The organism is Balneicella halophila (assembly GCF_003096835.1).
GTDB lineage: Bacteria > Bacteroidota > Bacteroidia > Bacteroidales > Balneicellaceae > Balneicella > Balneicella halophila.
In genome coordinates, this window is the sequence record NZ_QENZ01000005.1 from 252,669 (window position 1) to 368,011 (window position 115,343).

The 115,343-nt window shown below is 35.6% G+C and carries 102 protein-coding genes, 2 tRNA genes, 3 pseudogenes and 1 riboswitch (1 of these 108 only partly in view); of the genes and pseudogenes, 45 read left to right on the top strand and 62 right to left on the bottom strand.

The window, feature by feature from the left end; genetic code table 11:
• Positions 1 to 207 precede the first annotated feature (207 nt).
• From C7377_RS08155 to C7377_RS08175, 5 genes are all read left to right on the top strand, one after another.
• Positions 208 to 1,371: an ABC transporter substrate-binding protein gene (locus C7377_RS08155; protein WP_116496862.1), complete on the top strand. Its 1,164-nt coding sequence runs from the start codon at positions 208 to 210 to the stop codon at positions 1,369 to 1,371.
• A 5-nt stretch (positions 1,372 to 1,376) separates the two neighbouring features.
• Complete coding sequence (locus C7377_RS08160; protein ID WP_116496974.1) at positions 1,377 to 2,405, top strand: iron ABC transporter permease; 1,029 nt, start codon at positions 1,377 to 1,379, stop codon at positions 2,403 to 2,405.
• A gap of 2 nt (positions 2,406 to 2,407) precedes the next feature.
• Complete coding sequence (locus C7377_RS08165) at positions 2,408 to 3,424, top strand: ABC transporter ATP-binding protein (RefSeq protein ID WP_116496863.1); 1,017 nt, start codon at positions 2,408 to 2,410, stop codon at positions 3,422 to 3,424.
• Between the two features lie 6 nt (positions 3,425 to 3,430).
• Positions 3,431 to 5,572 (top strand): TonB-dependent receptor plug domain-containing protein, encoded by a 2,142-nt coding sequence (locus C7377_RS08170; RefSeq protein ID WP_116496864.1) that lies wholly within the window; start codon positions 3,431 to 3,433, stop codon positions 5,570 to 5,572.
• Between the two features lie 138 nt (positions 5,573 to 5,710).
• Complete coding sequence (locus C7377_RS08175) at positions 5,711 to 7,594, top strand: POTRA domain-containing protein (RefSeq protein WP_165806880.1); 1,884 nt, start codon at positions 5,711 to 5,713, stop codon at positions 7,592 to 7,594.
• Here C7377_RS08175 and C7377_RS08180 read toward each other — a convergent pair.
• From C7377_RS08180 to C7377_RS08205, 6 genes are read right to left on the bottom strand one after another with little or no spacing between them, the layout of a single operon-like run.
• The gene (locus tag C7377_RS08180; protein ID WP_116496866.1) at positions 7,584 to 8,504 is read right to left on the bottom strand and encodes a DMT family transporter; all 921 of its coding nucleotides are present in this window, start codon (positions 8,502 to 8,504) and stop codon (positions 7,584 to 7,586) included. The two genes, C7377_RS08175 and C7377_RS08180, sit on opposite strands and share 11 nt — an antisense overlap.
• Positions 8,504 to 10,183 carry a sialidase family protein gene (locus C7377_RS08185; RefSeq protein ID WP_116496867.1) on the bottom strand — a complete coding sequence of 560 codons (1,680 nt, stop codon included), beginning with the start codon at positions 10,181 to 10,183 and terminating at the stop codon, positions 8,504 to 8,506. The genes C7377_RS08180 and C7377_RS08185 overlap by 1 nt, the downstream gene beginning before the upstream one ends.
• A 40-nt stretch (positions 10,184 to 10,223) precedes the next feature.
• Positions 10,224 to 11,069, bottom strand: coding sequence for a fructosamine kinase family protein (locus tag C7377_RS08190; protein ID WP_116496868.1), 846 nt, complete (start codon positions 11,067 to 11,069; stop codon positions 10,224 to 10,226).
• 6 nt (positions 11,070 to 11,075) lie between these two features.
• On the bottom strand, positions 11,076 to 12,266 hold the full coding sequence (locus C7377_RS08195; protein ID WP_116496869.1) for an aspartate aminotransferase family protein: 1,191 nt from the start codon (positions 12,264 to 12,266) through the stop codon (positions 11,076 to 11,078).
• Position 12,267: 1 nt separating this feature from the next.
• Positions 12,268 to 13,572, bottom strand: coding sequence for a DEAD/DEAH box helicase (locus tag C7377_RS08200; RefSeq protein WP_116496870.1), 1,305 nt, complete (start codon positions 13,570 to 13,572; stop codon positions 12,268 to 12,270).
• A gap of 1 nt (position 13,573) precedes the next feature.
• The gene (locus C7377_RS08205; protein ID WP_116496871.1) at positions 13,574 to 14,083 is read right to left on the bottom strand and encodes a DUF7935 family protein; all 510 of its coding nucleotides are present in this window, start codon (positions 14,081 to 14,083) and stop codon (positions 13,574 to 13,576) included.
• A gap of 61 nt (positions 14,084 to 14,144) precedes the next feature.
• Here C7377_RS08205 and C7377_RS08210 point away from each other — a divergent pair, with 61 nt between their 5' ends.
• The 3 genes from C7377_RS08210 (at position 14,145) to C7377_RS08215 (ending at position 16,425) form a co-directional block, all read left to right on the top strand.
• On the top strand, positions 14,145 to 15,344 hold the full coding sequence (locus tag C7377_RS08210; protein ID WP_116496872.1) for a pyridoxal phosphate-dependent aminotransferase: 1,200 nt from the start codon (positions 14,145 to 14,147) through the stop codon (positions 15,342 to 15,344).
• Between the two features lie 60 nt (positions 15,345 to 15,404).
• Positions 15,405 to 15,489 (top strand) — tRNA-Ser (locus tag C7377_RS09395).
• Positions 15,490 to 15,729: 240 nt separating this feature from the next.
• Positions 15,730 to 16,425, top strand: a complete 696-nt coding sequence (locus C7377_RS08215; protein ID WP_116496873.1) for a DUF502 domain-containing protein — start codon at positions 15,730 to 15,732, stop codon at positions 16,423 to 16,425.
• 1 nt (position 16,426) lies between these two features.
• Here C7377_RS08215 and C7377_RS08220 read toward each other — a convergent pair whose 3' ends face one another.
• The 5 genes and pseudogenes from C7377_RS08220 to C7377_RS08245 form a co-directional block, all read right to left on the bottom strand.
• Positions 16,427 to 16,870: a GNAT family N-acetyltransferase gene (locus tag C7377_RS08220; protein WP_116496874.1), complete on the bottom strand. Its 444-nt coding sequence runs from the start codon at positions 16,868 to 16,870 to the stop codon at positions 16,427 to 16,429.
• A gap of 18 nt (positions 16,871 to 16,888) precedes the next feature.
• Entirely contained in the window at positions 16,889 to 18,334 is a 1,446-nt protein-coding gene (gene cls, locus C7377_RS08225) for a cardiolipin synthase (RefSeq protein ID WP_116496875.1), read from the bottom strand.
• A 132-nt stretch (positions 18,335 to 18,466) separates the two neighbouring features.
• A pseudogene (locus C7377_RS09855) lies at positions 18,467 to 19,441 on the bottom strand (AEC family transporter).
• Positions 19,442 to 19,480: 39 nt separating this feature from the next.
• On the bottom strand, positions 19,481 to 20,179 hold the full coding sequence (locus C7377_RS08240) for an Mpv17/PMP22 family protein (protein WP_116496878.1): 699 nt from the start codon (positions 20,177 to 20,179) through the stop codon (positions 19,481 to 19,483).
• Positions 20,180 to 20,347: 168 nt separating this feature from the next.
• Positions 20,348 to 21,022, bottom strand: coding sequence for a Crp/Fnr family transcriptional regulator (locus tag C7377_RS08245; RefSeq protein ID WP_116496879.1), 675 nt, complete (start codon positions 21,020 to 21,022; stop codon positions 20,348 to 20,350).
• Between the two features lie 123 nt (positions 21,023 to 21,145).
• On the opposite strand from C7377_RS08245, the gene hcp reads away from it, so the two are divergent.
• The 17 genes from hcp to C7377_RS08320 all read left to right on the top strand — a co-directional run bounded on the left by hcp (position 21,146) and on the right by C7377_RS08320 (position 39,497).
• Positions 21,146 to 22,798 (top strand): hydroxylamine reductase, encoded by a 1,653-nt coding sequence (hcp, locus tag C7377_RS08250; RefSeq protein ID WP_207778471.1) that lies wholly within the window; start codon positions 21,146 to 21,148, stop codon positions 22,796 to 22,798.
• Positions 22,799 to 22,993: 195 nt separating this feature from the next.
• Entirely contained in the window at positions 22,994 to 24,385 is a 1,392-nt protein-coding gene (locus tag C7377_RS08255) for a C1 family peptidase (RefSeq protein WP_116496881.1), read from the top strand.
• 97 nt (positions 24,386 to 24,482) lie between these two features.
• Positions 24,483 to 25,064, top strand: a complete 582-nt coding sequence (locus tag C7377_RS08260) for a DUF1287 domain-containing protein (protein WP_116496882.1) — start codon at positions 24,483 to 24,485, stop codon at positions 25,062 to 25,064.
• 78 nt (positions 25,065 to 25,142) lie between these two features.
• Entirely contained in the window at positions 25,143 to 25,319 is a 177-nt protein-coding gene (locus C7377_RS09400; protein ID WP_165806882.1) for a hypothetical protein, read from the top strand.
• Between the two features lie 110 nt (positions 25,320 to 25,429).
• Positions 25,430 to 25,603: a hypothetical protein gene (locus C7377_RS09405; RefSeq protein WP_165806883.1), complete on the top strand. Its 174-nt coding sequence runs from the start codon at positions 25,430 to 25,432 to the stop codon at positions 25,601 to 25,603.
• A 4-nt stretch (positions 25,604 to 25,607) separates the two neighbouring features.
• The gene (locus C7377_RS08265) at positions 25,608 to 27,302 is read left to right on the top strand and encodes a dipeptidase (protein WP_116496883.1); all 1,695 of its coding nucleotides are present in this window, start codon (positions 25,608 to 25,610) and stop codon (positions 27,300 to 27,302) included.
• 137 nt (positions 27,303 to 27,439) lie between these two features.
• The gene (gene rplS / locus C7377_RS08270) at positions 27,440 to 27,790 is read left to right on the top strand and encodes a 50S ribosomal protein L19 (RefSeq protein ID WP_116496884.1); all 351 of its coding nucleotides are present in this window, start codon (positions 27,440 to 27,442) and stop codon (positions 27,788 to 27,790) included.
• Between the two features lie 75 nt (positions 27,791 to 27,865).
• Positions 27,866 to 28,681 carry a 4-(cytidine 5'-diphospho)-2-C-methyl-D-erythritol kinase gene (ispE, locus tag C7377_RS08275; RefSeq protein ID WP_116496885.1) on the top strand — a complete coding sequence of 272 codons (816 nt, stop codon included), beginning with the start codon at positions 27,866 to 27,868 and terminating at the stop codon, positions 28,679 to 28,681.
• Positions 28,682 to 28,757: 76 nt separating this feature from the next.
• Entirely contained in the window at positions 28,758 to 30,155 is a 1,398-nt protein-coding gene (fumC, locus tag C7377_RS08280) for a class II fumarate hydratase (RefSeq protein ID WP_116496886.1), read from the top strand.
• Positions 30,156 to 30,273: 118 nt separating this feature from the next.
• Positions 30,274 to 30,924, top strand: a complete 651-nt coding sequence (locus tag C7377_RS08285) for a GNAT family N-acetyltransferase (protein WP_116496887.1) — start codon at positions 30,274 to 30,276, stop codon at positions 30,922 to 30,924.
• A gap of 2 nt (positions 30,925 to 30,926) precedes the next feature.
• Positions 30,927 to 33,695, top strand: coding sequence for an excinuclease ABC subunit UvrA (gene uvrA / locus C7377_RS08290; RefSeq protein WP_116496888.1), 2,769 nt, complete (start codon positions 30,927 to 30,929; stop codon positions 33,693 to 33,695).
• A gap of 39 nt (positions 33,696 to 33,734) precedes the next feature.
• A complete protein-coding gene (gene kdsA, locus C7377_RS08295; RefSeq protein WP_394336366.1) occupies positions 33,735 to 34,553 on the top strand; it encodes a 3-deoxy-8-phosphooctulonate synthase in 819 nt (272 codons plus the stop codon).
• A gap of 2 nt (positions 34,554 to 34,555) precedes the next feature.
• The gene (locus tag C7377_RS08300) at positions 34,556 to 35,038 is read left to right on the top strand and encodes an SPOR domain-containing protein (protein WP_116496889.1); all 483 of its coding nucleotides are present in this window, start codon (positions 34,556 to 34,558) and stop codon (positions 35,036 to 35,038) included.
• Between the two features lie 102 nt (positions 35,039 to 35,140).
• Positions 35,141 to 36,490 carry an NAD-dependent succinate-semialdehyde dehydrogenase gene (locus tag C7377_RS08305; RefSeq protein WP_116496890.1) on the top strand — a complete coding sequence of 450 codons (1,350 nt, stop codon included), beginning with the start codon at positions 35,141 to 35,143 and terminating at the stop codon, positions 36,488 to 36,490.
• 11 nt (positions 36,491 to 36,501) lie between these two features.
• A complete protein-coding gene (locus C7377_RS08310) occupies positions 36,502 to 37,551 on the top strand; it encodes an AI-2E family transporter (protein ID WP_116496891.1) in 1,050 nt (349 codons plus the stop codon).
• A 12-nt stretch (positions 37,552 to 37,563) separates the two neighbouring features.
• Positions 37,564 to 38,436 (top strand): GRP family sugar transporter, encoded by an 873-nt coding sequence (locus C7377_RS08315; RefSeq protein WP_116496892.1) that lies wholly within the window; start codon positions 37,564 to 37,566, stop codon positions 38,434 to 38,436.
• A gap of 47 nt (positions 38,437 to 38,483) precedes the next feature.
• Complete coding sequence (locus C7377_RS08320; RefSeq protein ID WP_116496893.1) at positions 38,484 to 39,497, top strand: adenosine deaminase; 1,014 nt, start codon at positions 38,484 to 38,486, stop codon at positions 39,495 to 39,497.
• Here C7377_RS08320 and C7377_RS08325 read toward each other — a convergent pair.
• Genes C7377_RS08325 through C7377_RS08345 form a run of 5 tightly spaced genes read right to left on the bottom strand, consistent with a single transcriptional unit; the run spans position 39,494 to position 44,669 of the window.
• The gene (locus C7377_RS08325; RefSeq protein ID WP_116496894.1) at positions 39,494 to 40,243 is read right to left on the bottom strand and encodes a shikimate dehydrogenase family protein; all 750 of its coding nucleotides are present in this window, start codon (positions 40,241 to 40,243) and stop codon (positions 39,494 to 39,496) included. The two genes, C7377_RS08320 and C7377_RS08325, sit on opposite strands and share 4 nt — an antisense overlap.
• Positions 40,244 to 40,246: 3 nt before the next feature.
• Complete coding sequence (locus tag C7377_RS08330) at positions 40,247 to 41,185, bottom strand: DUF368 domain-containing protein (protein ID WP_116496895.1); 939 nt, start codon at positions 41,183 to 41,185, stop codon at positions 40,247 to 40,249.
• A gap of 6 nt (positions 41,186 to 41,191) precedes the next feature.
• On the bottom strand, positions 41,192 to 41,953 hold the full coding sequence (locus tag C7377_RS08335) for a phosphosulfolactate synthase (protein ID WP_116496896.1): 762 nt from the start codon (positions 41,951 to 41,953) through the stop codon (positions 41,192 to 41,194).
• A complete protein-coding gene (locus C7377_RS08340) occupies positions 41,954 to 43,357 on the bottom strand; it encodes a tetratricopeptide repeat protein (protein ID WP_116496897.1) in 1,404 nt (467 codons plus the stop codon). It abuts the gene before it with no gap.
• A 46-nt stretch (positions 43,358 to 43,403) separates the two neighbouring features.
• A complete protein-coding gene (locus tag C7377_RS08345; RefSeq protein WP_116496898.1) occupies positions 43,404 to 44,669 on the bottom strand; it encodes a THUMP domain-containing class I SAM-dependent RNA methyltransferase in 1,266 nt (421 codons plus the stop codon).
• Positions 44,670 to 44,785: 116 nt separating this feature from the next.
• Here C7377_RS08345 and C7377_RS08350 point away from each other — a divergent pair, with 116 nt between their 5' ends.
• The 4 genes from C7377_RS08350 to C7377_RS08365 all read left to right on the top strand — a co-directional run bounded on the left by C7377_RS08350 (position 44,786) and on the right by C7377_RS08365 (position 47,473).
• Positions 44,786 to 45,475, top strand: coding sequence for an SIMPL domain-containing protein (locus C7377_RS08350; RefSeq protein ID WP_116496899.1), 690 nt, complete (start codon positions 44,786 to 44,788; stop codon positions 45,473 to 45,475).
• A gap of 17 nt (positions 45,476 to 45,492) precedes the next feature.
• Complete coding sequence (locus tag C7377_RS08355; protein WP_116496900.1) at positions 45,493 to 45,810, top strand: DUF4298 domain-containing protein; 318 nt, start codon at positions 45,493 to 45,495, stop codon at positions 45,808 to 45,810.
• Between the two features lie 305 nt (positions 45,811 to 46,115).
• Positions 46,116 to 46,760: a hypothetical protein gene (locus C7377_RS08360; protein WP_116496901.1), complete on the top strand. Its 645-nt coding sequence runs from the start codon at positions 46,116 to 46,118 to the stop codon at positions 46,758 to 46,760.
• Positions 46,757 to 47,473 (top strand): DUF3307 domain-containing protein, encoded by a 717-nt coding sequence (locus tag C7377_RS08365; protein WP_116496902.1) that lies wholly within the window; start codon positions 46,757 to 46,759, stop codon positions 47,471 to 47,473. Before C7377_RS08360 ends, C7377_RS08365 begins: the two co-directional genes overlap by 4 nt.
• Before the next feature lie 107 nt (positions 47,474 to 47,580).
• Here C7377_RS08365 and C7377_RS08370 read toward each other — a convergent pair whose 3' ends face one another.
• Positions 47,581 to 47,820, bottom strand: a complete 240-nt coding sequence (locus C7377_RS08370; protein WP_116496903.1) for a hypothetical protein — start codon at positions 47,818 to 47,820, stop codon at positions 47,581 to 47,583.
• Here C7377_RS08370 and C7377_RS08375 point away from each other — a divergent pair.
• A complete protein-coding gene (locus C7377_RS08375; RefSeq protein WP_116496904.1) occupies positions 47,802 to 48,287 on the top strand; it encodes a DeoR/GlpR family DNA-binding transcription regulator in 486 nt (161 codons plus the stop codon). The two genes, C7377_RS08370 and C7377_RS08375, sit on opposite strands and share 19 nt — an antisense overlap.
• Positions 48,288 to 48,360: 73 nt before the next feature.
• Here C7377_RS08375 and C7377_RS08380 read toward each other — a convergent pair whose 3' ends face one another.
• The 5 genes from C7377_RS08380 to ribD all read right to left on the bottom strand — a co-directional run bounded on the left by C7377_RS08380 (position 48,361) and on the right by ribD (position 55,262).
• Positions 48,361 to 51,591, bottom strand: coding sequence for a S41 family peptidase (locus C7377_RS08380; RefSeq protein WP_116496905.1), 3,231 nt, complete (start codon positions 51,589 to 51,591; stop codon positions 48,361 to 48,363).
• A gap of 184 nt (positions 51,592 to 51,775) precedes the next feature.
• The gene (gene ribH / locus C7377_RS08385) at positions 51,776 to 52,237 is read right to left on the bottom strand and encodes a 6,7-dimethyl-8-ribityllumazine synthase (RefSeq protein WP_116496906.1); all 462 of its coding nucleotides are present in this window, start codon (positions 52,235 to 52,237) and stop codon (positions 51,776 to 51,778) included.
• Positions 52,238 to 52,245: 8 nt separating this feature from the next.
• Positions 52,246 to 53,478, bottom strand: coding sequence for a bifunctional 3,4-dihydroxy-2-butanone-4-phosphate synthase/GTP cyclohydrolase II (locus tag C7377_RS08390; RefSeq protein WP_207778472.1), 1,233 nt, complete (start codon positions 53,476 to 53,478; stop codon positions 52,246 to 52,248).
• Positions 53,479 to 53,511: 33 nt separating this feature from the next.
• Positions 53,512 to 54,162: a riboflavin synthase gene (locus C7377_RS08395; RefSeq protein ID WP_116496908.1), complete on the bottom strand. Its 651-nt coding sequence runs from the start codon at positions 54,160 to 54,162 to the stop codon at positions 53,512 to 53,514.
• 11 nt (positions 54,163 to 54,173) lie between these two features.
• A complete protein-coding gene (gene ribD / locus C7377_RS08400; protein ID WP_207778458.1) occupies positions 54,174 to 55,262 on the bottom strand; it encodes a bifunctional diaminohydroxyphosphoribosylaminopyrimidine deaminase/5-amino-6-(5-phosphoribosylamino)uracil reductase RibD in 1,089 nt (362 codons plus the stop codon).
• Positions 55,263 to 55,339: 77 nt separating this feature from the next.
• Positions 55,340 to 55,464: riboswitch (FMN riboswitch) on the bottom strand.
• A gap of 476 nt (positions 55,465 to 55,940) precedes the next feature.
• On the opposite strand from ribD, the gene C7377_RS08405 reads away from it, so the two are divergent.
• The gene (locus tag C7377_RS08405; protein ID WP_116496909.1) at positions 55,941 to 56,867 is read left to right on the top strand and encodes a DnaJ C-terminal domain-containing protein; all 927 of its coding nucleotides are present in this window, start codon (positions 55,941 to 55,943) and stop codon (positions 56,865 to 56,867) included.
• On the top strand, positions 56,864 to 57,157 hold the full coding sequence (locus C7377_RS08410) for a chaperone modulator CbpM (RefSeq protein ID WP_116496910.1): 294 nt from the start codon (positions 56,864 to 56,866) through the stop codon (positions 57,155 to 57,157). Before C7377_RS08405 ends, C7377_RS08410 begins: the two co-directional genes overlap by 4 nt.
• On the opposite strand, the gene C7377_RS08415 is transcribed toward C7377_RS08410, so the two are convergent.
• Both C7377_RS08415 and C7377_RS08420 read right to left on the bottom strand, forming a co-directional pair.
• A complete protein-coding gene (locus C7377_RS08415; protein ID WP_116496911.1) occupies positions 57,154 to 59,967 on the bottom strand; it encodes a PD-(D/E)XK nuclease family protein in 2,814 nt (937 codons plus the stop codon). The two genes, C7377_RS08410 and C7377_RS08415, sit on opposite strands and share 4 nt — an antisense overlap.
• 2 nt (positions 59,968 to 59,969) lie before the next feature.
• Positions 59,970 to 60,572 (bottom strand): NUDIX hydrolase, encoded by a 603-nt coding sequence (locus C7377_RS08420; protein WP_116496912.1) that lies wholly within the window; start codon positions 60,570 to 60,572, stop codon positions 59,970 to 59,972.
• Between C7377_RS08420 and pyrE the strand changes: the two genes are divergently transcribed.
• Both pyrE and C7377_RS08430 read left to right on the top strand, forming a co-directional pair.
• Entirely contained in the window at positions 60,571 to 61,212 is a 642-nt protein-coding gene (pyrE, locus tag C7377_RS08425) for an orotate phosphoribosyltransferase (RefSeq protein ID WP_116496913.1), read from the top strand. The two genes, C7377_RS08420 and pyrE, sit on opposite strands and share 2 nt — an antisense overlap.
• A 13-nt stretch (positions 61,213 to 61,225) precedes the next feature.
• Positions 61,226 to 61,678 carry an SRPBCC family protein gene (locus C7377_RS08430; RefSeq protein ID WP_165806884.1) on the top strand — a complete coding sequence of 151 codons (453 nt, stop codon included), beginning with the start codon at positions 61,226 to 61,228 and terminating at the stop codon, positions 61,676 to 61,678.
• Between the two features lie 7 nt (positions 61,679 to 61,685).
• Here C7377_RS08430 and C7377_RS08435 read toward each other — a convergent pair whose 3' ends face one another.
• The 17 genes and pseudogenes from C7377_RS08435 to C7377_RS08515 form a co-directional block, all read right to left on the bottom strand.
• Complete coding sequence (locus C7377_RS08435) at positions 61,686 to 62,816, bottom strand: glycosyltransferase family 4 protein (RefSeq protein ID WP_116496915.1); 1,131 nt, start codon at positions 62,814 to 62,816, stop codon at positions 61,686 to 61,688.
• On the bottom strand, positions 62,816 to 63,595 hold the full coding sequence (locus C7377_RS08440; RefSeq protein WP_116496916.1) for a hypothetical protein: 780 nt from the start codon (positions 63,593 to 63,595) through the stop codon (positions 62,816 to 62,818). The genes C7377_RS08435 and C7377_RS08440 overlap by 1 nt, the downstream gene beginning before the upstream one ends.
• Positions 63,576 to 64,994, bottom strand: coding sequence for a capsule assembly Wzi family protein (locus C7377_RS08445; protein ID WP_116496917.1), 1,419 nt, complete (start codon positions 64,992 to 64,994; stop codon positions 63,576 to 63,578). The genes C7377_RS08440 and C7377_RS08445 overlap by 20 nt, the downstream gene beginning before the upstream one ends.
• Before the next feature lie 43 nt (positions 64,995 to 65,037).
• Complete coding sequence (locus tag C7377_RS08450) at positions 65,038 to 65,460, bottom strand: NUDIX hydrolase (RefSeq protein WP_165806885.1); 423 nt, start codon at positions 65,458 to 65,460, stop codon at positions 65,038 to 65,040.
• A 114-nt stretch (positions 65,461 to 65,574) separates the two neighbouring features.
• Positions 65,575 to 65,796, bottom strand: a complete 222-nt coding sequence (locus C7377_RS08455; protein ID WP_116496919.1) for a hypothetical protein — start codon at positions 65,794 to 65,796, stop codon at positions 65,575 to 65,577.
• Positions 65,796 to 66,248, bottom strand: a complete 453-nt coding sequence (locus tag C7377_RS08460; RefSeq protein WP_116496920.1) for a GAF domain-containing protein — start codon at positions 66,246 to 66,248, stop codon at positions 65,796 to 65,798. The genes C7377_RS08455 and C7377_RS08460 overlap by 1 nt, the downstream gene beginning before the upstream one ends.
• A 5-nt stretch (positions 66,249 to 66,253) precedes the next feature.
• A complete protein-coding gene (locus C7377_RS08465) occupies positions 66,254 to 67,822 on the bottom strand; it encodes a lytic transglycosylase domain-containing protein (RefSeq protein ID WP_116496921.1) in 1,569 nt (522 codons plus the stop codon).
• A 4-nt stretch (positions 67,823 to 67,826) separates the two neighbouring features.
• Positions 67,827 to 68,504: a DUF5683 domain-containing protein gene (locus tag C7377_RS08470; RefSeq protein WP_116496922.1), complete on the bottom strand. Its 678-nt coding sequence runs from the start codon at positions 68,502 to 68,504 to the stop codon at positions 67,827 to 67,829.
• Positions 68,505 to 68,517: 13 nt separating this feature from the next.
• Positions 68,518 to 69,378 (bottom strand): ParB/RepB/Spo0J family partition protein, encoded by an 861-nt coding sequence (locus C7377_RS08475; RefSeq protein ID WP_116496923.1) that lies wholly within the window; start codon positions 69,376 to 69,378, stop codon positions 68,518 to 68,520.
• A 5-nt stretch (positions 69,379 to 69,383) separates the two neighbouring features.
• Complete coding sequence (locus C7377_RS08480) at positions 69,384 to 70,145, bottom strand: ParA family protein (protein ID WP_116496977.1); 762 nt, start codon at positions 70,143 to 70,145, stop codon at positions 69,384 to 69,386.
• 74 nt (positions 70,146 to 70,219) lie between these two features.
• On the bottom strand, positions 70,220 to 71,212 hold the full coding sequence (locus tag C7377_RS08485) for a bifunctional heptose 7-phosphate kinase/heptose 1-phosphate adenyltransferase (RefSeq protein ID WP_116496924.1): 993 nt from the start codon (positions 71,210 to 71,212) through the stop codon (positions 70,220 to 70,222).
• A 116-nt stretch (positions 71,213 to 71,328) separates the two neighbouring features.
• The gene (locus C7377_RS08490; protein WP_116496925.1) at positions 71,329 to 72,222 is read right to left on the bottom strand and encodes a DUF3078 domain-containing protein; all 894 of its coding nucleotides are present in this window, start codon (positions 72,220 to 72,222) and stop codon (positions 71,329 to 71,331) included.
• A gap of 84 nt (positions 72,223 to 72,306) precedes the next feature.
• Positions 72,307 to 72,660, bottom strand: a complete 354-nt coding sequence (rplT, locus tag C7377_RS08495; RefSeq protein WP_116496926.1) for a 50S ribosomal protein L20 — start codon at positions 72,658 to 72,660, stop codon at positions 72,307 to 72,309.
• 95 nt (positions 72,661 to 72,755) lie between these two features.
• Positions 72,756 to 72,953 carry a 50S ribosomal protein L35 gene (rpmI, locus tag C7377_RS08500; protein WP_116496927.1) on the bottom strand — a complete coding sequence of 66 codons (198 nt, stop codon included), beginning with the start codon at positions 72,951 to 72,953 and terminating at the stop codon, positions 72,756 to 72,758.
• A gap of 42 nt (positions 72,954 to 72,995) precedes the next feature.
• Positions 72,996 to 73,565 (bottom strand): annotated as a pseudogene (infC, locus tag C7377_RS08505) (translation initiation factor IF-3); the annotation flags it as partial.
• A gap of 41 nt (positions 73,566 to 73,606) precedes the next feature.
• The gene (gene thrS / locus C7377_RS08510; protein WP_116496978.1) at positions 73,607 to 75,559 is read right to left on the bottom strand and encodes a threonine--tRNA ligase; all 1,953 of its coding nucleotides are present in this window, start codon (positions 75,557 to 75,559) and stop codon (positions 73,607 to 73,609) included.
• Between the two features lie 45 nt (positions 75,560 to 75,604).
• Positions 75,605 to 78,670 (bottom strand): protein O-mannosyl-transferase family, encoded by a 3,066-nt coding sequence (locus C7377_RS08515; protein WP_165806886.1) that lies wholly within the window; start codon positions 78,668 to 78,670, stop codon positions 75,605 to 75,607.
• Positions 78,671 to 78,830: 160 nt separating this feature from the next.
• Between C7377_RS08515 and C7377_RS08520 the strand changes: the two genes are divergently transcribed.
• The 3 genes from C7377_RS08520 (at position 78,831) to C7377_RS08530 (ending at position 83,444) form a co-directional block, all read left to right on the top strand.
• Positions 78,831 to 81,893: a glycoside hydrolase family 3 N-terminal domain-containing protein gene (locus C7377_RS08520; RefSeq protein WP_116496930.1), complete on the top strand. Its 3,063-nt coding sequence runs from the start codon at positions 78,831 to 78,833 to the stop codon at positions 81,891 to 81,893.
• Positions 81,894 to 81,904: 11 nt separating this feature from the next.
• Complete coding sequence (locus C7377_RS08525; RefSeq protein WP_116496931.1) at positions 81,905 to 82,744, top strand: N-acetylmuramoyl-L-alanine amidase; 840 nt, start codon at positions 81,905 to 81,907, stop codon at positions 82,742 to 82,744.
• Between the two features lie 100 nt (positions 82,745 to 82,844).
• Positions 82,845 to 83,444 (top strand): superoxide dismutase, encoded by a 600-nt coding sequence (locus tag C7377_RS08530; RefSeq protein WP_116496979.1) that lies wholly within the window; start codon positions 82,845 to 82,847, stop codon positions 83,442 to 83,444.
• A 170-nt stretch (positions 83,445 to 83,614) separates the two neighbouring features.
• On the opposite strand, the gene C7377_RS08535 is transcribed toward C7377_RS08530, so the two are convergent.
• Positions 83,615 to 84,475 (bottom strand): sigma-70 family RNA polymerase sigma factor, encoded by an 861-nt coding sequence (locus C7377_RS08535; protein WP_116496932.1) that lies wholly within the window; start codon positions 84,473 to 84,475, stop codon positions 83,615 to 83,617.
• 24 nt (positions 84,476 to 84,499) lie between these two features.
• The gene (locus tag C7377_RS08540; RefSeq protein ID WP_116496933.1) at positions 84,500 to 85,942 is read right to left on the bottom strand and encodes a trypsin-like peptidase domain-containing protein; all 1,443 of its coding nucleotides are present in this window, start codon (positions 85,940 to 85,942) and stop codon (positions 84,500 to 84,502) included.
• A gap of 83 nt (positions 85,943 to 86,025) precedes the next feature.
• On the opposite strand from C7377_RS08540, the gene dapF reads away from it, so the two are divergent.
• Positions 86,026 to 86,823, top strand: a complete 798-nt coding sequence (dapF, locus tag C7377_RS08545) for a diaminopimelate epimerase (protein ID WP_116496934.1) — start codon at positions 86,026 to 86,028, stop codon at positions 86,821 to 86,823.
• A gap of 35 nt (positions 86,824 to 86,858) precedes the next feature.
• Here dapF and C7377_RS08550 read toward each other — a convergent pair whose 3' ends face one another.
• The 3 genes from C7377_RS08550 to C7377_RS08560 form a co-directional block, all read right to left on the bottom strand.
• Positions 86,859 to 87,749 (bottom strand): OmpA family protein, encoded by an 891-nt coding sequence (locus C7377_RS08550; protein ID WP_116496935.1) that lies wholly within the window; start codon positions 87,747 to 87,749, stop codon positions 86,859 to 86,861.
• 12 nt (positions 87,750 to 87,761) lie between these two features.
• Positions 87,762 to 88,037 carry a hypothetical protein gene (locus C7377_RS08555; RefSeq protein WP_133241479.1) on the bottom strand — a complete coding sequence of 92 codons (276 nt, stop codon included), beginning with the start codon at positions 88,035 to 88,037 and terminating at the stop codon, positions 87,762 to 87,764.
• Between the two features lie 308 nt (positions 88,038 to 88,345).
• Positions 88,346 to 88,418: transfer RNA gene (locus C7377_RS08560), tRNA-Met, on the bottom strand.
• A gap of 100 nt (positions 88,419 to 88,518) precedes the next feature.
• Between C7377_RS08560 and C7377_RS08565 the strand changes: the two genes are divergently transcribed.
• From C7377_RS08565 to rseP, 3 genes are read left to right on the top strand one after another with little or no spacing between them, the layout of a single operon-like run.
• Entirely contained in the window at positions 88,519 to 89,394 is an 876-nt protein-coding gene (locus C7377_RS08565; protein WP_116496937.1) for a M23 family metallopeptidase, read from the top strand.
• A complete protein-coding gene (locus C7377_RS08570; RefSeq protein ID WP_116496938.1) occupies positions 89,395 to 90,555 on the top strand; it encodes a 1-deoxy-D-xylulose-5-phosphate reductoisomerase in 1,161 nt (386 codons plus the stop codon).
• A 39-nt stretch (positions 90,556 to 90,594) separates the two neighbouring features.
• Positions 90,595 to 91,938, top strand: coding sequence for an RIP metalloprotease RseP (rseP, locus tag C7377_RS08575; RefSeq protein ID WP_116496939.1), 1,344 nt, complete (start codon positions 90,595 to 90,597; stop codon positions 91,936 to 91,938).
• A gap of 126 nt (positions 91,939 to 92,064) precedes the next feature.
• Here the strand turns inward: rseP and C7377_RS08580 are convergent, their stop codons facing one another.
• The 4 genes from C7377_RS08580 to C7377_RS08595 form a co-directional block, all read right to left on the bottom strand.
• A complete protein-coding gene (locus tag C7377_RS08580) occupies positions 92,065 to 93,483 on the bottom strand; it encodes a nicotinate phosphoribosyltransferase (protein ID WP_116496940.1) in 1,419 nt (472 codons plus the stop codon).
• A gap of 9 nt (positions 93,484 to 93,492) precedes the next feature.
• A complete protein-coding gene (locus C7377_RS08585; RefSeq protein ID WP_116496941.1) occupies positions 93,493 to 94,755 on the bottom strand; it encodes an adenylosuccinate synthase in 1,263 nt (420 codons plus the stop codon).
• A 15-nt stretch (positions 94,756 to 94,770) separates the two neighbouring features.
• Positions 94,771 to 95,265 (bottom strand): Fur family transcriptional regulator, encoded by a 495-nt coding sequence (locus C7377_RS08590; protein WP_207778459.1) that lies wholly within the window; start codon positions 95,263 to 95,265, stop codon positions 94,771 to 94,773.
• A gap of 64 nt (positions 95,266 to 95,329) precedes the next feature.
• On the bottom strand, positions 95,330 to 97,570 hold the full coding sequence (locus C7377_RS08595) for a RelA/SpoT family protein (RefSeq protein ID WP_116496942.1): 2,241 nt from the start codon (positions 97,568 to 97,570) through the stop codon (positions 95,330 to 95,332).
• A 141-nt stretch (positions 97,571 to 97,711) separates the two neighbouring features.
• Between C7377_RS08595 and C7377_RS08600 the strand changes: the two genes are divergently transcribed.
• Both C7377_RS08600 and C7377_RS08605 read left to right on the top strand, forming a co-directional pair.
• A complete protein-coding gene (locus tag C7377_RS08600) occupies positions 97,712 to 98,524 on the top strand; it encodes an SDR family oxidoreductase (protein WP_116496943.1) in 813 nt (270 codons plus the stop codon).
• Between the two features lie 8 nt (positions 98,525 to 98,532).
• Positions 98,533 to 98,943, top strand: a complete 411-nt coding sequence (locus tag C7377_RS08605) for an acyl-CoA thioesterase (protein ID WP_116496944.1) — start codon at positions 98,533 to 98,535, stop codon at positions 98,941 to 98,943.
• A 498-nt stretch (positions 98,944 to 99,441) separates the two neighbouring features.
• Here C7377_RS08605 and C7377_RS09610 read toward each other — a convergent pair whose 3' ends face one another.
• The 10 genes and pseudogenes from C7377_RS09610 to guaB all read right to left on the bottom strand — a co-directional run bounded on the left by C7377_RS09610 (position 99,442) and on the right by guaB (position 109,798).
• Complete coding sequence (locus C7377_RS09610) at positions 99,442 to 99,714, bottom strand: hypothetical protein (protein WP_207778460.1); 273 nt, start codon at positions 99,712 to 99,714, stop codon at positions 99,442 to 99,444.
• A 110-nt stretch (positions 99,715 to 99,824) separates the two neighbouring features.
• The gene (locus C7377_RS09615) at positions 99,825 to 100,343 is read right to left on the bottom strand and encodes a multicopper oxidase domain-containing protein (protein ID WP_207778474.1); all 519 of its coding nucleotides are present in this window, start codon (positions 100,341 to 100,343) and stop codon (positions 99,825 to 99,827) included.
• Positions 100,306 to 101,286 carry a cupredoxin domain-containing protein gene (locus C7377_RS09620; protein WP_262494803.1) on the bottom strand — a complete coding sequence of 327 codons (981 nt, stop codon included), beginning with the start codon at positions 101,284 to 101,286 and terminating at the stop codon, positions 100,306 to 100,308. Before C7377_RS09620 ends, C7377_RS09615 begins: the two co-directional genes overlap by 38 nt.
• A pseudogene (locus C7377_RS09625) lies at positions 101,284 to 102,105 on the bottom strand (SDR family NAD(P)-dependent oxidoreductase); the annotation flags it as partial. The pseudogene C7377_RS09625 and the gene C7377_RS09620, both read right to left, overlap by 3 nt.
• Before the next feature lie 345 nt (positions 102,106 to 102,450).
• Complete coding sequence (locus C7377_RS08620; RefSeq protein ID WP_116496945.1) at positions 102,451 to 103,080, bottom strand: NAD(P)H-dependent oxidoreductase; 630 nt, start codon at positions 103,078 to 103,080, stop codon at positions 102,451 to 102,453.
• Between the two features lie 14 nt (positions 103,081 to 103,094).
• Positions 103,095 to 104,756: an OstA-like protein gene (locus C7377_RS08625; RefSeq protein ID WP_116496946.1), complete on the bottom strand. Its 1,662-nt coding sequence runs from the start codon at positions 104,754 to 104,756 to the stop codon at positions 103,095 to 103,097.
• Positions 104,737 to 106,113, bottom strand: coding sequence for a peptidylprolyl isomerase (locus C7377_RS08630; RefSeq protein ID WP_116496947.1), 1,377 nt, complete (start codon positions 106,111 to 106,113; stop codon positions 104,737 to 104,739). Before C7377_RS08630 ends, C7377_RS08625 begins: the two co-directional genes overlap by 20 nt.
• A complete protein-coding gene (locus C7377_RS08635; RefSeq protein WP_133241480.1) occupies positions 106,064 to 106,951 on the bottom strand; it encodes a hypothetical protein in 888 nt (295 codons plus the stop codon). Before C7377_RS08635 ends, C7377_RS08630 begins: the two co-directional genes overlap by 50 nt.
• Positions 106,920 to 108,323 (bottom strand): peptidylprolyl isomerase, encoded by a 1,404-nt coding sequence (locus tag C7377_RS08640; protein ID WP_133241481.1) that lies wholly within the window; start codon positions 108,321 to 108,323, stop codon positions 106,920 to 106,922. Before C7377_RS08640 ends, C7377_RS08635 begins: the two co-directional genes overlap by 32 nt.
• A 5-nt stretch (positions 108,324 to 108,328) precedes the next feature.
• On the bottom strand, positions 108,329 to 109,798 hold the full coding sequence (gene guaB, locus C7377_RS08645) for an IMP dehydrogenase (protein WP_116496950.1): 1,470 nt from the start codon (positions 109,796 to 109,798) through the stop codon (positions 108,329 to 108,331).
• A 97-nt stretch (positions 109,799 to 109,895) separates the two neighbouring features.
• Here guaB and C7377_RS08650 point away from each other — a divergent pair, with 97 nt between their 5' ends.
• Positions 109,896 to 111,791, top strand: a complete 1,896-nt coding sequence (locus C7377_RS08650; protein WP_207778463.1) for a RecQ family ATP-dependent DNA helicase — start codon at positions 109,896 to 109,898, stop codon at positions 111,789 to 111,791.
• The gene (locus tag C7377_RS08655; RefSeq protein WP_116496952.1) at positions 111,785 to 113,281 is read left to right on the top strand and encodes an OmpA family protein; all 1,497 of its coding nucleotides are present in this window, start codon (positions 111,785 to 111,787) and stop codon (positions 113,279 to 113,281) included. The genes C7377_RS08650 and C7377_RS08655 overlap by 7 nt, the downstream gene beginning before the upstream one ends.
• A 5-nt stretch (positions 113,282 to 113,286) precedes the next feature.
• Here the strand turns inward: C7377_RS08655 and lpxK are convergent, their stop codons facing one another.
• Both lpxK and sppA read right to left on the bottom strand, forming a co-directional pair.
• On the bottom strand, positions 113,287 to 114,324 hold the full coding sequence (gene lpxK / locus C7377_RS08660) for a tetraacyldisaccharide 4'-kinase (protein ID WP_116496953.1): 1,038 nt from the start codon (positions 114,322 to 114,324) through the stop codon (positions 113,287 to 113,289).
• A 14-nt stretch (positions 114,325 to 114,338) separates the two neighbouring features.
• Positions 114,339 to 115,343 carry the 3' portion of a signal peptide peptidase SppA gene (sppA, locus tag C7377_RS08665; RefSeq protein ID WP_116496954.1) on the bottom strand. Its footprint extends 804 nt past the window's final position, so 1,005 of the gene's 1,809 nt are visible here — the last part of the coding sequence; its start codon lies off the right edge, out of view — the gene reads right to left on this strand; it ends in the stop codon at positions 114,339 to 114,341.

Sequence of the window (115,343 nt, forward strand, 5' to 3'; positions counted from 1 at the left end):
TACTGTAAGTCCTACAAAAACGTTTTTATATCTAAATGCCACTGTTATTGTAATGGGAAGGCTATAAAAACAGGACGAGCCAGGAAACCTGCCTAAACAAACTGTTTGTATAAAAGCTTTCGGGAGTTAAAGCTAGAAACAGCATAAACAGCTATATTTTTGTTTTGCTTTCTAATCTCATCTCCTGAATACAATTGAATAATTAAAATGAAATTGAGTAAAATTTTCCTTGTCTTGTTCTTAACACAAGTCATACATATAGGTTGTGTAAAAAAACAAGTAGAACCAAAGACCATAGCGAGAAAAAAATCCGACAGCATTGACTTCGCATTCCAAACAGAAATTAAATTTGCGAAAGGTTTTAAAGTCATTAATCATGCCAGACACAAGGAAATCATTGTCTTTCATCCAGAAACTAGAGATACTCTAAGCGTATATATCACAGCACTGCACGACACAAGCTTGCCTGACAACATAAAAACAAAAGGTATCCATATCTCCGTTCCGGCACAGACCATAGCATGCCTATCCACTACACATGTCGGAGCTGTTGAAATTCTCAACTTACACGAAAAGCTAATTGGAGCAGGTACACCAGAATATATTTGGGATAAAAAAATACAAAACCGAATTGCCCAAGGCAAGATTAAGGAAATTGGTAGAGGGATGGGATTCAATCTAGAAAAGATTGTTGCATTAGAACCAGATATTTTAATGCAAAACTATATGGACAAGACTGATGTAGATGGTAATTTGACCAATTTGGGAATTGCTGTTGTCTATAATAATGCTTGGAGAGAAGAGACACTGCTTGCAAGAGCTGAATGGCTTAAACTAATGGGACTTTTATTTGGCAAAGAGCAAATGGCTGATAGTATTTTTAATAAGGTCGTATGTAACTACAATGAAATTAAAAACACAGCATCAAAAGCAGAGAGAAAACCAACAGTAATGTATGGTCATGATTTTAAAGGAGTATGGTACCTCCCACAGGACAAAACATATTCTGTTGAAGCAATACGTGATGCCAATGCTAATTTAAAAACAGCGGGTGCAGGTAGCAAAAGCTTACCTAAAAGTTTCGAGGAAGTTTTTGAAATGTATCACGATGCAGAATATTGGCTCAGTACACACAGTAAAATTCAAGATATGGACGAATTTCTATCTACTAATCCACGATATGGTGAGTTTCAAGCCACTAAAAACAACAAGGTTTATCTCAATAATAAAAGAGAGAAGCCTGATGGGGGAAATGATTATTGGGAAAGTGGCATCAACAGACCTGACCTCTTGTTAAAGGATATTGTAAAGATATTGCACCCAGAGTTGTATCCAGAGTATGAATGCATTTACTGGAAACATTTAGAATAGCAACTATGAAACGTAACTCTCTCCTATTTATTATAATAAGTATGGGAATTGTTTTGATTTTCTTACTTGATCTAAGATTAGGTAGCGTAGCAATTCCTATGGATGCTATTGTAGATTTACTTCAGGGAGAGCCTATCAAACAATCTTGGGAATATATTCTTATTAACTTCCGTTTACCCAAAGCAATAACAGCTTGCATCGTCGGTGCAGGAGTTTCAATCACAGGCTTACAAATGCAAACGCTCTTCAGAAACCCTTTAGCTGACACATCTATTTTAGGTGTGGGGCACGGAGCCAGTTTAGGAGTAGCCACTTTTGTTCTTGCACCCAATATACTTCCAGGACTCTTGTCAACTTCCATTTCAAATAATTACTGGGGATTGATAATAGCCTCCATTATGGGTGCTTTTGTAGTTCTCGCTATCGTTTCCAGCATAGCTACATGGATGCGTGATATCGTATCATTATTAATTATTGGGGTCATGTTAGGATTCATTACAGGATCCTTAGTCTCAATTTTACAGTTTTTTAGTGATCCTGAGACTGTTCAAAGTTTCCTTATCTGGACATTTGGAAGTCTCTCTGGGACTACATGGACACAACTGCAATTTCTAATTCCAATTGTGAGCATAGGACTTTTTGCGTCTTTACTTCTACCGAAAAGTATGAATGCCATTTTACTTGGAGAAAATTATGCGAAAAGCGTCGGAGTGAGTGTTAAAACCATACGTATAACATTAGTAGTGCTCACCGGACTTATCACTGGAACGCTTACTGCCTTTGTGGGGCCCATTGCTTTTTTAGGAATTGCTGTGCCACACGTTGCTCGTTTATTATTTAAAACAGCAAATCATCGTACACTTATTCCTGCTACTATGCTATTAGGAGTCTTGTTGATGCTTTGTTGTGACATCATCTCGCAACTTCCGGGCAGTAATACTACCATACCTATCAATTCTGTTACATCTATTTTAGGGGCACCTATTGTCATCTTTGTTATCATGCAAAATCGTCGTAAAAAGTCAATATTTTAAGCATGAAAAAAACAATTTTAAATCTTCAAAAAACCGCTACAGGTTATAAATACAGCAATAAAACCAAAGTTATTTCTAGAGAAATTAATGCCAGCATAGATGAAGGGAAACTAGTTGCATTATTAGGTCCGAATGGCTGTGGAAAATCGACTCTGCTAAGAACTATTGCAGGATTACAGCCCAGCCTAGAAGGGACTATATTTATCAACAATACTAAGATTGAAAACCTTAAAGGAAAAGCTAAAGCCAAATTATTGAGCTTAGTGCTTACAGACAGAATTGAAGTTGCCAACCTAATTGTTAGAGACATTGTGGAAGTTGGCAGATATCCCTATACAGGCTCTATGGGAGTACTACAGCCCAAAGATGAAATCCTCATAAACGAAGCTATCCAGCAGTGCAACCTTGAAGATTATTCGGATAGAATGTATAGCGAATTAAGTGATGGTGAGAAACAACGCGTTATGCTGGCTCGTGCATTAGCACAAGACACCCCGCTAATGATGCTAGATGAACCAACGGCACATCTGGACTTGCCTAATAGAGTTGAGTTAATGAAAATGCTTCGCGATTTAGCACAAGAAATGAATAAAGCCATACTACTTTCTACCCACGAATTAGATTTAGCTCTGCAGTGGTGCGACACCATTTGGCTAATGAATACCGACGGATATATAGAGTCAGGTTTTCCAGAGGATCTTGTTTTAAATGATGCCTTTGCCAAAGTTTTTAGTAATGATTCATTCTATTTTGATAAAACTACAGGGGTCTTCAAACTAAATAGAAGAACATATGGCACTGTCTTCCTTACAGGAAACAATGTTATAAAAGAATGGACACGGCGAGCTCTGGAAAGAGAAGGCTATGAGTTGATTGATAACGAAAAAGATGCAACCCATTGCGTTCATATTCAAGACTCTAAGAAATGGCTACTGAAAAACCAAAACAAAAAAATTAGTTGCAGTTCCATAGAAGAATTGCTCAATAGAATAAACAATTTAAATAATAATGTTAAATAAAATATTATGAAAAAGTTATCCATTTTAATTATCAGTTTTTTTATGCTTAGCATTGGCTACGCAAAGGAAAATGTCGCTGACACTATCAAAACTCAAGAAATTGAGGAGGTAGTTATCTATTCTTCAAGAACAGAATCAAAATTAAAGGAGTTGCCATTAAAAGTCGAAATTATCAATCAAAAGGCAATTAGTAATTCGGGCTTAAGCAGTGTAGAGGATTTATTAAAGAGAAGTATATCTATTGATTTAGTGCAATATCCCAACTACTCTACAACCTTTGGTTTTCGAGGTTTTGCTCCTGCTGGTCATGATGCTAGTTATGTAAAAGTACTTGTTGATGGAATTCCTTCCGGAACAGTTAACTTATCCATATTACCACTTACCGATATTGAGAGAATAGAAGTATTAAAAGGTCCCTTCTCATCATTGTATGGAACTAGTGCCATGGGAGGTTTAGTAAATATCATCACGAAAAAAAATACTGAAAAATTAACAGGAAACATCAGTGCAGGATATGGTAGTTTCAACCTGCTTGATTTAAATGCAAGTATAGGAGGAAAAATAAAAGGTGGATTTTCATTTGATGCAGCTACATTTTATAGAAAAAGTGATGATTATACCTCTGGTGAAGAAAATTTTTATACTTATAATCCTACTGAAGAACTTATCCTAGGGAAAGAGTCTTATGGTAAAGAAATGAAAAATACTGCGACTGACAGTAAAGGGGGCAATTTACGATTAGGTTATAAATTTAACGACAACTGGTCGCTAGATGTTTACCAATCCTACTTCTTGGTAGATGATGTTGCTACTAATGGAGGTTTTTATAGTGAAAATCCAAGTTATATTAAAGACATAGACCGATACAGTATTTATGGAACTCTAGATGGGCAAATAAACAGACACAACATCAAATTTAATCCATATTATAATAATGAAAATTCTGAGTTTAACAGTCCGACTACTGGCAACAAAGATTTTGGCAATGAAAATAAAAATTTTGGATTCCAACTTCAAGATTTATTTAAAATAAAAAAACATGTCATTATCTTTGGTCTAGATAATGACAATATTAACTACACATCAAATAAATTCGATCCAAGCAACGGACAGCCAATAGCACCATGGAACCCAGATTATACTAACAATTCATTAGGTGCTTTTGTGCAAGCGAACTTCAAATTAGGAAACCGTATTAATCTTACAGCTGGTGGACGTTATGATTTTATGAAATTAAAACTTGAAGCTAATGACTTCTTAGGCAATCCTGAAAGCTCAGAAGATCATAGCGTATTTAATCCTAATGTCGGTTTAAAAATAAAAATTGACAAAAATACTTCTATACATGCTAATGTTGGAACTGCTTATTTAGCACCGAAAGCAATGCAAAAAGCAGGTTCTTATAGTATTTCATACACTTGGGGTGGCAATACATACAATACGAACTATAAAGGCAATCCTGATTTAGACCCAGAGAAATCCATCACTTACGATATTGGAATAGGTTATCACAATATAGCACAAGGTATAGATCTGGATGCGACTTATTTCAATACCGACCATAAAGATAAAATTGTAAATAATGTATTTGTAGATCCTGATCCTAGTAACTGGGGTGATGAGTACTACACTTATACAAATGCTAGCAAGGGTCGCATGGATGGTGTAGAATTGGTTGCAAGTTATGACTTTGGTAGCTTAGCTGATTATGCATTCTCATTAAAAGCCTACTTAAACACCACGCTTCTGTTCAATGCTGACGTAAAATCAGACGAGGAAGATGCCCAATGGGAAGAGCTTAAATACGTACGCAAACATACAGGAAATTTCGGATTGCATTTCAAAACAGATAAAAAATGGGATATCAAACTTAACGGTCGGTATATTGGTAGTCGAATTACTTCAAAATATTCAATGTCTCCTCAATTAGAGGCTTTAATAAACAAAAATCAACCACAATACGCTAAAAAGGGTGTATTAAAATATCCACAAGCTATAGTTTTTGATGCTCATCTATATTACAATCTAACAGATAATTTTACCATTGGTTTCAATGCAAATAATATCTTAGATGAAAACTATGCAGAAAACGATACCTACAATATGCCAGGTAGAAATTTCTTAGGACGAGTAAGCTATAGGTTTTAATAAATTTAATAATTAATGAAAATGCTATCTCTTCCCGGAGGTAGCATTTTTTTATTGTCATTTAGTAAAAATCTGGATATCAAAACAGATATAATAATATTATTTTTTAGTACCTTTCGCCCTAAATTTCTGTACAACTTGAAAAATATTTTATATTACATATTTCTAGGGATTTTTTTATTTGCATCTGCTGTAGGCTCTTATGCCCAAGATGAACAGCAGGCTACAGATTCTATTTTTCATTATGAGGATACTAATCTCTATAAACAAAAACAATTTTACAACAATTGGAAAGAGAAGGCCTCCAAACATAAATGGTCTAACGAACTTTTCAACATATTGTTTGATCCACCCACAGCAACCACACCCAAAAGTATATCTAAAAATAGTATTGCACGCTCCTTCGCTTCGCACGAAGGCAAGTGGATAAGAAAAATTACATTTACCGTAACCAATCCCTTTGGGAAAACTGTGAACGGACTCCCCACCGATAGTACAGACAATAAATTAGCTGAATTTGGAAATCGTGTACACATGAGAACCAAAGTTAGCCATCTGAAGCGTGTCATGTCCTTAAATGAAGGTGAACCTCTTGATATCAAGCTACTTGAGGAAAACGAAGAGAAGCTACGTTCCTTAGGATACATAGATGAAGTCTTTCTAACAGTTACAGATATTGGTAACAATGAGGTAGAAATAGATTTTATATTGAAGGATCGGTTTGCATGGTCTTTTAGTTATCAAGCAAATAATCTAGTCGCACATAAAGCTAAAGTTTACAATAAAAACCTATGGGGATTAGGACATAATGCTAGAGTTGCCTATTATTATAATCCAGACAAACATGTACAACACAGCTTGGGTTTCGAATACTCTATTCCTTCCATTGGTAATTCAAAAATTCAAGCAACAGCTATTGCTGAAAATACACATCATAATAAAAAACTATCTCTTGAATTGGATAGAACTTTTATTGATTATAGAACAAAATATGCAGGCGGATTAAAAGTCAGTTCCTATAAAGACGCTGATCATGTACCTACTAACGACATTGCTAGATTCGATAATGAAATAAATTTTCACGAGGTTGATCTATGGGGCGGTACCACACTACCTTTTAATCTAGAAGCAAAGAATGAATATGCACGATACAGGAAAGCATTGACAGCAAGACTATACAGAGTCAATTTCACAAAACATCCTGAAATCAAAGCCGACACAAATGTATTTCTATTAAAAACTACTGGAGCTTTGCTCGGTTATAATGTTTCCAAACAACAGCTGTTCCTTAGTAATTTAATGTACAGCTATGGTCGTGTAGAAAATATACCGTATGGTTATTTAGCTCAAATATTTGTAGGGACAGTTTACAACGACTGGAATCGCAAAGGCTATATCGGACTGAACTTCTCACGTGGATATTATAATGCTAGAAAGAGTCATTATTTTTCAACACGTTTGAGTGGTGGTACGTTCTTAAATAGGCAAGGTTTTTTAGATGGACTGATAAGCGCCGAGTTTAGTTATATCTCTAGATTGTATCGATTTAGAGACACCAAACACCGTCATTTCTTTAAAGTTAAATATATCGTCGGGCTGAATCCAACTGATGATTTCTTGAATCTGAACGAAGACAATGGATTGAGGAATTTCAAAAGCGAAGAAACTACAGGCGACAGAAAGCTCGTAGTCAATGTTGAAGACGTTTTTTTCTCTCCTATGACCATTGCGGGTTTTCGTACAGCATTCTTTTCATTTTTGGACCTAGGATACATTGCGAGTGATAATAGCAAGATTATCAGCTCCGACAATATTTATGGCGGTGTAGGCTTAGGAGTTAGATTAAACAATGACAATTTTGTTTTTAAGACCTTCCAAATCAGTTTTTCATTATTTTTCAAAAGACCTGACGACGTAAGCTTCTTTAGACCTGACGCATCCAGCGTAAAAAGACAAGAATTCACCAACTTCTATATTGAAAAACCTTATTTCTTTTTTCAAGAAGAAACGTTTAAGAGATAGACTTCTTCTTTTTCACGATTTGGGTATTGAGCAGTATCAGTGCAATTGCAATAATACACATGCCCACTATAGCTAAAAATGTAGGATATTCATCAGGGAGTATAATCCAACTAAGAATTGCACCCAGTACCGGTGTTATAAACTTCCAAGTATTTAAATCGGAAACCTTGACTCCTGGACGTTTGAGCAATGAAAACCAGATCGTAATAGCAGCTGCAGACAGAAAGCTGAGCCAAGCTAACGACAGATAATATTCCTTAGGATAAATTTTCCATTCAAATTTTTCAAAAAATAAAGATATGATAAAAAGTGCGGCACCGCCCACTACAAGCGAAAACGAGCTTAAAACCATAGGTGGCAAGCCCTTACCATATTTAGAAATGACAACATTCCCAATACCTCCAATAATATTATTAAAAAGAAGCAGTACAATTCCTAACCATAGTAAAGGATAATGCATCGAAGCATTTTCTTTATTGAGAGAAATAATAGCCACGCCTAACATTCCTAAAAAAATAATGGAAGTCTTCCTTTTAGATAATTTATCATCGGAAGTCATAAAATGAGCTACTAACGAGGCAAAAAGAGGTCCTGCACCAATTAGCATAGCTCCTAATGAGGCTGGCACTTTTTCTAAGCCTGTATAGAATAGCGCATACACTAAAGTGGTTTGAAGTAAAGCTACTAAAATAATGATTTTCCAATGGGCTTTCGCAATTTTCCATTTTGCAGGAAAATTTTGAACAAAAGGCAGAATCATTAAACCTGAAAGAAAAAATCGAATTCCTGCAAATTGTAGCGGAGTCGTATATCTGAGTCCTATTTTAATGCCAACAAAGGCTGTTGACCATAGAAAACAAGCTACAATAGCTAAGAAAATTGTATTGTTAAAAAAATGATTCTGTTTCACTAATTTCGTATCAACTCCTTAATGTGGTATATTTGAAACACTAAGTCAGCACCACTTCCTTCATACAATATACCTACATGTTCATCATCAACTTTAGTCAGGGACGAATAGCCCCTTCCCTCTCCAGAATCTATGAGTGTGGTATGTTTTGGCAACCAACTTTCAGCATCATCTAAACTCACTTTTATACTCATATTTTCTCTTTTTGCTTTTGATGCGGGATTGCTGAACAAAACAATAGACCTCAGGTTACCATCAACAAGAAATTCATCTTTTATCAAACTGGCTTGACAACTAGGTTCTACCAGCGCGCTATTTGATGTTGAATGGTTTGTCCAAGTGGCTCCGAAATCATCAGTAAATGCAATAGCTCTACCATTAGTCTTAGAATCATTACCTTTATTGTGAATATCACGCATATTTAACATTAAATTGCCATCATTCAAAACAATAGCCTGAGACTCCATAGTATTGGCTTTAGCACCAGATCCTATTTGCCATGTCCTCCCTCTATCTTTGCTATAAATAATCGATGCAAAAGGAGTATAAGTTTCACCATCTATAGAGGGTTTATCTAGTTTTTCTTTAAACTGAACGGGAAAGACTAGCACACTATCTCCTACTGTGACACCTCTACCTGGTGCTTGCATCAATAGTTGCCAATCAGGATTTTTAACCTGTGAAGTGATATTATAAGGTTCAGACCAAGTTTTACCATCGTTAGTGCTTTTGACTAAGACTAACTGTCCTGTTCTACGCGGTGACATACCCGGGCGACTACCTGTCCAAACCATTTTTTTCTCATTCATACCGTGTGCCCATAAGGCTGCAACCCATAATGTATGATTTTTCTCATCATACAGAATAGAGGGATCACCTACCCCATTTAGTTTTTCTGGCTTTCTTCCATACTCACCCATATCAATAACAACATCGGTGGGTTGCCAAGTTTGTCCGCCATCAGTACTGCGACTCATTCCTACATCTATATCACCTTGCAAATCTTTACTGCTATTATGACGTATATCATAAACAGCAATCAACGTACCTTTACGAGTAGTTATCAAACCCGGTATACGATAGGTATCAATACCGCCTTGACCGTGTTGTAAGAGCGCTATCCCAAATTTTCGTTGCAATGAACCCAAATCAAGCTTATACTTTTTCCCACTTATGGTCATTGAAAGCGGTGTTATCTCTAAATGATTGTTAATATTCGCATTGTCTTTTAATGAACATTTTAATCTAAAAGAATTTCTCCCTTTCGAAAGTTTCACTTTGTCACTAAAAGTCAAAATGCTATCGGCTGTAACTTTAGTTAGCTCACCAAAGGTTGATATACTATCTTTATCATCAATATATTCTAAAGAAAATCCTTTGAAATCTTCAAGGTTTTCTGTCCCTTTTAGAGTAAAACTCAATCCTTTTAGATAGATTGACATACGATGATCTTTCACTTGGAAATTCCAAGAAAGAACGATATTATCTTCTTTAGCTTTTAAAATAGGTGTAACATCACTATGTACTTTTACAAATTCTAATGAATTTTTCAAGCCATGAGACAATGGGACTTCTACATCATATGTCTTAGTTTCTATGACTACTGGCTCCTCTTTATCCTTTTTACAAGAAAAAGTAAAAAGAATTAAGATAATGCTAATGAATTTATAATAATGCATATTGTTTCTTCTTTTATTTATCTATACAAAGATACAATAATTATGCTTTTAGATAGTCTTTAATTATGGACGTTGCTGATTGCAAATAACTATTTCCAAATAAATTAACATGATTGAGAATATGATAGAGTTTATATAAAGGTTCTCTGTATTGCCATCCTTCTTTAAGAGGATAAACCTCGTTATAACTTTGATAAAATGATTCTGAAAATCCTCCAAAGAGTTTGGTCATTGCTAAATCTGCCTCCCTGTGTCCATAATATACAGCCGGGTCATAAATGCATGCTTCACCTTTTGAATCTACCATAAAGTTTCCACTCCATAAGTCCCCGTGCAGTAAAACAGCTTCTTCTTCGCTCCCATTTAGCACCTCATGAACGGTAGGCTCAAGCTTCTCATAGAATAGCTGTAAGGTTTGGGTCCAAAAACCTTGATTTTTCAGCAAATCCAACTGATAACGCAAGCGATATTCTCTGTAGAATGTCTCCCAGCTATCACATTTCGTATTGATCTGTGGAGTGTTGCCAATAAAATTATCTTCAAAGAAACCAAAATAAGAAGAAGTTGTTTGATGTAACTTGGCAAATTTTCTTCCAAATTGTGTAAAAAAATCCCTTTGAGGCTTCCCCTCTTCTATGAATTCAATAACTAAATATTCCTCATTTGAAAAAATAACATTAGGAACACGTATTGACTGTGATTCTCTTAGCGCCTCTAATCCATGAGCTTCACACAGCAATGCCTTAGAATTTTGCATCCCTGTTTTTACTACATACTTATTTCCTTTTTCAGAAGTAACAAGAAAAGTATCAGCTATAGAGCCGCCTCCTAATGTCTCCTTAGAAATACAGCTTTCATAAAGATATTCTGAAATTTTTTGCAACATGAAAATCTATTTCAATGCACTTATAATTAGGTTAATCGCTTCCTCAATTTCCCAATCAGTTATGTTTAGCGGAGGGGAAATACGAAATGTATTCGAATAAAATAAGAATGGGTCATTTATAAGTCCTAACTCAAAACCTCTTTGCATATAGCTTTCAAAAGAAGCTGCATCGTACATTTCTACAGCCAAAAAGAGACCAATACGTCGTATTTCTTTTACTTGTGGCAAATCCTTTAATGCTGTTTCGAATCGTCTTCCCTTTTCTTCAACCTTGTCTAAGATATTACCCTCAGTTAACAATTCAAAAGAAGCCAAACCTGCAGCTGCCGATACGGGATGCCCCCCAAATGTAGTTATATGACCCAACATGGGATTGCTGGTAAATGAATCTAAGATTTTTTTATCAGAAATCAAACCACCAAGAGGCATACCACCGCCCATTGCTTTAGCTAAACACAAAATATCGGGCACAATGCCATAATTTTCAAAAGCAAAGAGTTTACCTGTTCGTCCAAATCCCATTTGTATTTCATCGAAAACAAGTAGAGCTCCTACCTCATCACATCGTTTTCTTAACTTTTTTAGGAAATCGTCTTCAGGCAAAATGCAACCACCTTCTGCTTGTATTGGCTCAATGACTACGCAGGCAGTTTGCTCAGTAATTTGCCTTAATTGTTCTTCATTATTAAATTCTAAGATACGTATCTCTGGCAACAATGGGCGGTAAGCATTCTTTAAACTCTCGTTACCAATACTGAGAGCACCGTGAGTACTTCCGTGATACGCATTTTTAAAAGCTACGATTTCTCTACGCCCTGTATATCGCTTTGACAACTTTATAGCAGCCTCTATCGCTTCACTTCCTGAATTTACATAATACAAATTATTCAACCGCTCTGGCAACGCATCAGTCAATTTCTTGGCATATAGTACTTGCGGTGCTTCTACATATTCGCCATAGACCATCAAATGCATATATTTCTCGGCTTGCTCCTTTACGGCATTCACTATTTTAGGATGGTTATGCCCCAGATTTGACACGGAAACACCAGAGACCAAATCTATATAACGCTTCCCATCTGTGCTGTACAAATAAATTCCTTCTGCCTTCTCTATTTCAAGCCCTATAGGTTGTGGGGAGGTTTGTCCAATATGTTGAAAAAATAATTGTCGTTTAGATACCATCTTATTCTTCATTTTACTTATTCTTCTTTTTTCTGCCACTGCGTTTAGCCGGCTTTTTATTCCCACGTTTCTTTTGATGAAATGCACCGCCACCGCCTTTTACCGTATCTTTCACTCGAATATTCTTAGTAATAATTCTTTCTTCTTCAAGTAAATCCTCTGATATTTTTAAATTAGAAGGCAATTCAAGTACTTCTATTTCTCGGCTAATTAATTTCTCAATTTCCAGCATTTGTTCTTCCTCTTCTTCAGTAAAGAAAGTTATGGCAACGCCCGAACGTTCTGCTCGTCCTGTTCGCCCCACTCTATGTACAAATTCTTCATTAAGAATAGGTAAATCAAAATTAATAACATGAGTAATATCATCGATATCAATACCTCTCGCACCTATGTCTGAAGATATTAAAATACGGGCATCTCCTTCTTTAAATGCTCTTAGGGTTTCAAAACGCGTATTTTGTGCTTTATTAGAATGGAGTACCCCCATTTCCTTCCCGAAATCTTCCAGCAATTTGGTTTGTACCAAATCAGCACGCTTCTTTGTTCTTACAAAAATCATCACTTTATTAAAGTCCGGTACTGACAACAGTAATTTTAACAAGTTGATTTTCGTATAGAAATTTGGCAACATATAAGCTCCTAGTGCAATATTTTCTACAGTTGATGCTTGGCGAGTGACCTCAACACGACGAGGATCCAAAAGAAACTCATCAGCCAATTTACTCACTTCCTCAGAATAAGTTGCCGTGAATAGCAGGTTTTGATGGCTTGTAGGCAATGCAGCATGTATCGTATTCAACTGATGAATAAATCCCATATCCATTAAACGGTCTGCTTCATCTATTACTAAGGTTTTCACTTTCGATAATGTTAATACTCGAGTCATATAAATATCAATGCAACGACCCGGCGTAGTAACCAACAGATCAACTCCTTCGGCAACACTTGCTGACTGCGTACGAATATTAGAGCCTCCGTAAATGCCTAAAATTCTCAAATCATTAAATGATGCTAAGAGTTCGGCAGCTTCTACCACTTGCTGTACCAATTCACGTGTCGGTACGATAATCAATGCACGCGGAGCCATTTCCTGAGCATAATGCAGACGCTCCAATATGGGGAGCAAATAAGCAAAGGTCTTCCCTGTTCCTGTTTGTGCAATACCAATGACGTCTTTCCCTGACCGTATCGGTTTCAATGCAGCCGACTGGATTGGTGTAGGATGTTCAAAACCATTCTCATTCAGACTCTTCATTAACGATTTGTTGAGCTTCATCTGCTCAAAAGTGGTAAACTTCTGTTTTTTTATCTCTGCCATCCTATTGTCCTTGTATTATCCTTGCTTCTTTCCTCAATTGTTGTAATGTAGTACCAATATAATCTTCCTTCTCATTACTATACTGCATCAGGAGTTCTTCTCCCAAACGCTCCTTAGTCTCAACATCAGTTGTAGAAGCTGCTTTGTTTATTAATTGTATCAAACGGTCTTTTGCCATTGAGATAGACTGCCATAGAGATTCAGACACATAAATCTGTTGAGAAAAATTGTGTTCAAATTCTTCTCTTATGGTATTCAACAACAATAATTGCAATTGCTTTGCATCACTTGTTTTATGCATTAATCGCATTAATAATGATTGTGGCTTGCTACGTTCTAAGAACAATGAAAGTCTTTCATAGGCTTGCATTTTAAGTGCGAAGATTGCTTTTTCATCTCTTGAAACAGGTATGTTTGGCACTTTTACATTTTTGTTTTTTCTCTCAGTCCACAGATATACTAAAAGTACTAGTGAGCCTACAATGAGTGCCATTAATATGTAGTTCTCCATTTATTAATAAATAAGAATTATATTTGTATTTCGACAAAATTAGTAAATTAAATCATTAGTTATGAGTAAGACTATATTATCTGATAAAATAAATGCACTTGAGAACTCACCAACCATAGGGATGGCTCAAAAAAGCAGAGAGTTGCAAGCACAAGGAATTGACATTATCAGTTTAAGTGTGGGGGAGCCTGATTTTGACACGCCAGAGCATATCAAAGAGGCAGGAATAAAAGCGATAAAAGAAAATTATTCACATTACACACCCGTAGCTGGCTACAAAGTCTTATTAGAGGCGATTTCTTTAAAACTCAAAAGAGATAATGATTTAGATTACAACACCAATCAAATCGTGGTTTCGTGCGGGGCAAAACATTCATTGTATAATATTTTCCAATGTATTATTAATCCTAATGATGAAGTCATTATTCCTTGTCCGTATTGGGTTAGCTATAGTGAAATTGTGAAGCTTGCCGGAGGTGTTCCTGTATTTGTAGAAACTGGAATGGAAGATGGTTTTAAAATCACGCCTTCACAGCTAAAAGAGAAAATAAACGATAAAACAAAAGCCCTTTTCCTAAACTCTCCTTCTAACCCAACTGGCAGTATTTATTCTAAACAAGAATTAGAAGAGATCGCTAAAGTAGTGGCAGACTATCCTAATTGTATGATTGTTTCCGATGAAATTTATGAATACATCACTTACGAAGGAACACATGAAAGCATCGCACAGTTCGACTTTATTAAAGACCAAGTGGTTGTGGTTAATGGAATGTCTAAGGGCTATGCCATGACAGGATGGCGCATCGGCTATATGGCGGGACCTGAATGGCTTGCAAAGGCAGTGAGCAAGCTACAGAGCCAATTGACTTCTGGGGTCACTTCTATAGCACAAATGGCTTCTATAGCTGGGCTTACAGGCACTGATGAACCGATTGTAAAAATGCGTAACAAGTTCAAAGAGCGTAGAGACTTAGCCGTGAAACTAATGAAAGAGATACCCGGTTTTGAAATTGAAACACCGAAAGCAGCTTTCTATTTATTTCCAAAAGTCAACCAACTATTTGGTAAAACATACGAAGATAAAACAATAAATAATGCTACTGATTTTTCCTTATTTTTGCTAGAACATGCAAGGGTTGCCACTGTAACAGGGGAAGCATTTGGTGCACCAGACTATATTCGATTATCGTATGCAACCTCAAACGAAATGATAGAAGAAGCTCTAAAACGTATCAAAGAAGCGGTGGCTCTGCTAAAATAAAAGAGCAGTTTCGGTTTTGATACCATCATAAAATAATGTTTCTTTGCATTATTTTTTACAGGAAAGATGACAGAGTGGCCGATTGTGCACGCCTGGAAAGCGTGTGATGTGCAAGCATCCGGGGGTTCGAATCCCCCTCTTTCCGCTTTAAGTAAATGCCATAATTTGACGCAGTCCTTCGATAATACTAAAAGACGTAAATCTTCTCCAGTACGATGTTCAAAAGCCAAAAGATTTTGAACATCACACAAATTATTCGCAATTCTTTTAAAATCTATAAAAAATTTATTTTTGACCAACACTATTTTATTTTGGTGCTATTTTTGCTATGCTACTAAACGTGTAATTTTGAATATTTTTATAAATACTATTACTTAACTTGTTTATGAAAAAGCCAACAAACAATAAGGTAAATTATAAATCTTATATTCTGAGTAAAATATTGAGTGGGTTCATATTTGCTCTTCCCCTCATAATTATTTTACTGCTTTTTATTTTTCTGTTCCGTTTAGTTGTTGGTGTTATCACTCCATTCAGCCAAACACTTACTGATACAGTGAACATAAACGTGTGGATACTCAATTTGTTTGCACTTTTAATTCTTGTGGGACTTTTTTTACTTATTGGGGTTTTCGTTTCCACGGCAAGAGGACAAAAATTCTTTCTCAGCATAGAAAACAATATTTTTTCATCAATTCCTCTTTACAATACCATTAAGAACATTATTAATCAATTTACCAGTGTAGAAGATAAGCCTTTCGAAGAAGTCGTATTGATTGATGTTTATCATACGAATTCGCATATGGTGGGTTTTATTGTAGAGCGTATGGGCAATGGATTCTGCATCGTCTATGTGCCGACGGCACCTAACCCGACTAACGGATTCGTTTATCACGCTAGAGAAGATGATTTAATCAAGATAAATACATCTACAGATAAAGCCATGGCGACAGTCATAGGAATCGGAGCAGGAAGTAAAGCGATTTTTAAAGGGAAAGCCTACGAGGAGTTTGTTAAAGATGCTTTTGAGAAGAAACCTGTTGTAACTCCAAATACTATCAATGAAATTACTGAGGAGTAGCTTATTTTTTGTACAGCATTGTCATATGAGGAATACCATCTTCTAAATACTTATTTCCAGTGGCTTGGAAGCCTAAATCCGCATAAAATTTCTCAAGATAGCATTGTGCTGAGATGCAAATGTCTGAAGTATGAAAATGATTTTGAATGGCATTAATTGATGCTTTTACTATTTCGTATCCATACTTTTGATTACGTTGCGCTATTGAAACCACTACCCTGCCGATACTTGCTATTTCAAAATACTCTCCTGGAGCAAAAACACGCGAATAGGCAATGATTTTCCCTGCATCCTTCCCTATCACATGCAACGCCATTTGATCTTTTCCATCTATATCTTGATATACACATTGTTGTTCTACGACAAAAACCTCGCTCCGAAGTTTAAGTATCGCATAGAGTTCATCTCTTGACAATTCATCAAATGATTTAATCGCTATTTTCATTCATCATAATATTAATGGTTAAAGCAACGGCGAAAATACCCGAATAGCCTTTTCTAAAATTTGGATTGATTTTCTTCGCTTACTCCACTCGGCGAGCTCTAATTCTTTTGCATCTGATAAATCCTTAAAGAATAAAGTTTTCAATTCAGTTGCAAAATCTTCATCGTAAACTAGTGCATTGACTTCAAAATTCAGGTCAAAACTTCGGTTATCAATATTTGCTGTGCCTACTACGGCTAGCTGCTCATCGCACACCATCGTTTTTGCATGAACAAAGCCTTTTTGGTATAGGTAAATTTTAATCCCCTTACTCAATAGATCTCTAAAATATGACTTGCTTACAGAGTTAACAAAAATGGAATCTGATTTTTCAGGTACTAAAATACGTACATCAACTCCACGCAAAGCAGCCATATGCAGTGCCTGAATAAAATCTTCACTAGGAATCAGATATGGCGTTGTGATATAGACTTCCTTTTTAGCCACTGCTATAGCTTGTAAAAAGCTATACAATATACTTGGATTCTTAGAATCAGGACCACTTGAGACCACCTGAACCCATTGCCCCGCTTCTAGCCTCGTATGTTCTTTGAAAAATTCAGCTCTAGGTTTCACTTCTTGATTCGCACAGAAGTTCCAATCTGCTAAAAAGATGCGTTGCAGTTCCCAAACCGCTTCTCCTTCAATCATGAGGTGGGTATCCCTCCAATAATTCTTTGTGATTTGTTTGTTAATATATTTATCGCTGACGTTAATGCCTCCTACAAACGCCTTTTCACCATCAATAATGACAATTTTTCTGTGATTTCGATAATTCAATCTATTGGCAAGATAAATAAAGATAACTTTATAAAAGGCAAAGGCTTCCACTCCGTTCTTGCGCATCTTTTTTACAAGGTTTTTACGAATCCTATTACTCCCAAAGTCATCATAGATAAACCTTACTTCTACTCCTTCTTTGGCTTTCTGCATTAATATCTTTGCAATTTCATTACCTATCTCATCATTTTCATAGATATAATATTCCATGTGAATATGATGCTTAGCATTCTTTAGCGCATCTAATAAGTACACAAACTTTTGTTCTCCATTTTCCAATAATTTCACTTTATTGTTTCTGGTAGGAAGACATTTATTATCGGAAAAAAGCATTTGACTCAGACCATAAAAATTGTTGTATCTGCTTTTAAATGCTCCTTTGGATTTTTTAAGATAAAACTGGATAATCTCACTAATTCTATCAGCTTGTTTATCATCTAAAAGTAGCTTTTTGTCATAGATCCCAGACTTTCGATAGTTTAAACCAAAGGATAGATAAATTAGCACGCCAAGTATAGGAAGTATAAATATAAGTAAGATATAAGCGGAAGCCTTAACTGACGATTTGGTATCGTAAATAACTCTAATGGATATACCAATTAGAAATAGATAATATGCTAGTTTTAACAACAGATCCCAATTCATACCTGTAAATATAAGAAAACTGAATTATTTTATTTAAAAAAGTATCAATATAACTTTATAGGAATGCATTTTACGTTAGTGTAAAACTAAAAAGGGAGTTGTAAGATTTTCCCTATCTCAGATTATTGGCTTCTAAGTCAATTTTCTGATGAAAATTTCCAATAAAAACGCCTTTCTATTGAATCTTTTTTTTAGAAAATCTGAATTAGCCAATACCACAGTCCAATAGTTAAAAATGACAGAGGTATTCCAACACTCAACATAAGACTGCAAAAAACGTGGTTTTAAACCATATTCAATCGCAACAATCGCTGCCGTAATCATAGACGCCATCGCAGATTCTATAACCGTAATTTCAATAATCTGACCTGTTTCCTTAAAGACAATGAAACATAAAGTAAAGATAATCGCGGGAAAAAGTAAAAGTTTAAAACCTAATCCTAACCAAACGTAGTTCCAGTGCAGACTTTTAAAGTCTAATTTTAATTGCATGCCAACAGAAAGAAGGGCTAAAGGCACAACCAAACTCCCCATCATATCTAAAGTAGCATCAATATCTTCAGGAATGTTAAGTTGACATAAATTAAGCGCCCAACCTATGACGAAAGCAAGAAAGGGTGGGAATTTAAGAATGTTTCCAACGACCAGCCTTGCTGATATTTGATGCTTATTAGCATAAATATTGGCAATTAATATCCCTACGGTTGTAAGCGCAACGAAACTACCAGGTTGGTCAACCATAATCACAGTTTCTATGCCCTCTTTACCATAAAGTGCCAGTATCACATGAATACCCACAAATGACGTGTTGCCAAAACCAGCCATGATGATTAACGCACCTGTTAACGATTTACTCCAGCCGAATTTATACCCCAAAAAACCAAACAACAACCATCATAGTCCTATATTTACCCAAGGCATCAAAATCGGAAATAATAATTCTGAAGTTAATTCGATTTTAGGGATAAAATAAAGCGTAAGTGCTGGTAAGGCAAAGTATATGACTAAGGAATTTAATGTCTTGAAAGCATCAACATTTACAACTTTAAATTTCTTGAGCAAATAACCTGCAAGAAGACAAATAAATATTAAATAGATTGAGGACATACTTTTTTAAATCTAATGCGTCTTTAATACTAGAGGGGTTTACTCAACTGCACTGCTTTTTTGTGAAGCAATAGCAAGTAAAACACCTAGCATAATTCCTAATAATGCGGCAAAGAGAACTTGAAATTCCGGAGGTAATAAAAAAGTTATCGTATGTGCTGGTATCCAGAAAAATGGAATCGTCTTTTTGAAGACAAATCCCCACTGTACGCCCCAATCTAATTCTTGAAATATTTTTTTGAAGCGAATGGGCGTAAATAGGCCAGCAACAGTCCCGCCATTAGCAAGAATATGAGTATCAGTAATTTTATGAAATGTCATCATAACTGGAGCATAAATAGTATTCATTGCTGCACTGATGCAAAACGCTACAACTAATTTATCGGTACTAAATGCTTGCTTCATCACCGATATTGCTTCATCAAAACCCAAATAGGCAAGGAACTGAGGAACTCCTGTAGCAAAAATTATCAAGGACATTTTGACCGTCAATCCTAAGAAACCCCAAACTATAGCACGAGGAATGATTCCAAAACCTTCTTTATTGTATTGTCCTGTTTTTATACGCAAACCAATAACTTCTCCTAAGGTAGCTAGAATAGCAAATTTAATGAAGGACATTAGCATTCCATGTTCAGTATTAAATTTAGTATAGGCATCATAAACGCTATCAAAAATAAAAAATGGAGCAAATACTATGATACATACACTAATAAATAGTAAGTCTTTCTTTTTCATCGTCTTGTAAAATCTTAAATAAATGGTTTGTTTAGAAAAAGTTTTAAAATGATGCCAAAGATATTCTAAATAACTAACTATTAAAAAAAGCCAAGCTATGTTTGTTATAACATAAGCTTTAAATAACGAAAAAGACTAATTCTTTACAGACCACTTCATCTAGAATCATCATTTTCCTAAGTAACTCATCAATAATCTTTCATCCAATATTTTCACCCGTTTATTTTTGACAACAATAATATTTTCTTCCTGAAGTGCTAAAAGATTTTTGGTGAGTGCTGGTCTAGTTATTCCAAATAAGGCAGCTAGAGCTTCATGCGTTTTTCCTAAAGGGAAAAAATCTTTATCAGGATGTTGTTGCTTAATTCCAAGTAAATAATGAGCTAATTTCTGTTTTACATTTTTCAAGCTTAAAAATCTCAGTTTCTGTGATACGGTCACAAATCGATTAGCCGTAGCATTGAGGTAGTTTCTAAGGATTGCATCTTCCATCTGTAGCAATCGCAGGAACTCTTCTTTTGGGATTCTCAACACTTTAGCCTGAGTGGTTGCTACGATATTTACTAAAAGTTTATCCTGAGTTGCAAATAAAAAAGCCTCAGCAAAAGTACTGGGTGCAAAAATATCATCAACTACTACATTCTTACCATTAAAATTTGCTACTTCTCCCCTTACACGACCTTCAAGCAGTACATGCAGACTATCACAAGTATCGCCACTATACGCGATAATATTCTCAGCTTGATAATCACGGACTTGATAATGGATCTTTTCAAAAGCATGAGATAGATTAGCTATAGATATTCCTTTGAATAAAGGTATTTGTGAAAGTATTTTAATCATTTTTTAGGATAAAGATAAAGAAAAACGCCATTATGTAATCCAAATTACATTTTTCATTACAACGAATCAGCATCTTTGTATCAATTCAATGAAAAAACACATTAAAATATAGAAATTATGAGTATGTTTTGTTATCAATGTCAAGAGGCTACTAAAGGAGTTGCCTGCACAGTAGTAGGAACTTGTGGCAAAAAAGAGGATTTATGTCACTTGCAAGATTTAACGATGTATGTGCTGAAAGGAATATCCATCTACACAACATTAGCAAGAAAACAGGGTATTGAAATAAATGATAGCGTAAATAAAGTTGTTTTTGATGGCTTATTCATGACAATAACCAATGCAAATTTTGATAATGAAAGATTTGTAAATTTCATCAAAGACGCTCTAAAAGTAAGAGATGAAGTTCGAGAGTCATTTGTAAATGCAGGCGGAAAACTACCTGAAGAATTGCATGACAGTGCGATATGGACTGGAGAAACAGAAGAAGAATTTGAAGCCAAAAATGAAGACGTGAGTGTTCTTGCTACAGAGAATGAGGATATTCGCAGTTTAAGGGAATTAGTGACTTATGGTGTTAAAGGAATGGCGGCATACGTAGAACACGCGTACAATCTGGGGCATGAAAAAGAAGAAATTCATGTGTTCATTCAAAGAGCTTTGGCATCAACTACCGACGACAGCCTATCTGTAGATGATTTAGTAGGTCTCACATTAGAAACAGGGAAGTATGGTGTTGAAGCCATGCAGTTGTTAGACAATGCAAATACATCATCTTACGGAAATCCTGTAGCTACGAAAGTGAATATCGGAGTTGGAGACAAACCGGGAATACTAATTAGTGGTCACGACCTTAGAGATATTGAAGACTTACTTATCCAAACTGAAGGTAAGGGAGTAGATGTTTATACTCACTGCGAAATGTTACCTGCACATGCTTATCCGGCATTCAAGAAATATAAACATTTCATCGGAAATTATGGAAACGCATGGTGGCAACAAAAAGAAGAATTTACAGCCTTCCAAGGTCCTATTTTGTTTACGACCAATTGTATCGTTCCCCCTTCAAAGAGTTCAACCTATGCAGATAAAGTATTTACAACAGGAGCTGCCGGTTATCCTGGATCTAAGCATATTCCAGATAGGGAAAAAGGCGGTCGTAAAGACTTCTCTGAAATTATTGAATTAGCAAAAACGTGCCCTCCTCCAAAGGAAATAGAAACCGGAGAAATCAATGGCGGATTTGCTCACAACCAAGTGATAGAATTAGCAGACAAAGTTGTAGATGCAGTGAAGAGTGGTGCGATTAAGAAGTTCTTTGTAATGGCTGGTTGCGACGGTCGCCAAAATAAACGTAACTACTATACTGATTTTGCATCAAAATTACCACAAGACACTGTTATTCTTACGGCTGGCTGTGCTAAGTTTCGCTACAATAAGTTAGCATTAGGAGATATTGGTGGTATACCTCGTGTTTTAGATGCAGGGCAATGTAACGACTCTTACTCATTGGTAAAAATAGCTTTGGCATTGAAAGAAGTCTTTGGCTTGGATGATTTAAACGACTTACCAATCGCCTACAATATTGCTTGGTATGAACAAAAAGCCGTTATTGTACTGTTAGCATTATTACACCTAGGCGTTAAAAACATCAAATTAGGACCTACCCTACCGGCATTTCTTTCTCCTAATGTAGCAAATGTTTTGATTGAAAATTTTGGAATTTCAGGCATCGGAGAAGTAGAGGAAGATATGGAAAATCTCTTAAGAGCTTAAAAAAACACCAATTTAAAATAAAACAAATATGTCCAAAAAGAGAAAGGAGTTACTGATATAGTGACTCCTTTTTTTGATTTTTATATTATACAACATCTATTGTTTATTAATCAAACATATCCTTTGAGCTTTCAAAAAATATTGGGTATTTTGTGATGATAAATTCAGAATGTTAAAACCAATAATATCTAAAATATGAGAAAAATTGCATTTTTAATTGTATTCATTAGCCTGTGGTTAAGTTCATACGCCCAAGAGGGAACCATAGGCAAAGAGCAAATGAGAGAAATAAAAAAGTCGTACAATGCCAACGACCCGGCGACAAAGGCTCTTACAAATGCTTTGAGTAACAATGATGTTATGAAATTAGTGCTTAGTCGTGAAAATTTAAGCACTGTAGATCATAATTTCACATATAGGGTAAATGCGAAGGGTATCACAGACCAAAAAAGCTCCGGACGTTGTTGGATGTTTACCGGAATGAATGTATTGCGCCCATCAATTATTGAGAAATACCAACTATCAAACTTTGATTTTTCACACAACTATTTGTACTTCTGGGATATTTTCGAGAAATGTAATCTCTTTTTAGAAGCTCAGATAAAGTATGCCAACCTTCCAATGGATGACAAATCGGTTGATCATTTGTTTCGAAGTACAATAGGTGACGGTGGTGTCTGGAATTCTTTCTCAAATCTTGCAGAAAAATATGGACTCGTTCCTGAACAGGTAATGCCTGAGACTAACACAAGTAATAATACTCACTGGATGCTAAAGCTTATCAAACGTAAATTACGTGAAGATGGTTTAGAAATACGCAATATTGCAACGTCAAAAACGTCAAAAAATGCTATTCAAAATGCCAAGATTAAAATGCTCGGAGATATTTATCGAATATTATGCTTGAATTTAGGCGAGCCGCCTGCAGAGTTTGACTACCGCTTTGTTGATAAAAATGGAAAACTTGGTGAATACAAGACTTACACACCTATATCATTCATGAAAGAAGTTCTTGGAGATTATGATTTTTCGAACTATGTGATGTTGATGAATGACCCTTCTCGCCCCTACTTCAAAATGTATGAAATTGATTATGATCGTAATGTGATGGAAGGTAAAAACTGGATTTATTTGAACCTTCCTTCTGATGATATTAAAAAGTTTGCCATAGAAAGTATTAAAAATAATGAGGCAATGTACGCTTCCTGTGATGTGAACAAACAGATAAATAAAGATTTAGGATATAGCGATATTTACAACTATGATTTTGAGTCACTTTATGGAGTGGAATTCGGAATGAATAAGGCACAACGAATCAAGACTTATGATAGTGGCTCTACTCACGCTATGACATTAATAGCTGTAGATTTGAAAGATGATAAACCTGTAAAATGGCAATTTGAAAACAGTTGGGGAGCATCAGCGGGACACAATGGTTATTTAACCTTTACAGACAAGTGGTTTGACGAATATATGTTCCGAGTGGTAATCAACAAAAAATACATTGATGCCAAAACACTTGAATATCTGAATCAAAAACCTATAGTACTTCCACCTTGGGATCCTATGTTCAGGGAAGATTATTAATAATATCGGACAGAAAAAATAGAAAGGAGTTTCAAAATTTTGTAATTCCTTTTTTTATTATTCAGCATCATAGTAAATTTAGCAATAAAAAGTCTTGATGCGAAAATCTTTCTATTTACTACTTTTCCTCTTATCCTTTACCACGATATTCGGTCAAACAAACTTTTACAAGCAACTTGCTGATTCTGCATTTGTATTAACTCAACAAAAAGTACAATACGACCCTAACTATTTTAAAATAACCTATCCTAATGGTGATATTCCCGAAAATAAGGGTGTATGCACTGATGTAATAATAAGGGCATATCGAAAAGTTGGTGTTGATCTACAGAAGGAAGTCCATACAGATATGAAAACTCATTTTGGTAAATATCCTAAGATCTGGGGATTAAAAGGGACTGATACCAATATAGATCATCGCAGGGTTCCAAATCATATGACTTTCTTCTCAAGATTTGGGGAGGTACTAGAAATAACAAACAACGCTAATGATTATAAGCCTGGAGATATTGTTTGCTGGAATTTAGGTGGTGGTATCACCCATATCGGTATTGTATCTAGCAAAAAAAGTCTAAAAAATAAGAGTCCTCTGATTATACACAATATTGGAGCCGGTCAAGTTCTGCAAGATTGTCTTTTTGATTATAAAATTATAGGACATTACAAGTATAAAAAATAGCTTTCTGTCCCTAATTTTCTACTCAAAATATCAATTTTAAAAAATTCAGTATTTTATTAATAATTTAATTTTAAAACTATGAAACTAATTAGTGGAATCATTTTAGTTATCGCAAGTATAATATTACTTTTCATCAATTCTAGAACTGATTTCTTTGATGCACTTGCAGGACTACTGCTAGGACTAGGTGTCGGACTATTGGTAGGATATTTTCAAAAGTCAAAAAAGAAACCTAAGAATCAACACTTGTATTAGCAAATAAACTTTCTTAAACTCCCCTAAATATTCTGCTTTGTAACACACTTTAGTTACTATTTAGATCTCACCTATTTTTGTTACATTTGTTGTCAAACGTTTATTTAATTATGAAAAAACTGTTGATAGGAATAGCTTGTGTGGTTTTAGGATTGGCTCTACCTGAGTTAGAATTATCATATCGGTTTATCTCCTTTTTATCTGGAGCACTACTCGGAGCAGGTATCGTAATCATAATTATTGAAGCTTTTAGACTCATAACAAAATCAATAACTAAAAACTAATACAATGAAGAAATTTAGCATTTTAAGTATATTTTTTATACTTAGCACTGTGGCAAGTTTTGCTTGTACTAATTTTCTATTTACCAAATCAACCACCACTGATGGTTCTACTATGATAACCTATGCAGCTGATGCTCACGTTATTTATGGTGAACTTTACCATTGGCCGGCAGCTGACTATCCTGAAGGCACTATGCTAGATGTAATAGAATGGGATACAGGTAAATTTCTTGGGAGAATTCCGCAAGTAGCACACACTTACAATGTTGTAGGTAATATGAATGAGCACCAATTAGCTATTGGAGAGACCACCTATGGCGGACGCAAAGAGCTTTATCATCAGGATGGAGCAATTATCGACTACGGCAGTTTAATTTACATCACTCTTCAACGCGCAAAGTCAGCACGTGAAGCAATAAAAACTATGGCTAATTTAGTCAAAGAACATGGTTATTACAGTAGTGGTGAGTCGTTCTCTATAGCTGATAAAGACGAAGTTTGGATTATGGAGTTAATTGGTAAAGGGAATGAAGAAAAAGGGGCTGTTTGGGTAGCACGGATGATTCCTGATGGCTACGTAAGCGGACACGCTAATCAGGCTCGTATTACTACTTTCCCACAATCAGGAAATACTGTTGCTACTTCAGATAATATTGATGACATTTTCAATAAAGAGGTAACAACTGTATATTCTTCTGATGTGATTTCTTTTGCTAAAAAAATGGGATTCTACCCACAAAATGCTTCTGATAAAGACTTTAGCTTTTCTGACAGCTATGCACCTGTTGACTTTGGAGGTGCAAGATTCTGCGAATTACGTGTTTGGGCGATGTTCAATAAAATTACAGATGGAATGGATCAGTATTTTGAATATGGTAAGGGCGATATAAAATATGATGACAAAGGCTATGCGACTAATAGAATGCCTCTTTGGGTAAAGCCAAACAAAAAAGTAGATCCTAAAGACGTTATGGATTTGATGCGTGACCATTTAGAAAATACTGAGTTGGATATGAGTAAGGATGTAGGTGCAGGTCCTTTTGGCAATCCATATCGATGGAGACCAATGACTTGGGAGGTTGATGGTGTTAAGTATTGCCACGAACGTACTACCAGCACACAACAAACAGGCTTTTCTTTTGTATCTCAGTCACGTAACTGGTTACCAGACGAAATTGGCGGTATTATTTGGTTTGGAGTTGATGACACTGCTTTTACTTGTTATTTCCCTATGTACACCTCTGCTACAGATGTTCCTTATGCTTTTGCAGAAGGAAATGGTGACATTATGGATTTTACTAATGAATCTGCATTTTGGGTTTTCAATCAAATTTCAAATTTTGGATATACTCGCTATAGCTACATCCACCCGGAGGTAAAAGCTAAACAAGATGAGACAGAACGAGGATTTCTAGAAGATATTAAAACTATCGACAAAAATGCAAAATATCAGTATGACCAAGGCAATAAAGCTGGTGCAGTTCAATATTTGACCAGTTACTCTAAGAGACAAGGAAACGCAATGGTTGATGATTGGAGAAGATTCTATGGCTATTTGTTTGCTAAATATATGGATGGAAACATTAAAACAAAAGTGCCAAATAAAAAGAACCCTAAGGTTGAACAACCTGGATATAGCAATGAATACTATAAAAGCATCATAGAGCAAACAGGTGACAAACTGAAAATGAAAGAGTAAATTTTAAACGCTTCATTGGTAATTAAAAGAAAGTTTATTACCTTTGCCGACCTGAAAAATCGTGTGCAATCTCTTACAGTTAGTCCGTAATATTGCACCTCGTGAAACAAAATAGAAATTACTAAAAGTAGAAAGAAATGGACTTAATTAAAGTAGCCGAAGAGGCATTTGGAGGCGAATTAAACCACCCAAAATTCCGTAGTGGTGACACTATTAGTGTACATTACAAAATCAAAGAGGGTAACAAAGAGCGTATTCAGATTTTCCGTGGAGTTGTTATTCAAATCTCAGGAGAAGGAAACAATAAACGTTTCACAGTTCGTAAAATGTCTGGAAATATTGGAGTAGAAAGAATTATTCCGATAAACTCACCAGCCATTGAAAAAATCGAACTTAACAAAAGTGGACGTGTACGTCGCTCAAGACTATTTTACCTACGTGAGCGTACTGGTAAAAAAGCAAGAATCAAAGAAAGAAGAATGGTATAATTTTAAATACCAACTCAACAATACAAAAAAGGGAAAACGCATTAGTTTTCCCTTTTTTGTTTTACTTTTGTAACTATGATTAGCTTCCCCAATGCAAAAATAAATATCGGACTCTATATTACTGAAAAACGAGATGATGGTTACCATAATATAGAGACGATACTCTATCCTATACCTCTTAAAGATGCACTAGAAATTCGCAAAAGCAAAACTGGTAAAACCAACTATCAGAATTCAGGAATCAAAATTGATGATATTGATTATGAGCAAACATCGGTGATGAAAGCTTATCATCTTTTGAGAGAACGTTATTCTCTCCCTCCTATTGATATTATATTGTATAAAAATATTCCATATGGAGCAGGTCTTGGAGGAGGATCTGCTGATGCCGCGTTTATGCTAAAACTGCTCAATCAATATTTCAATTTAAATTTGACAGTCGAAGAACTCGAAAGCCATGCAAGTGAATTAGGAAGCGATGATCCATTTTTCATAAAAAACACACCACAACTAGCCACTGGCAGAGGTGAAAATCTTAAAGAGGTTTCTGTTGATTTAAAAGGACACTATTTAGTGCTGTTAAAGCCCGACATTTTTATCAGCACAGCGACTGCGTATAAAAATACAGTTCCTAAATCCTCTAATTTTGATTTAAAATCTGTAGATCAATTGCCTATTGCTGAATGGGAAGAAAATATCAAAAATGATTTTGAAGATGGATTGTTTCTTCAATTCCCACTGTTAGAAGAACTTAAAAGCGAACTTTACAGAAATGGTGCTATTTACGCTTCTCTTTCTGGTAGTGGTTCATCTATCTATGGAATATTTGAATCTAAGCCCCAATTATCGACACTTTTGAAAAATAATTTACTCTGGCAAGGATTACTATAATCCAATTCGTTTTTTCTTGAAAAATTCGCTAATTTTGAGAGCGTATTTATAACATATTAATAAAAACTATATCATTATGAGTTATCGAATAGAACATGACACTATGGGTGAGGTAAAAGTGCCTGCTGATAAATATTGGGGAGCACAAACACAACGCTCTAAACAAAACTTTCCTATTGGAGCTCCAGCTTCTATGCCTAAAGAAATTATTCATGCTTTTGGCTACTTAAAAAAGGCAGCAGCCTATGCAAATGCTGAACTAGGAGTTCTTCCCGAAGAAAAAAAAGATCTTATCGCAAAAGCGGCTGATGAAATCATAGAAGGTAAGTTAGACGACCAATTCCCTTTGGTAATTTGGCAAACAGGTTCAGGAACGCAGTCTAATATGAATGTGAACGAAGTCGTTTCTAATCGTGCTCACGTATTGGATGGTGGAAAATTAGGAGAAGGTGATAAGAAAATTCACCCTAATGATGATGTAAATAAATCACAATCATCTAACGATACATTCCCAACTGCAATGCATATTGCTGCATACAGAATGCTAATCGAAACAACCATTCCCGGAGTTGAATATCTCAGAGATTCCTTGCAGAAGAAGTCTGAAGAAATGAAAGATGTAGTGAAAATAGGACGTACGCACTGGATGGATGCGACTCCTCTTACTTTAGGTCAAGAGTTCTCTGGCTATGTTGCTCAAATCAACTTTGGATTGAAAGCTTTGAAAAACACTTTAGCTCACTTATCACAGTTAGCATTGGGCGGAACAGCTGTAGGTACTGGATTGAATACTCCAAAAGGTTATGATGTAAAGGTTGCCGAGTACATCGCAAAGTTCACAGGACAGCCTTTCCAAACTGCTGAAAATAAATTTGAAGCTTTAGCCGCACATGATGCTATTGTAGAAAGCCACGGAGCATTGAAACAATTAGCAGTAAGTATCACAAAAATTGCTAATGACATACGTCTAATGGCTTCAGTACCACGTTCTGGAATTGGTGAACTCATTATCCCTTCCAATGAGCCAGGTTCTTCAATTATGCCGGGAAAAGTAAACCCTACACAGGTTGAAGCTATCACTATGGTTTGTGGACAAATTATTGGTAATGACACTGCAGTATCCTATGCTGGAACTACAGGACATTTTGAATTGAACGTTTTCAAGCCAATGATGATTGCTAACTTTTTACAGTCGGCTCGGTTATTAGGTGATGCTTGCCGTGCATTTACAGACAACTGTGTGGCTGGTATTAAACCAAATGAAAAACGCATCAAAGAACTCTTAGAAAACTCATTGATGTTAGTAACTGCTCTAAATACACATATCGGTTATGAAAAAGCAGCGAAAATTGCTAAAAAAGCACATGCTGAAGATACTACATTGCGTGAGGCTGCTATTGAATTAGGTTTCTTGACTGACGAGGAATTCACAGCTTGGGTAGATCCTAATAAAATGATTGGTAATTTAGAGTAATAAAATATAAATCGACACATTGAAGGGTGGCAATATTTTGTATTGTCACTCTTTTTTATTCATCTTTTTTTCAAAAGAATGATTACCTTTGTTTATTACAACCATTTTTAAAAAATATATGATAGACGCTTCCTTTTGGGGTATTCCTGTTGTTGAGTGGATTGGCTATATAGCCTCTGTTTTTGTTCTTATTTCTTTGATGATGTCGTCAATCTTGCGTTTACGCATTATCAATTTAATTGGTGCATTAATTTTTTCTATTTATGGACTACTGATAGAATCCTATCCTGTTGCGATTATGAATTTCCTTATCGTGCTTTCAAATATTTACTATTTGTACAAAATGCGCAAGATTAAGGAGGAATTTACAATTTTAGAAGCAAGTCCGAATAGTACATTTATGGGACGCTTCATTGAATTAAATTATAAAGAAATAAAACGTTTCTTTCCTAAATTCATTTTTAACAATGAGGTTCATAATATTAGTTTCTATATTCTTAGAAATATGAATGTGGCCGGGCTTTTTATTGCTACACATTACAATACGAATACATTAAAAGTAGTTTTAGATTATGTAAGTCCGGAATATCGCGACTTTAAAATTGGAGACTATATTCATCACCAACTTGTCAAATATTTCTTAGCAAAAGGCTATCGCAAACTTTTATGCGACACCAGTAATGCCAAACACATCAACTATCTATTGAAGATGGGCTACAAAAAGGAGGTTATCAATAATCACACTGTATATATAAAAACGTTAGGATAAGGATGACAGATAGTATTCATGTAAAAGGTGCACGTGTCCACAATCTTAAAAATGTTGAAGTTAAAATCCCTCGCAATAAGTTAGTCGTTGTTACGGGTGTTTCCGGCTCAGGAAAGTCATCTTTGGCTTTTAACACGCTTTATGCTGAAGGACAAAGACGCTATGTAGAGAGTTTATCTTCTTATGCTCGTCAATTCCTTGGACGTATTGATAAACCTGAGGTAGATTTCATCAAAGGAATACCACCGGCGATTGCCATTGAGCAAAAAGTAAATACTAAAAATCCACGTTCGACAGTAGGAACTTCGACTGAAATCTATGACTACATAAAATTGCTTTATGCTAAGATAGGAATAACCTACTCTCCTATCTCAGGCAATCCTGTAAAACGTCACAAAGTTGAGGATGTCGTTAAAGCTATTTTATCAAAACCGAATGATACGAGTTTACTCATTTTAGCACCAATTCAACTACCCGAAGAACGAACTTTAGAACAGCAGCTACAATTGCTAATGCAACAGGGTTTTTCGAGAATAGCAAAAGATTCAGGCGAAGTCGTTAAAATAGAAAACTATTCCGATACTGACATTCCCTTACTAGTCATTGACAGAATAAGGGTAAATGACGAAGAGGGTCTACACGAACGAATTGCAGACTCTGTGCAGACAGCATTCTACGAAGGTGATGGCTCTTGTGTTATTCAAGATATGAAGTCACAAGAAAAAGAAATATTTTCGAATAAATTTGAAGCTGATGGGATAACTTTTGAGCAACCAACAGTGGATACTTTTAGCTTTAACAATCCCATTGGTGCTTGTCCTACTTGTGAAGGTTATGGTAAAGTGGTAGGCATAGACCCCGATTTAGTAATTCCTGATAAAAGTCTGAGCGTTTATGAGGAAGCTATTTATTGCTGGCGAGGTGAGAAAATGAGAAAATGGAAAAATGAATTGGTTCGTAATGCTCATCACTTCGACTTTCCTATACACACTCCTTATTACGAGCTCACTGAGGAACAAAAAGAACTACTTTGGACAGGAAATGAGTATTTTAAAGGCATCAATGCATTTTTCAAGCGTTTGGAAGAGAAGCAGTACAAAATTCAATTTCGAGTGATGCTCTCCCGATATCGTGGAAAGACACTTTGCCCGGAATGTAAAGGTACACGTCTCAAAGAAAGTGCTTCATACGTAAAAGTTGGAAATACTGCAATTACTGATTTGGTAAATTTACCAATTGTGCGTTTGCTTCCATTCTTTGAAAAATTGGAACTTAATGAATACCAAACAAAAATAGCTGAGCGGATACTTGTAGAAATTACCAAACGTTTACAGTTTCTTTTGGATGTTGGCTTAGGTTATCTTACGCTTAACCGTCTATCCTCAACGCTTTCTGGTGGAGAAAGCCAACGAATTAATCTTGCCACTTCGTTGGGTAGCAGTTTAGTGGGCTCATTGTATATACTAGACGAACCCAGTATAGGACTGCACTCTAAAGATACTGAAAGACTTATAAAAGTGCTGAAACAACTTCGTGACTTAGGAAACACTGTTGTTGTAGTGGAACATGACGAAGATATCATAAAAGCTGCTGATGAAATTATTGATATAGGTCCTTTGGCAGGAAGACTTGGAGGCGAAATTATCTTCCAAGGAGACCAAAAAGCTTTAAAAAAAGCTGACACTTTAACCTCTAAGTATATGAGAGGGGAAATGTCGGTCCCACTACCCGATTTTCCTCGTATTTGGACAGATTATCTTTCCATCGAACATGCTGTGATGCATAATTTAAAGAATTTATCCGTTAAATTCCCTTTAAACACATTAACTGCAGTTATTGGCGTAAGCGGATCAGGAAAATCAACATTGATTCGAGAAGTTCTAGTACCTACATTCAACAAAGTAAAAGGGCTCGGTGTTGATTACTACAAAAATAAGTCAGGAAGTTCGCTATCCGGAGATATTAGTCGGTTAAGTACCTTAGAATTTGTTGATCAAAATCCTATCGGGAAATCTTCACGTTCTAATCCTGTCACATATATTAAAGCGTATGATGAAATTAGAACCTTATTTGCTTCTCAGAAATCTGCTAAACGAGCCGGCATGAAACCTGCACATTTTTCGTTCAATGTTGATGGAGGACGTTGCGAAGAGTGCCAAGGAGAAGGAGAAATACAAATAGAAATGCAATTTATGGCTGACGTAAGACTCACTTGTGAAAGTTGTAACGGTAAGCGTTTCAAAGATGAAGTCTTGGATATTAAATATGAAGGCAAAAATATTTATGATGTTTTAAAGATGACCGTCGAAGAAGCCATTGACTTTTTCGGTAAAAATGAACAAGGAACCCAAGAAAAGAAAATCATTAGTAAACTACAAGTTCTTTCTGATGTTGGCTTAGAATATGTCCGTCTAGGTCAAGCATCGAGTACGTTGAGTGGTGGCGAAAGCCAACGTATCAAATTAGCATTCTTCCTTACTAAAGAGCGAGCAGAACCGTCACTATTTGTTTTCGATGAACCAACGACAGGACTTCATTTCCACGACATCAATAAACTTATGAGTGCTTTAAATTCGCTGGTGGATAGAGGACATACGGTTATCGTAATTGAACACAATATGGACGTTATTAAAGCCTCAGACTGGATTATAGAATTAGGTCCCGGAGGTGGCGAAGAAGGCGGTAAACTGGTATTTGCTGGAACTCCGAAGGATTTAGTGAAATGTAAGGACTCATACACAGCTCCTTATTTAGCCGAAAAATTAAAGTAGAAAATCGTTACATTTGTAACAGACAAAAAGATCAATTTTATGTTAGATTCATTGACAAAAATAAAACACAAAGAAAGTGGAAATTTCTTTTTAATTGCGGGGCCCTGTGCTATAGAAAGCAAAGAAGTTGTCGAAGAAACCGCTTCTGAGATTCAGAAAATTACAGACAAACTGCAAATACCTTGGATACTGAAAGGTTCTTATAAAAAAGCCAATCGCTCTCGAATAGATTCCTTTACAGGCATTGGAGATAAAAAAGCATTGCAAATATTAAAAGATGCCGGTGAAAAGTTTGACGTCCCTACGGTTACTGATATACACACGCCACAAGAAGCCTCAATGGCTGCTGACTATGTAGATGTATTGCAGATTCCTGCATTTCTTTGTCGCCAAACAGAACTTTTAGTTGCAGCAGCAAAAACAGGTAAATATGTAAACATCAAAAAAGGTCAATTTCTTTCTGCCGAAACAATGCAATTTGCAGTGCAAAAAATTCGTGACTCCGGCAATGAAAATGTAATGCTTACTGAAAGAGGAAATAGTTTTGGTTATCAAGATTTAATCATCGACTATCGAGGCATACCTATGATGCAAACCAACAACTGCCCCGTTATTTTAGACATTACCCATTCACTGCAACGGCCTAACCAAAGCAGTGGAGTAACGGGCGGACAACCGGAATTAATTGAGACTGTTGCAAAAGCAGGTGTTGCTGTGGGCGTTGATGGCATATTTATTGAGACACATCCTAATCCGGCAGAAGCACTCTCTGACGGAGCAAACATGTTGCCTTTGGCACAATTAGAAAATTTATTAGAGAAATTAGTTAAAATAAGACAAACTATTAAAAATTTATAGAGATGAAAAATGTATTTTTTTATGCACTCTTGTTAAGTGCTTTCCTTGCAACCTCTTGTGGGTCCACTAAAAAATCAAGAACTGATGATGATTTCTATGATTTCAACAAACAGGAACCTACCATAGAAGAGCCAACGACTACAGAAACAACTAATGATTATGATGTTGCAGCAGATGGAACTTATACGAAACCATCAAACGTATCTAGTCGATTTGAAACTGTGGAAATAGTACGAGGTGCTATTGATTATGATGCAAAATATTTTATCATTTTGGGAAGTTTTGCTAACGAAAATAATGCGAATCGTCTAGTAGGAACTCTAGCAAAACAAGGATTTGCCCCTAACATTTTGAAAGCCGATAATGGAATGTACCGTGTTTCAGGATACTATTTTAATGACGAAAAAGCTGCACGTATGGAAGTAGATGCTATTCGCGCTAAATATCCAGAATATGATGACTTATGGTTATTAATAAAAAAATAAGTAATTAAGCAAGACATTATAAAGGCCAATCTTTAATTTTAAAGACTGGCTTTTTTGTTCAATGAAAGTAATTACATTTGTATAAATCAATAATATAGCCCCATGAAATCAATAAATCCATACAACAACGAAGTCGTTTTTGAAAACACCGCAATTACTATCGAAGAAGTCAATAATGCGATTGATGCATCTCATAACGCTTTTCTAAAGTGGAGAACAACGTCAATGGAAAATAGATCTAAACTTTTTTCGAAATTGTCAGATGTATTAGAGGAGAACAAACAAAAATGGGGAAAGGTAATGACCTTAGAAATGGGAAAACCTATTTCTCAAGCTATCGCTGAAGTTGAAAAATGTGCTTGGGTATGTAGGTATTATGCTAAAAATGCAGACTCGCAATTAGCCTCTATGGAAATTGAAACAGATGCAACATACTCAGGTGTTCGCTATGATCCTCTAGGTGTAATCCTCGGAGTGATGCCTTGGAATTTCCCTTTTTGGCAAGTTTTACGATTTGCTACTCCTACGATTATGGCTGGCAACACCGCTTTGTTGAAGCATGCCAGTAACGTGACCGAATCAGCCAAATGTATTGCTGAAGCTTTTGAAAAAGCAGGTTTTCCCTCTGGAGTATTCACATTTCTTCCTATAGAAAGTGAAAAAGTTGAGGCAATTATTAAAAATCCTAAAGTAAAAGGAGTTTCTTTAACGGGCAGTAAGCCTGCAGGTGCTGCTGTTGCAAGCACTGCCGCTTCAGAAATAAAACCATCGCTGTTAGAGTTAGGTGGCAGCAATGCTTTAGTGGTTTTTGAAGATTGTGATATAGAAAATACTATAGGAACCTGTATTAATGCAAGATTTCAAAATACAGGACAAAGTTGTATCGCAGGAAAACGTTTATTAGTCCAAAAAAGCATTGCGACTAAATTTATTAATCTACTCAAAGAAAAGATAGAATCCCTCACTTCTGGAGATCCTCTAGATGAAAATACATATATTGGAGTAATGGTCAATAAAGAGGCTGCAGAAGAACTAAAAGAGCAACTCGACGATGCGCTAAATAATGGAGCAAAACTCATTACTGGTGGTAAATGCGAAGGAGCTTACTTGGAGCCAACATTAGTCACAGAGGTTACAAAAGCTATGCGTATATTCCAAGAAGAAACTTTCGGTCCATTACTCGCCTGCACTATATTTGAAGATGATGAGGAAGCCGTAGAATTAGTCAATCTTTCTAAATTTGGTTTAGGCGTAAGTTTATTCACACAAGATAAGCAACGCATTGAAAAGTTAATTCCACAACTTGACGAAGGAGCTGTTTTTGTGAACGAATTGGTGAAAAGCGACCCTCGTCTTCCTTTTGGTGGTGTGGGCATTTCAGGTTACGGCAGGGAACTTTCTCAAGAAGGAATTCTAGCATTTGTGAATAAGAAAACGATTTACATAAAATAAAAAAAAAGAGCATGGGACTAAGTAAAATACATATTTCAGCGGTTAAATTATTGCGTTTTTTAGGAGTTTTTATAGGGATAATCTTAATTCTTTACCATGGTTCTTCCATAGTTTTACCCCTAGTTGTTGCTATGGTTGTTGCAACACTATTAGACATTCCAATGAGCACGATGCAAAAATGGGGATTACCAAAATGGTTAGCATTAACCTTGTCTGTTTTGCTCATGATTGTTATTTTTTCTGCACTCATGTGGCTTACGGGCTGGCAAATAGACAATATTTCTAAAGATTGGGATACCATTCAAGAAAGAGCTTCTGAGAAGATTGACACTTTAATGGCTTGGTCAAAAGACACATTGGGAATTAATTTAGAATCCTATTTGAACAAAGAATCAGGACTGACTAAGAACTTACAAAGCTTCGCAACTAATTTTTTATCATCTTTTTCAAATGTAGTTTCCCAGTCCTTTATCATTCTTATCTACATCATCCTTTTATTGATGCAAAAAGAAATGTTCCATAATTTTTTCTATAAATTGGGTGCTGATAAGAATAAACCTACCATTGAGAAGATAATTAATAAATCTGGCGAGATGGTCAGTAAATATCTTCTAGGGAAAGCAAAATTGATGATTATTTTATTTGTCATTTATTACGGAGGATTTTTAATTGCTGATGTACCCTATGCATTATTTTTAGCTTTCTTTGCTTCGGTGTTTTCCATTATTCCTTATGTCGGAAACATTATTGGTGGAGGTTTTGCTGCACTATTGGCATTTATTTATTCAGGAACAACCGAAGGACTGCTTGTCATAGGTGTCGTCTCACTTGCTCAAATATTAGAAAACTACGTACTTACACCACTAATTATTGGTGAAGAAATTAATCTAAATCCGTTTATGACGGTATTTGGTGTGATAGTATTTGCTAGTTTATGGGGTGTAGTAGGAGCAATTATTTCCTTACCTATAATTGCAGTTTTAAAAGTTATTTTTGAGTACACTGAAGGAATGGAACCTGCTCGTTATCTTTTAGAAGATAAAGAGGACTCCGATGATTAAAGTACTATCAGTATGATTTTTTTATTGCTAAGCATACTTTCTTCGACATTTATTTATTTAACGTTTAAACTATTAGATAAAAAGAATGTCAACACTTTGTATGCTATAGTGGTCAACTACTATTCGGCGACTGTCTTCGGATACATCACCTTGAGCAATGAATTCTCAGTTGCTGAATTTCTTGTAAAACCGTGGTTTGGTGGTGCTACTATTCTAGGCATATTGTACATTACCACGTTTGTTTTAATTGGAATAACAGCACAGAGGCATGGACTTTCTGTAGTTTCTGTAGCACAGAGAATGAGTTTAGTGATTCCAATTGCATTTATCATACTTTATTACAATGAACCCACTGGCATTTTAAAATTTTTAGGAATTTTATTGGCATTAGTAGCCGTATATTTAGTTTCAAGCAAAAACAAAGAGTTAAATGTAAGTGAACACAATCTCTTCTTGCCATTTGTATTATTTATTGGTAGTGGCGTCACAGAAACCTTAATAAAATACTTGGAAGAAAACTCTTTAGCTGAAAATGATATTGCTTTATTTTCGATGAGTATCTTTTTGTTTGCTGGAATTATTGGAACTGTTGTAGGTCTTTATCAATATATCGTCAAAAGGGTACGATTTACATATAAAGAAATCATTGGAGGATTATTATTGGGGATTCCTAATTATTTCTCAGTATATTTCTTTGTCTCGGCGCTGAAAAGCGATTTAGGCAGTACCGTTGTCTTTACGCTAAATAATGTGTCAATAGTTGTTGTTGCCACTCTGTTGGGCATTTCCTTTTTTGGTGAAAAACTCTTAAGAAAAAATTGGATTGGAATTATTTTAGCGATTATTAGTATTATTTTAATTGCAATAACCACAAATCAAATGTAGTTCCGCTCTTTTAACAACCAAATTCAAATATTTTTCTATTTTTGCTTATGGATTTATTAGAATATATTGAGAAAATTCCTAAAGCGGAATTGCACTTACACATAGAGGGCACTTTACAACCCGAATTGCTTTTAAAACTTGCTAAACGAAATAATGTATCTCTACCCTATTCATCTATTCAAAAAATCAAAGATGCCTATCAGTTTCAAAACTTGCAAGATTTTTTAGACATTTACTACGCAGGAGCTAACGTATTACGAACTGAACAGGATTTTTTCGACCTTACCTGGGATTATTTAGAAGATGCGCATCGTCAGCATATTATTCATGTAGAAATATTTTTTGATCCACAGACGCACACTGAGCGAGGTATCCCATTCTCAGTTATTATTTCTGGAATTCATAAAGCTATGGAAAGAGCCAAAAAAAATTTAGGAATCAATAGTCAGCTCATTCTTTCCTTTTTACGACACTTACCTGAAGAATCTGCTTTTAAAACTTGGGAAGAGGCAAAACAATATAAACATCTTTTTGTAGGCATTGGTTTAGATTCTTCAGAGTTAGGAAATCCTCCTAAAAAATTTAAGAATATCTTTGCAGAAGCCAAGAAGGATGGAATGAAATTGGTTGCACATGCTGGCGAAGAAGGTCCTGCATCCTACGTGAGGGAAGCTATTGATGTCCTCAATATTGATAGAATAGATCATGGTAATAAATGTTTAGATGACGAGAATTTAGTAACAGAAATCATTAAAAAAGGACTAGCACTAACTATTTGCCCACTCTCCAATATTGTTTTGAAAAACACTCCATGCATGGAGGAACACCCTATTTTAAAAATGTTAGAGAAAGGTTTAAAAGTTACCGTAAACTCTGACGACCCAGCGTATTTTGGTGGTAATTTAGTGAAGAATTTCGAGGCAATGGCAACGAATTTACCGCTAACAAAAAATCACGTTTATCAACTGACGAAAAATGCTTTTGAAGCAAGTTTTATTGATGAATCTTTGAAAGAGCAATACTTAAAGCAACTTGATGAATTTCACCACCAGTTTGCTTAATTGGTAAGATTCCAAAGCTCCCACGAACGCTCAGCTTGGTATTCTAACATATCGTAACCATTTTTTATGTGTGCACCATTAACTTTTCCTTTTTCTAAAAATTTTGTGAGATCAGGATTATAAACCAAGTCATACAAATAATGCTGAGCAGTTAAAAACTGATAAGGTATCTCGGGAAAGGTTTCTGTATTTGGAAACATTCCCAACGGCGTGGTGTTGATGATTAATTGACATATTTGGATAACCTGATTACTTAAATCCTTATAAGTAAGAATACTTTGACTAGTGGTGCGTGAGACAAATTTATAGGTAATGTCTCGTTCCTTCAATGCATAAGCGACAGCTTTGGAAGCTCCGCCGGTGCCTAAAATCAATGCAGTATTTATTTCCTGTGGAATAAATGAATCCAAAGATTTTCCAAATCCATAGCAATCAGTATTATAGCCAACAGTATAAGGCTTGTCAGCTCTCTGCTCAACCTTTATAGAGTTTACAGCTCCTATTTGCCGTGCTGACTCTTCCAATTCATCAAGATAGGGTATAATAGTTTGTTTGTAAGGTATCGTTACGCTCAGACCTTTAATCTGAGGATATTTTTGAAGAATTTCAGGAAATTTAGTTATTGACTGAATCTCAAAATTTCTAAATTCGGTTTTAATGTGCTCTCTTAGAAATCGTTTTTCAAAATATTCCTTCGAAAATGAATGTCCTAATGGATAGCCGATAAGTCCATAGATTGCATCCATAACTTAGTCTTTTTTGGAAATCGTTGCAACACGTTCTATGAATACAATCAATAAGAAGCCAGCTATAGCACAGACAATAGTTCCCAATAAATAATTATCTTCTTGCAGTAATTCGGAATAAGAGTATGGTGATATATTTCGTTCTACCAAAGGTTTCACTTCTCCATGACGGTCGGCAAAAGTACTTACAACCTCTTTCCAAGGCCAAACTTTGTTCAGTGAGCCAATCATAAAACCAGTTAAAACTGCGACTGTAGCATTATGAAACTTCTTCAAAAAATAGCCTAGTATGTTCGAAAATGTCACAATCCCAATGGCTGCTCCTCCCATAAAAATTGCCAGAACTTTTAAATTAAAAGTATCAATAGCATTCATGAGATAAGCATATTTCCCCATCATTAACAGGATAAATGCACCAGAAACACCCGGCAAAATCATTGCGCAAATGGCAATCATGCCACTTAGAAAAATAAACCATACGGTTTCGGGAGTAGAAGCGGGACTTAATTCTGTAATCAGGTAAGCTACAATAACTCCCAAAATCAATGCAATATAGGTTGCCTTATTCCATTGAGTTATCTTTTTACCGACTAACCAAGCAGACGCAATAATTAATCCGAAGAAAAAACCCCATGTCAGCAAAGGATGTTGAGCTAATAGAAACGTCATGATTTTAGCCAAAGAAAGGACACTCAAGCCAATACCAAAGAACAAAGCTAAAAGAAAAGGAAGATTAATAGCTTTTGAAAATGCCGTAAATTTACCTGAAAAAAGAAGTTTTAATGTGGCTAAGTTTATCGATTTTATACTGAAAATCAGTTCCTCATATATTCCAGTGATAAAAGCAATAGTACCTCCAGAAACTCCAGGGACTACATCAGCGGCTCCCATTCCCATCCCTTTTAAACTCACAAGGAGATAATCTATAAAATTGCGTTTCATCAAAAACTATTTAGGAAGAAAATCCAATAGCGTATCACCTCGCAAACCAGCACGTAAGGTTTCTAACGCAATTACCTCGTTTGTAGCAATGTTACCCAAATTTACTTCAGGTCCGAAATTTTTGATAAACCATACCTGCTGACTCTTTAATGGAGCCTCCCATAAAATATTATCAGCATTCATAGCTTCATCTATGGTTTTAATCAACTCTGTGTTAGCTGAGCCGTCTTTATTAAAAATACCAATAGTTCCACTCTCTCTTGCTTCAGCAATTACCTTCCAGGCTCCTGCAACTCGCTCTGCTTTCATCTTCTCCACCCACTCATCATTCGTCAAATGTCTCTCTCCTGTTTTTAATCCAACCTCTGAAAGCACTGTGAAGTCCTTTGCTAACTCTCTGATATAATCACACTTTAAACTTTCATCAATGGGTAATACACCATCTGAGATTTCAACATACTCTACTTCACAATCTAGCAAATATTTACGATATTCTTCAAATTGGTCACGAGCTACGAATGCTTCAAATAAGGTCCCTCCAAAATATACTTTTATATCAGCTTGTTTATAGACATTAATTTTATTTTCCAAATCAGGGCACAACAAAGATGTACCAAAACCCAGTTTAACAATATCAACATATTTACCTGAGGAAGCGACTAAATCTTCAGCTTCTCGAGTACTCAACCCCTTATCCATTACCATCGTAAGCCCTTTATTACGAGGTTTGTTCTCTCTTTCTGGAATATGCGTTAATACGTAATTCATTTATTCATGTAGTTTTAATAAGTCATCAATTTTTCCTTTGCTAACAAGAGGTTCATTTCTTCTGCAATAATTAACCAATTCATCAAACTGTCCGTTATCTATAGACTTAGCTTGTTTTAGATAGCGTTTAGCTTCTACAAGATCATCTTCTAATAGAGCAAAAAGTGATAAATAATAAAACAATTCAGCCTCTTCTTTAAAATCCTTTTTGACTGCTTCTAAAACCTCTCTTGCTTCTTGAATATTGTTCTTTTTGTGATAAAATTTTGCTAACTCTATATGATTATGCAAAGCATCAGGAGAAGCAATAATAGCATACCGATAGGCATTAATTGCCAAAGTATCTTCATTAATCAGTGTATAAAGTTCTCCTAATTCTATATAACATTCACTAAAAGTACCATCTGTTTTAGCGGCCTTTTCCATATGCTGAATTGCTTCATAAATATTTCCCTGAAGTTTAGCAACCATGCCTAAGCCAAACCATGCATCAGAAAGCTTAGGATCTATAGACAATGCTTTATTGTAATGCAAAACAGCACTCTCGTACTCTCCTAGTCGCTCGTAGCATTCAGCAATGTAAGTATTTGTTAATGAGTGATTATCATCATAGTTTAGATACTTCAAATAGCATGTAAGTGCTTCTTTGTATTTACCTAAATAAAACAAGGCATTTCCTTTGTTGAAATATGCCTTACTATGCTTAGGACGGATTGCTAAAGTATAATCATAAGCCTCTACAGCATCCTCATAACGTTGCAATCTGTTGTAAATAATTCCTAAATTATACCAAACTTTATGGGAATATGGAGAAATGTCAAGATATTTATTATAAAATAAAATACTATTATCTAGGCGCTCTAACTGTTCATAACAATATGCTACTTCAAACAAATTATTGAGATCGTTTGGAGATTCTTCATAAAGTTTATAATGGTACTGTAAAGCCAAACTGAACTCAAATACATGCTGAAATGCTAACCCAATACGAAAAAGTAGTTCCTCCCTGTTTTCATCATCACGTTCTATTGCCATAAGAAAAGCAGAATTGGCTTCTTCGTATTTCCCAGTTGCTGTAAATATAGTGCCTCTTAATAGATGAAATTCAGCGTCATCACTGGTCTGTTCTAATTCTTTTATAAGATTCAGCGCTTTCTGTGTTTTACCTTTTAAAACATACATCTCAGCCTGTTTGTATTTCAATTCTATTGCATCAGGATGTTGAACCAATGCTTCGCTGATGACATTTTCGGCTTTGGATTCTTGCATCGTCGTTAGATAATACTCTGCAATATCAACATAGTCAAATACATCAAAATAACGAAATGATTCTCCTCTTAAAGTTTCTTCATAGAGCCTAACTAACTCGGCTATATCTTTATTTTCGTCAAAATAATTTGTCATTAAAAAATCGTGCTTCGTTATTTGAAAAATTGCTACAAAGGTAGCCTTATTTCTTCAAAAACCTTGATACATTAAACTTTTTATTCGGTTGTTCTTCTTTCCTAACCTCTTGTCTTTTCCTAGGCTTTTCTTCAATCAATTTTCCTTTTTCTTTCGGAGTATCTTGGTTGTATTTTTTACTTCCTTCATAGAGTTCAAAGTGTTGCAACTGTCCTTCCAATTGTCCATTCAGTAAGGTTATTTTTTCTGATGGGCGTAAACCAATATGTTTAAAATTCTCTTTGGGGGCAGTAATTATCCATGCATCAAATCCTTGGAAATCATTTTTAAGTTTACTGCCTATCATATTGTAAATCTCTGCAATTTCTCCCGCTCCTATTCGCTCACCATAGGGCGGATTGGTTATGACTAATCCTGAGTCAAATGTATTATTAAAATCTTCAAAACTAGTGTGCAAAGTTTTAACATTCATGTGGAGTTTTGAACGACGTAGATTTACCCTAACAGCACGTAGCACTTCCCTATTAATATCTGCACCTATGATTGTTGCTTCGATAGGCTTTATTCTTTGGTCGGCTTCTCTTTTAACTTTTTCCCAGAGTTCTTTGTCGAAGTTCTTCCATGATTGAAAACCGTAAGTATCTCTATAATAGCCTGCTGGTATATTTCTAGCTAACATGATAGCTTCTATAAGAATCGTACCTGAACCACACATAGGATCAATAAGTGTTTGCTTTCCATCCCAACCGGCAAATTTTAGCATGGCTGCAGCAAGCACTTCATTAATTGGTGCTAAACCTTCGCTAAAACGATAACCCCGTTTGTGCAATGAATCCAATGAACTGTCTAAGGAAACAATGCAACGGTCTTCTGATACGTGGAGATTGAACTTCACATTAGGAGCCTGCGTATTTACAGAAGGTCTTCTGCGATAATTCCGTACAAAATAATCACAAATAGCATCTTTGAATTTATACACGGCAAATTGTGTGTTATCAAACTTACTGGAATAAACCACCTTGTCAATAGCAAAAGTGTCATTCAAATCCATATACTTTGCCCATTCAAAATTATAGAGCTTATCATAAAAATCTTCTACATTTGTAAATTTAAATTCATGCAAAGGCTTCAAGATACGAATAGCAGTCCGTAGTTGATAATTAGCTTTGTACATCAGTTCATCATCTCCTTCAAAACTTATAGCTCTACGCATAGGCTTCACTTTTTGTGCACCTATATCCTCTAACTCTTTTACCAATAAGTCTTCTAACCCCAACAAGGTTTTTGCAACCATTTTAAATGATGAACTCATACAATATTATTCTTATTTATCATGTTCAGTAACATACTATCAATTTGCAAAGATACGCTTTTTTATGGCAGGGTAATTGTATTTTTGTATAGATATAAATCTTTAAATGTATCATTATGAAACGAATCGCAATTCTTATTCTATTACTCACAAGCTTAGCTTTTAATATGAATGCCCAAACACAAGATAACAAAAATTACATAGAGGTCACAGGTGATGCAGAACTCAAAGTTACACCTGATGAAATTTATCTATCCATTGCTCTAAACGAAAAAGATGTAAAAGATCGTCGCTCACTGGACGAGCTTGAGGGTGATGTCATTGCTGTAATGCGCAAGCTCAACATTCCTACAGACAACCTGTCTATTGCTGGGGCAAACAGCGATATGGAACGTGCATTTTGGACAGGGAAGAAAATTTATGCCAGAAAAAATTACATTCTTAAACTTACAAATGCAAATATTATTGGTCAACTACTTAGAGAATTAGAAAAGAAAGGCATTTCTAATGTAAATTTAGCAAGAGTGGATAATAGCCAAATGGAGAAATACCGAAAAGAGGTAAAGATAATGGCAATGAAAGCTGCGAAAGACAAAGCAAATTACTTGCTGGAAGCTATTGGAGAAAAAGTCGGAAAGCCATTACTTATTCAAGAGCGAAATTACCGTCCTCCTTTTTACCGAAACACAAGTAACGTAATGATGATGAAATCTGCTGATGCCAACGGCAGAAAAAATTACGAACTTGATTTTCAAGATTTAACTCTGAAATATGAGATATTTGCTCGTTTTGAAATTGCAGAATAACCTAAATACTATATGCTATGAAAGAAGAACAAAGAAAACGTATCGAAAGAATGGAGAGCATCTTTAATGAGATGGGTGTTGCCTTGAAAAATCTTGAAGACACATTGGGTGATTGGACAGAAAAGATGCCTTTATATGATGAATTGCTTAGTTATTATACTAGTGAGGATTGGATGATAGATTATGAAGATTCAAAAAATAGCGAGTCTTTTCCAGGTCCAGAAGAGATGTCGCAAGCTATTTTAAGTGAGGATGCCATATATGATGAAATGGTAAGATACCGCGAATTAGCGATTAGATTATTGAAATTGGCAACTTATATGATTGAGCAATAATTTGTAAAAATATCCTCGTATATAAATAACCAATATTAGCAATAAATTATGAGATGCTAAATCCCAAATGTATTAGCTAGGATGCTATTCCATATCATTGTTGATAATCAAATTTCTAATAGATGTAAGTAAAGCTGGGAATAGTTTAATAAAAGCATTAATTTATTCAAACTTATTCTAACAAAAGACTTTGAATATATTATTCAAAAATAGAGTAAAAACATCCTAACAATCCACGATACTATAAATCATCGCTTAATCATACGATATTTTGAAATATCGTTTATTTATACGATATTTGTAAAATGATAGCAGTTATTACAGGCGACATTATCGCATCACGAAAATTGGTCAACCAAAATAAATGGATGTCTCCTCTCAAAGAATTACTTTCTACTTGGGGAGAAAGTCCATTAGATTGGAAACTGGAACGCGGTGATTTTTTTCAAATTGAAGTTGTACAGCCAAAGGAAGTACTTAAAAAGGTGCTTGAGATTAAAGCACTAATCAAAAAAGTAAAACCTCTTGAAGAACAAAAAACAAGCAGTTCTATAGACGTAAGAATGGCTATTGGAATTGGAGAGAAAACCTACACAGGAACAAGCATCTCAGAGAATAATGGCTCCGCATATATTCACTCAGGAGAGAAATTTGACAGTCTTAAAAAAGAAGATGTAACTATTGGGATTAAAAGCCCTTGGCAAGATTTTGACAGAGAAATGAATCTTTACTTAAAACTAGCTGGTCTCTTTATGGATAAATGGACTCTTTCCTCAGCCGAATTGGTTGAAATTGTACTCAAAAATCCTGATGCGACACAAGAAGTCATTGGAGAGCAACTAAACATAAAACAAAACTCCGTAAGTGGCAGGTGGTACAGAGCCCATATAGATGAGTTGCTTGCCGTTGAAAAAATGTTCCAGAAAAAAATCTCAAATTTTATTAAATGATAATCCTTATAAAACTCATATTAGCCCATTTTATTGGTGATTTTCTGCTACAACCTAAATCATGGGTTGATGAAAAGGAGAAGAAAAAGATACGTTCTCCGAAACTTTATCTGCACGCTCTTATTCACGGTGGGTTGCTATTATTACTGCTTTGGGATTGGAATTATTGGCTTTTAGCCTTATTGCTTACTTTCATTCACGGACTAATAGACGTATTAAAACTCTACCTACAAAATGAAAAGAATAAAACGACTTGGTTTCTAATAGACCAAGGCTTGCATATCGTTAGTATTATAGCATTATGGATCGTATTTTTTCATCCTGGCATAACTGCAATGATCAGTAGCATTTCGCAAAACTTTTGGATTTACGTGACAGCTTTAATTTTTATCACTACCGTTTCAGGAATAATAATGCAAACACTTTTATATCAATGGTCAAAAGTTTTAGATGATGCAAATAGTAGATCATTAAAAAATGCTGGGAAATATATCGGAATGCTTGAGCGCTTGTTTGTTTTTCTCTTTGTAGTTTCCGGAAATTGGCAAGGGATAGGATTTATGTTAGCGGCCAAATCGATATTCCGTTTTGGAGATTTAAAGCAATCAAAAGATCGAAAATTGACAGAATATATTCTAATCGGAACATTACTTAGTTTTGGAATCGCTGTAGTAACAGGCTTATTAGTCCTTTATTTAACGCAGAATATCTAATATAACATTAGATTAGTAAGAAACTAGCAAATTTTATAAAAAACAAGACGAGATTTTTAAAAATCTCGTCTTGAACATTAAACTATTTATATAACTGAATAAGCTTATTAAAATAAATCTACAGCAATCTGCATTCTTGCTATTTCAACAGATGGATTCCACAAGAAAGTTGAATGTACAGGCAATGTATAATTACCTATCTTGACATCTTTATTTGCAGTAAAACCAACGTTTACGATGTCAAATGAATTTTCTCCATCTCCATATAAATGTGTATCTCCATCAAAAGCGAAACCTGCACCTAAATGTGCATGAACGTTAATCTTGCTTGATTGATATAATTGCATCTGGAACAACTGTATTGTTCTTAGCAAGACAGATTCAAGACACTGAAAGACTTACAGTATTATCAAGCTCATTAACTATTTCAATAGAATTGGCAGCTCTAAGCAATGTCGAAATCATTCAATTAGGAGGGCCAGTTCGCAAAAGCTCAGCTTCAACTATTGGGGTTGCTGCTCAAAACATGATTCAGCAATTTTCTACGAATACTCTTTTTTTAGGGGTAGATGGCATTGATTTAAATTTTGGAATCAGTACAACCAATCAAGAAGTAGCAGAACTAAATAAATTGATGATTAAAAATACTGACAGAGTTGTTGTTCTAGCAGACTCTACAAAAATGAATAAAAAAGGTTTTGGAAGAATATGTGATATAGAAGATATAGATATCATAATAACTGATGACAATACCAAACCTTCTTATATACATAGCTTAGAAGAAAGAGGTATAGAAGTAATCGTAGCCTCATAAAACTTTTATTGATACTAAAACAAAGCCGATACTCTTTTAAGAATATCGGCTTATTTGTAGGGAAGAAATAGTTTTACTTCACCTTTTTCATTAATACTTTAACAGCTGTTTCTAATTGTTGGTCAACTCCTTTAGTAATCTTATCAGGCATATTTTTAACTTGAATATCAGGTTGTGTTTCGTTATTCTCTAGCCACTCTCCTGCTTTGTTTCTTGCACTTACGGGTATTGACCCCCATAGCACTTTACCATTCTGCAACATTTCCCAACCTGCAAAACTACAGGTTCCAGGAACAGGCATACCAATCAATTCTCCGATGTTCAAATCAGTGTACATGCTTGAAAAACAATGACCATCACTATAGTTTGCTTCATTAGCTAACGCCACAGATGGCTTTGTCCAACGGAAGGAAGGTTCATAGCCCACTGTTCGTCCTTCTATTGCATATTCTATAAAGTTATCTCCTGTCAAAAACATACTTAAATCGCCAACTAAATCGCCACCACCATTAAAACGGGTATCAACAATTAAGCCTTTTGCATCATAATATTTACCCATAACGTGTTCATAAACATTGCGAAAAACACCGTCATTCATGCCAGAAAGATGCACATAACCTAAAGTTCCATTACTCAATCGCTCTACATCCTTCTCATTCTGTTTTACCCAACGGTCATATAGTAATGTACGCTGCTCTCCTAAACTTATAGGCTTTACTGTTACATAAAAATCTTTTTTGCCTTTTCCATAAAGTTTCAATGCTGTGTATTTACCCGCTTTACGATTTAAATATTTTGCATAATCTGTATCAGTTATTGGCTCTCCATCTATTTCTGTAATAATCATTCCTTTCTCAACATCAAGGTCGCTCTTGTCTAAAGGTCCTCCTTTAATAATTTCAGTAATTTTAATCCCTTGTCCTTCATAATCATAATCGATAAAAGTTCCCAAGGAGGCTGTCTTATCACCATTAGGTGCTCTGTGATAATAACGAGCACCACTATGCGAAACGTTCAATTCACCTAACATCTCGGACAATAACTCTGTAAATTCAAAATCGTTACCGATATTCTTCAATTTAGGTTCATAATTAGCACGCAGCTTTTCCCAATCAGCACCATGATAATCAGAAATGTAAAACATCCCTTTATTACGTTCATACACGTGGTCGAACATTTGCTGACGTTCTGCAACTACATCTAAAGAAATCTCTCCTCCGAGAGAAATTCCTTTAGAACTTCCTTTCTCAATATCAATCTTTGAAATACGACCATCGCCCAATAGGAATAGTTGTTCCATTTTTTCATCCCATTGCAAACTACCCTTCTTCACTCCTAACTTAACGAGCATCTTCGTTTCTTTAGTACGTAAATTTGTTTTCCAAAGATTCATGCCTTTTTCAAAACGTGCTAAGTAATACAGTTCTTGTACATCTTTAGAAAGGACAGCATCTCCTAAACGCGAAGAATGAATTGTCAATCGCTCCTTCCGATTTTCAATTCCATCTAATTCTATTTTTACTTCTACGGGTTTGATTTCCTCTTCTTTACCTTTCTTTTCTTCCTTCGTCTTATCTTTTTCTTTACCTTCCTTATCTTCTTTCTCTTTATCCTCAATCTCTTTCAGCAACTCATATTCATCTTTACTCAAATTGAAACGGTCCCAAGCTTCTTTGGTTAAGAACATTGAATACACATCTAACTGGCGTGAACCGCTATTTGCAGAAGAACGCAAGCCGTGACGGTCGCTAAACCACAGGATTTGTTTTCCTTCATCAGCCCATTGTGGAGAATAATCACCATAACCGCTTTCGGTAAGGTTAACCACCGAGTCTGGTTTGTTTGCTGACACCAATAACACTTCTGAATTGGCTAATACAGGAGAATATTCAACTAGCAACCATTTACTATCTGGACTCCATGTAAAATATTGGTCACCTTCACTCATGTACAGCAATTTATCGCCATCAAGTAATGTTCGTGTCTTTTTTGATTCTACATTGTAAGTTTTCAAAGTAGACCGATTTTCGATATAAGCAATCTCCTTTCCATCGGGAGAATATTTAGGTTCATAATTGCTGTTTATATTTTCAATAACTGCTTCCTCTTTCAATAACGTGGAAGCAAAGAAGTAAGGCTCATGGTCATTTACTTTGGATGTTTGATAAATGCTCCACTTTGCATCACGCTCACTTGCATAAAGAATATGTTTTCCATCTGGAGAAAAACTCACAAAGCGTTCCGGTGCAGGAGTATTGGTAATACGTTTGTGCATTTTACCTTTTACTGAAGACACAAACACTTCACCGCGAACAATATAAGCGACTTCTTTACCATCAGGTGAAACAGCCATTTCACTCACGTTTCCACTTACATTAATCAGTTGATGACGATTTGTTTTAGCTCCCGTACGAACGTGGACATTTATTTTTACAGGCTCCGCTCCCACTTTTTGCGTATATATAGAGCCATTATAAGTATAACAGAGCAATCCATTTTTAGAAATACTCAAGGAACGAACAGGGTGCTCTTTAAAATCTGAAATTTGCTGAGCATTTTGTCCGTTTAAATCCATACTATGAACATTAAATGTTCCACTACGCTCGCTCAAGAAATAAATTGTTTTTTCATCAGGTGAAAATACGGGATGACGGTCTTCTCCTTTAAAAGAAGTTATCATCGTGTGCATCTTATTTTTCACATCATATTTCCAAATATCACGAGTTATTGCTGATTTATGATGCTTACGAAAGGTATTCTCACCTCCTTTTTTATCATGATATAGCATAAGACTACCATCACTACTCACTTTAGCATATTCGGCAGGAATTGTAAATATTTGCTGTACACGCCCTCCATCAACAGGAACTTTATAGAGCTCAGGTTGCGAACCCGTCGGATACTGACGATGATTTACGTCATCTAAGCGTTGTCCGCCAAAAATCACATATTTATCATCTTCTGAAAATGTATAAGGTGTTTCATTATTAGAATGAAAGGTCAATCGTTTCACTTCTCCGCCTTTTTGAACATCGATAATGAATAAATCGAAATTCCCATATCGGTTAGATGCAAAACAAATTTTTGTACCATCATTACTCCAAACGGCTTCATAATCATGGTCTTTATGGAAAGTCAATGGGCGAGCTTCTCCACCAACTGATGGAACAGTATAAATGTCCCCTTTGTAAGTAAATGCAATTGAAGTACCGTCTGGAGAAATAGACGTATAACGAAACCACTCATCATTAGCTTGTACAGAAACTTGTACAAAAAACGCCACTACTAAAAAAACGTATCTCATAGATATAAATTTTAACAATTATTTTATTTCTTTTTAAATATCTCGCAGGATATTAGTTAGTTTCTCCGAACTCTTTTTGATATTTTAGCGAAAATAACACAAAGAATCTGAACAACCTTATACTTCAACAAAAAGCCGACATACTTTACAGCATATCGGCCTATTTGTTCACAGAATTTAGTTCTTAGAACTTCTCTAATAAATTTACCATTTCTATTGCTGTGTTTACAGCCTCAGCACCTTTATTTCCTGCCTTTGTTCCTGCACGCTCTATAGCTTGCTCAATAGAATCTGTGGTTAACACACCAAAAATCACCGGCTTTTCAGATTGTAAGCTTACTTGTGCTATCCCTTTAGATACTTCCGATGCCACGTAGTCAAAATGTGGTGTATTTCCACGGATTACTGCTCCTAAACAAACGACTGCGTCATAAACTCCGGAGTTTACCATCTTTTTAGCTACCAACGGAATTTCAAAAGCTCCGGGTACCCAAGCTACAGTAATATCTTCTTTGATTACTCCATGACGAACAGCAGCATCTACGGCTCCATCTAATAATTTTGAACCAATAAATTCATTAAATCGTCCCACTACGATTCCTAATCGTAATTCACTCGCAATCAGTTTTCCTTCTAATATATTCATCTTATTAATTATTTTAAAATAGTTTCTTTTTCTAAATTAGGTAATAGATGTCCCATTTTGTCATGCTTCGTTTTCATATAAGCAAAATTCTTTTCGTTATGGTTCATCTCTATAGGCACTCTATCTACGATTTCTAAACCAAATCCTTCTAATCCAGTGATTTTTTGTGGATTATTTGTCATTAGACGCATTTTTCTTACCCCTAAGTCAGCTAAAATTTCAGCACCAATTCCATAGTCTCTTTGGTCTGCCTTGAAACCTAATGCTAAATTAGCCTCTACGGTATCCATTCCTGCATCTTGAAGATGATAGGCTCTCAATTTATTTATCAAACCAATGCCTCGACCCTCTTGTCTCATATAAAGTAACACTCCACTTCCTTCTTCATTGATACGGCGTAAAGCTTCATTCATTTGCTCTCCGCAATCACAACGCAGTGAGCCGAAAGCGTCACCGGTAAGGCACTCCGAATGCACTCGTACTAAGGTTTCACGCTCTGGGTCTATTTCACCTTTGACCAAAGCCACATGATGTTCGCCGTTTATTTTATTCACATAACCATAAGCTTTAAACTCTCCAAATTTCGTCGGCATAGCAGCAACAGTAACTCGCTCAGCCAACTTCCCATCTTGTTTCCTTCGGTACTTTATTAAGTCTGCAATACTTATCATCTTGAGACCTTCTTCTTTTGCAAACTTCTCTAATTCCGGCATGCGAGCCATTTCGCCATCTTCTTTTATGATTTCGCAAATCACTCCGGCAGGAAATAAGCCCGCCAGGCGAGCCATGTCGACTGCAGCTTCAGTGTGTCCTTGACGAACAAGCACACCATTAGGCTTGGCAACCAATGGAAAAATATGTCCTGGTCTGCTTAAATCTCCCGGTTTAGAGTCCGGGTCTATAATTGTCTTAATCGTATGTGCTCGCTCAGAAGCTGAAATACCTGTATGACAATCTGCTGCATCAACAGAAACGGTAAAAGCTGTTTGGTGCGAATCGGTATTCTTAGCAACCATCATATCAATATCCAGTTCTTTCATTCGTCCCTGAATGATAGGCATACATATTAAACCACCTGCCTTTTTTATCATATAATTGATATCTTTTGGCGTCACTTTTTCGGCTGCCATTACTAAATCGCCTTCATTTTCTCTGTCTTCATCATCAACAATGATGATTTGTTCGCCTCGGCGGATTGCTTCTATTGCTGATTCTATTGTATCTAATGCCATTGCATCTATATTTTAATAATGTTAAATATTTTGATGAATTGATTATAAAAACCCATTCTCACTTAAAAATTTCATATCTACTTTAGAGCTTGTTGTTTCTTTTTCTTTGAAACCTAACAATCGTTCTGTGTATTTTGCTAGCACATCCATCTCTACATTGACCCAATCGCCTTCTTTCTTCTTGGAAAGCGTGGTGTCTTCTTGTGTTACAGGTATCGTGCTCACTGAAAATGTTTGTTCTTCTAAAGTTGCTACAGTCAAACTAATACCATCGACAGCTACAGAACCTTTTTCGATTAAATAACGCATCGTTTCTTGTGGAACCTCTACTGTAACCCAACGTGCAATGTCTTCATGACGAATATTGGTAATTTTAGCCTTACAGTCAATATGTCCTGAAACCAAATGCCCTCCAAGGCGAGTGCTCAGTTGCAACGCTCGCTCCAGATTAACTCGTGAACCAATAGTCAAATCACCTAAAGTGGAATTTCTTAATGTCTGCGCCATCACATCCGCTGTAAAGGTGTTCCCATCTATCGTGGCAACTGTAAGACAAACACCATCGGTAGCTACGCTGTCTCCATATTTTAAATCATGTAACACTTTATTTGCGCTAATCGTTAACCGACTAGACTTTGTTCCTCTACTAATGCTTTGTATTACTCCTATTTCTTCAATTATTCCTGTAAACACTTTATACTTCTTTATTTATTTACCTTAGCCTTAAACAACCAATCTTCTCCGGAAGGCTCTACTTGAAAACCTGTAAGTTGGTAGGCATCTTTCATTAATGTGACCCCTTCGCCACCAACGCTCGTAGGTGCAACTGTGCCTCCGACTATTTTGGGTGCAACGAATGTCCAAACTTCATTAACAATTCCTGCCTGCAAAGCCGAAGCATTTAGCGTTGCTCCTCCTTCCAACAAAATACTGTCAACACCTCTTTCACCTAATTCTTTCATCAAGTGAGCTAAGTCCACACGATTTTCGCCTGCTACAAAGACCTCTGCTCCTTTATCAGTATATTTTTGAATGATTTCTATAGAAGGCAGCTTTGTTGTTGCAATAATGACTTTTGCTTCGTGTTCCCATATTTTAGCATCCAAAGGTGTGCGAAGAAGACTATCGACAATTATTTTGATAGGCTGGCGAACTTTTCCCTCTAACCGACAATCTAATTTGGGACTGTCTTTTAATACCGTATTGATACCCACCATAATTCCCATTAACTGATGACGTAATTGATGTACTTTTTTTCGTGAAATTTCACCGCTTACCCACTTGCTATCTCCGGTATGTGTCGCAATCTTTCCATCTAAAGTCATTGCTGTCTTCATCAGCACATAAGGAGTTTTCGTTTGAATGTATTTGAAAAATATGCGATTCAATTCTTTAGATGCCTCCTCCTCTATTCCAACAATTACCTTAATCCCTGCATCTTCTAACATTTTGACTCCTCTGCCGGCAACTAAAGGATTGGGGTCTAAACTTGCAATAACAACTTCCTTAACACCTGCTTTTATCAAAGCTTCAGCACAAGGCGGTGTTTTTCCATAATGCGAACAAGGCTCTAAGGTTACATAAATGGTTGCTCCATCAACGGATTTTCTGGTATTTCGTATGGCTTCTATCTCAGCATGAGGTTTTCCGAAAGCGGTGTGGTAGCCTTCGCCGATAACTTCGCCATCTTTTACCAAAACAGCACCCACCATAGGATTAGGATTGACAAAACCTTTTCCTTTGGAGGCTAAGCTCAAAGCCCGTTTCATAAATGTATTGTGAATTTCTTGCATAAAAAAAGCCCTAGTAAAATTCAAACAGGGCTATATCACACAAAGACATAGGTTACGAATGCAACCTAATCTCTACTATCATTCTTCTTCCATCCGGACTATGACCGTCGGTATAGGATTTTCACCTAATCAGTCTTGCTTTTTGCAAGAGTCGTGGACTGTTACCACCGGTAGGGAATTACACCCTGCCCTGAAGAATTTTTATTTGCTTACAAATATAATCTTTTTCTTACAGAATCAAACATAGTTCATTAGGAGAATTTACGATATTTAATTTTCTTCTTTATTGTTCATTTTGGTCTAACCCAAAACGAACTAAAAACTTAAGACTGTGATAATAGTAACGAATAATTTTTACTTTTTCATTTTTAACTTTTCATTTAGGGAAATAATGAAATGAGATACTTCGCTATCGCTCAGTATAACAAAGAGATTCATCACTGCGTTCAGAAAGACAAGAAAGAAACCCTCAATAATTAGCCCCGATTGGAGTGGTTATCCTTTTTGTGGGTTAGAAAATCAGTGCGAGAGCGGAAAAAAGATAGGAACGGAAAGCGGGAATGTGATAGCAAAATAAAGAAAAGCTACCGCTACAAAACAAAAAATACCCCTAAGTCAATAGAATAGCACAAAATAGCACATTTTTTGTAGCACTATTCCACAAACTAATTCAACAAAATGGAATATATAGACTATTATAAGATACTCGGTATCCCCAAAACGGCATCGAAAGATGAGGTGAAAAAAGCGTATCGGAAATTGGCGCGTAAATACCATCCGGACTTGAATCCTAACGATAAGGAAGCTCAAAAGAAATTCCAGCAAATAAATGAAGCCAATGAGGTGCTTAGCGATGATGAAAAGCGCAAAAAGTACGATACTTATGGTAAGGATTGGAAACATGCTGATGCCTACGAAGAAGCACAACAACAGGGTGGATATGGAGGAAATACCGGTGGATTCTCTGGTCGCCAACAGTATTCGAGTCAAGATTTTAAAGGAAATTTTGGCGGAGGAGATTTCTCTGATTTTTTCAATGATTTGTTTGGCGGGGCTCATGGCTACAGCAGCAGACAACGGTCAACACGCTTTAGAGGACAGGATTTTAATGCCACATTGCAACTGAATGATGAAGATGTTTATACTTCGCAAAAGCAAGTGCTTACAGTCAACGGCAAAAAAATACGCTTGACAATACCTGCCGGAGTGGAGCATGGGCAAACCATCAAAATAAAAGGATATGGCGGCGAAGGTGTGAATGGCGGCAGTAAAGGTGATTTGTATATCACGTTTGACATCATCCCGAGCAGTCGTTTTAAGCGAGTAGGCGCTGATTTGTATGCGGAACAAAAAATTGATTTGTACACAGCTGTGCTCGGTGGCGATGTTATTATCAATACCTTCAATGATAAAGTAAAGCTGAAAGTAAAAGCAGGTACGCAAAATGGTACTAAGGTGCGTCTAAAAGGAAAAGGATTTCCAGTTTATAAGAAAAAAGGGCAATTGGGAGACTTATACATTACCTATACCATTGAAATCCCTACTAAGCTAAGTGCCAAGGAGAAAGAATTGTTTGAAGAACTTGCAAAAATTAAGAAATCATGAAACCGACACTCATAAGTATAGAGACTATATCAACCTATCATAAAGTAGATGAGGATTTTATAGAACATTTAAAGAATGCTGAAATAATCAATTTCATTATTGAAGATTCTAATTATTATCTAGAAGAAGAGGAATTACCACATTTCGAGAAAATCGTTAGAATGTATTACGATTTACATATTAATATGGAAGGTATCGAAGCCATTCAGCACATGTTGCGGAAAATGGAAAGTATGCAAAGACAAATGCAACAATTAGAAAACAGATTGCGTTTGTACGAAGATTTTTAGTTTCCTGAAAATACGGTACATATTCCCGTGTGTGAGTCATGGGAACACTCGCTGTCATCTTCAGAACGGAAAAAGACAGGTTCATTTCCGAAAATATCTCCCAAAACTTTTTGCAATAAAGATTCATATTCTCTGTGATGCTCAGCAAACGAGAAAGGAGGTTTGTTTTTACCCTCTCCCATACCAAATTCTGTTTTTGGCACAGTTTCGATGTCTTTAAGATGATAAACACAAGGTTCTGCAAATTCTCCTGTGTTTTGATAAAATAACCAACTGTAAAAAATCGTTTGCAGTGCTGTAGGATTACGATATTTTCCTGTAGCCTCAAATAATTCCTCCAAACTTCTAAAACCTCTATTAATGTAACCTGTCTTATAATCAACAACTCTCACAACACCATCTTTTTCATCAATTCTATCAATCAAACCGCCGAGAACAACTTCATTAGTCTGTCCGTTTGTTTCAAATTGTAAAGAAGCTTGCATACTCTCTTCTAGTCCTACTACTCTAAAAGGTGCATAGTTTTTATCTCTATTGATTAATTTCTTCAGTAGATGCTTTAGCGTATCAAAAATTAACCATTCCTTGCCTCGTAATTCTCTTTCTTCTCCTGCAAAAAGCTCAATTTGAAATGCTTCAAAGATTACTTTTTCAAGATTCTTTGGTTTTCCTATTTGATTAAGCAAATCGGTTGAAATTTCTTCATTTAAATAAGGTTTATAGAGCAATTCTGCAGCTTTGTGAAAAATAGAGCCAAACATATTATTATCATCAGCCTTTGCCAATGATTGCACCTCCTGGACTCCTTTAATATATCGATAGTAAAAGTTTTGAGGACAACGTAAATAACGATTTATTGCAGAAGCTGAAATCGGTTTTTTATCAATGAAGTATTTTTGTGATAAAATTCCAAGAACTGTTTCATCTTTCACAATTTCCTGTGGCTTTGCAGGAACCCACTTTAAATCTACAGAAGCGACCATCTCATCTATAACAAAAGGAGCTTCGAATTTTAGCTGGGTAATGTATCGGCTTTGTTCTTTAGTCTGCATATCTTCCGTTCCTGAAACCGAGAACAAGGTCATTGTTTCTGCACGGCTCAGCAAACGATAAAAATAATAGGCATACATCGAATTCTGCTCATCCAATGTAGGTAAGCCTGCACCTATTCTTAAATTGTAGGGAATTAATGAACCGGCTAACTGAATGTTTGGCAAATAATTCTCATTAGCCGAAAGTATATAGACATTTTTAAAATCTAACAAACGGGTTTCTAGGAAACCTATAATTTGCAAGTTTTCTTCAATAGACGTTTCAAAAGGCATACGTTGTTCAGTAAGTTCTTCCAACAATATCGTCCAAAAGAATTGTTGTGCTTTGATATCTACACGAAGTAAAACATCATGCATTCTTCGAGATAGCGTGCTTGTTCGCAACATCAACTCCCGATCAGCACTATGGGCTTCCGTTTTTGTATATAAAAAAGACAATAAACGTTTCAGATGCAAATAGCATTCTTCCTGTTTCACTATCGGGCTTAGCATCTTCGATAATTTCCCAGAGATACTTTCTGCGGTAACCCACATCTTATTGCTCTCCCTCATTTTCCTTTCTAACGTCTTTACTTCGTCTTTGTCAAAATGGGAAGCATAAGGATGATGCAATATTTTTTGAATAATATCACTAGAAAAAAACGCCGTATCATCTTGCCAAATCATACTTCGATGCAGACTTACCCAAAGTTCAAGAAATTGCATCCATGGAGTTTCTTTTAGCGGATATCCCATTGAAATATTTACTTCATCAAGCGTTTCCGGCAGGGAGGAGAGTACGGTAACCAATAAGTCCTCATTAGCTAAGACCACCACTGATTTTTTCAATTCCTCTGGAGAAATATCCTTCAATATCTCACCTAAAACTTTCGTTTGTTGCACTTCAGTAGCACATTCTATATGTTTAACGTTCTTTTGTGAATCTATTCCTCTCTCCAGAACGAATGTCTCGGGATTAGGAAAATCTGAAATATTCCTACTGATAAATCTTCCCGCTTCATTAAATCTATTATCAATATAATACACGTCATAGTCCCAGTAGAATGTCGCTATATCTTGCTCCTTTAACAAACGAAAGATTTCACGTTCTGCTTTGCTCAGCACATTAAAACCAATAAAGACCGTTTGTCTATCGGCTAATGTTGTCTCTCCTCTTTTTAAAGCTTCAGCTACTTCTCTGAAAATACGACCTTCATAAGCTATCCCTTCTTCATCTAAAGTTTCATTAAAATCTTCATACACTTTTGGCAAGGCCTTCCACATCTGTAAAAACATTTGCTGATGCTTTGAATGCTCTTCAATATCAAAACTTTTCCAAAATTGTTTAATAGCTTTAATTTGTTCCTCAGTCAGATAAGACAGAGAATCGTCAATTGCTTGCAGGGAAGCTATGTTTTTGAATAACTGTTGAGTGTCAACTAAATGTTTATCAATGGTATCAAAATCGCCCAAGAGTAAATTCGCAAAAGGATAAAACTCTGAAAAAGATTCATTTGTATCATTAAACTTCTTAAAGCTTTTGTATAATTTCCCTCTAAGTGTGAGCTTATCAGCTACAACCTTTCTGGATTGCTCAACAATTAAATCATTGATTATAAGACATTCTGGAACTATGAAATAATCAGTTGCGAATTCTTTAAGATATTTCTTGAAATAGATAAGAGAGCGTTTATTGGGAAAAACAATTTTCAAGTCTGAAAGCTGTTCCCCATACAAATTCCAAAGGTGTTGAGCAGTATGATGCAAAAAAGGTCTCATAGTTATAACACAGCGTTTAGAACTTCTTTTATCGAATTATATGTACTATTTAGTACCACACCTTTGCTTGTTGTTTTAAACCATTTACACTTAGTAATCCCCTCCTTTGTTTGTGGCACTAATTTCTCATTGCCCTCGTACCTCATCAAATACCACGTGCATTTTTTCAACTCCCAGATTCCTTTCGTCTTATAGATATGATAAGTTGTGGGGAGTTTATCTACAATAACAGGTGCGGTGATTCCAGTTTCCTCTTCCACTTCCCGTATAGCAGCAATCCTGTTTTTCTCTGTCTTTTTTAGCCGACCTTTTGGCAAGTCCCATCTTTCATATCTGTAGATAGCTAAAAACCGATTGTCTGTATTAAAAACTAAACCGCCTGCTGTACGAACATAGTTAAACTTTGATTTAAAATACTTAAACAGTGCTTTTGTATCAGGATATACAATACAAATGTCAAATTCTAATTCATAATTGATAATTTTATCCACATAACGATCAACTTCTTCTTTCTCATGGATACCATAACTTACACAAGCCATCATAGGAACTTCATTGATAAAAATAGTCCTATCTTTGAAAAATACTTTATACATTTGTGCCATGAAAACAAACCAATTTAATATAGCGGAACAAACCGCAGATTTCCTATTACAAATTAAAGCAATAAAATTAGAACCTTCAAATCCATTTACGTGGGCAAGTGGGTGGAAATCGCCAATTTACTGTGATAATCGAAAAACTTTATCTTATCCTAACATAAGAAAGCATCTCGCAAAATCTTTCGCAACTATTATCAAAGAAAAATTCTCTGATGTGGAAGTAATTGCTGGAGTAGCAACCGGTGGAATTGCTGTTGGCGTTTTAGTTGCCGAAATATTAGACTTACCCTTTATCTATGTGCGCTCTGAAGCTAAGTCGCACGGAATGACCAACCAAATAGAAGGTGCTTATGAAGCAGGGCAAAAAATGGTGGTTATTGAAGACCTCATCTCTACCGGAGGTAGCAGTTTGAAAGCAGTAAACGCATTGCGTGGTGCTGACTGCAAAGTTCTAGGTATGGTAGCAATATTTACCTATGATTTTGAAAAGGCTGTGAGATCTTTTGCGGATGCAAACTGCGAAGTCTATACATTGTCTAACTATGCAACTCTTATTGAAAGAGCTAAGGAAACAGGCTACGTGAGTGAAGATGATGTTGCCCGCTTGCAAGAATGGCGTAAGGCTCCAGATCAGTGGAAATAACAATTTTGTGTTTATGAGTTTAGTAAAAAAAGTAAGCGATATTAAGAAAATAAATGCTTCAGCAGAGCAAGTGTACAACTTTTTATCTGATTTTGAAAAAGTATCAGAATTGTTTGAAGAGGCATCTGATAGGATACCTGAAGAGGAAAAGCAAAAAATAAGCGAACATATTGAGGACTTCACTGCCGATAAGGACAGTTGCAAATTTACCATCAAAAACTTTGGACGGACAGGTTTATCTATCGTGGATAGAGAACCTAGCAAAACAATAAAATATCAAGCAGACAGTAATAGTCCTGTACCTGTGACGCTTTGGGTTCAACTGGTTGAAGTAGATGCTAACGACACCCGCTTACGGGTAACTATGCATACAGAATTGAACATGATGATGAAAATGATGGTAAAAAACAAGTTAGACAAAGGAGTCAATCAGTTGGCTGAAGCACTTACGATGATACCATATTAAGTTTTTATTATTTTTCTGCCATCACACTTTTATAGACGCCCATTAGGCTATGAACAACCGCTTCGTCTGAGAACTTCTGCACATGTGTTAGCCCTTTTGCAATCATTTCCTGCCTAAGTTTTCCATCTTCTAAAATTTTGTCTGTAAGAATAGCAATTTCCTCAGGATTATTCGGATTTATATATATCGCTGCGTCGCCACCAGTTTCAGGGAAACAGCTTCCCTTACTCGTAATTACTGGAACTTTTGAAGCCATTGCCTCCACAATAGGGATACCAAAACCCTCGAAAAATGAAGGATAGGCAAACAACGATGCTGTTTGGTAAATAGCAGGTAAATCTTCATTAGGAACATTATGAAGGAAGATGACACGATCCTCCAATTTTTTTCTCTGAATCAATTGTTGCAACTCAGCCATATATTTTTTCACAGGTCGACCAATTGCAACGATTTTAGCATCATGCTTTGCATAATTCAAGGAATGTATCAAACTGATTAAATTTTTACGTGGCTCTATTGTACCTACATTTAAGACAAAAGTATCTGGCAATGCGTATTTCTTTTTCACCTCTACCTTTTTGCTTTCACTTACAGTATCCCAAAACTGACTTGCGCATCCTTGATAGGAAACTACAATTTTCTCCGGAGCAATCTGAAAGTAATTCACAATATCATGTTTCGTTTGCTCACTTACAGCGATGATTTTATCTGCCTTTAAACAAGAATTTTTGAATTTTCTCAAATAGATTTGATTATCGATACGAGAAAAAAACTGAGGAAAACGTAAAAATATCAAATCATGTATCGTGACAATGGATTTAACATTAGCATTTTCAATATCGGAGGGCAATTCATTGCTTAATCCATGAAAAATATCTAATCTGTCTTTATTTATTGCACTACTCATGCTTAAGCTACGCCAAAAGGCACTAAATTTCTTAGCTAAGAATGAGTCAGGTTGTCTTACAATAAATGGTTTTCCACAATGGAAAGGGATAGCATTTTTAATCTTAGGAGTGTAGAGATAATACTCATTATCAGGATAATATTGCTGGAGCAATAGCAATGCACTGCGACTGTAATTCCCTAAGCCACTATAGTTATAAAAAGCTCTTTTAGCGTCATATCCTATCTTCATTATTTCCTTGTTATTTTTTTGAATCTCTTCTTATATTTATTTTTCCGTTTTATTTTACGCTTATGTTTCTTATCAGAAGAAATCAATAATTCTGTTACTGTTTTAGCATCTTTATCCGTTATTTTCGCATACTCATCAGCAATGATTTTAAGTTCGCTCCTCTCAGCCCAAAGTCTTGAGAACATTTTCAGCCCTTTGCGTATATCCATTTCTTCAAATCGCATTCTATTGATATCCACAATGCTGAATTGATACATATTGCTGTCTTTTTTTATCAAGATATTTCCTCGAGAATAGTCAAGATGATTAACCCCATGACGAAGCATACTGAAATATGTGAAGCGTGTAAATTGACGAAGAAGTAATTCTTTATTGTCTATTTCCTTGCCAATGACTTCCCGTATGGTAATTGGATAATCATCGAGTTGAATACTCACAAAATAACTTCTATCCAAAAGACCATTTCGGAAGCAATTTATGTAAGCTATAGGTTCTGGTGTTTCTACACTCATATTTTGCAATTTGTGAGCATAATAATAGGTGCGTTTTGCCTTCGAGTATCTCAAATAAGCATACGCAAACTTATTGATCAAATGAGGAATTTGATACGACTTTACATTTACAATAATTCCATCTAAACGAAACAGTTTTATCTCGTTCCTACTTTTGTAAATAGTCTCACCTATTGTATCCCATTTATCAGGAAGGGAATAAACGAACTCCTCTAAATGACGAAACTTTGAATTAATTACAATTTCTCTATTTTCTCCACCAACCATTTGTACTTATTTTCACGAATGCGCCCATTGAATCTTCTAAATATTCCCCTTTATCAGCTGCTACTCCCCAGCTTATATTGACTGGAAATTCTCTAATTGCTACTGGAATAGTCATTTCAAGATATCCTGAAACTTGTTTTTTCTCAGCAATAGGCTTAGCATAGGTTCCTATATTACTGGAATAACTCAATAAGGCTTTATAGGGGAATTTATTGGCAATATAACCAAAAACTCCTCCATGTAGTGCTTTAACTCGATTATTAGAAACCCCTAAAGTATAATTATCATTTTCAATAGGGGTAAAAAAAGGCGTTCCTATCGTTTGACCATAACTCGTCCAGCCCGATTTATAAACGCTATGATTAAAATAATTATCCCGTCCTGTCCAAAGTTTATCCTCTCCTGGTTTCTTTCCTACTTTATCCCCAGACTGTTTTTTTGTGTAAAACCATTCAAATAAAAATGACTGAAACCATGCTTTATCTTTGGCTCTTTTTAGATATATCCCATGGAGTGCATCTCTATTAAAGAAATTCCTGCCAGAATCATCCTCAAAAATCACTTGTCTATATAAATTTATTGCAAAATGCTCTCCTTTATAATGAAAACGTCCATCAAGCATTCCCAAATGATTGCCTACCCTATTCTTATCAAAAGATGCAGCTATTTGGTCGTAGTCCGAGTTGTCTTTAGCAAAGAAAACATCCATGTAGGCATCAAAATTAGATGGGAGTTTCCCAAATTTAGGAGAATCTCCACCCCACTGGGCATAATGATTTAATCCAAATTCCAGAGAAAATTGAGCTTTCGTAGCTTTCAAGTACAGATTTTTATGATGTATATGAGGTTTATCAACATAGCGATCCTCAATCATAATACCTTCTGAAAATGCACCTTTAAATTGTAGGATGCCTTTAGTGAATGGAACATCTGTATAAGGCAACTCAATCAATAATTTCGGATAAGGTCTGGCATTTGATGATTCTATAAAATTCCCATTTGTTGAGGACAACCCATCGTATTGAATTTTGTTTGCTTTAGCACCCAGGTACATTCGCAACTTTCCATAACGCACACCCAAGTAATAATCTCTGAAACGAAATTCTGTATTATCTGACACAGAAGCACTCCCAAGTACGCCCAAACTCCAATCAAGTTTTTTCGAGGATTCAAATTCTTTCTTCAACTCTATACTCCATAGTCCATAATTTTCTGCTGGAACTATCCCAAATTTATTTGCTCGCATCCAAAAAGGTAGATTATCTTCACTTCCCAATCCAAACCCTAATTCTGTCTTATAATAAAACCCTCCATTGCCATCACTTTCTATATTATAATCTTGACCATAAAGAAATGTAACAGATAAAAACAGAAATGTCAATAGATATTTTTTCATCATAATTTCGTAAATGTAAATTATTCTTTTTACAAAGAAAGTGAGTTTATGATAGCTTTTGACAATTTAGACGAAAATCTTTTACAATTTTACGTATTGATTCAAACGCAATCTCCTCAACAGGCAAGTTATTTAATGAATAAAAAGAGAAACTGGCGACATCATCCTTAGCTTTCAGATCTGTGTAAGTGTTTATCTTTACCACAAAAGCCATATCCAAAGTAAACACGGAAACATCACTAAAAACATACTCATTAGGATAAGATCCAAAATAATTTATACTTATCGCAGAAACATTTAATTCTTCCTTTAATTCTCTTCGAACAGCATCTTCGGCAGTTTCACCAATATTCACAAAACCACCAGGCAGGTCTAACTTCCCCTTCCCTGGCTCTATAGCTCTTTTGGTTAATAAGAGTTCCTCATCATCATTCAAAATAAGAATGGCTACAGCGGATGCGCTATTCACGTAATGATGAAAATGGCAATTTTTACAAAACAAAGAATTATCATTTTTATACACTGTATGGTTACTACCGCAACGCATACAATTTTTAAAGACTGATTTTGGATGTGTGCTCATTTATAAAAGCCCTCCCCCAATATAAAGTCTTACCAATGCAATAAGTATCACTATTAGGTTTAAGTTTCTTCCAGCTCTTTTGCTACTGAAAGAACCAAACAAAAGTCCTATAATTGCGATGACCAAAGCAACCCAGCTACTTATCGCACCTAGAATAGGAAATATAACCAAGACTAGCAATATCATCCCTACGACACCAAAAATTGTGGAAATAATATTCATTATTCTGCTATTAAATGTAAAATCTTCTCCAATCCTTTTGCATCATCTTCATCAAAATGAGCATATTGCTTACTGTCAATATCTAAACAGCCGATAATTTCCCCATCTATTTTAAATGGAACAACAATTTCCGAATTTGTAAGCGAAGAACATGCAATATGTCCATCGAATTGATGCACATTATCTACAATCAGTGTTTTCTCCTGGTTTATAGATGCCCAGCACACGCCAAGATCCTTTTTAAGCTTTTGACAAGCCAAGGGACCTTGATAATTATGAACCAATAACTCCCCATTATTTAACATATAAAAGCCAGTCCAATAAAAGTCTTTCATTTTGTGATGAAGCACAGCTACGACAGTAGCCATTCTTGATGGTAAATAATCTGTAGCCTCAAATAATTGCTCAAGTTGAGCATAAATTCGTTGATATTTTTTAGCTTTTCCTGACATTATTCTTATATTTCTTTAATTCTCAGTTTTTGTCCTACACGTAAAGCACTAGGATTTATAATTTTATTCAATTCCAAAATACTGTCTTGTGTAACTCCTTCATATTTCTGAGCTATTGACCAGCAATTTTCATTTTTCTTTACCGTATGATACACATATTTTTCTGGCAAATAAGGTAACTTTTTGTTTTTTCCTTTTGCTTTAACTTTTTTCGTAGATGCTCTATAAGTTTTTGGAGTCTTATTTGTGTAAATCACTAATCGCTGTCCAGCTCTTATTCTATCTGAACGTAAACCGTTCCATTTTTTTATATTTCGGACAGTAGTGCCATGTCTTCTCGCAATTCTGCCCAAATAATCTCCCCTTCGCACCTTATAACTAATACGGGTGCCCGTACCATTCACACCATATGACGGATATATATCTTTTTTCTTCGCAATTAGTTTTCCTTCATTAGAGAAATACTCTGACCTGTTGTAGCCATAAATACTATCTTGATAAGAGGCAAACAAACCAGATTCATAGGTCGGCAGTACCAGTCGATAACTTTTATTCTCTTTTGCTGGAATATAGCCTTTTAGGTAGGTTCGATTTAGTTCGGCTACATCTTTTTCTTTTAGTCCTAAAACACCAGCAACCTGTCCCAAATGCATCGGCTTATCTACCATAACGGTGCGAACATCAGTATATTTCACCATATCACGCATCGGGGCTATCATTAGATCAGTATGATAAAAAAAAGCATAATAAGTTGCAATATATTTAGGAATATGTCTTCTGGTTTCTCTAGGAAGATGCTCATAAATACTCCAAAAATCATCACCCCCACTTCGCTTAATGGCTTTATTTACATTTCCCGGACCACAGTTATAGGCTGCAAGAACCAGTAACCAATCATTGTAAGTCTGGTACAGTTCACGCATATATCGTGCTGATGCTCTAGTAGAAGCTATCATATCACAGCGTTGATCAACATTTCCATTTATCTCTAAACCATATTCTTTACCTGTTCCATACATAAATTGCCACAAACCAACAGCACCTGCTTTAGACATAATATTTGGAATAAGTGCAGACTCCACAATAGCAGCATATTTTAATTCTTCCGGAACACCTTCTTCACTTAAAATCTGTTCAAAAATTGGAAAGTACAATTGAGAAAGAGCAAGCATCTTGCTCATATATTTTCGCCCACTTTTAGACACAAATCTATTGATATATTTTTGAACTTCATCAGTGTATTTCAGCTCTACTGAACCACTCATAGCATTCACTTGCAATGCAGTCTGCTCTGGACTGAAAACAGGAAGGTTCTCTTCAGGAACATTCTCAAAAGATGCATAAAGCTCATCCAAATCAACTTCTTTTTTCTTTTTAGCATCAGCTTCAATTTCTTCATAAAAACTTTTCTCAAAGGCAACTGTCGCTGTATCTTGATAGATTTCCAGTTGCATTTCATCAGCTAATGAAACTGAAGTTGATTGTTTATAAGTTATGTCTTTTTGAAAAATAGAACAACTTGATAATATTAAAGATAGAATAAAGCCGTAAAAGCCATATTTAAGGTAATTCATAAAATTAAAAATTTATTACAATATTTAAACCTACACCACTTTTGAAATCTTGCATGACCAGCATTTGTGGTTGCAGTTGCATACTTAAGTCATCACTCACATCATAGTTAAAGAAATGAGCATCGGTGGCAGCCCAGATAACATTGAGAATATAAACTCCAACTAACGAAATATAACTCAAATCACGATAGCGACGGAATCTGTCTTTATTATTTTTTAATGCTTTTTGGAATGTTTCAATCTGCTTAGAATTGAATCTGGAATAATCCACATCAAGCACTTTCCTGAATCGCTGAGACTCAGGTTCTGGAATTGGCAATGGATATTGAGGCGATTGAGTTAAATACTTTTGGTAATGTGCAAAGTCTTCATAAGCATTTCTGTACTTTTCGTATTTCTTCGTGTTATCTATTATAAAAAAGATAGTCACCCCAAAACCAGTATAAGTAAAGGGTAAGTTCCAATATTTTTTATTGTAAATATGTCCTAATCCTGGAACTAAGGCTTCGTAAATAGTTGCTCGCTTAGGTGAGTGCACCTTTCTGTTATTAACCACGACAGTGTCCTGTGCTTGAAGGCTATATCTTGTAGTATCAGCGAGTTCTGGACTTACATAAACGTCTTGCCCAAACAAATAACTTGCTGACAACAAACTAATTACTAATAAAAAAACTCCCCTCATTCTATTTCTTCTTTTATTTAGTTTGATCTAATAAGCCAATAATGCGTTCTAAATCTGTGTCAGAAGTGAAAGCTATCGTTATTTTCCCTTTTCCGTTTCGGCTTCGTTGAAGTTGTACCTTAGCTTTAAAGTGACTTTCTAAATGATTCTCTAAGGCTTTATAATCATTGTTTTTTTGTGGTTTAGTTACCGGTTTTTTTTCTGTTTTATTCGCCTCTTTAGCCAACTCTTCTACTTTTCGAACAGATAGACCTTCCTTCAAAATCTTATCATAAATTTGTACCTGTTGGTCATAGTCGGCAATACTCAACAATGCACGTGCATGTCCCATCTGCAGAAGATGCTCTCGTAATCCTAACTGAATTTCGGCAGGCAACTTCAATAACCGAAGATAGTTAGCCACTGTAGCTCTTTTTTTTCCAACTCTATCACTTAAGGTCTCTTGTGTAAGGCTACATTCTTCCATCAACCGCTGGTAACTAATCGCAATCTCAATTGGGTCTAAATCTTCACGTTGTATATTTTCAACCAATGCAAGTTCCAATACTTGCTCATCATCTACATCACGAATGTAAGCAGGCACTTCTGCAAGTCCTGCCAACTTTGCAGCACGAAAACGACGCTCACCCGCTATTATTTGAAACTTATCACCAAGTTTCCTAACAGTAAGTGGCTGTACAATTCCCAGCTCTTTTATTGATTGTGCTAATTCTGATAATGATTCATCATCAAAAGTGGTACGAGGTTGGTTCGGATTGGCAATAATTTGAGCAATAGGAATCTCCTGAATCATATTCAAAGCAGTATTTCCTACTTTATCAGCATCAGCTAGCAATGTTCCTAATCCTCTTCCTAATACACTTTTTTTTGCCATAATTCTTATTGTCTTTTAATAAACTCATGTGCTAATTCTAGATATTGCTCTGCTCCACGAGAACTAGCATCATAATGCAATGCTGGTTTACCACAACTTGGTGCTTCGCCTAACTTGGTATTTACATGAATAACTGTTTCAAAAACCATATCTTCAAAATGTGAACGAACATCGTCAGCAACGTCATTTGATAGACGTACTCTAGCGTCAAACATCGTGAGCAAGAAGCCTTCTATAGCTAATGCTGGATTCAATTGATTTTGTATAATCCGTATTGTGTTGAGCAATTTTCCTAATCCTTCTAAAGAAAGATACTGACACTGAACAGGAATAATAACCGAATCTGCAGCCGTTAGACTATTAACAGTAACAATTCCTAAAGATGGGGAGCAATCAATAAAAATAAAATCATATTTATCCTTTATTGGATCTAAAATCTTTTTAAGAATTTTTTCCCTATCCTTCATCTCCAGCATGTCTAATTCTGCTCCAACCAAATTAATATGGGAAGGTATCAAATCCAAATGGTCATATGGACTATGGATTATCGCTTCTTCAACTGGAACTTGCTCTGAAATACATTGATAAAGACCAGTTGTAACATCATGTTCGTCTATCCCTAGACAAGACGTTGCATTAGCCTGAGGATCAGCATCAATCACAAGCACTTTCTTTTCTAAAGCAGCTAAACTTGCACTTAAATTTACTGTAGTTGTGGTTTTCCCTACACCTCCCTTTTGGTTGGCTATTGCAACTATTTTACTCATAATTATCTGTTCGTTTACTTTTTCAAAAATACGATTTTCTTTTTGATTTTTTTGATGTATCCTGAAAGAAAAAATCAATAGCACTTTTTAATCTCTTCCAACAATTCCTCTTTATCTACAGACACGACTACCGGATGCTGACAAACTAAACTTCCCGCCATGTTTGATACAGATGCGATTTTATCTGCTTCCAATCCTGCGACAAGGCAAAGAGTTGCAGTGGCTACGACTGTGTCTCCAGCTCCTGATACATCAGCAATTTCACGCACCTGTGCAGGTATGTGTGCAACAGTATCATTCGAACAAATAAGTATCCCTTTTTCTGAAAGTGTGATTAAAAGGTAAGTGATATCGTTCAGTTCTCGGTATTTTTGTGCTTCTTCAATAATCGCTGGCAAATCATCTTTACTCAATTCTACTCCTGCACCTTCACAGAATTCTTTAAAATTAGGCTTGAACAAGCTAGTACCGCCATATTCTGAAAAATTATTTCGCTTTGGATCTACAATAGTAAAGAGCCCTCTATCATTACACAAATCTTTTAGTTTCTGAATTAAGTTTGGTGTCAAGACTCCTTTATCATAATCTTGAAAAATAAGCGCATCATAATCTTCTGAATCAATCTGCTGTGTCACTCTTTCGAATAATAAATCCTCAAGCTTAATCTCGATAAGCTCTAAATCTTCCTCATCAACTCTGAGCAAATGATGAAAACCACTAAGGAAACGGGTTTTTACAGTCGTTTTTCTTTTTTTAGTTCGTAAGACACCACTGCTATCTAATTCGTTCTTTTCAAACAACTCTATCAATTTATCCCCTGCTTCATCTTCACCTATGACTGTACAAATAGTTGCTTTTGCACCCAGTGCGCGAATATTTTTTGCTACATTTCCAGCGCCACCTAATCTGTTTTCCCTTTTATCACAAGCCAAAACTGGTACTGGAGCTTCGGGTGATATTCTTTTTACCTTTCCCCAGGCGTAGGCATCTAGCATCACATCTCCTACAATTAGAACTTTAAAAGAATTAAACTCTTGAAATGCTTTATCAAAAGAAACTGTATTCATATTTCATCTTTTCTTTAGTCAACAAAGATAACAGTTTTCATTGAAGCATTCACAAAACAAAAGCGAGCAAAACTTATTTGTTCTGCTCGCTTTAACTTTAAGTTAACCTTAATAGTCTATTCCATAAAGTTATAAGAAAAACCAACACCAATCACTTCTTTAAATTGAACTTTTGGTCCTTCATTCACTCCTTTTTCATTGATGTAATCAATATCATCGTCATAAAGTAAGCTGGTGCTTATAGTAGCACTAATGTATTTGTTTACTTTCATACCTAAAACAACATCCCATGAAACATCAATATTACCAAAGTTATTGGTATAAGCTGAAAATAAGGTTAGTGTAGAGGCTAAGTTTACATTTTTCATAATGTCTTTTTGCATCTTAGCATTAATCATAGCACCCAATTCAGCCATAAATTTATCACCAGGATCTACTCCAAATGCACCAGCATCAGAAAGTTCATCATCTGCTACAAAGGTATATTTACCTGTAAGCGGTGAAAGCAAAGCTGAAAACCACGTATTAGGTTTGTAATCAAAACCAACAGATGTAGTCACATATCCAGGAGCAAAAAAGCTTGAGATTTTTGATCTTTCTCCATTATCTAAATAATTATAACCATTAGCAAATTGTGATTTTACTCCTAACAAACCAGCTAGAGACCATTTTGGTGCGATTTGGTATCCATACTTAGAATTTAAATCAAACATATCGATGCTCTTTTTGCTAGACTCTCCATCTATTTTTTGTATCCCATACTGTCCTACAAAACTGTTATCCCAGGTATGTCTGTCTTGTTTATAATTAGCTCCTAAATTCAAAACAGCAATTCCACCAACAGAACCTTCTCCACCAAGAGACCAATTACTAAAACTCGTTTGGGAAATATTGATTGCTGTATTAGCAACATATGTCCAACCATCAGGAATGGTATCTGTTTTTACTTCTTGTCCAAATACAGATACAGCTAGAATAAAAGCTGTAATCGTTAAAAACACTTTTTTCATAAGTTCTAAATTTTTTTATATCATAAAAAAGACTCTACATGTTATGAAATACGATGTAGAGTCTTAAAGTTATTTTTCGTATTCTTAGTTTACAGCTCTTGCTTTATCCACTACAGCCTTGAAAGCTTCAGGGTTATTCATAGCTATGTCAGCCAAAACTTTACGATTGATGTCAATTTCTGCTTTATGAATCATTCCCATAAGTTGAGAATATGACAAGCCTTCTGCTCTAGCAGCAGCATTGATACGTTGTATCCACAAAGCTCTAAAGTTTGTTTTTTTCTTCTTTCTATCACGGTAAGCATAGGTTAATCCTTTTTCGTAGGCATTTTTAGCTACCGTCCATACATTTTTTCTTGCACCAAAGTATCCTCTGGTTTCTTTCATTAGTTGCTTTCTGCGTTTTCTTGCTGCAACTGTGTTTACTGATCTTGGCATAATTTTACAATTTTCGATTGATAGCGCTTCTCATTACTAGAAGTCTTTCGTGCTAATCACTCAGGTTAAATACTCTTTTTCTTCTTAGGATGTAATTAAGACATTATTAGCATTTGCTTCACACTCTTTTCATCAGCTTTGTCTACTGTCCCTGTTTGGGTCAAGTTACGCTTTTGCTTCTTTGTTTTCTTGGTTAGAATGTGACTTTTAAATGCATGTTTTCTCTTAATCTTCCCTGTAGCGGTAATAGCAAAACGCTTTTTTGCGCTACTTTTAGTCTTCATCTTAGGCATTTGTAAATCCTCTTTTAATTAGTAAATAAATTCTCTAAATTATTTCTTCTTTCCTGAAGTCTTCGGTGCTATGAACATATTCATACGCTTCCCTTCCAACTTTGGCATTTGTTCAACCTTTCCAAGTTCTTCCAAGGCCTGTGCAAATCTCAACAACAATATTTCTCCTTGCTCTTTATAAACGATAGAGCGTCCACGGAAAAATACATATGCTTTTACTTTAGCACCATCTCTTAAGAACTTCTCTGCATGTTTTAGTTTAAAATTAAAGTCATGATCATCGGTGTTGGGTCCAAAACGTATTTCCTTTACCACTACCTTAGAAGCGTTTGCTTTTATCTCTTTCTCCTTACGTTTCTTCTGATATAAGAATTTCTTATAATCAATAATCTTACACACTGGTGGTTCAGCGTTCGGTGATATCTCTACCAAATCTAATCCTAACTCTTTTGCCTTATCAATGGCTTCTTTAAGAGGAAGAATTTCAGATCCATCTACACCTTCACCAACTACACGCACGTGCGTTGCTCTAATTTTCTCGTTTATTTTATGAGGGTCTTCTTGTTTTGGCTGGTATCTTCTACCGCCCCCTCTTCGTCTAAATGTTGCTATAGTTCTTTTATTTTAATTTTATAAAAATATTTAGTTTCTCGTTACAAATTTTGTGCAAAGGTAAGTTCTTTTTCTGTTTCTTCCATAATAAATTGCATAAAATCTTCAATTTTCATCACTCCTTGGTCACCTTCTCCCTGTTTTCTGACAGAAACAGTTCCTTCTTCCTGTTCTTTTTCACCAACTATCAATAAATATGGAATACGTTTTAATTCATTATCACGTATCTTCTTACCAACCTTCTCATTTCTATCATCAACTAATGCTCTTACATCATTTTCCCTAAAAGTTTCGGCAACCTTATGAGCATAGTCATTGTATTTTTCACTCAATGGTAATAATACAACCTGGTCTGGTGTTAGCCAAAGTGGAAATTTTCCAGCTGTATGTTCCAGAAGTACAGCAACAAAGCGTTCCATAGAGCCGAAAGGTGCTCTGTGAATCATCACAGGACGATGTTTCTCGTTATCAGCGCCTGTATATTCTAAGCCAAAACGTTCTGGAAGGTTGTAATCCACTTGAATAGTCCCTAATTGCCATTTACGACCCAATGCGTCCTTAATCATAAAGTCAAGTTTAGGACCATAAAAAGCAGCTTCTCCATATTCAGTTACTGTTGTTAATCCTTTCTCTTCTGCCGCTTCAATAATAGCACGTTCTGCTTTCTCCCAGTTTTCATCACTACCAATATACTTGCTTCTATCTTCCTTATCCCTTAATGATATTTGCGCTTCGAAATCTTGAAAATCCAATGCTTTGAATATAATGAAGATTATATCAATTACTTTCTTGAACTCATCTTTCAATTGATCAGGAGTACAGAAAATATGTGCATCATCTTGGGTAAACCCACGCACACGTGTCAATCCGTGCAATTCTCCACTTTGTTCATAACGATAAACAGTTCCAAACTCCGCAAAACGGACTGGTAAATCTTTGTATGAATGTGGCTTAAATTGATACGCCTTACAATGATGAGGACAATTCATTGGTTTTAACAAAAACTCTTCTCCATCCTGTGGTGTTTTTATCGATTGGAATGAATCTGCTCCGTATTTGTCATAATGACCTGAAGTTTTATACAAGTTAATATTTCCAATGTGTGGAGTAATCACTTGTTGATAACCAAATTTACGTTGTACTTTTTTCAAGAAGTTTTCTAAACGTTCTCTAAGATCTGCACCTTTAGGTAACCAAATGGGCAAACCAATTCCTACCTCTTGTGAAAATGTAAATAATTCTAACTCTTTACCTAATTTTCTGTGGTCTCGTAGTTTTGCTTCTTCCAATTTTACCAAGTACTCATCAAGCATTGATTTTTTGGGGAAAGTTATCGCATACAAACGTGTCAATTGTTTATTATGTTCATCTCCACGCCAATAAGCCCCAGCTACACTCATCAATTTAATGGCTTTGATGCTTCCTGTATCTGGAATATGAGGTCCACGGCAAAGGTCTACAAATGAACCCTGCTTGTAAAAACTAATTGTACCGTCTTCAAGGTCTTTAATGAGATCAAGTTTGTACTCATCATCTTTGTCTTTGAAGTATTTGTTGGCTTCGTCTTTACTAATGTCGGTTCTTACAAACTGTTGCTTTTGTCTAGCCAGTTCGAGCATCTTCTGTTCTATCTTAGGCAAATCCTTATCAGTCAATGGAGGATAGTCCATGAAATCAATATCATAGTAAAATCCATTTTCAATCGGAGGTCCAATACCGAATTTTACTCCCGGATACAATTCCTCAACTGCTTCAGCTAATAAGTGGGCTGAAGAGTGCCAGAATGTATCTCTCCCCTCTTTATCTTCCCATTTGTATAACTCAATACTTGCATCTTTATTTATAGGACGAGTTAAGTCCCAAACTTCTCCATTTACACCAATAGAAAGCACTTCTTTAGCAAGGCGGTTGCTAATATCTTTAGCAATCATCAATCCTGTTACTCCTTCTTCATATTGCTTAGTGTTTCCATCAGGGAAAGTTATTGTAATCATATTATTCATTTATTTTTCTTTGCAAATTTACAATAAATTCATCAACTATTCATCTTGACTTATGGTCTCATCAGTTGTAACTTCTTCATCAATCTCTTCTCCAGACCCATAAAGTGTTGATAGTTGTTCAAGAGTATTGCTTAATCTTATCAACTCTGTACCATATTGTCTTTGGTCACTGGCAGACATTGAAGTATAATATTCTTGCATCGCGATGACCTCTCTAGTAACTTTTTCTAAAATTGCCTTAGCTTTGTCTTGATCACCTACGATAAGATAACGTTGTGCTAACTGAATCCAAAAACCACGATAAGTGCGCCCCATACTATCAAAATATCGCATTTTTTCATAAGGGAATTTTTCAACGATTAAGTCTAAAATCTCTGTAGCTTTCTGATAATCATCTCTATAAATAAAATTATCAGCCAATTCGCTTATTTTATTCATCGTATTATGCGCAGCATGCAAGTTTGTTTCATCAAGATAAACATTCTCGTCGTTTATATTTCCCCACTTAAAATTCTTAGTTACATTTTCATACATAGTTTGGGTATCGACTTCTCTTAACGGCATTTCTCCTACATTGGTCTGTATCGGAACCAGTTTATATGCTAAACCCGTTAGCATAATATTGTTATCAAACCCTTGCATTAACCCTTTACCAATCGTAGAAGCAAAATAAAATGTACGATTCCATTCATTATGTGCTAAGGCATCATATATCGCAAGATTTTGTTTCATCATACTAGTTTCTTCTCCTAAATTCCAACGCACTTCCTCAGGTATTTCGTCTTGGTATTCTTTCGGAACCAAGCCATTTTCTATAACGGTCTGCTTAGGTACAGGTAGTTTAAAATGATTTGTAATAAACTGTCCTAACTTACGTCCTGTAACTGTCTCCACTAAATACCTATCATCCTTAATGAATTCTATAGCTGTCTTTAGGTCAACACCTCCCGCTCTTTCTAGGGCTTCAGTCTGTTGAGAATTTACAAACATTATTTGGTCACGAATACCTTCTCTATATTTATCTTTAGTCATAGAAATCGGCATCGGCAAGGATTCATATGTTTGTCGCTTCATTTGGTCAATAAACCATACCGATTGCAGATAACTTAAATTGGCTACACGAACATCAGTTCGGAAACCTTCTACATCTTGATTGTACCACAGTGGAAATGAATCGTTGTCTCCGTAGCAAAAGATGATACTATTTTCATCATTGGCAGACATTAAATAATTTTGTCCAACGTCTCGCGCCCAATAGCGTCCTGAACGATCATGATCATCCCAATTCTCTTTTGCCATTATGGCTGGCACTAGAGCTAAACACACTACTGTAGCTACTATTGCTCCTGTTTCTTCTTTTAAATACTTTGCCAATAATTGCCATATTGCAAGTACACCTAGCCCAATCCAAATAGAGAATGCATAAAAAGATCCAACATAGGAATAATCACGCTCACGAGGTTGATAAGGTGTTTGGTTTACATACAGAACGATAGCTAAACCTGTTAAAAAAAACAAGAAAAAAGTAATTGCGAAACTTTGCTTTCCCTTCTTTCCTCTGCTGTACTGATAAAACATTCCCAATAAACCTAAAATGAAAGGAAGCATATAATATTCATTGCGACTTGGGTCTTCTTTCATAAACTCGGGCAATTCTGACTGTTTACCGAGACGCATGCTATCAACAAATGGAATACCGGTAATCCAATTCCCTTCACTCAAAGAGCCTTGACCTTGTACACCGTTTTGTCTTCCTGAAAAATTCCACATAAAATACCGCCAATACATATGATTGACTTGGTAGGAAAAGAAAAACCTTAAGTTTTGTGCAAATGTAGGTGGTTGCGTTTGATTTCCATTTACACCAGCCCACTGTTCATATCCATAACGATGAATATCGTCAGTACCATACATTCGCGGAAAGATCGTTGTATATTTTTTATTGTAATTATAATCGTATTCTTTATAGGCTTTTTCATATTTCCCCTCCCAAAGACTATAAACATCTCCTTTTATTTCGATAGCATCTTCCCCATCTACTAACGGCGCGTTAAAATATGGTCCTGAAAATAGAGGTTTTTGACCGTATTGTTCTCTATTCAAATAAGAAAGTAATGAAAAAACATTCGTTGCCTCATTATTATTCATCGGGGTTAAGGCATGTGCTCTAATGATAATCATTGAATATGATGAAAACCCTATCAGCATCACTGCAAATGACAATATAACAGTATTCCAAAGCGGTTTTCCATTTTTATATGTCCAATACACTCCAAAGGCTAAGATTGCAAATAACAGAATAACAAAGAATAACAATCCGGAGTTATAATGCCATCCAAAATCATTTACAAAGAGCAATTCAATCCAAGAAGCCACAGTAAGCAACCCACTCAATACGATTTTAAGTATTCCTCCAAGTATGGCAACTGCAATCAACATTGCAACCAAAAAGCCTTTGTAGGAAAACTTGTATTTTTTGAAATAAACAACCAATACAATAGCAGGTATTGCCAATAGATTCAGCAAATGAACTCCAAGGGACAGTCCCATAGCATAAGCAATGAGCACCAACCAACGGTTTGCATATGGCTCATCAGCTTCTTCCTCCCATTTTAAGATTGCCCAGAAAACAAAGGCTGTAAAAAGCGATGACATCGCATAAACTTCAGCTTCCACCGCCGAAAACCAAAAGGAGTCTGAAAACGTAAATGCTAATGCACCAACCGCTCCTGCACCAATAATAGCAGTAGTTTGTGACAATGAAAGAGCCTCCTCTTTTGTTTTTTGCACTAATTTTCTTGCAATATGCGTAATCGTCCAAAACAAAAACAATATTGTCAAAGCACTGCAAACAGCTGAAAGGGAGTTTACAAAAAGTGCTGTCTGTGTTGTATCAGGTGCAAAAACGGCAAAAAGACGTGCCAACATCAAATAAAGTGGTGCCCCAGGAGGGTGCCCTACTTGTAGTTTATCTGCGCAAGCAATAAATTCGCCACAGTCCCAAAAACTCAAAGATGGTGCAAGTGTTAGAAAATAAGTCAACAGAGCAATAGCAAAAATAGCCCACCCACTCCAAGTGTTGATTCGTTTAAAATTAGCCATGTAAAAACTTCTTTTTATACTGAAAAGGCAAAGATACATAAAAGGCTGCTAAATTACTTTCCCACTATGGTTTTTTCATAATTCTATCATAATCTTTCTTTTCTTACATCAATAATATTATATCTTTGATATTCAATGAAAGTGACAGTTTAATATTAATATGCGTAAAATAATCTATACATTAGCACTATTGCTGGCAGTACATATTTTGTCTGCTCAATACAATCAATATCTTTTCAACAGAGATGCCCCATTTAATTACATACCAACTCAGTGGGCTGATTCTCTATTGCAAAGTATGACTCCAGACGAACGAATTGGGCAATTATTTATGGTAGCAACCTACGCAACCAATGACCAGCAAAATAACAAGACACAAATTGAAACGTTGATAAAAAAATATCACATAGGAGGATTGATTTTTATGCAAGGTTCTCAAGAGCGTCAAGTTCAATTAATTAATCATTATCAAAGCTTCAGTAAAACACCACTTTTGGTTGGAATGGATTTAGAGACTGGCTTAGGATTTCGAATGAAAAATACGGTAAGTTTTCCTAAAAACATGACCCTCGGAGCTATTACTGACGATAACCTCATTTACAAAATGGCACGCGAAATTGGAAGACAATGTCGCCGAATTGGAGTACACGTAAATTTTGCCCCAGTTTTAGACATCAATAACAACAGAGCAAATCCGATAATCGGCACGCGTTCATTTGGTGAAGACAGGGAGAATGTTGTAGCTAAAGGAAAACTCTTCATGGAGGGGCTACAAGATGAACATATTTTAGCTGTTGGCAAACATTTCCCCGGTCATGGAGATACGAAAGTGGATTCGCACCATACCCTGCCGAGTTTATACTTTAAATTAGACCGATTGGATTCTTTGGAACTTTATCCTTTCAAAATGCTTTGTAACTACGGAATCGGAGGTATAATGACTGCTCATCTGCAAGTCCCTGAGATTGACAAAGAACACCCTACATCTTTATCATATCAAGCAATTACAGAAATCCTTAGGTATGATATCGGATTTAATGGCCTTGTTTTTACCGACGCTCTCAATATGGGAGGTGTAGCGAATACCAACAAACCGGGTGATGTTGATTTATTGGCTTTATTAGCAGGAAATGATGTATTATTATTTTCACAAAATGTCCCAAGAGCTATCAAGAAAATAAAAGAAGCTATACAATCAGGCAAAATAACTCAAACAGAAATTGATGAACATGTTCGCAAAATTCTCTTAACAAAACAATGGGTCGGTTTGAATAATTGGACTCCTATTCCTAATAGTAATTTAAGAGAAGATTTACATTCTACAAATAATGACATTTTACAAGAAAAATTGGCAAAAGCTTCAATAACACTCATTAAAAATCAACATGATTTTTTGCCCTTAAAAGCTTTAGATAAAAAACGTATAGCTGCAGTTGCTATCGACGCCAGTATCGACAACCCATTCTTGAAGCGACTTTCTCATTACACTGATGTTGATGTCTTTGCTATTCCCAGAGGCTCTTCACAAATCATCTATGACAAAGCTTTAGAAAAACTGAAGCATTATAATACGGTTATCGTAAGTAAACATAGCACGAATTACAATATCAAGAAAAAATTTGGAGCTACGAATGCCTCTATTCGATTTCTCCAAAAATTAGATCAAAAAACAAATACTATATTCTCTTTCTTTGGGTCGCCTTACGGTCTCAGCAATTATAATTTATCAAAGTGCACAGCCGTTTTAGTTGGATATGAAGATACAAACTATGCGCAAGAGGCTATGGCTCAAGCAATTTTTGGAGGCAGTGCAATTACCGGGAAACTTCCATTAGGTATCAATCAATTATATCCTGCTTGCTGGGGTATTGATACCGAAAAGGTACGCCTGGGTTATTCACTGCCGGAGACAGAAGGATTTATTGCTGATTCACTAAAACAAATAGATAGTATTGTCTATGACGCCATAAAAAAAGGAGCGTTACCAGGCGCACAAATCTTGTTAGCAAAAGATGGGAACATTGTGTTAAACAAATCCTACGGTTATCATACGTATAAGAAAAAACAAGCTGTAAAATCGAGTGATTTATACGATTTAGCATCCTTAACTAAAGTTTCTGCTACACTCCCGATACTTATGAAACATTATGATAAGGACCTCCTCACCTTATCGACCAATCTATCAGAGTTGCTTCCGTTTTTTGAAAATACTGACAAAGCTTCCATCACTTTAGAGGATTTATTGACACACGAGAGTGGATTGCCATCATGGATTCCACTTTATCGTATTTTGATAGACACTGCAAGCTATGATGATAAACTTATTTCCTACAGATACAGAGCTCCATATACAATACAAATAGACCGTAAAGCATGGATAAATAGAAACTTCAAGTACAAAAACGGACTGTTTAATGCCAAAGGGGGTATTCCTGTAGGAGAAAATCTCTATCTAAGCACTCCTCTTAGAGATATGTTGCTTGATACAATAAAAAAAGTAACACTCAAGCCTAATTATAAAAAGAGATATAGATATAGTGATTTAGGATTTATTCTTACGGGAGAATACTTGAAAGCAAGCTATGATTTTGAAGAGACTTTAGCCACATTTTATGCAAAGTTGGGTGCAAAAACTACAGGAATGAATATGTGGAAAAAATACACACTAGACCGTTTTGTTCCAACAGCCCAGGAAAACTTTTTACGGAAAAAGTTACTTCGAGGTTATGTCCACGACCCAAATGCAGCCTTACTTGGAGGTGTAGCTGGTCATGCTGGTCTTTTCTCCAATGCAGAAGATTTAGCAAAAATCTGGCAAATGTATTTACATAAAGGGAGCTACGGCGGTGAAACTTACATTAACCCAAACACTATGGAACTCTTCTCCAAACAAATACATCCAGAAATAAGTCGCAGGGGCATAGGTTTTGACAAGCCAGATCCTGACACCACCAAGATGACTGCTTTCTCAAAAGTATTACCTTTGAGTACTTTTGGACATACAGGGTTTACAGGTACAATGGTATGGGCAGACCCGGAAAATCAAATTATAGGGATTATTCTTGCAAACAGAGTATATCCTAATGATTGGAATAATAAAATGGGAAAAATGGATATACGTACTAAAATTCAAGAAGCTGTTTATCGCTCTATCCAAAGTACCGAAAAACAGATCACACCATTATTGATACAACCTGAATACATTAATCCTATAGCTGAATAAATACAATTATTATGAAAAATTCTTGGAAATACTTATCACTCCTTTTGATTATATTATTTGCATCTTGTGCGACTAGGGAATATATCCCTCGAATTGATGGACTTAAAATAGATGCTAAAACCCACGAAGCTATCGGACAAGATAAACGCATCAAAATACTTGTAATGCATTATACGGTGGCTGACTATCCTTCCTCCATTCAAATTCTTACGAAGAAGCAAGTAAGTGCTCATTATCTGGTTGGAGACGATGCTTTAGAAAATAAGGTGTACCAACTGGTTCGTGAAGATAAACGAGCTTGGCATGCAGGAGTTAGTTATTGGCAAGGCAGAACAAACCTGAATGATTCGTCTATAGGAATTGAAATCGTCAATAAAGGGTTCATTGAAAAAGATGGAGAACGAATTTTCTTTCCATTCGATGGTAACCAAATGCAAAAAGTAGCCAAATTAGCTCAAAGCATTGTAGAGCGATACAAGATTCCTCCTACTGCAGTTGTTGCACATGCCGATATTGCTCCAGGAAGGAAACAAGATCCAGGTCCCCTTTTTCCCTGGGAGATACTTCATAAAAAATACAATGTTGGAGCATGGTATGATATTCCTACTGTTTTAGAATTTTTACCTGAATTTTATAAGGCTGATTATGACAGTGTTGAATTTATTGAGAAAGTCCAAAACGATTTTCATCGCTACGGTTATAAAATAGAGCAAACCGGAGAGTGGGATGAACAAACAAAGGATGTTATCCTCACTTTCCAATATCATTTTAGACAAAAAAAGTGTGATGGTATTTTAGATGCAGAAACTTATGCTATCCTCCAAGCACTCAACAAAAAATATAATCGATAGAAATATTTTATAGATATAATAAATATGTTTTGTAGCATATTGTGGTCTAAATTTTGTAGATTTGTATGAGTATATAAGTTTAACTTTAAAAACAAATATTATGAGCTTTGAATTACCAAAATTAGGCTATGCCTACGACGCTTTAGAACCTTATATTGATGAAGAAACAATGAAAATTCATCATACAAAACATCATCAAGGTTATACAGATAAGTTAAATAAAGCTATTGAAGGAACAGATGCCGAAGGAAAATCTATTGAAGATATTCTTGCTAATGTTTCAAAATATAGCACTGGTGTAAGAAATAACGGTGGCGGTTTTTACAACCACAAGTTATTTTGGGAAAATTTAGCACCAAATGCCGGTGGTTCACCAAAAGGCGACTTAGCTGACGCTATTGATAATGATTTCGGTAGTTTCGATAAATTCAAAGAAGAATTTTCTAACGCAGCTGCTACACAATTTGGATCTGGTTGGGCTTGGCTCATTAAAAATGGAGACAAATTAGAGGTAACTTCTACTCCTAACCAAGATAATCCTTTAATGGATGTTGTAGACAAGAAAGGTAAAATCTTACTTGGACTAGATGTTTGGGAGCATGCCTACTACTTGAAGTATCAAAACAAGCGTCCTGACTATATCGATGCATTTTGGAATGTTGTAAACTGGGATGTAGTTGCTGAAAGATTTAACGGATAGTATAGACTATAACCACATACTTAACTTTTAAAAAGAGTCTCATAATTTTTGAGGCTCTTTTTTATATTTAATACTGACAATCTTTTACTAAATGATTTATTATTTTTTATCTAACACAAAAAGACCTCCATATGGAAGCCTTTTTTATTTTTCTGAGTAACTCGTAATTTTTAACCTAAGTAAGATTTCAATAATTTACTTTTCGATGAATGACGTAAACGACGGATTGCTTTTTCTTTGATTTGGCGTACACGTTCACGTGTTAATCCAAACTTCTCTCCTATCTCTTCTAATGTCATCTCTGCACAACCTACTCCAAAGAAATGCTTAACAATGCTAGCTTCTCTTTCTGTCAAAGTAGAAAGCGCTCTGTCAATTTCTCTTCCTAGAGATTCTTTCATCAAAGAATTGTCTGCATTTGGTGAATCATTATTGACCAATACGTCTAATAAACTGTTATCCTCGCCTTCCACAAATGGAGCATCAACAGAAATATGACGACCAGATACCTTTAAAGTATCAGCAATCTTATCAGCTGAAATTTCTAAGTCATCAGAAAGTTCTTCCGCTGATGGACGACGCTCATTCTCTTGCTCAAATCTTGAAAATGCTTTGTTGATTTTATTCAACGAACCAACCTGATTTAGTGGCAAACGAACAATACGTGACTGCTCAGCTAATGCCTGTAAAATAGATTGACGAATCCACCAAACAGCATAAGAAATGAACTTAAAACCTCTAGTTTCGTCAAACTTTTCTGCTGCTTTTATTAAACCTAAATTTCCCTCATTAATCAAGTCAGGCAAAGTAAGTCCTTGATTTTGATATTGTTTAGCAACAGAAACAACAAATCGTAAGTTAGCTCTGGTCAATTTCTCCAATGCTCTACGATCACCCTGTTTGATGCGTTGTGCCAATTCCACTTCTTCCTCTACAGTAATCAAGTCTTCACGTCCAATCTCTTGCAAGTATTTGTCTAACGACGCACTCTCACGATTGGTAATGGATTTTGTAATCTTTAATTGTCTCATATATTTTCTCCCTTTTCCTTAATTTTAATCTTTCAAAAATCGATAATATGCTTTCTCTCCGTTCGGATAGATTCCTTCTACTAAAAATTTTCCATTTAGCACATTATCATCTAATGCCTTTTGGACATCAGCCGTTGTTTTTATAACCGTATTGTTGATATTGAGAATGACAAATCCTTCTCTCACTCCTGCTTGTTGCAGTTTTCCAACACCTAATTGTGTTACTATCACTCCACTATTAATTCTTAATACTTTCTGCATCTCATTATTTAGTGGTTTCAAATAAGCACCGAGGATAATTTCTTGCTGTAAACTTCCCTCTCCAATAGTATTACGTAATTCGATATCAAAATGTTTCACTATTCCCTTTCTTTTTGCAGAAATGGTTAAATCATCACTTGGACTATACTTTGCCAATTGTTCTTGCAATTGCTCTACGGAGTTCACTTTTATCTTGTTTATTGAGATAATAATATCTTCTGCTTGCACTCCAGCCTCTTCTGCAGCGCCACCTTTTGTTACTTCGGCAACGAACACACCCTCTACTTTGTTAGAATTAAACTGTTTAGCCAAACCAGTAGTCATCGGTGCAATTTGTACTCCTAGATAACCACGCTGTACACTACCGTATTCTTTCAGATCATTAGCTACTTTTGCTGCAACATTAGATGGGATAGCAAAAGAATAACCAACATAAGAGCCTGTTGTAGATTGAATAGCTGTATTAATACCCACTAATTGCCCTGCGGTATTAACTAATGCACCTCCGCTATTACCAGGATTTACCACAGCATCAGTTTGTATGAATGCGTCTAAACTCATTTTTCTTTTTCTCGGATCACTTATAGAACGTCCTTTTGCACTCACAATACCTGCAGTAACCGTTGAAGTAAGATTGTAAGGATTGCCTACAGCCAAAACCCACTCTCCAAGAGCAACTTTATCAGAATTTGCAAACTCAATAGCTGGTAAATCTTTTCCTTTAATTTTCAATAATGCCAAATCAGTATTGGGGTCTCTTCCAACCAACTCTGCAGGAAATTCACGCTGGTCATTGAGAACTACCACAATTTTATCAGAGCGCTCGATGACATGATTATTTGTAACAATATAGCCATCATCAGAAATAATCACTCCAGAACCAGATTGCATAACTTGACGAGTAGGTGCTCCTGCTCCTTGACCGTAAAAGAATTCTAAAAAAGGATTTCGGTATTGTGCACGTTGTGTATATTGCGTTTTCACGTGTACTACCGACTTCACAGCAGTTGAGGCTGCTGTACGTAAATCCACAGGCTGTCCTGCAATTGCGACAGATGCCTGCCCCTGTGTTTGGGGTTGCGAATAAGTTATATCTGTATCCGATTTCGTTTTTAGTTTATTTTCCCAGTTTAGATACAAGTACATAAAAATTCCCCCTGCACCCAGTGCTATAAGCACAATCAAAAATCTATTTATATTCTTCATAAAATGATATCTTTGTCTTTATTTGTTTGCCTTATTATACGTTACTAAGACATGTTTTGTTTCACTTATTTACATTCTTTAACATGACTAGGAAGATTTTTTTCTATAAATACCATGGTACCGGTAATGATTTCATTCTGATTGACAATAGAGATTTCTCTTTTCACATTGAGAACAACGAACTTATCAAACATCTCTGTCATAGACGTTTTGGAATAGGTGCTGACGGTCTTATTTTGTTAGAAAATACGAATAAAGCTGATTTTAAAATGCAGTATTTTAATTCTGACGGCAATCTCTCCTCAATGTGTGGTAATGGTGGTCGATGTATCGTAGCTTTTGCAAAATATTTAGGAATTATTGATAATACAACTCAATTTCTTGCTCCTGATGGTATGCACTCAGCAGAACTCACTCCATCAGGTGTAGCTTTACAGATGAAAGATGTGTCACAGATAGAGCAAGTTGGACAAGACTTTTACTTAGATACGGGCTCTCCTCATTATGTAAAGCTGATTGATTCACATGAGAACTTTGACACTGTAAGTGAAGGACAAAAAATCAGATACAATAATCGATTTAACAAAGTAGGCACAAACGTTAATTTTGTATCTGTGGAAAATAACAAAATTATTTTATCAACCTATGAGCGAGGTGTAGAAGATGAAACCTATTCTTGCGGAACGGGCACCGTTGCAACAGCTATTGTCTTAGGTTTGCTAAATGGAAAAGAAGAACAGGAACTGCACACTAAGGGCGGAATACTAAAAGTCAGTTACACAAAAAAAGGTGAGGCTTTTAAAAATATTATTTTAGAAGGTCCTGTAGAACAAGTATTTCAAGGTGAAATACTCATAAAAAACCGTTCTAAACAATTATAGAACGGTTCTCTTAAAATATTATATGATATAATAGTTTATTTTCTTGAATCTAAGATAATTATATCAACTCTCCTTGATTCGGCTACTGATCTGTTACTCAAATCCTCACCATGATAAGTACTTAGAACTCTGCCTGGAGCAATCCCCTTACTTATAAAAGCTTGCTTTACTTCATCAGTACGCTTCATTGATAGATTGTGATTATAAATAGAATTACCTACTTTACTTGCAAATCCTTTTACCATTATATCTAATCGCTCATCTGACTTCAAAATTGACACAACATCATCAATGGTTGAAACAGCAGTGCTTGATAAATTATACTTGTCATTATCAAAAAAGATTTCACTTACTTGACCATCATAGGCTGATTTTGGCGCATTAGCAGAATTATGATCAATTAAGCTCTTTAAACGCTCAGTTTCAGCAACTAATCTATTGATCTCTTGCTTCAGGGTACTATCATCCACCTTAAATGAAGAAGTTCCGGTAGTACTAGCTCCAAATCCCAAACCGGGATTCGTTGAATAGTTTCCAAATTGATTATCTCGCGGCAGATAGGTAACATTAGAACCTGTAGCTCCATTATTTCCAGCAAACATAATCATCAGTTGTCTAATTTGATCTTCTAATCGGTTGAAGCGAGTATTGTAATCCTCATTAGTTACATTATCTTTTGTTACCCCACCTTGTTGCTGTAATCTACGCTGTTGCAACTTCAATTGATACAGTTCTGCCTCTATCTTTGCATTTTTCTTTCTTCGTTCATTTACCGCTTTTGCTACAGCATCAACAAATTCATCTTTTGGCATTACGATCATTTCTTCGTCGTAACCCGTACTCGTATTATTATTTTGAGCCTGTGTACCCACTACACTGAATAGCATAGCAAGTACTCCAAGCACATATTTTATTTGTTTACTCATTATTATTCTTTATTAAAATGTAAATCTATAACCTACTGAGAATTGATTAATATCAAACATATTATGAGATGAATAATCAACGAATACTTTACCGTCCAATACGTCAATCTCTGTACCGACGATAAAGTTAGTTCCAAAATCGGTATCACCAAGTTTAAAGAAGCCTAATCCTAATCCAATATATGGATTGATTAACTTACCAGTTCTAACATCGTTAAATTGGTAAAGCACATTTGCAGAGATTCCAAAAGATGATTCACCTGCTAAGCCTAAATAAACTTCAGGCATAAACTTAAACTTATTCGTATTCCCCATATTGTGGTATGATCTGAAACCTAGATTCCAAGAAAAATCATCACCAAATGCAGGTCCGGTAAAAACAGAGAAACCTTCGTTTGCCCAAGAAGAAGCACTTGTCTGAGTGGATTCAACTACTTCATCCTCTCAATTGAATTAAATGAATAATATATTTTCTCAATAAATGTACCAAAGACAGTAATACTGCCAAAAATTAAGCATTACTCCTATAAATAAGACTCTATTTCTTAGTTATAAAAAAAGGTCATCAAAAATTGATGACCTTAACTTTACTTTTGTAGCGGAGGTAGGACTTGAACCTACGACCTTCGGGTTATGAGCCCGACGAGCTACCAACTGCTCTACTCCGCGATATAGTGGTGCAAAGATACTGTTTTTATATTACAATCCAAAATAATCATATACTTTTTTTCTTATTATCTTTGTGCTCATTAAAAAGTAAAACAGTAGCGTGAAAAGAAAAAAAATCATAAGAAAGCTTAAGAATAAGTACCGTTTCATTATTTATAATGACAGTACGCTTTTAGAAACTTTTTCTTTGAGGCTTTCTTTATTTAATACTTATGTTATTGTAGTGGGTGGAGCCATTCTATTAATAATACTAGGAATTCTCTTGATGAACTACACACCATTAAAACGCATTATGCCTAATAGTGAATATCAAATCAAATCAAAGCTAGTTAGTAATGCTATCATCATAGATTCACTACAAAATACGTTAAAAGCAAACGAAAAACATTACCAAAGGATATTGTATATTTTAAATGGGCAAGATTCATTATTGAAGAATCCTAACGACACTATAAAGCCCGGGAATACAGATTTAACTAAAAGCAAAGGAGAAATTAATTACGTAAAATCAAGCGAAGATTCTATTCTAAGACTAGCAGTAGAGGCTGAAAATCAATTTAATGTAACCTATGGTAAATCCTTGCAAAAAGAATCATTGTTCAACCTATACCTCTACTCACCTGTACATAATGGAGTCGTTATTGCAAGTTATCAGCAATCCTCCGCACATCGCTTTGGAGTAGATATAGCTGCACAGGAAAACACCCATGTAATGGCAACCGCTGAAGGTACAGTGATTAGTGCCAACTGGACTTTAGAATCTGGTTATTCAATAATGATACAGCACAGCAACAACCTGATATCCAGCTACTCACACAATGCACAACTATTAAAGAACATAGGGGATTATGTAGATAGAGGTGAAGCAATTGCTGTAATTGGAAATACTGGAGAACGTGGTGATGGGGTTTATTTACATTTCGAACTCTGGCATAATGGTCAATCTCTAGACCCTCAAGATTTTATTTCTTTCTAAATGACAAAAAAACGAAATTTAGCAATTTTGGGAGCTACAGGCTCTATTGGAACGCAAACATTAGCAGTGGTGGACGAGCATCCTGATGATTGGAATGTCACATTACTGACTGCCAATAATAACACCAATTTACTCATAAAGCAGGCAAAAAAGTATAGTCCGAACACGGTTATCATTGCGAATGAGCAAAATTACACAGTAGTTAAAGACGCTCTTAAAAAGACATCTATTCAAGTACAAGCAGGGCAACAAGCCATAGTTGATGCAATTGCTCAAGAAACTATCGATATTGTAGTGGCTGCAATGGTTGGCTATTCAGGCTTAGCATCAACGTTGAAAGCTATAGAGCATGGCAAATCGGTAGCTTTGGCTAACAAAGAAACTCTTGTGGTGGCAGGTGATTTAATCACTCAAAAACTTAAGGAAGTGCCTGAAGCGAAAATCCTTCCTGTTGATTCTGAGCATTCTGCCATCTTCCAGTGCCTTTCCGGAGAAAAGCTCTCTTCGATAGATAAAATATGGCTGACAGCATCTGGAGGTCCATTTCTCGGCAAAACGAAAGATTTTCTCTCGACTGTAACTCCTAAGCAAGCACTAAAACATCCCAATTGGGATATGGGTGCGAAGATAACTATTGATTCAGCTACATTAATGAATAAAGGCTTTGAAGCGATAGAAGCCAAATGGCTGTTTGACCTTAAACCTCAACAAATAGATGTAATAGTTCATGCACAATCCATCATTCACTCTCTGGTTCAGTTTAATGATGGAAGCATAAAAGCGCAATGTGGACTGCCAGATATGAAGCTACCGATACAGTACGCGCTCTATTATCCACGAAGGAAAAAAAATGATTGGGAACGCTTTGATTTTGCTGACTATGCTACCTTAAATTTCGAGACACCGGATAAAGAAACATTTACGAACCTATCCTTAGCTTACGAAGCCATGGGAAAAGAAGGTAATATGCCTTGTATACTCAATGCCGCAAATGAAGTTGTCGTTCAGGCATTTCTTGATGAACGTATCGGTTTCTTAGAGATGTCAGAACTTATTGCCAAAGCAATGCAAAAGCTCACTTATAAAGCTCATCCTACTTATCAAGATTATATTGAAACGGATATGGAGACTCGGGAATATGTTTGCAGTCTAATCAGATAATATGTATTTTCGCACTTCTCCTAATTAAGAATTTTATTTATGGAACTCATCATACGAATTGGGCAATTACTTTTAAGCCTCACACTCTTAGTTATCTTGCACGAAATGGGACATTTTTTTACTGCAAGATATTTCAAAACCAGGGTGGAGAAGTTTTACCTTTTTTTTAATCCATGGTTCTCTTTATTTAAGGTAAAAAAAGGCGATACAACTTATGGAATTGGCTGGTTGCCTTTGGGAGGCTATGTAAAAATAGCTGGAATGATTGATGAATCTATGGATAAGGAGCAGATGAAAAAGCCGCCAAAGCCTGATGAATTTCGCTCAAAACCTGCATGGCAACGCTTAATTATTATTTTGGGAGGAGTTATTGTAAATATTGTTTTGGCTTATTTCATATATGTCGGCATCAGCTACAAATGGGGCGAAACGTATTTACCGAACGATAGTTTGAAATATGGTGTTACTGTAGATTCCATGACTTATGATCTCGGACTTAGAAATGGAGATAAAATACTGAAAGTAGATGACAAAGCTCCTGATGATTTCAATGCAATATTGGTCAATATTATTATGAATAATTCTCGGAGTATGACCGTATTGAGAAATTCAGATACAGTAAAAATTTCTATCCCAGAATCATTCCAAAAGAACATTTTAACCGAATCTTCCAAAAGCTTCAAAGTTCCTACACGTTTAGAACCTCGATTGAAATTCTCCCCTTTTGTTATTGCACAAACAATGGATAAAAGTGTAGCCCAAAATGCAGGCTTAGAGGCTGGAGATAAAATAATCAATGTTGATGGTATTGAGTTTGATTTTTATGATGAATTTAAAGACTATCTCAAGAAACATACAAACACAACTATTACGGTAAGTGTATTAAGAAATAACACGCAGAAAGAAATTATCGTTCCTATGGGTGACAAGCCATTACTGGGAGTCTATATGGATATGCAAAATAGGGAATCTTTAGCACTAAAAAGACATACATACAGTTTTGGTGAATCTTTTGCTGCAGGCTGGGATATGTTTGCAAAAACAATAGACCGTCAGTTAGGTTCTTTCAAAATAATGTTCACCAAAGAAGGTGCTTCATCATTGGGGGGTATTGGCACGATGACACAAATTTTCCCTTCATCTTGGAGTTGGTACGGCTTCTGGCATATCACTGCAATGCTTTCTATTATGTTTGCCTTCTTAAATGTTTTGCCTATTCCAGGTCTAGACGGTGGACATGCCATGTTTATCACTTACGAACTCATTACTGGCAGAAAGCCTAACCAACGCTTCATGGAAATTGTGCAAACTATCGGTATTCTTTTCCTCATTTCACTCATGATTTTTGTCAATTTCAATGATGTATTGAGATTTATGGGATAGAATCGATAATCAAATTTAGGATATTCATGAGCTCACATCGTTAATGATTGGGCTCTTTTTTATGAAAAAATAGCCACACTTTATGAAAAGTATAGCTATTAAATCTCGAATAAAATTTATATTCTTTTAAAAATCTTTTTCAACTTCTGCGATCAATTTATCCCGAATATCTAAAATATCTTTAGCGACACCAACTTTATAAGTATGTGGACTTATAAAACGTTTATGTTCCTCAGAGAGTTGCTTAAATCGCTCCAGACTATACTGCTTTATCTCTTTCAAAGTTCTTAATCCAATACAAATCTCTCCTCCTTTTATCACTTGTTCTGTAAGAATTTCGTATTTTAATTTTGATACGTCTGTGTTCAAATGATAATGAAAAGGGTGAAAAATGGTTAATTCAGGATTTTGATCTCTCAATAAGACACCGTCTCTGTAAAATTTACCTTCTTCATCAAAATATCTAACCAGCTTTTTATTACAAGGCAATGAAATTTTTTCTACATTCTCAGAGATCTTCAAACGGGGTTTCCCATCACTTTCAACCAACTTGTACACACCACCTAATGCTCCGTCTTCTTGCCCTGTAGCCAACTCTGTACCAACGCCAAATCCATCTAATTTCGCACCCTGTTCTTTAATCAAACTTTTAATAATTCTCTCGTTTAACTGATTTGAAGCAACAATTCCAACATAGTCTAAGCCAGCTTTATTAAGCATTTTTCGAACTTTCCTGCTTAAATAAGCCAAATCTCCACTGTCCAAACGAACAGCTTTCAACCTATGTCCTTGCTTCTCCATCTCCTTCGCAACCTTTATGGCATTAGGCACGCCACTTTTTAGCGTATCATAAGTATCTACAAGCAATACCGTATTATCTGGATTTATTTCTGCATATTTCCTAAAGGCTTCAATCTCATCGTCAAAACTCTGTACCCAAGAATGTGCTTGTGTTCCTGATACAGGAATATCATACATCATCCCTGCATAAGTATTTGAAGTAGAATCTGCCCCACCGATTACAGCAGCTCTTGCAGCGTGGATACTTCCAAGCGTCTGTGCCCTGCGCAAACCAAAATCAGCGAAGGATCGCTCACCGGCAACATCACGAATACGACGCGCCTTTGTTGCAATTAAAGACTGAAAATTCAAATAATTCAAGATCAAACTCTCAATTAATTGAGCTTCTATTAAATTAGCCTCTACTGTTAATAACGGTTCATTAGGAAAAACGATTTCTCCTTCTTTTACGCTATAAATATTCCCAGAAAAGCGAAAATCCTTTAGGTAGTTGAGAAACTCCTCTTTCATACCTTGTTTCCGCAAATAGTCAATATCTTCTTGGGAATAGCTGAATTTAGTAATAAGCGACAGCAATTCTTCCAAGCCAGCATATACTACATATCCGCTATCGAATGGTGTACTACGAAAGAAATAGTCAAAAGTAGCCACATCATCTATCCTTTCCGTAAAGAAATAACTTTGAGCCATTGTAAGCTCATAAAAATCGGTATAAAGACCTATATGATCAGTTAAGGTATGCATAGTTATGAATTATAAGTTTAGAGTTGCTTTTCTATCAGGTCCAAGAGAGAGAATTTTTATCTTCACTCCTGTTTCATCTTCAATAAAAGCTATGTATTCTTTGAGTTCCTTTGGCAATTTACCTGTTTTTAAAACTCCGTCAACATCTATTTTCCAACCTGGAAATTCTTTATAAACCGGTTTTACCTCGTCAGTCAATTCATAGGGAAATTCTTTTGTGATTTTTCCGTCAATCTCATAACCAACTGCAACCTTTACTGTGTCGAATTCATTTAGCACATCAGCTTTCATCATCGCAAGCTGTGTTACACCATTGAGCATAATAGTATAATTCAGTGCCACTAAATCTAACCATCCACAACGCCTGTTCCGACCGGTAGTCGCACCAAACTCATGTCCTTCTTGGCGAATACGCTCACCAGTTTCACATTCTAATTCTGTAGTGAATGGTCCCATCCCCACACGTGTACAATAGGCTTTAAAAATCCCGGTAACTTCTTTAACCTTTGAAGGAGCAATCCCTAAACCTGTACAGGCACCAGAGCTTAATGTACTGGAAGAAGTCACAAATGGATAAGTTCCAAAATCAATATCTAACAATGAACCTTGTGCGCCTTCGGCTAATATTTCTTTGTTCTCCTTCAGCATATTATTGATAAGATGCTCAGTGTCGATAAGTTTAAACGAATTCAAAAATTCAACAGCTTTGTGCCATTTTCCCTCATATTCTTTCAGGTCATACTCAAATTGATGAAGTTTATCTAAAATATCCAAATGACGTTGTTTTGCGCGATTGTATTTATCCATATACTCACCCACCACATCGCCTACGCGTAAAGCATTACGGCTTACTTTGTCAGTATAAGTAGGTCCAATTCCTTTAAGCGTAGAGCCAATCTTGTTCTTTCCTTTGGCAGCCTCATTAGCAGCATCAAGAATACGATGTGTTGGCATTATTAGTGTCGCTCTTTTAGAAATAAAGAGACGCTCTCTTATATTCTTGTCTGATGCCTCTAATTTCTCAACCTCTTCTTGAAAAATGACAGGATCTATCACAACACCATTACCGATAATATTTACAACATCTTCACGAAAAATCCCTGATGGAATTGTGTGCAAAACGTATTTTTTATTGTTAAATTCAAGAGTATGCCCAGCGTTAGGGCCACCTTGAAATCGGCATACTGCGTCCATTTGGGGTGTAAGTACATCTACAATTTTACCTTTGCCTTCGTCACCCCATTGCAGGCCTACTAAAACATTTACTGCCATTCTTTTATGATTCTTTTATTGTTCGTTTGTATTTTCTTTTGCTTTACAATTTTCACACAATCCATAGATGTATAAAGAGTGAAATGAAGGCTCAAAGTTAAATTGCTTCGCTACTTCTTCTCTTACTTCATTCAATCGATTGTCAGAGAATTCTTTGATATCACCACAAGTAGTGCAAATTATATGATCATGTTTATTAGAATCCAAACCTCTTTCAAATTGAGCATTCTTGCCACCAAATTGATGTTTTACAACCAGCTTACAGTTAATCAACAAATCCATCGTGTTGTATAGCGTCGCCCGACTTACACGATAATTTTTATTTTTCATGTGAATATAGAGCGTCTCTATGTCAAAATGTTCATCAGAGGAATAAATCTCATCTAATATTGCATAGCGTTCTGGAGTCTTACGATGACCATTTTTCTCCAAATAATCAGTGAATAAATTTTTGGCCATTTTCTTCGTATTTTCCAAATAAACCTTTTTAAGCGTACATTCCTTTTCCATGGTAAAAAACATCTTATTTATATTCAGTACAAATATACAAAATTTCTATGGGATTATTTTAATACTACTCTTTTCTACGTACTGAAATTATGCCTTTTATTTTACTAATTTTAAAAATAACGTCATTTAGCTCATGTGCATCAGGAACATATAACTTTATATCGCCAGAGAATACTCCATCAGAAACCTCAACTGAAATGCCTTTCATATTCACATCATGATCATTTGATATTAAATTGGTAATTTCATTCACCAGCCCATGTCTATCCACTCCCTCAATGGATATAATGGCTAGAAAAGACTTTAGGCGATGGGTTTTCCACTCTGCTGTGACTAATCGATCTCCTTGACGCGATGATATCCTCACAATCCGCTCACATTTACGTTTGTGGATCTCAACATTGCCTTGAAAATCAACATAACCTATAACATCATCACCAGGTATGGGTTGACAACATTTAGCAATAGTATATTCGTCATCTACCTTATCATCACGTAGGGCAATGACTTTCTTTTTATCTATAGTATTAGAGGATTCTTTTTCTTCGCTGAATTCGTCGGCTTCATCTGAAAGTTTTTTCTTCTTTTTAAAAGGATTTGAAAAGCGAATTGTGGTATATGGAATAAAGCGAGAACCATCTATCTTAGCAAAAGCTTTTTTGACATCTTTATCAGTAATGATGCCTGTTGCTAAATCTATGTACAGTTGTTCTTTATTTTTAACACCTAGATTCTTTATCAGCTTATGTAATCTTTCAGAATTAAATACACCAAAATTATTTTTTCTATAGATTTGCTCTAATAATTCCTGTCCGTATTTTATCCTCTCCCGTCGCTCTTGTCTGAATATGGATTTTAACTTTGACTTAGCACGTGGAGTTACGACAAAATTTAACCACTCCTCTTTGGGCTGTTGAATTTCAGAGGTCAAAACCTCTACTTGATCTCCCGAATGCAATTCATAGTTAATAGCTTGTGCTCTACGGTTCACTTTACCGCCAATGCATTTGTTGCCAATTTCAGTATGTATTTTATAGGCAAAATCCAAAACAGTAGCTCCTTTCGGTAAAGTATGTACATCGCCTCTTGGCGTAAAAACCTGAATATCATCATAATACAATCCAAGCTTAAAATCGTCTAAAAAAGACAACGCATCAGAATCTGGGTTTTCGAAGAGTACTCTGATTTCTGCGAGCCACTTGTCCAACTGGGTATATTCCCCCCCTTCTTTATAATTCCAATGAGCTGCAATTCCTCTTTCTGCCACATCATCCATTCTCCGTGAACGGATCTGCACCTCCACCCAGTCACCTGTGTCTGCCATGGCTGTAACGTGGAGTGCTTCGTAGCCTGTATCCCGTGGTTTATTAATCCAGTCACGAGTACGATCCTCTTTCAGCCGGTATATCTCCGCAATAATATTGTAAATTTCGAAGCACTGTATTTTCTCTGATTTACCTTCTTTGGGTTCAAAAACAATACGAACGGCAAGCCTGTCATAAACTTCTTCAAAATTGAGCTTCTTTTTCTGCATCTTCCTCCACATGGAAAATACAGACTTGTGCCTACCATTTATTTCGAATTCGTAGCCCTCATCTTCCATTCTTTTACGAATGGGTTTTATGAATTGTTCTAGAATCTCATCTACCTGCCCCTTTGTTTCAGACAGTTTACGTTCTATTTCTTTATATTCAATAGGGTTGGTATATTTCAAACTCAAAGACTCTAATTCTTTACGAATATTGCGTAATCCTAGTCGGTGTGCTAAAGGTGCAAATATGTAAAGGGTCTCACTAGCAATTTTCATTTGCTTATTCGTAGGCATATGCTCAAGGGTACGCATATTATGCAAACGGTCAGCAATTTTTATGAGGATGACTCGCATATCATCAGATAAGGTAAGTAGTATTTTCTTAAAATTTTCTGCCTGCTGTGATACATCAGAGGAAAAAATACCTCCGATTTTCGTCAAACCATCAACCATATAGGCAATTTTGGGACCAAATCCATTCTCTATATCCTCTAAGGTAAAGTGAGTATCCTCTACAACATCATGCAAGAGAGCCGCACACACAGCTTTGGTACCAAGTCCTATTTCAGTTGCAACAATCTTAGCCACTGCAATAGGATGCAAAATGTAAGGTTCTCCTGATTTTCGCTTGACTCCCTTGTGTGCATTCTTTGCAAATAAAAACGCTTTTACAATAAGGTCTTCACTTTCTTTCCTTTTGGAACGATTACAGTGTTGCAATAAGTCTTTGAAAGCTTCATCTACCTGTTGTATTTCTTTAGGCGTTTCTTTCATACACAAGTCATTTTGGGAAATTCAATAATAAATTGCAAGATAGGAAAAACTGACTATTTAATGCAAAATCATAAAGAAAAAAGCAACTGAAATCATGTCATTTTCTTATATTTGTAATCAATATTATATCTTTACAAATCTATGAAAGATAAAGTCGTAATCATAACTGGTGCTTCTTCTGGAATCGGGAAGGCATGTGCTATAGAGTGTGCAAATAGACAAGCAAAAGTCGTATTAGCTGCGAGAAATATAAAGAAATTAAAAGAAGTTGAACAATCCATTCTCGAATCTAAAGGTTATGCCCCTTTATGCATTGAAACTGATGTTACTAAGGAATCTGATTGTAAGAAACTCATCGAAAAGACGATCGCACATTATGGAGAAATTCATATTTTAATTAATAATGCAGGAATCGCTATGCGAGCACTTTTTAAAGATGTAGAACTGGATGTGTTACGCAATATTATGAATGTAAACTTTTGGGGTACTGTCTATTGCACGAAATACGCTTTGCCTTATTTGCTAAAAACAAAAGGTAGCGTAGTAGGCGTAATCTCTGTTGCCGGATATATGGGATTGCCTGGACGCACAGGATACGGAGCCTCTAAATTTGCCGTAAGGGGTTTTTTGGAAACCTTACGAGTAGAAAATCTGAAAACCGGTCTTCATGTATTGGTTGCCGCTCCAGGCTTTACAGCGTCTAATATCCGTAACACTTCCCTTACCGCCTCTGGTAAACCCCAAGGGAAATCACCAAGGGATGAAGGAAAAATGATGAGTGCTGAAGAGTGTGCCAAACACATCATAAATGCAACAGTAAAGCGTAAACGTGAATTGATTCTGACTTTTGCAGAAGGAAAATTCACTGTTTGGCTTAGCAAATGGTTTCCTTCCTTACTGGATAAATTATCGTATAATCATATGGCAAAAGAGCCTGATTCGCCATTTAAATAAATAATAAGATGCAACTAACACCAACCCAATACCGAGTATGCTATGCAGATACTGACCAAATGGGTGTCGTATATTATGGTAACTATGCCAAGCTCTTTGAAATAGGTCGCGGTGAGGCTTTTCGAGAAATTGGAACTACATATAAAGAAATGGAAAACACTGGAGTCATTATGCCAGTGATTCACTTAGAAGTAACTTATCATTCGTCAGCATTTTACGATGATTTGTTGACCATTGAAACCACTATTGACGAATTTCCAAAGACACGAGTTACTTTTAACCATAAAATCTATAATGAAAAGGGAAAGCTTCTCGTAACTGGTAGTGTGACGTTGTGTTTTATTGATAAAAAAAGACAAAGACCTGTAAAAATGTCCAAAATGATGGAGCAAAAACTTCGTGAAATTTGGAATGACTAAGCTTAGAAGCTGAACTTCATCCCAAAAAATTTCATCGTTCGGTTATATGCTCAATCACTAGAATTTATCGGTTATTAGACTAACTCAAACAACTAATTATCAGCTCTTAACAGAAATTTAACGTACTATAGAACTATCCTTTCTGATTATGGAGAATGAACATTAGTTGTAACAATTGCAAACAATGAAATCCTTGCTGAAGATGCCTATGTTGATGGTAACTTAATTACTTCATCAGTTTAACTTGTCATGTCAGTTTTATGAAAGCTTTCTTAAGGTCAATGATGCTACAATAAAATATACTACCTGGTTCACTAAAAAAGCGACATTTGATATCGCTTTTATTATAATTGAACTAGACTTTAAACTATTACTCAATAAGCTAAATCTCAAAAAATTGATATGAGTAACTATCAAAGCATACATGACTAGATTATTGTTCTTATACTATTCAAATGCATAGTGTAAAATATTTAAAAGATTGTAATTTTTATTTATCTAAAATCTAATTGACAATCCACCACCCCATTTGGTATCATTATCATAGTTTGCATGAAGAGAAAAATTTCTAGAAATCATGTAAGACAAACCTAAAGTCCATCCATGCTCTCCTTCATAATCCTTATCATTCTCTAAGTCATTTACCCAACCAAAATCTGCTCGGTATTCGTATTCACCTTCTAAAAACATTCTAGGAAAAAGTAATAGTTCCCTATCCAATTTTATTCTAGGTCGTAATTGATGGTCAACACTAAAGTCAAAATTAAACATATACGGAGTAAAATATTTAACACCGACTAAACCTACAGTATTAATATCATCAAACGAATCTGGCTCTTTATTTTCTGCATTCGCTCCAATATATAATCTTACAAAATCATTTAAATATCTATTATAACTAAATTCAATTTCATCATTTTATCATAATCAAACTCACCATTCAAGATAAATTCGTTTCTAATATTACTAGCTGTTAGTTCAAACTCTCTGAAATTAGATCCTATTTTAGCTGCACCCCAATAGAAATATTGATCGACCTCATCAAGTAAATTTTCTACAGGATAATCTTTCATACGTTCATCTCTCGGAGTTTCATAACTAAAAATACGTGACACACCTCCTACCTTATGATACAATACGTGACAGTGAAAGAACCAGTCACCGTATTCTTCATTATAAAACTCAATCGTAACTTCTTCCATTGGAGGAACATTCACTGTATGCTTTAATGGAGAACGTTCTCCATTCTTATTGAGCACTCGAAAAAAATGTCCATGTAAATGCATTGGATGGTGCATCATTGTGAGATTGGACATTCTGATCTTAGTGACTTCTCCTTTCTTTATTTTTATTTTGCTTTTTTCAGATATAGGAAGTCCATTTAAACTCCATATACCGATTCATATTTCTTGTAAGGGTCAATAACATTTCATTTACCTTTGCTTCTTTGGGAAAAGTTGTTATCTCTTTAGCTTCAAGAAAAACATAATTGAAATAAGTCTTTCGTGTATCATAATCAAATGAAGAATTATCAGTATTATTTTCATGCTGCTGATGATTTGAATTATTATGACTTGAATGCTTCATATCTTTCATTTTCGATTCTTCATGATTCATATTATCCATTCCTTCCATATCCATATCCATATCCATACCGTACTTATCATTTAAGTACTGAGGAGTCTTCTTTTTAGGATTACTCACAATAGAGGGTGCTCCCATCTTTATATCCATTTCAGCCATTTGTTCCATCATGGCAATTTTATCTGGCCTACCCGTTACTATTGCAGGAATAAGCTTTCCTTCACCTAAGCGAACAGAAGTATGTCCAGAACCATCTTGAACAGTAGCAGTTATTTCTAATGTTCCATCAGGCATGGTTACGATAACATCATAGGTTTCAGCTATGGCAAAAAAAATGCGATTTTTTGAAACGGGTTTTACTTGAATTCCATCACTAGCTACTATCATTGGATTTCCTCCTCCAAAGTCTAACCAATAATAGGATGAGGAAGAAGCATTAATGAAACGCATACGTACTTTCTCTCCAGCTTTAAAATTTGGATAGCTAGCTATATCTTTTCCATTACTTAAAAATGCAGGATAGTAAATATCTGCAACATCAGCACCCTCCATTCGATCTCGCCACATTTTAAGTTGGGCACCAAGAGCTCCTCTACTAATCACAGCACTTAATGGGACTGAACTTCCTTTTTTGACTTGGTACCACTCATTAGCGAGTTTTAAATTTCTCAAAACATTCATAGGTTTTTCATGCGTCCAATCAGATAATACGACAACTAATTCTTTATCATACTCTAATGTTTTTTCTTTAGGATGAATGACTAATGCTCCATAAACGCCTTTTTGTTCTTGTAGCATAGTGTGCGAATGATACCAATAAGTACCTGTTTGGTTTATAGGGATTCTATATTAAAAAGTGGTATTTGGTTTTATTGGTGGCGTAGTTAGATAAGGTACACCATCATAGAAATTTGGAACGATAATTCCATGCCAATGTACGGAAGTTTCAACATCCATCTTATTCGTTACATTGATAACAGCAAGATCACCTATCGCAAACTCTAAAGTCGGTGCAGGAATATCACCATTTACTGTCATTCCATCAGCAGTTACACCTGCTAAAGTCATTTTATTTTGCTCTATTACAAGGTTGTACTCGGTTATGGGTCTACCTTCTTCATCCCTATTATCTCCATTTGTACCAACTTGTGCAAACATAAAATTCACCGCAAATAAAAACAATATTAAAGTGCTAATTGTTTTATTTATGACAATATAGTTTCTAAGATTTTTCTGTTCTTTAAAACTCGTATTCAGAGATATTTCCCAATCATTTTTTGTATGTTTTAATAAAGGTTTTTTGCATAAAGCATATGTATTATTTACGACACTCGTCAGCTCTTTAAATTTTGAAATTGCTAGTTGGACAAGTTCTTCTACAAACGACTTTTTAAAAGAATACTCTTTCACAAAGACTTCTTTATCGAGATTAAATTTTTCTTTTATATAGCCAGCTTTCTCATTCAAGTCGACAGTCACAATAGAAGTCCTGTGTTTTATGAATTCTGTAGACATTGCACCTTCTATTCCAACAGCTCCACCTGTAATAATAATGAACTGATCTTGTAAATTATCCATTGTTAAAATATTTTAAGTTTTATGAAAAATATATTATCCCTAAAGTTATGAATTATAAATGATTGATTAGATAAAATAATAGATTTTATGCTATATAAATATCCTGCTAGGATAAACCATATGATTATAAGAATAAACAATTTTATTACAATTCTGTTTCTACAGGTTTATTGTTTTATAACCATTCGCTCTTAGAAAATAGAATTAGCTTTTCGGTGATGATGAAGGAGTTATAACTGTTCATTATAATACAATGATGAAATAATCTTCATATAAAAAACTTGTCACAGTAAAAAAGCCACTTGCATTAACAAGTGGCTTTCAGTGTTTCGATATTTATAATAATTAATACTCTATGACCATATCTTCTAAAGGACGACGAACTTTAGGTAAATGCTGATATTTATCATCTTCGGCTCTATAACCAATAGGCAAAGCAGAAATTGTCGTCAAATTCTTACTAGGTAAATCTAATATTTCATCAAACATGGCTTTTTCAATACCTTCCATGGGGCAAGAATCTACACGGGCATTTGCACAAGCCGCTAGAAGTGTTCCTAGTACAATGTATGTTTGACGAGCAGCCCATTCGTCTTTCCGGTTTTCTTCTTCTAAGGTTTTCAAGTGACCAGATACTACTTTTTCAAACAACTCCAGTTTTTCTTGCTCTGTATTTCTTATTTTTGCTGTATAATTCACATAATTCTTAATAAAATCACTATCTACTTTAGTCTTTGCAGTCAGCAAAATCATGTGTGAAGCCCCTTTAAGTTGTTCTCCCCAAGAATATTCTGAAAGTTTAGTTAGTATTGTTTTGTCTCTTACCAATACAAAACGAAAGGCTTGCATTCCAAATGAGCTAGCAGTGAGATTTCCTGCCTTTAAAATTTCCTGCACCTTTTCTTCTTCTACTTTTTTAGACGCATCAAACTTTTTCACAGCATAGCGCCATTTTAAATCTTCAATTAATCTCATAAGTTTATTTATCTTTATCTAAATTCTCCACCATTTTCTAGTGGTTTTCTTTGTTTCGCATTTTTCAAATCCTCATCGTTTTTTTCTTCTTCGGGATTATCTTCTGTTATGACTCCTCGTTTTTGTGCTGGTTCCTCCACAGGTGGTGCAAGGTTCCATTCAAAGATATCTTCTCGTCGGCGAGGTCTATTGGCTTCATCCCATCTGAATCCATTCAATAATAATGCTATTTTATCAAAATTACTTACGGGATGCATCGTTCCAGTAGGTTTCGTTCGAAAGATGATTGTGCTGAGCTTTTGGTCATTAAGCCGAATAGTGATATCACTGCTCCTAATATGATTGACTCCGGTAAGCTTCCCATCATCCTTTACGAAATAGAGAGACTCTCCATTTCCATAAACTTCGATAGTATGCAAGGTGTCATTATCAATAAACGCTTTCATCTCTCGACCTTTCATTTGATTATAGAAATTTTGTGTAGAGTCTTCCGACGCTATTGTAAAAGCATTTTGAAGCAAGTTTACATGTTTTAGTTTCTCATTAACAAACTCAGCTGTTATAGTATCAGCAGTAAGCTGATTAGTGCCAGACCATATCGTAGGATCGTAATACATACGCATAGTAGAATCGGCCTCAGTAAATGATAAAGAATCACATTTGCCCTGAAAATCTGGTTTGAAAAACTTTACCTTTCTATACACTTCCATTATCTGTCTGTGCAATGTATCTTTATGAACAAAGATCGTATCAGAATGAGCAAAGAGCGTGTCTTTCTCCATAATGTACTGTAATTCAATACTATCTACTGCTAACACTGAACTATCCTGTCGAACACTTTTCATGTAGTCGCTTTTCAAAACCATGTTATTAACAGTATCTACGAGCTCACAGTTTTTCGTAAGAATGCCTATGCCTGTTTTTTCATCATAGTTTAGGTTGTCGCCCGTTAAAACATAGCTTTCGTTGATTAACTTTGTCGCTTTTGTAAAATTAGAGATCCCTGTATTGGTATTATACACACCTCTTTCCGTGTACATTTGGTAATCCTCACTCACAAAATCAGTAGGTGAGATAATGAATGCTTCATTGGAGTTCACGTTGTATCGCAACGAATCTGTGATAATTTTATAATCTTCTCCAGTAATAACAACATTTTGTTTAAATAGAACATCTCCATTGCTAGCATAATAGGTTCCGACACGACTTGAAAGTACCGAGGTAGAGTCAATTAACTTTCCCCCATAATTATAAGCTCCAATTTCTGTGTCTAAATTATAATCAAGCGAATCTGTGAGAAGTGTTGCCTTTGCATGCTCTAATTTTGCATTTTTTCTGACTTTCAAAAAGTTAGTGTTTAAGTCAAAGGACATGTATTCGCCCTGCAAATCAATAGTATCTCCCCTATTTACTTGCACCTTTCCATACGCCTCTATTATCTGCGTATCTGAGTGTTTGTAAGCACTATCACAAAAAAACTTTATTTCTTTTGCCTTTTCTTCTAAAAATACATTCCCGACAAAAACCTGATCATGGTCTTGAGTTACAGGATTTTTCACCATAAATACAGAATCTGCATTGCGAATGGTAAAAAAGCTTTGCGCAACAATCTCCGTTGATAAGCTAAGGCAACAAAAGATAAATATGGTGTATTTTCTAATTGCTATCCCAGTCATGTTGGAAACCTTCTCTGGAAATATTCTTACTAATTTCTACATGAGTGTCTTTTATCTTCTCTGCCACCCAGTCATTTAAAACTTCTTGTTTTTTCTTGGTGAGAACCATATTTTCAAAGATCTCCCAATCCTCATCCAAATTTGCTTTGTGTTCTGGAATGCGAGACTTAATTTTGAAAAATTTGTACATCGGCACGCGCTCTTGATCATCATAAAAAATTTCTGAAAGCTCACCTTCTTTTACTCCTTCTAAATTTCTAGAAATAATAGGAGGTAATTCTGGTTTTTGAAAATAAGCACCCATCGTTCTGTTGTTCATCAGTACTCCAGAATTGTTTCGGGTGTCTTTATCATCAGAATAATTGAATGCAGCAGCTTCAAAAGTAGTTTCTCCGTTCAAGATAGCTGTACGAATGGAATCAAGCAAATTCTTCGCTTTTTGTTTATACTCTAACTCGATTTTAGGCTTCAGTAAGATATGACGAGCATTCACTTTATCGCCTTTTTTGTCAATAAGTTGGATAATATGGAATCCATAGTCTGATTGCACTATTTTAGAAATTTTACCTGGTTTTAATGAAAATGCTTCGTCTGCAAACTCTTTTACCCAGCCTGTGCGTGAAGTGTAACCCAATTCTCCACCTTTATTTGCAGAACCAGGATCTTCTGAGTGCAACACAGCCATAGTCGCAAAACTAGCTCCTCCGTAAATCTCATCTCGTAGATTTCTCAACTTCTCTTGTATCCTGTCTTTCTCTTCTTCAGATATTTCTGGTTTTTTAGTAATTTGTTGAATGATAAGCTTCTCAGGCATCAAAGGCAAAGTATCTTGAGGGATTTCTTTAAAGTTAGTTCGAACCTCTGCAGGCGTTACTTTTACATCTTTTACAATCTCCTCTTTCATTCGTTCCACGATCAGCATATCTCGTGTGGCATCACGCAATTCGTTTCTTATCTCTGCTGTGCTCTTTTTGAAATACTGCTCCAGCTTCTCTTCAGACCCGGCATAGCGTAAATATTGACTCATTCGCTGATCAAGTTGGCGTTCTACTTCATCTTCAGTTACAATAACACTATCAACTATTGCTTGCTCTTTTAGCAATTTTGACATGAGCATATTTTCAATAACTTGTGAGTGTATATTGCCATCAACAGCTACTTGGTTTTCTGCCTTTGCTCTGTTGATTTCGTATTGCAACTCTGACTGCAATATCACCTCATCACCTACCATGGCTACAATTTGCTCTATTACGGTACCTTTTTTCTGTGCTTGTAATGGCATTACTGCTAATACAAACAAACAAAGACTAATAAACCTCAAATTGATTGTTTGTTTTTGCAACTTCATATATTTCATATTCTAATTGTTTTGCTAGTGCTATTTTTCTGTTATGTAAAATAATTTCTCTTACTTTCTCGTTGATAAAATCCACAGGACTCATTTCTCCTTCTGGAATAATTTTAATAGGTTTTAAAAAGTAGGTTGTGGTTTGGTCTTTCATTGTAAGAACTTTTCCTTCTTTTAATGAATTCAAGTCTTTTAAATCTGCCTCTGATGGTAAATTCCTTAAAATATCCTTAGCAGTATACCAACCTCCATCGTAATTACTTATTACGGTCGTATTCTCCAGTTGGAAATCTTGCATAAGGTTTATATTTCTTTTGGAGAAAAGCGAACTAATAAGTGCAATATCCTTCTTGTTTTTAGTTAATACTTTAGCAAGATAATATTTATAAATAGGGCGTTTCAATACAAAACTTTCAGAATGTTCCGCTACATAATTAGTTAACTCTTCGTCTGTAACTATTGTATCTAAGTGCTCCGCTAGGTATTTCTGCTTGTATTGGCTAATTAATAATGACGAACGATAATCCTTTACTAACTCTTCGACGTTTTGTTCCTCTTCAGTTAGATTCATTTTCGCTGTTTCCAGTAACAAGTTCTTACGAATCCAATTGTTTATATATCGTTCTCTAAGAGCTACGCTATCATCGCCACTAGTTTCATCTTTTAGCAAATCTTTTAAATCTTCTTCATAGAGATAAGAGTCTCCAACTTTAGCTACCCTCGTGCCATGTTCATCTTTGGGAGCAACTTTTTCCTTATTTTGACATGAAGCTAGCAAAAGAATTCCTATAGATACTACTAAGAGACTAAGGTGTCTAATTCTCAAAAACAGGATTGTCCTCAACATATTTTTTTTTAGGAATTACAGGATTATATTTATTTACCAACTTGCGTAAATCTTCGATAAACTTTTCTTTGTTCTGTCCTCTTCCAATCATTTCCATAGGATTGAAAACTTGCATAAAATAGAAATCATCTATCAGTCTTTGGTAACGGTTTGTATCAATATCTTTTTTGTACCTCTCTACTAAAAGGTGATGAAGATATTTGTCATAAGTATCTGTTGTAAAGTTGTATCCATATTCACTCGCATATTGTCTTAAATCTTTAGTATAAAATGGCTCATTACTTACTAAAAATAAAATATCATCTCTTCCACTCATAAAATTATATGGATATTCTTGTACTTGATACCTCTGCTTTAACTCCTCAATGAAAAACGATGGCTTTCTAGTAATATAGCGAGCATGTTCTTTCAGATTCTTTTCCAGCGGATAAGCCTCTTTACTCAATCGTTTTATAATATACCAACCACCTGAAGCAAAAAATGGTTTACTCATTGCTCCATCTATTGTCAGCTTCTCTAATTCTTTAAGAATAATTTCATTACTATTGATAGAAGGCACAAAATACTTTACCGCAGTTTCATCTATTCTATATGGCTGTGAATACTCTTTCGCTACCAATTTAAAAGATTTACCTGATTTTAACTTCGCAAAGGCTTCCCTTATTTTTGGCTCACCACTCCCCTCCATATCAGGAATATAAATCATTAAGGTTTTGTACCTGCCGAAATTTTCTTGCTCTCTTATTAATTCAATATAATGATATCCTTTACTATCTTTTATGGGTCCGATAATCCCAGTACGGTTATCACTTTCTAATAAATTACAAATGGCATTATTCAAAGCCCACCGAGTTTCTGTCGGAGAAATAATACGAGTACTCATAGAAGTACCTTCGTAGGCTCTTGCTTTATTTACAACTTGCTCAAATGTGACATTTTCATTCTTTTTTAGTTCTTCTATTTGACGCAATAGAATCGGATCGAAAGGAACGAATAAATCTTTTACGATAGCAAAGGTGTTTCGAGACATCGTGCACTTATCCATGAGTTGCTTATAATTTTCAGTACTGTAGATACTTCCTAAGATATTTAATGTCTGCATTTCCAACTTTCTTTTGAATGCTTTGGTAGTATCAGCCCCACGAGCTTTAAAATCATAAATAGTGAGATAAAAATTGAGCATCTTATTAAACTCATCTACTGTAATAGTTTTTTTATCTTTTTTAGCAAACATTATATCCAATGCATCTTTTTCAGTAACAGTGTCATTACCTATTTGAAAAAGTATATCATTCTCTTGCTGTGCAGTCAATAAGCTACCACAACCTAAGATAAGGATTACCAAAAAACACCAATGACATCTCATTTCCATAATTTTTATCGACTGTAATTTGGAGCTTCTCGAGTAATATCCACGTCGTGTGGATGATTTTCAGTAACTCCTGCAGCCGTAATCTTTGTAAATTTAGCCTTGCTTAAATCTTTTATGGTCTTAGCTCCACAATACCCCATCCCAGCTCTCAATCCTCCGATAAGCTGGTGAATCACTTCATTCAAGTTTCCTTTAAAAGGTACACGTGCAGCAATTCCTTCAGGTACTAATTTATTTGTATCATTTTCATTATCTTGAAAATAACGATCTTTCGACCCTTTCTGCATTGCTTCCACAGAGCCCATTCCTCTATAAGATTTAAACTTTCGCCCATTGTATATAATTGTTTCACCAGGCGACTCTTCTACACCTGCAAACATCGAGCCAGCCATAACTGTGCTTGCTCCTGCCGCCAATGCCTTCACAATATCACCCGAGTAACGAAGACCACCGTCAGCGATAACAGGAATATCATAAGATTTTAACTCTTTCACCGCATCGTAAATAGCAGAAAGCTGTGGTACTCCTACTCCTGCAATAACTCGAGTAGTACAAATAGAACCTGGACCTATGCCGACTTTTACAGCATCAGCACCATGCTCAGCCAACATTTTGGCTCCCTCTGCTGTTGCGATATTTCCTACGACTACATCAACATTTTTAAAACTATTCTTGACATAACTCAACATATCTAAAACACCTGCAGAATGTCCATGTGCAGTATCTATTACCAAAGCATCAACGCCTGCATCGACAAGAGCCTGTGCTCTTTCTTTACTGTCACCGGCTACTCCAATTGCAGCAGCAACACGTAAGCGTCCTTTTTCATCCTTAGAGGAAAAAGGTTTATCCTTTGCTTTCGTGATGTCTTTATAAGTAACTAAGCCTATTAGTTTATAATCATCATCAACTACGGGTAATTTTTCAATCTTGTGTCGCTGAAGAATTTCAACCGCATCATTTAAGTCTGTTGATAAATCTGTAGTAATTAAGTTTTCGGAGGTCATTACTTCACCGATGGTACGTTCTAAGCGTGTTTCAAAACGTAAATCTCTATTGGTTACGATACCTACTAAAATTCCGTTGTCATCCACTACAGGCACCCCTCCTATATGATATTCTCTCATCATACTCAAAGCATCCATTACTTTCTTTTCTCGAGTGATGGTAAGCGGATCGTAAATCATTCCATTTTCAGCACGCTTTACTGTTTTCACTTTCTTAGCCTGATCTGCAATAGACATATTTTTATGAATCACCCCTATGCCACCTTCACGCGCAATCGCCATTGCCATCTCTGCCTCTGTTACAGTATCCATAGCCGCAGAAACCAAAGGTATGTTCAATTTTATATTCTTAGAAAAACGAGTTTCTAATACAACATCACGTGGCAAAACTTCTGAATATCCGGGGACTAAAAGCACATCATCAAATGTAAGACCATGTGATTTGATTCTATCTTTTTCGAACGACATATTTTTTATCTTGATTATTCGGTTTTAATTTTCAAAAATAAGCTTTTTTTCTCTATTTTTAATGTCAAATAACCTTTTTAACTTTAAAGTTACATCTGTGAAGCCGATTGATATACTGAATAAATACTGGGGATATGATGCTTTTAGAGAGCTTCAAGAACCTATTATTCAGTCAATTCTCTCTGGCAAAGATACCCTAGCACTTATGCCCACAGGTGGTGGAAAGTCTATCACTTTTCAAGTTCCAGCCCTGATGCAAGAGGGACTTTGTTTGGTTATAACCCCATTGGTAGCATTGATGAAAGACCAAGTTCAGGGTTTGAAAAGAAAAGAAATAAAAGCAGAAGCTATTTATACCGGGCTTACTAGAGCAGAGATACAGCAAATTATAAACAGGTGTATATATACTGATATGAAACTGTTGTATGTATCTCCAGAACGAATCGAAGGTCATTATTTTCGACAATATTTGGCAAATATGCCAATATCTATGATTGCCGTTGATGAGGCACATTGTATCTCACAGTGGGGATATGATTTCCGTCCTTCCTATCTGAAAATTGCAAACATACGCGAACTATTTCCTGATGTTCCTGTTCTGGCTGTTACCGCCACAGCTACACAGCGGGTTGTTAAAGATATTCAAGAGAAACTAGCATTTAAAGAATCAAATGTTTTTAAGAAAAGCTTTGAGCGTAAAAATCTCTCTTATATTGTTAGAACAGTCGAGGATAAATTTCAATACCTTCTAAAGATACTTACTAGAAGCAACGGTTCTGCCATTGTCTATGTACGCAGCCGTAAAAAAACTAAAGAAATAGCAACGTATTTACAAGATAATGGTATTAGCAGTACTTTTTTTCACGCTGGTCTGCCTGAAGAAGTAAAAACTGTACGACAACAAAGTTGGACAGAAAACAAAGTACGGGTTATTGTAGCTACAAATGCCTTCGGAATGGGTATCGACAAACCTGATGTACGAGTTGTAGTGCATATCGATTTACCTGATTCCTTAGAAGCTTATTTTCAAGAAGCAGGAAGAGCCGGACGAGACGAACATCCTGCATTTGCCGTTTTACTCTATCACCCTAGCGACAGAGCTAAGCTTCAAAAACGGATTAGCCAAAAATTCCCAAAAAAGAAAACGGTACGTAAGACTTATACAGCAGTAAGTAACTTTTTAGGATTAATGGAAGGAGAAGGTGCTAACCAGTCTTTTGCTTTAGATATAGGAAAGTTCGTCACAAAATTTAAATTGAGTTTGTCAGACACCTACAACAGTCTGGCTTTGCTTAAAAATGCTGGAGCTATTGATTTTATCGAAGAACTTGACAACCCTTCACGTATTTTGTTTCGTATGCAACGAGATGATTTATACTCATTTCAGGTAGCTAATAAAACGCTTGATAATTTCATAAAACTGCTCTTAAGAATGTACTCAGGTGTTTTTACTGATTACGTTCGAATCAATGAATATAATATTGCTAAAAAAACGAAGCTTACCGTTGAACAAGTTAAAACAACACTCATTCTATTAGCTAAAGAAAAAGTGATTTATTATGTTCCAAGGATAAAATCACCTTATATTTTTTATCCTGATGGACGAATTCCTGAAAACTATATTAGTCTGGATAAACATGTATATAAAATTCCGAAACAACTTTATCAAGACAAAATCCTCTCGGTTGTAAAATATGCAGAGCATAAGCATCGTTGTCGCTCTCAAATGCTTTTAGCCTACTTTGATGATTATAGCAGCAAGCCTTGCGGTCATTGTGATGTATGCGTTGCTAAGAAAAAGAATTTTCCACCCAATAGCAATGTACAAGCTATTGCTGAAGCAATAACATCAGCTCTAAAAAGTGACCCCATTGCAATAAAAGACTTAGAAATGCAATTTGATGATACAGACACTTTTCACTTGGCATTGTTTTGGCTCTTAGACAACAAAAAGATTTGCCTATTCCCCAAAAATCAAGTTGCACTATGCTAAGAATCCTCTCATGTGTATTTTTCATCATCTACAGTTCTGTAGTATTGGGACAGGATATCATTGTACAACGTATGAGCGATAGCATCAATACGCAAGCTGAAGAATATTGGCCAACGATTTCTGCTGACGGAAACACACTCATATTTAATCGTTTGGTAAATCACAAGGGTCTTGAAAATGAGGATTTTTATTACAGTACGCGTGATAGCTTGGGTAATTGGTCTAAAGCACAACCTCTAAGTGCTTTAAATACTGAAGAAAATGAGGGTGCACAAACCTTAAGTGCCGATGGTCGTTTCATGGTTTTCACCTCATGCAATAATCGAGACAGTTACGGCAGTTGTGATTTATTTTACAGTATCAAGATTGGTGATAATTGGCTACCACCACGAAATCTAGGGAAAGCTATTAATACTAAAGCTTGGGAAACACAACCATCATTATCTGCTGATGGCACTGAACTTTATTTTGTGAGTAATAGAAAAGGCGGAAAAGGGGGCATGGATATTTGGCATAGCAAATTACTCCAAATCGACAACCAAGGTCATATGCACTGGTCAGAGCCTGAAAATTTAAATATTAACACTGCTAAAAGTGAAGTTTCTCCTTTTATTCATAGTGACAATAAGACCCTCTATTTTTCGTCCAATGGCTACACGAAACAGCCACAATTTGACATTTATATTTCTCGAAAACAAAATAATACCTTTACCACTCCTGAGAATATTGGTGCACCCATCAACACTTCAGCTGATGAAATAGGACTCGTGGTCAATACCGTTGGGACTACCGCTTATTTTGCATCAAACAGAGAGGGAAACAATAAAGACATCTACACCTTTCCATTACCTGCAGCCTACCGACCTGAAAAAGTTCAAATTCTACAAGGAAGAGTTATTAATGCCAAAGACAAAAGCCCTCTACTATCCTCAATTACTTTACAATCAGCAACAGATAGCAGTCTAACGTATTATGCGCTTACAGATTTTAAAACTGGTGAATATTTGCTCTGCCTCACACAGGGAGAAACTTGGCGACTTTCTGCACAGAGCGAAGGATATTTATTTCATAATGAAAACATTGATTTACAGAATCAAGAACTGCCTTATGAGTATAAAGATATAGAACTCAAGCCCATAGAGAAAGAAGTAAGAATAGTTTTAAATCATATCTTTTTTGATACAGATAAAGCAACGCTCAAGTCAACTTCGAAATTAGAATTAGAACATGTAAAGCAACTGCTCAACGCCAATCCTTCATTAAAAATAGAACTTAGTGGACACACTGATAGTCAAGGAAGTAACACACACAACCAGCAACTTTCAGAAGCACGCGCCAAAGCTGTTTATGATTGGCTTGTTGCTGAAGGAATTTCACCCGAAAGACTCGCAGCAAAAGGTTATGGCGAGCACCAACCTGTTGCTACAAATGCCACTGCTGAAGGTCGTGCAAAAAACCGACGTACAGAGTTAAAAGTACTAAGTTTTTAAGATTTTTAGAGAGATAAGATATGATGAAATTGTTTTTCAGCTCCTTCAGTCTCAAAGGCAACTTTTATAGGTATATAATAAAAATATGATGCTAATTTAGTACCAGAGATTAATGGCAACAACTTAACCTTGTCTTTTTCTGTGGTTAAAATGATTTTTTGAGTTGTTTTTACCTTCTCAAATTCTTCTTGAATTTTTAATAAATCTTTTTTAAGAAAATCATAATGGTCAGGATAAGGTAAATGGTGAACAGTAGTTTCTCTGTCATGCAAATAGTCTAGCAGAGGCATCGGATTAGCAATGCCTGTAACTAATAGCAATGCCAAGTTTTTTAAAGATTTATCAAGAGGCACACCTTTATATGAATGCAAACTACCATATTCGAAATGAGTAAAGAAAAGAGGTGAAACAACTCTGTTTTTATGGACAATTTGAGTTTTTTCTTTATCTGAAGGTATTTTGGGACATTTTGTAACCAATACAATATCAGCTCGTTTTAATGCTCTTCTACCCTCTCTCAAATTACCTGTTGGCAAAAAACAGTCATCGTAAGGCATCCGATTGTAATCAATCAAAACAATAGATTTGCTCGGTTTTACTGCTCTATGCTGGAAGGCATCATCTAATAAGATTAAATTATATCCTGCTTTTTGTAATACTTCAATACCATGGACTCTTTTCTCGTCAACGGCGAAAGTAATCTCAGGAAACTTTAATTTCATTTGTAGTGGTTCATCGCCTACTTGCTTAGCATTATCATCGAGATTCACATACCGAAATCCTTTTGTTTTTCGTCCATACCCACGACTTAATACAGCAATTTTATAATCTTGTTTATACTTGTGTATAAGATATTCTACGTGCGGTGTTTTACCAGTACCGCCTACGGTTATATTTCCAACACAAACAACTGGAGTAGAAAAAGATTTTGATTTAAAAATTCCTAAATCATAAAATCGATTTCTAATAAAAAAAATAAGTCCATAGAGCCATGAGAACGGAAATAAAACAGACCTCAAAGTATCTATGGACTTAGATTTCATAAATCAACTGAATATTAATGTGCTGACAGTTCGTAAGGCAATCTAGCTTGAATACCCTCAAAAGACATGACGTCTTGCACTTGTTTATAATAAGTATAATTTGAACCTAATTCATTTTTCAATAACGCAATTCTACTTTGATTGCTAAGAGTTTCAATAAATTCTTGAAATGGATCTTTCTTTTTAGGATACATATGGATGCGTGCTTTCCCTTCAATGTTTGCCATTCTTTTAGCTACATCAATAGCATCAACCAAACCGCCAAATTTATCAACTAAACCAATTTCTTTAGCATCTCTACCTATCCAAACGCGACCTTGCCCGATTTCATCAACTTGTTCTTTGGTCATATTTCTGCCCTCTGCCACATGACTAATGAAAACATCATAAACATCTTCAACGCTTTCTTGAATAATATTACGTTCAAAATCTGTCAACCTACGTGAAGCAATTGGCAATGATGCTCCCCCGCCAAAGTTTGAATGTTCGTTCGTTCCATAACTATCTAACCTTATTCCAATTTTATCTTCAACTAACTCTTTTCCTGTAAAAAACAGTCCAAAGACACCGATAGACCCTGTAATTGTAGTAGGCTCGGCAACAATAGTATCAGCAGCACATGCGATATAATAACCTCCGGAAGCTGCAACATTTCCAAATGAAACAACCACAGGTTTTTCCTCCTTCAACAATTTCATTTCACGGAGAATATACTCAGAAACTAAAGCACTTCCACCTGGCGAATTTACACGTAACACTACAGCTTTTATGTCATCATCTTTACGAACATCAGCGATAACTTCAGCTAACTCTGGTGTAATTCCATTTCCTAAATCTGCGATTTCTCCTTCTGCATAAATGACAGCGATATCATCATCTTTACCAATTTTATCTTCTGATTTTACATTTACCTTCTTATAATCAGACAGACTGATATATTCTATTTTTTTATCTTTTTTCTTATCATCTTTAGAAGACTTTATACCTAATTTGTTTTTAAGGAATGCTGTAAATTCGTC

Bases quoted from the DNA above. Each gene is read 5' to 3' on its own strand.
- thrS (WP_116496978.1), bottom strand. From the start codon at position 75,559: ATGATTACAATAACTTTCCCTGATGGAAACACTAAGCAATATGAAGAA.
- C7377_RS08350 (WP_116496899.1), top strand. From the start codon at position 44,786: ATGAAACGAATCGCAATTCTTATTCTATTACTCACAAGCTTAGCTTTT.
- C7377_RS08590 (WP_207778459.1), bottom strand. From the start codon at position 95,265: ATGGAAAAGGAATGTACGCTTAAAAAGGTTTATTTGGAAAATACGAAG.
- C7377_RS08485 (WP_116496924.1), bottom strand. From the start codon at position 71,212: ATGAATACAGTTTCTTTTGATAAAGCATTTCAAGAGTTTAATTCTTTT.
- guaB (WP_116496950.1), bottom strand. From the start codon at position 109,798: ATGTCGTTCGAAAAAGATAGAATCAAATCACATGGTCTTACATTTGAT.
- C7377_RS08190 (WP_116496868.1), bottom strand. From the start codon at position 11,069: ATGTTGCAAAAAATTTCAGAATATCTTTATGAAAGCTGTATTTCTAAG.
- C7377_RS08530 (WP_116496979.1), top strand. From the start codon at position 82,845: ATGAGCTTTGAATTACCAAAATTAGGCTATGCCTACGACGCTTTAGAA.
- C7377_RS08320 (WP_116496893.1), top strand. From the start codon at position 38,484: ATGGATTTATTAGAATATATTGAGAAAATTCCTAAAGCGGAATTGCAC.
- ribH (WP_116496906.1), bottom strand. From the start codon at position 52,237: ATGAATATATTAGAAGGAAAACTGATTGCGAGTGAATTACGATTAGGA.
- C7377_RS08365 (WP_116496902.1), top strand. From the start codon at position 46,757: ATGATAATCCTTATAAAACTCATATTAGCCCATTTTATTGGTGATTTT.
- C7377_RS08300 (WP_116496889.1), top strand. From the start codon at position 34,556: ATGAAAAATGTATTTTTTTATGCACTCTTGTTAAGTGCTTTCCTTGCA.
- C7377_RS08345 (WP_116496898.1), bottom strand. From the start codon at position 44,669: ATGAGTTCATCATTTAAAATGGTTGCAAAAACCTTGTTGGGGTTAGAA.
- C7377_RS08325 (WP_116496894.1), bottom strand. From the start codon at position 40,243: ATGGATGCAATCTATGGACTTATCGGCTATCCATTAGGACATTCATTT.
- C7377_RS08210 (WP_116496872.1), top strand. From the start codon at position 14,145: ATGAGTAAGACTATATTATCTGATAAAATAAATGCACTTGAGAACTCA.
- C7377_RS08580 (WP_116496940.1), bottom strand. From the start codon at position 93,483: ATGCATACCTTAACTGATCATATAGGTCTTTATACCGATTTTTATGAG.
- C7377_RS08640 (WP_133241481.1), bottom strand. From the start codon at position 108,323: ATGGAAATGAGATGTCATTGGTGTTTTTTGGTAATCCTTATCTTAGGT.
- C7377_RS08540 (WP_116496933.1), bottom strand. From the start codon at position 85,942: ATGAAGAATATAAATAGATTTTTGATTGTGCTTATAGCACTGGGTGCA.
- C7377_RS08430 (WP_165806884.1), top strand. From the start codon at position 61,226: ATGAGTTTAGTAAAAAAAGTAAGCGATATTAAGAAAATAAATGCTTCA.
- C7377_RS08195 (WP_116496869.1), bottom strand. From the start codon at position 12,266: ATGAAGAATAAGATGGTATCTAAACGACAATTATTTTTTCAACATATT.
- C7377_RS08585 (WP_116496941.1), bottom strand. From the start codon at position 94,755: ATGGCAGTAAATGTTTTAGTAGGCCTGCAATGGGGTGACGAAGGCAAA.
- cls (WP_116496875.1), bottom strand. From the start codon at position 18,334: ATGAATTGGGATCTGTTGTTAAAACTAGCATATTATCTATTTCTAATT.
- dapF (WP_116496934.1), top strand. From the start codon at position 86,026: ATGACTAGGAAGATTTTTTTCTATAAATACCATGGTACCGGTAATGAT.
- C7377_RS08520 (WP_116496930.1), top strand. From the start codon at position 78,831: ATGCGTAAAATAATCTATACATTAGCACTATTGCTGGCAGTACATATT.
- C7377_RS08440 (WP_116496916.1), bottom strand. From the start codon at position 63,595: ATGGTTGGTGGAGAAAATAGAGAAATTGTAATTAATTCAAAGTTTCGT.
- C7377_RS08220 (WP_116496874.1), bottom strand. From the start codon at position 16,870: ATGAAAATAGCGATTAAATCATTTGATGAATTGTCAAGAGATGAACTC.
- C7377_RS08245 (WP_116496879.1), bottom strand. From the start codon at position 21,022: ATGATTAAAATACTTTCACAAATACCTTTATTCAAAGGAATATCTATA.
- rplS (WP_116496884.1), top strand. From the start codon at position 27,440: ATGGACTTAATTAAAGTAGCCGAAGAGGCATTTGGAGGCGAATTAAAC.
- ribD (WP_207778458.1), bottom strand. From the start codon at position 55,262: ATGCAAGAAATTCACAATACATTTATGAAACGGGCTTTGAGCTTAGCC.
- pyrE (WP_116496913.1), top strand. From the start codon at position 60,571: ATGAAAACAAACCAATTTAATATAGCGGAACAAACCGCAGATTTCCTA.
- rplT (WP_116496926.1), bottom strand. From the start codon at position 72,660: ATGCCAAGATCAGTAAACACAGTTGCAGCAAGAAAACGCAGAAAGCAA.
- C7377_RS08205 (WP_116496871.1), bottom strand. From the start codon at position 14,083: ATGGAGAACTACATATTAATGGCACTCATTGTAGGCTCACTAGTACTT.
- C7377_RS08305 (WP_116496890.1), top strand. From the start codon at position 35,141: ATGAAATCAATAAATCCATACAACAACGAAGTCGTTTTTGAAAACACC.
- C7377_RS08185 (WP_116496867.1), bottom strand. From the start codon at position 10,183: ATGCATTATTATAAATTCATTAGCATTATCTTAATTCTTTTTACTTTT.
- C7377_RS08160 (WP_116496974.1), top strand. From the start codon at position 1,377: ATGAAACGTAACTCTCTCCTATTTATTATAATAAGTATGGGAATTGTT.
- C7377_RS08380 (WP_116496905.1), bottom strand. From the start codon at position 51,591: ATGAGATACGTTTTTTTAGTAGTGGCGTTTTTTGTACAAGTTTCTGTA.
- C7377_RS08170 (WP_116496864.1), top strand. From the start codon at position 3,431: ATGAAAAAGTTATCCATTTTAATTATCAGTTTTTTTATGCTTAGCATT.
- lpxK (WP_116496953.1), bottom strand. From the start codon at position 114,324: ATGAAATCTAAGTCCATAGATACTTTGAGGTCTGTTTTATTTCCGTTC.
- C7377_RS08355 (WP_116496900.1), top strand. From the start codon at position 45,493: ATGAAAGAAGAACAAAGAAAACGTATCGAAAGAATGGAGAGCATCTTT.
- C7377_RS08200 (WP_116496870.1), bottom strand. From the start codon at position 13,572: ATGGCAGAGATAAAAAAACAGAAGTTTACCACTTTTGAGCAGATGAAG.
- C7377_RS08630 (WP_116496947.1), bottom strand. From the start codon at position 106,113: ATGAAATATATGAAGTTGCAAAAACAAACAATCAATTTGAGGTTTATT.
- C7377_RS08550 (WP_116496935.1), bottom strand. From the start codon at position 87,749: ATGAGTAAACAAATAAAATATGTGCTTGGAGTACTTGCTATGCTATTC.
- C7377_RS09400 (WP_165806882.1), top strand. From the start codon at position 25,143: ATGAAACTAATTAGTGGAATCATTTTAGTTATCGCAAGTATAATATTA.
- C7377_RS08370 (WP_116496903.1), bottom strand. From the start codon at position 47,820: ATGCAATTATATCAATCAAGCAAGATTAACGTTCATGCACATTTAGGT.
- C7377_RS08605 (WP_116496944.1), top strand. From the start codon at position 98,533: ATGCAACTAACACCAACCCAATACCGAGTATGCTATGCAGATACTGAC.
- C7377_RS09405 (WP_165806883.1), top strand. From the start codon at position 25,430: ATGAAAAAACTGTTGATAGGAATAGCTTGTGTGGTTTTAGGATTGGCT.
- uvrA (WP_116496888.1), top strand. From the start codon at position 30,927: ATGACAGATAGTATTCATGTAAAAGGTGCACGTGTCCACAATCTTAAA.
- C7377_RS08215 (WP_116496873.1), top strand. From the start codon at position 15,730: ATGAAAAAGCCAACAAACAATAAGGTAAATTATAAATCTTATATTCTG.
- C7377_RS08625 (WP_116496946.1), bottom strand. From the start codon at position 104,756: ATGACTGGGATAGCAATTAGAAAATACACCATATTTATCTTTTGTTGC.
- C7377_RS08600 (WP_116496943.1), top strand. From the start codon at position 97,712: ATGAAAGATAAAGTCGTAATCATAACTGGTGCTTCTTCTGGAATCGGG.
- C7377_RS08525 (WP_116496931.1), top strand. From the start codon at position 81,905: ATGAAAAATTCTTGGAAATACTTATCACTCCTTTTGATTATATTATTT.
- fumC (WP_116496886.1), top strand. From the start codon at position 28,758: ATGAGTTATCGAATAGAACATGACACTATGGGTGAGGTAAAAGTGCCT.
- C7377_RS08405 (WP_116496909.1), top strand. From the start codon at position 55,941: ATGGAATATATAGACTATTATAAGATACTCGGTATCCCCAAAACGGCA.
- C7377_RS08240 (WP_116496878.1), bottom strand. From the start codon at position 20,179: ATGAAAAAGAAAGACTTACTATTTATTAGTGTATGTATCATAGTATTT.
- C7377_RS08335 (WP_116496896.1), bottom strand. From the start codon at position 41,953: ATGAATTACGTATTAACGCATATTCCAGAAAGAGAGAACAAACCTCGT.
- rpmI (WP_116496927.1), bottom strand. From the start codon at position 72,953: ATGCCTAAGATGAAGACTAAAAGTAGCGCAAAAAAGCGTTTTGCTATT.
- C7377_RS08655 (WP_116496952.1), top strand. From the start codon at position 111,785: ATGCTAAGAATCCTCTCATGTGTATTTTTCATCATCTACAGTTCTGTA.
- C7377_RS08415 (WP_116496911.1), bottom strand. From the start codon at position 59,967: ATGAGACCTTTTTTGCATCATACTGCTCAACACCTTTGGAATTTGTAT.
- C7377_RS08265 (WP_116496883.1), top strand. From the start codon at position 25,608: ATGAAGAAATTTAGCATTTTAAGTATATTTTTTATACTTAGCACTGTG.
- C7377_RS08410 (WP_116496910.1), top strand. From the start codon at position 56,864: ATGAAACCGACACTCATAAGTATAGAGACTATATCAACCTATCATAAA.
- C7377_RS08490 (WP_116496925.1), bottom strand. From the start codon at position 72,222: ATGAAAAAAGTGTTTTTAACGATTACAGCTTTTATTCTAGCTGTATCT.
- C7377_RS08155 (WP_116496862.1), top strand. From the start codon at position 208: ATGAAATTGAGTAAAATTTTCCTTGTCTTGTTCTTAACACAAGTCATA.
- C7377_RS08595 (WP_116496942.1), bottom strand. From the start codon at position 97,570: ATGAAAGAAACGCCTAAAGAAATACAACAGGTAGATGAAGCTTTCAAA.
- C7377_RS08460 (WP_116496920.1), bottom strand. From the start codon at position 66,248: ATGTCAGGAAAAGCTAAAAAATATCAACGAATTTATGCTCAACTTGAG.
- C7377_RS08475 (WP_116496923.1), bottom strand. From the start codon at position 69,378: ATGGCAAAAAAAAGTGTATTAGGAAGAGGATTAGGAACATTGCTAGCT.
- C7377_RS08435 (WP_116496915.1), bottom strand. From the start codon at position 62,816: ATGAAGATAGGATATGACGCTAAAAGAGCTTTTTATAACTATAGTGGC.
- C7377_RS08165 (WP_116496863.1), top strand. From the start codon at position 2,408: ATGAAAAAAACAATTTTAAATCTTCAAAAAACCGCTACAGGTTATAAA.
- C7377_RS08620 (WP_116496945.1), bottom strand. From the start codon at position 103,080: ATGAGATTAATTGAAGATTTAAAATGGCGCTATGCTGTGAAAAAGTTT.
- C7377_RS08315 (WP_116496892.1), top strand. From the start codon at position 37,564: ATGATTTTTTTATTGCTAAGCATACTTTCTTCGACATTTATTTATTTA.
- C7377_RS08455 (WP_116496919.1), bottom strand. From the start codon at position 65,796: ATGAATATTATTTCCACAATTTTTGGTGTCGTAGGGATGATATTGCTA.
- C7377_RS08470 (WP_116496922.1), bottom strand. From the start codon at position 68,504: ATGAGGGGAGTTTTTTTATTAGTAATTAGTTTGTTGTCAGCAAGTTAT.
- C7377_RS09610 (WP_207778460.1), bottom strand. From the start codon at position 99,714: ATGTTTAATTTTGACTTTAGTGTTGACCATCAATTACGACCTAGAATA.
- C7377_RS08445 (WP_116496917.1), bottom strand. From the start codon at position 64,994: ATGATGAAAAAATATCTATTGACATTTCTGTTTTTATCTGTTACATTT.
- rseP (WP_116496939.1), top strand. From the start codon at position 90,595: ATGGAACTCATCATACGAATTGGGCAATTACTTTTAAGCCTCACACTC.
- C7377_RS08260 (WP_116496882.1), top strand. From the start codon at position 24,483: ATGCGAAAATCTTTCTATTTACTACTTTTCCTCTTATCCTTTACCACG.
- kdsA (WP_394336366.1), top strand. From the start codon at position 33,735: ATGTTAGATTCATTGACAAAAATAAAACACAAAGAAAGTGGAAATTTC.
- C7377_RS08310 (WP_116496891.1), top strand. From the start codon at position 36,502: ATGGGACTAAGTAAAATACATATTTCAGCGGTTAAATTATTGCGTTTT.
- C7377_RS08555 (WP_133241479.1), bottom strand. From the start codon at position 88,037: ATGCCTGAAGTTTATTTAGGCTTAGCAGGTGAATCATCTTTTGGAATC.
- C7377_RS08635 (WP_133241480.1), bottom strand. From the start codon at position 106,951: ATGTTGAGGACAATCCTGTTTTTGAGAATTAGACACCTTAGTCTCTTA.
- C7377_RS08480 (WP_116496977.1), bottom strand. From the start codon at position 70,145: ATGAGTAAAATAGTTGCAATAGCCAACCAAAAGGGAGGTGTAGGGAAA.
- C7377_RS08360 (WP_116496901.1), top strand. From the start codon at position 46,116: ATGATAGCAGTTATTACAGGCGACATTATCGCATCACGAAAATTGGTC.
- C7377_RS08340 (WP_116496897.1), bottom strand. From the start codon at position 43,357: ATGACAAATTATTTTGACGAAAATAAAGATATAGCCGAGTTAGTTAGG.
- C7377_RS08515 (WP_165806886.1), bottom strand. From the start codon at position 78,670: ATGGCTAATTTTAAACGAATCAACACTTGGAGTGGGTGGGCTATTTTT.
- C7377_RS08420 (WP_116496912.1), bottom strand. From the start codon at position 60,572: ATGGCACAAATGTATAAAGTATTTTTCAAAGATAGGACTATTTTTATC.
- C7377_RS08465 (WP_116496921.1), bottom strand. From the start codon at position 67,822: ATGAATTACCTTAAATATGGCTTTTACGGCTTTATTCTATCTTTAATA.
- C7377_RS08535 (WP_116496932.1), bottom strand. From the start codon at position 84,475: ATGAGACAATTAAAGATTACAAAATCCATTACCAATCGTGAGAGTGCG.
- ispE (WP_116496885.1), top strand. From the start codon at position 27,866: ATGATTAGCTTCCCCAATGCAAAAATAAATATCGGACTCTATATTACT.
- C7377_RS08570 (WP_116496938.1), top strand. From the start codon at position 89,395: ATGACAAAAAAACGAAATTTAGCAATTTTGGGAGCTACAGGCTCTATT.
- C7377_RS08255 (WP_116496881.1), top strand. From the start codon at position 22,994: ATGAGAAAAATTGCATTTTTAATTGTATTCATTAGCCTGTGGTTAAGT.
- hcp (WP_207778471.1), top strand. From the start codon at position 21,146: ATGTTTTGTTATCAATGTCAAGAGGCTACTAAAGGAGTTGCCTGCACA.
- C7377_RS08330 (WP_116496895.1), bottom strand. From the start codon at position 41,185: ATGAAACGCAATTTTATAGATTATCTCCTTGTGAGTTTAAAAGGGATG.
- C7377_RS08285 (WP_116496887.1), top strand. From the start codon at position 30,274: ATGATAGACGCTTCCTTTTGGGGTATTCCTGTTGTTGAGTGGATTGGC.